Source organism: Thalassospira profundimaris WP0211, assembly GCF_000300275.1.
Taxonomy (GTDB): Bacteria; Pseudomonadota; Alphaproteobacteria; order Rhodospirillales; family Thalassospiraceae; genus Thalassospira; species Thalassospira profundimaris.
Genome location: NZ_AMRN01000010.1, coordinates 57,672 through 169,755 on the forward strand (window position 1 = coordinate 57,672; position 112,084 = coordinate 169,755).

Sequence of the window (112,084 nt, forward strand, 5' to 3'; positions counted from 1 at the left end):
GAAGCCGCTGCACAAGTTCAATCCGGTACGCCTGCAAATCCTGCGCGACAATATCTGTGCGCATCTTGGCCGCGATCCGGAAACGATAGAGCCGCTTAAAGACATCGAAATCATCGATATCGGCTGTGGTGCTGGCCTTCTGTCCGAGCCGCTTGCGCGCATGGGGGCAAAAATGACCTCGATTGACGCCTCAGAAAGCAATATCGAAGTCGCCAAAATCCATGCCGCACAATCCGGCCTTGAAATCGACTATCGCTGCGCAACACCGGAAATGCTGGCCGATGAGGGCAAGCAGTTTGATATCGTTTTGAACATGGAAGTCATCGAACACGTCGATGACCCGCAATTCTTCATGCAGGCCTGTGCATCGGTGCTCAAACCGGGTGGCTTGATGTTTGTCGCCACACTGAACCGCACGATCAAATCACTGGCACTGGCCAAAATCGGCGCGGAATATGTTTTGCGCTGGCTGCCTGCGGGCACCCATGACTGGCGCAAGTTTGTCAAACCATCGGAAATGTCGGGCTATCTGCGTGGTGCGGGTCTGGACCTTCAAGATATCACCGGGGTGGCTTACAACCCGTTCAACGACACATGGTCGCCTGCCCCGCGTGATCTTGATGTGAATTATATGGTGATTGCCCGAAAGCCTGACTGATCTTCTTGGATCACGTCAGTTCTTTTTGGTTCCGTCATCCCACGGCAACGCCATGACATCGATGCCTTCATCGACCAGTTCGGCGGTTTCCTTGAGCGAAGCCTGACCATAGATGCCGCGCTTTTCGGTTTCGCCATAATGGATTTTGCGGGCTTCGTCGGCAAACTTGTTGCCGACATTTTCGCAATTGCTTTCGACCTGTTTGCGAATTTCGGCAATTGCGGCCTGGGTCGCTTCGGCGATTGCCTTTTGCTGTTGTTTTTCCGCGGCGACTTCTTTTTGCCGTGACGTGCGCAAACGCGGCGCCATCAGGGCCTTGCCAACATTTGATGTTCCACACACCGGGCAGGACAAATCCCCGCTGGCGGCCTGCGCGTCATATGTTGCGCCGTCCTTGAACCAACCTTCGAATTCGTGATCATGTTCGCATTTAAGCTGAAATAGAATCATGATGGTACGTGTATAAGCCAAACCAGTAGCAAAACGATAACACTATCAGATACAGATCATATGGCGCGCATTGGCGGGGATCGCCAGCCTGCGGGCGCCACACTCAATAACCAAGATTTACAAAAATGTCATCCCAATTGCCATCAAGCTGGGTCACACAGAACTGTCCCGCACCACACCCTACCCGCAATCGCGCGCTTGATCTTGCGTGCGGCAAGGGACGGCACAGCTTCTGGCTGGCGGATCAGGGTTGGCAGGTGACGGCAATTGATCGCGATCTTTCGCAGACCGATACCGATACGAACCAGGCGATCACTTGGATCGAAGCGGATCTTGAAACCGGTCACTGGCCGTTGGACGATCAACAGTTCGATCTGATCGTTGTTGCCAATTACTTGCATCGGCCGCTGTTTGAATATCTGCGCAACGCCGTCCGACCGGGCGGCACCCTGATTTATGAAACCTTTATGGTCGGGAACGAAGCATATGGCCGTCCGCGATCACCGGATTTCCTGCTGCGCACCGATGAACTGGCAGACACATTTGCCGACTGGACGATCATCGCCCAGCAACAAGGCCCGATCAGAGCGAAACCGGGTGATGAAATTACAGCGATAAAACAATCTATTGTGGCGCAGAAGCCTGAATAAGGCGGATCAGCTGAACGGCATGGATGATTGAAACAAATCCGTAACATACTGTTTTTGCAAAAAGAAACACAACTTTCACAATTAAAATGTGTCGTTTCTGGCATCTTCCCTGCTGCTGTTTCAGGCATAGGCGTTAAGAGAGAAAAGCCATGAACGATAAATACGAAATCATCGAAGATAGCGACGATATCCCGTCCAACCCGACCAACAATCCGTGCATCGACGATCTGATCAATGCACGCTTTTCCCGCCGCGGCTTTTTCAAAGGCCTGATGGCGACGTCGGCTGTTGTGGGCGCAGGCATTGCGACCAGAGGCGTTGCCAAGGCGCAGTCGCCATCCACCCTGACCTTCAAATCCATCCCGCAGAAAATCACCGAAACCCATGCTGTTGCTGACGGTTACGACGCAAGTGTGCTGATCCGTTGGGGCGACAAGGTTGTTGCCGATGCACCGGCATTCGTTCCGGGTCAGGTCGATGCCAACGCGCAGAACAAGCAGTTCGGTTATAACTGCGACTATGTCGGCTATATGCCGCTTCCGGTTGGTTCGCAGAATTCCGACCATGGTCTGCTGTGCGTCAGCCACGAATACACCAATGCCGAACTGATGTGGTCGGGCCTCAAGGACGCGATGGATGCATCCGAAGAACAGGCACTCCATGAAATCGCGGCCCACGGTCATTCGGTCATCGAAGTCAAGAAAACCGGTGGCAAATGGCAGGTTGTTGACGGGTCCGATTATGCGCGCCGCATCTCCCCGATCGACACCGAAATGCAGATTACCGGTCCGGCTGCTGGTCATGACCGCCTTAAAACCAATACCGATCCGACCGGCACCCGTGTTATCGGGACGCTGAACAACTGTGCGGGTGGCAAAACCCCGTGGGGTACGGTTCTGATCGCCGAAGAAAACTTCAACGGTTACTTTGGCGGCGATATCGCCAAAACCAGCGAAGAACGCAACTACAAGCGTCTGGGCATCAGCCAGGACAGCTGGTACTCGTGGGTTAAATATTTCGACCGCTTCAATGTTGAAAAAGACCCGAACGAGCCGAACAAATTTGGCTGGATGGTTGAAATCGATCCGTACGATCCGACCTCGATGCCGAAAAAGCGCACCGCCCTTGGCCGCTTCAAGCACGAAGGTGCTACGGTCATCATCAACAAGGACAACTCCGTTGTTGCCTATTCCGGTGATGATCAGCGTTTTGACTATCTCTACAAATTCATTGCGGCAAACAAATACAATCCGAATGATCGCGCCGCGAACATGGACCTTCTGGAAAACGGCACCCTGTTTGTCGCCCAGTTCCACGAAGATGGCAGCCTTGACTGGATGCCGCTGATCTTCGGTGAAGGCCCGCTGACCGCTGAAAACGACTTCCACAGCCAGGCTGATGTTCTGATCGAAGCACGCCGTGCGGCCGACCTTCTGGGCGCAACCCAGATGGACCGCCCGGAAGACGTCGAACCGAACCCGGTCAACGGCAAGGTCTATGTCATGCTGACCAACAACTCCAAGCGCAAGGAAGGCAACGCAGCAAACCCGCGTGCGGCCAACCCGCATGGTCACGTGCTGGAACTTACCCCTCCGGGTGGCCGCGGCAAGGATGCCGATCACACCGCTTCGCGCTTTACCTGGGACATCATGATTGCTGCTGGCAACCCGGCGGTTGCCGATGACAAGGCGGTTTACCATCCGGCAGCAGAATCTTGGGTTTCCTGCCCGGACAACATGGCAATCGACCATCGTGGTCGCCTGTGGATTTCCACCGACGGCGCACCGAAGTCCGACATTCCTGATGGCATGCACGCCACCGATGTCGATGGTCCGGGCCGTGCGCTGACCAAATTCTTCTTTGCGTGCCCGGTTGGTGCGGAAATGTGTGGTCCGGAATTCACCCCGGATGGAAAGACGCTGTTCCTTGCTGTTCAGCACCCGGCAGACGGTTCGTCCTATGACGCGCCAAGCACCCGCTGGCCGGACTTCCAGGCAGCAATGCCGCCGCGTCCGTCGGTTGTGGCTGTGACCAAAAATGACGGCGGTGAAATCGCGGGCTAACCGCCTGCTTCACTGTCCTCTAATGCAAAACGCACCGGCCAGTTTGCCGGTGCGTTTTTGTTTGTCTGCGCGTCACCCATATTACTTGATCGGGGCTGCCATATCATAGGTGCCGTCATTATCTGAAATTGCCATCCAGCTTTTGTCCGACGCGGACTTGCTTTCAAGATCGGTCCAGTTGCCTTTGGCGACACTGATATTGCCTGAAATATCCTCGTTCCAGAAACCAACTACGGCCGGCGTGATATTCAGATAAAGTTTCCCGTCGACAATCCGCCACAGGTTCGGATTGGCCGGCACTTTGCCGCCCTTTACAACCCCGTATGCACAATGCCCATCAAAGGCCGGGGCGTATTTCGCCGGATCGGCCAGAAACATGTCGCGGTTTTCCTCGGACGCAAATGCCCAGGTCGCACCATTATATTCGGCGGTGATGTCTGCCCGGCCCGGAACGGCATGGGGCTGCATCATACCGACATCCTTTTGCGGCAAGTTGAAATAGGCCACCGCGTCATAACCGCTGATCGCAAAGCCGGTTTCATCGACATATTGCTCGCCGGCAAGGGCGGCACCCGACAGGCCAAAAACAAATGCCGTACCGATCAAAAACTTTTTGAACATCATCCCTGTTCCTCCGTTTGAAAATCCCTGATGAACCGAGTTTGCCCGGGAAGGGCTTCAAAGCGAAATGACGTTGCGACACTGTTTCGTGAGATCGCGTGAACCTATGAAAAACCGGTCTGTGCTTCCTATATCAAACAAAGAGAATTACCCCTTGACCTCAACTATAGTTGAGGAATTACCAAGAAGGGAAATCGGAAAACAGACATACCAAAACAAGGATAAGCCATGACTGCTGCATTTCTCGAACACGTGAATTTTACGGTCGCCGATCCGGCGAAAACCGCCCGGAACCTGCATAACTGGTTTGGCTGGCACACCCGCTGGCACGGGGAGGCCATCCATGGCGGGCTGTCCTATCATGTTGGCAATGACACAAGCTATGTCGCGATCTATGCCCATGGCACGCCAAAGGACGGCCAAGATAACTCCTATGCCACCATTGGTGGGCTGAACCATATCGGGATTGTCGTCGATGACCTTGATGCGACCGAGGCAAAGATCAAGGCCGACGGCATCGAAACCTTCAACCATGCCGATTACGAACCCGGTCGCCGGTTCTATTTCCGTGATGAAAACAACATCGAATTCGAAGTGGTCAGTTACGCCTGACCACTTCGGTCAAAGATCGATTAGCAGGGTTCATATTCCCGATCATTGCCAAGCGATGGCACCATCCGGCGAATTTCATCAACGCGCGTCAGATCAATCTCGGCGGTGATGAAACCCGGATCGGTGCCACCATCGGCCAAGACCTGCCCCCACGGATCAATGATCAGGGAATGACCAAATGTCTGGCGGTCGCCCGGATGATCACCGCACTGGGCGGCTGCAATCACAAAGCATCCGTTTTCAATCGCACGCGCCTTCAAAAGGGTATGCCAGTGCGCCTGCCCGGTGGTGCGGGTAAAGGCCGCCGGGATGCTGAGGATCTTTGCCCCTGCCTTGGCGTAATCGCGAAACAGATGTGGGAACCGCACGTCATAGCAGATCGATATCCCTACCTTGCCAAAATCGGTGTCAGCCAGTCGGGTCGCATTGCCGGGACGGAACGTTTTGCTTTCGCGGTAACTTTCTCCATTGGCCAGATCGACGTCAAACATGTGGATCTTGTCATAGGACGTGATGACCTTGCCATCCGGACCAATCACGAAACACCGGTTCGCAACGCGATCTTCATCCGGCACTTTGACATGCAGCGATCCGACAATCAGCGTCGATCTCAGTTCTTCGGCCAGGTCGCAAAAGAAAACCAGACCGGGATGCTCATTCTCGGGAAAGGCAGCGGCACGGACATTTTCGCCGCCAAACGACATCATCGACACGTTTTCAGGAAAGGCGATCAATCTGGCCCCGGCAGCATGGGCATCGCGGGCATAGGTTGCTGCGCGCGCAAGGTTATCAGACATCACATCGCGTGAATTGACCTGCACGCAGGCCGCAATGAAACGGGTCATGACGCAGTCTCCTTTTTATCATTATCCGTCTTCATGATGCGGCTCATCCCAGCCTGCCGCAATAGATAATTGGGATAGCGCAGCGGCGAACAAGGCCCGCAAAAAGACCTGCGCCTAAGCGCACACATTGCGCATTTCCGCATCAACAACCGACATCACGCACATCCCAAATTCAGTCTTTTCATCCCCGAAATTAGTGTATACAGTATTCCGTACACCTAACGAGGATCGAAGATGGAACCTCTTTCCGGCCGAAAAAGTCTGACTGACGAAGTGCATGACCGCCTGGTTGATGCCTTGTGTTCCGGTGCTCTCCCTCCCGGGACACCTTTGCGTCAGGAAGCTATTGCCGAGGAACTCAATGTCTCGCGGCAACCAGTGTTGCAAGCTCTGGGGTTGCTGCGTCGTGACGGGCTGGTTGAACCGATGGGACGGCGCGGATATCGCGTTGCGCCTGTCGACAGCGACCTTGTCCGTCACGTTTATGACCTGAGAGAAGCATTTGACGGGCTTGCAGCTCGTCTCGCTGCTGAAACCAAGGCACCGGATCGGGAATCGGCTTTGCGGGCTGCCATTATACAGGGACACCACGCTCTGGGCAGCGGCGACACCGCAAACCTTGTTGCAGCCGACGTCGCATTCCATCAAACGATCTACCGTTTGTCGGGTAACCCCCTGTTGCCCGAAGCATCAGCCGCAGTCTGGCTTCAGATCAGACGCGTGATGCATGCCTACCTGCAGATCGGGTACCCCCGTGATCCGATCTGGACGGAACATCAGGCCATCGCCGATGCAATCTGTGTCGGCGATGGTCCTCTTGCCGAAAAACTGGCGCGCGATCATGGGCGCAATGCACGTGATCGCCTGATTTCCCGAATGGAAAAGCCAAGCTGACCTTCCCCTCGCTGCCACCAACAGCCCGCCTTTTCGTCGCCCTTCGCACCACCATTCCCCATCGACTTCAAAAAATCTGCCAATGACCCGTCCGCGTCGCCAAAGGCAGAACCATATAAGAACGACAAGTTTCCTGTCTGGGAGGAACGCCAATGAACCTTGATACAAAGCTCCACAAACGGGCTGATGAAGGCAATCCCGTCCGGGTTGGCATCATCGGTGCCGGCAAGTTCGGGTCGATGTTTTTAAGTCAGGCCGGCCATCATCCGGGCTATCACGTTCTGGGTATTGCCGATCTTAGCATTGATCGTACCAAGGCCGCCCTGCGCCGTGTCGGATGGTCTGATGACCAGTTCACCGCAAAGGATGCTGCATCGGCCTATCGCGACGGCACCACATGGCTGACCGAGGATGCCGATGCCCTGATTGCCGCCGACGGGCTTGAAGTCATCATTGATGCCACCGGAAGCCCCGCCGCCGGTTTACGCTTTGCGCTTAAGGCCATCGAACATGGCCGTCACATCGTCATGGTCAATGTCGAGGCCGATGTACTTGCCGGTCCTCTGCTTGCCAAACGCGCAGAGGCCGCCGGACTTGTCTATTCCATGGCCTATGGCGATCAACCGGCGCTGATTTCGGAAATGGTCGATTGGGCGCGCGCGATTGGCCTGCCGGTAACGTGTGCTGGCAAGGGCACCAAATATCTTCCGATCTATCACCATGTCACGCCCGATGATGTCTGGCATCACTATGGCCTGACACCGGAACAGGCACAGGCGGGCGGCATGAACCCGCAAATTTTCAACAGCTTCCTGGATGGTACCAAATCGGCCATCGAAATGGCGGCCGTGTCCAATGCCTGTGATCTTGTACCACAGGATTGCGGATTGCAGTTCCCGGCCTGTGGCGTTGACGATTTGCCCCGCCTGCTTTGCCCGCGTGAAAGTGGTGGCATATTGGATCGCAAAGGCACGGTCGAGGTGGTTTCAAGCCTTGAACGCGACACCCGCCCGGTGTTCCGCGATCTGCGCTGGGGCGTTTATGTGACCTTTGAGGCCCCCAGCGACTATGTCGCGCGCTGCTTTAACGAATATGGCCTTCTGACCGATCCAAGCGGACAATATTCGACCATGTATAAGCCCTATCACCTGATCGGGTTGGAACTTGGCATTTCGGTGGCCTCAGCCGCCCTGCGCGGCGAAGCCACCGGCACATCACGCGCCTGGTCGGGCGATGCGGTTGCCACCGCCAAGCGCGATCTTAAACCCGGCGAAATGCTGGATGGCGAAGGCGGCTATACGGTTTACGGCAAACTGATGCCTGCCCTGACGTCAAAGTCGCGCAATGCCCTTCCGATCGGGCTTGCGCACCATTTGAAAATCAAACGACCTGTTGCCATGGATCAAACCCTGACCTGGGATGATGTCGAATTTGATGCCAAGGACCCGGCGATTGCTTTCCGCAAGGAAATGGAAGCTACATTCGGCTAGACCGCAATCATCAGACAAATAAAAACCCCGGCCAAACTGGCCGGGGTTTTGTACGACTATTGCCGTTGATCAGCCAATTGGCGATCACGCAGACAGCTTGGCTTCGAGCTTATCAGCTGCTTCCAGCGCCATCAGCTCGTCACAGCCGCCAATATGTTCGTCATTGATGAAAATCTGCGGCACGGTATGACGGCCATTGGCACGGTCCATCATTTCCTTTTTACGACGCGGTTCCATCATCACATCGATCAGCTGGTATTTCGCACCCTTTTCCTCAAGCAGCTTGCGCGCACGCTTGCAATACGGGCACCATTCGGTGGCATAGACTTCAACTTTTGCCATGAGGCAGTCATCCTTTCTTTGGCAACCGATCATCGCGAATGCCCCGGATTATCGGGTCCACTGCGTCTGATACGGTGCGGAATTTCAGTCAGATGACGGCTATATAACAGAAATCTTGCAGCGCGTCATCGCACGACACGTGCAACCGTGATCACAGATACGTGCATAACGCCTGATTGCTTTAACGCCCGAACACAGGCGTTGGCCGTTGCCCCGGTGGTCAGAACATCGTCAACCAAAACAACCCGCGCCCCGACAAGATTGCGTTTCTCAGCGCGCGCTTCATCGACAACAAATGCCCCGCCAACTTCGCGTTTGCGCGAAGACGGGCCAAGCCCGCCAAGGCTTCTTGTATTGCGCTGACGGGCCAAAACCAGCCCATCCCAAGGCACGCCTGTCATCTGCGAAAGCTTTGCCGCCAAAAGGCCCGACTGGTTATAGCGCCGTTTCAAAAGCCGTCTTCGATGCAACGGCACCGGCACGATCAGATCAGCCTGATCCCAGATCCCCCTGCCCGCCTGATAGACCCAGCGCGCAAGAAGTGGTGTCAGGTCACCCCTATCCGCATGTTTGAACCGCAACAGGTATTCGCGGCTGTGATCATCATACACCAGTGCCGCCCGTGCTTGATCAAAGGCCGGTTTCTTTTGCAGGCAATTGCCACACAAAATCTGTCCGCTTTCATCAGGATCACCCCCGATGTTACCGCTATCATCAAGTTCGAATGGATAGCCGCAGCAGGCACATTGCGGGGCCGTGATAAACCTTAAACCCGCCCAACACTCGGCACAGACCGCATGGGTGGTATCGGTCACATCGCCACAGCCCCCGCAACGCGGTGGTAAAATGGCGTTAACGCCCATGGTTGCGATGGTGCGGACCCATTCGATCATCTGCGATGCTATCCACGATCACCTTAAGGAACGGCAGCATAACACACGCAGGGATTGAATTAGCCAAAATCAAATAACGGATTTTTCCGCAAGGTATCCGCCGCCAGATCAATAAAGGCCCGGACCTTTGCCGGGGCATGGCGGCCCTCGGGATGGACCAGATGGATTGGCACCGGATCGGGATCATATTCACCAAGCACGGCCACCAATCGCCCATTCGCAAGATAGGGGGCCGCCTGATAGGACAGCATGCGCACAGTCCCCCAACCATCAAGGGCCGCATTGCGCGCTGCCTCAATCGAATTGGTTTGCCATCGGGCATCCGGGGAAAAGCCGATCTTGCGCCCGCCGTCCGGGGATCTGAATTGCCAATCAAGCCGTGCGGAGGATCCGGTGGTGGCAATGAGGCGATGAGCGGCAAGATCAGCGGGTGTTTGTGGCGTTCCAAATCTCGCAATGTAATGCGGTGAAGCGCAAAGGATCTGGCTGACCTGCCCGACCCGCACGGCCGTTAATGATGAGTCGGCAAGATCACCGATGCGCACCGCAAGGTCGATGCCTTCCTCGACAATATTGACGATGCGATCAAACAGCAGCAGCCGCGCGTGCATGTCGGGATATTCATCCAGATACGCGCCAACAATCGGGGCGACATGCATCTGGCCGAACTGAACCGGGGCGGTGATGGTCAACATCCCGCTTGGTTTGGCATAGGCCCCACCGGCGGCGGCCTCGACCTCTTTAAGGTCGGCCAGCAACCTTTTGCAGTCTGCATAATACCGTGCACCGGCCTCTGTCACCGTGACCGACCGGGTTGTGCGCGTCAGAAGGCGTGCGCCTGTCACATCCTCCAGATACGCGACCGCGCGGGTGACCGCAGGCGGACTTTGACGCAACGCGCGGGCAGCAGCGGCGAAGCTGCGCGCCTCGACCACATGCACAAACACATTCATCGCTTCGAAACGGTCCATCTTGCGCCCCGTGATTATTCCACTTCTCGGAATACTAAATTTCCAATAAACGGAATTCCATCATTAAATAGAAATAATCACAATATCCTCCGTTTTCGCCCCATGCGAACCAGTAACTCGGAGGATGTTTCATGAAATTGCATTATTTCGCGCTGTCGGGACACGCCCATCGCGCCCACCTTTTCCTTAGCCTGCTTGGCATTGATCACGAACTGGTTCATGTCGACATGGTCAATGGCGAACACAAGTCCCCGGAATTCCTTGAACTGAACCCGTTCGGGCAGGTCCCCGTGCTTGAAGATGGTGACGTTGTCATCGCGGATTCCATCGCAATCATGGTCTATGCCGCCAAAAAGGTCGGTGCGACCAACTGGCTCCCCGAAGATGCAGCCGATCTGGCACAGGTTCAGCGCTGGCTTTCGGTTGCAGCGGGTGAAATTGCCTACGGGCCGTGTGCAGCACGTCTGTTGACGTTGTTTGGCGCCAAGTTTGATGCAAACGATGTCATTGCCCGTGCGCATGGCGTGCTAAAACTGATCGATGATCGCCTGTCAAACCGCGACTGGATTGCGCTTGATCATCCGACCGCCGCCGATATCGCGCTTTACAGCTATATCGCCAACGCCCCCGAAGGCAATGTCGCGCTTGATCCCTACACGCATGTCCTTGCATGGCTGAAACGTATTGAAGCACTGCCGGGCTTTGTGCCCTTTGAAACGTCGTCGGTCGGTCTTCGGGCGGCTTCGTGATGATATGGGCCGGTCATTGATCCCTGCGCGTAACGCGCAAGAACTTCAAGCGCACCGGCCCCACCGGATTTGCCCCGCCTCGACACCGTCTTTCCACTGGACAGGAGCACGAGATGAACACGGCCAACAGTACGACATCCACGCCAGTGATGCCCCCCAAAGACAGTGAGGCCTGGCACCAAGGTGAAATCGAGATGCAGGAACGCGTCGGTGTTCGCCAACAAATGGCGGATGTCGGGAAACGTGTTCTGCGTGATCACCTGATCGATCAACATCGCCAGTTTTATCCGCAACTACCCTTTGCCGTGTTCGGAACTGTCGACGAGAACGATGATGTCTGGGCAACATTGCGCGCCAATCATCCCGGATTCCTGTCGGCATCTGATCCCTATCACCTGTCCGTCAATTTGCCGCGCGACGCCGATGACCCTGCCGATGCCGGGATGGGCGACGGCAAACCGATTGGCATGATCGGCATCGAATTGCATACGCGTCGCCGCAACCGGTTGAATGGACGCATTACCGCACAGACCGATACGAATTTTGACATTCGGGTCGGGCACAGTTTTGGCAACTGCCCGCAATATATCCGCCTGCGCGATTTCGAATTCGTCCGCGACCCGATGTCTGCACCGACATCCAAACCCGAAATATCCCGCGAACTTGATGATCGGGCGCGAGCGCTGATTGCTAAGGCCGATACCTTTTTCGTTGCGACCTATGTTGATCGTGACGGCGGGCATCGCGAAGTTGATGCATCTCATCGTGGTGGCAAGCCCGGCTTTGTCCATGTTGATACTGATGGCACGCTGACAATTCCTGATTTCGCCGGAAACCAGTTTTTCAATACGCTGGGCAATATCCTGTGCAATCCCAAGGCCGGTCTAATCTTTACCGATTTTGCGACCGGTGATGTCCTGCAAATTACCGGTGACGCTGAAGTCATCACCGAAGGTCCGGAAATCGGTGCCTTCAAGGGTGCTGAACGGCTGTGGCGTGTTTTCCCGCGCAAAACAGTCTGGCGGGCATCAGCATTGCCAATTCGCTGGCGCCCGCAGGAAGAAGGCATGTCCCCCAACAGCCTTCTGACCGGGGATTGGGAAAGTGCCGAGAAGAAGCTCGCCGCGATGAGCGGCGCGCAACAATGGCGCTCGTTCAAAGTGGTTCGGATTACAGAAGAAAACGATCTGATCAAATCCTTCCACCTCGAACCGGCTGATCAGGGTGGCATGATGTCATTCAACCCCGGTCAGCATTTGCCAATCCGCGTGAACGTGGCGGGCCATGACAAACCGTTGATCCGAACCTATACACTTTCAAGCGCACCGTCAGATGCGCACTATCGCATCAGTGTCAAACGCGAAGGCGTCGTATCCGCCCATCTTCATGACAACCTGAATGTTGGCGATACCCTTGAGGCACGCGCCCCTGCTGGTGATTTTTCCCTGCTGCCGGATATCAAACGGCCGATGGCATTAATCGCAGGCGGGATTGGTATCACGCCGATGATGTCGATGATGCGCCATGCGGTTTACGAGGGGTTGCGCACACGCAATTTCCGCCAGATCTGGCTGTTTTATGCCGCACGGAGCATTGTTGACCGTGCCTTTGATGCGGAAATTGTCGAACTGGTCAAAGCCGCCCAGGGCAACATCCGTATCATCCGGGTTCTTGGTGATCCCGATGGCGCGACACCGCGCAAGGATTACGAAGCATCGGGTTATATCGACATGAACCTGTTGCGGGCCGTTTTGCCGTTTGATGATTTTGACTTCTACCTGTGCGGCCCGCCGCCCTTCATGCAAGGCCTTTATGACGGGCTGCGCGGGCTTAACATCGCCGACAAGCGCATTCACGCAGAAGCATTTGGCCCCGCGTCATTAACCCGCAGTCGGGATAGCGATGACGACGTTCCCGAACTGCCCCGCGCAAGCCGCAAGCCGACCAAGGTCGAATTTGCCCAATCAAACCAGTCGGTCGTCTGGCAACCGGATGCAAACAAGACGTTGCTCGAACTGGCCGAAGATGCCGGTCTCACGCCTGAGGCAAGTTGTAGGGGTGGGAATTGCGGCACATGTCGCACCAAAATCACCCAGGGCAGGGTTACCTATAAAAACCGGCCCAGCGCAAAAGTCGGCGCAGACGAAGCCTTGATCTGTTGTGCTGTCCCTGCCGAACCGGAAGATGGCGAACCAACACCGCTGGTTCTGTCGATATAGGCTGAATGGATTTCTGGTTCTTCGATTGCAAGGGCGGGATCAAAGCTCTATCTAGATCGTAACTTTTACAACGATTTTAGCCGGAGCTTCCCGCCCCATGGCCGATCCGATCACCGTCTTTGATCGAGACATCCTGAAACTGCGCCGCGACCGTGCGGCAACCAAGGCACAGGATTATAATTTCCTGTTTGCTGAAACCGCCGAACGCCTTGCCGATCGCCTTGATGATACCACGCGCACATTTCCGCTGGCGGTCGATCTTGGCTGCCATAGTGGTGAATTGGGCCAGATCATTGGCACCCGCGGCGGCATCGAAACGCTGTATCAAAGCGACATTTCGCGGGGCTATGCCAAGGCGGCACAGGCCAATAACGGCAAAGGCACGCTGATCGCGGACGAGGAATTCCTGCCCTTTGCCGAAGGATCGCTTGATCTGATCCTGTCCAACCTGTCGCTTCACTGGGTCAATGATCTGCCCGGCATGTTGCTTCAGGCACGCCGCGCCCTGAAACCCGACGGGTTGTTTCTGGCCTGCTTGCTTGGGGGTGAGACGCTCAAGGACTTGCGCGAAGCCCTGATGACGGCGGAGGCCGAGGAAGAAGGCGGCGTATCCCCGCGTGTATCACCGTTTGTCGACGTCAAGGATGCCGGGGCACTTTTACAGCGCAGTGGCTTTGCCCTGCCGGTGGTCGATGCCGATGACATCTATATCGACTACCCGGACGCGCTGAAACTGATGCGCGATCTTTCGGGGATGGGCGAAAGCAACCTGATTGCCAAACGATCCAAAAAGTTCACCAAACGCAGCACGCTTGCGCGGGCAGCGGCGATTTATCACGAACGCCATGCGCGTACTGATGGCCGCATCCATGCCAAGTTTCAGGTGATCTATCTGACCGCCTGGGCCCCGGATGAAAGCCAACCCAAACCGCTGCGCCGTGGAACGGGTCGGGTCAGCCTGGTTGATTTCCTCGGTGATGATGCGAAAAAGCAATAAAGCCGGATCAAGCCGGGATCACTTCCCGGTTAAGACCATGTCGCGGATTTTGGTCGCCTTTTCAAAGTGATCAAGCTCGAGGGCTTTGATCCACCAGGTGGCGGCCTCCATCAATGTGTCCGGGTCATCATTGCGATTGGCAAAGAACGCATAGAAGGACAGGCCGACTTCCGGTCCCTTCTGCGCGATTTTCTTGTCGCAAACAGCAATGATTTTATCGCGCAGGCTTTGACGCATGATGGCTCCGTGAAAGGGTTGTGACTGCAAAGGGTTGATGTATGACCTGTTTGCCGCGAAATTGGCAGTCTGATAACGCCCGTCACATGACAGTTTCTGTCAGGATAGAATTTCCGAAAGGTCGATATGCAACTCCCCCAGCCCCTGATCCACGGCAAGCTGATCAAACGTTACAAACGGTTTCTCGCCGATGTCGAACTTGATAATGGCGAAGTGATCACGGCCCATTGCGCCAATCCGGGCGGGATGATCGGGCTCAAGGAGCCGGGCATTGATGTCTGGCTGTCGCAATCAGACAATCCGAAACGCAAACTGAAATACAGTTGGGAGCTTTGCCAGATCGGCGATGCGTGGATCGGCATCAATACCGCGCACCCGAATGCCATTGTCGAAGAGGCAATCCTTGCCCAGAAAATTCCCGAACTGGCGGGCTATGAAAGCCTGAAACGCGAGGTCAAATACGGCAAGAATTCGCGGATCGACATTTTGCTGTCTGATCCCGACCGCGGCCTTTGTTATGTCGAGGTCAAAAACGTCCACCTCAAACGCGATGAAGATGTTCCGGGCCTTGCCGAATTCCCCGATGCCGTCACCGCACGCGGCGCAAAGCATCTGGATGAAATGGCCGATATGGTTGCCGAGGGCCACCGGGCGGTGATCTTTTACCTGATACAACGCACCGATTGTGATCGTTTCACCCTGGCGACCGACATCGACCCGCATTACGGCGAACGGTTCAAGGCAGCACGAAACAGCGGGGTTGAGGCCATTGCCTATGATTGCGCAATTGATACCAGTGCAGTCACTGTGCGAAACGCGCTTCCGATTACCGGATTATAAGCGCACAGCCAAGCATCCAAGCCCGCGCATATCAGCCAATCCTTGCCAATTATGGCGTCTGGCTTTATGTCATTGGGCTATAAAACAGATACATACCTAGCCGAGTTTAAGGAGATTTTCGGGTGGCGAACGGAACAGTTAAAATTCACGGCCCCGAAGCATTTGAAGGCATGCGCGCCGCTGGCAAGCTGGCAGCTGAAGTGCTTGATATGATTACCCCGCACGTGGTTCCGGGTGTCACGACGGGCGAACTCGATCGCCTGTGTGATGAATATATCCGCGATCATAATGCGATCTCGGCCTGCCTTGGCTATCGCGGTTTTCCGAAATCGACCTGCACGTCGATCAACCATGTCGTCTGCCATGGTATTCCGGGTGACAAGAAACTCGCCAATGGCGACATCATGAACATTGATGTCACGGTTATCCTTGATGGCTGGTATGGCGATACATCGCGCATGTATATTGCCGGCACACCAAAAGTCATGGCCCAGCGTCTTGTCGATGTGACCTATGAGGCGCTTTGGCGCGGCATCAAAGCCGTCAAACCGGGGGCAACCCTTGGCGATATCGGCCATGCCATTCAGTCCTATGCCGAAAGCGAGCGTTTTTCGGTGGTGCGTGATTTCTGTGGTCACGGGCTTGGTCAGGTGTTCCATGATGCGCCAAATATCCTGCATTACGGCAAACCGGGCGAAGGTCTGGTGCTTGAGCCCGGCATGATCTTTACGATTGAACCGATGATCAATCAGGGAACCTATGCGTGTAAAATTTTACCCGATGGCTGGACAGCCGTGACGCGAGACCGCAAACTGTCTGCACAGTTTGAACATTCGCTCGGCGTGACGGATGACGGGTTTGAAATCTTTACCCGATCCCCGGCCGGTCTGGAAAAGCCGCCCTACGATCTCAGCAAAGCTGCCGAGTAACGGGCACCTAACAAGGGGAAGCAGATTTGAGCGAAAAACAGGATCGCAAAGCTGCTTCCACTCCTGCCCATCAGACCTCATCAGAAATTGATGATGGCACGCGGGTCTTTTTTGATCAGGCCCGGACAGTGCATGCATCGGGCACGCTTGGCGCATCCGGCACCGACGCAGTGGACGCCGAAAAATCCAAATCCGCAAAACCCCATTATCACGGCCATCGCCAACGGCTGCGCGATCGGTTTATCAAGGGGGGTGCCACCGCCCTTGCCGATTATGAGTTGCTTGAACTGATGCTGTGCATGGCGATGACGCGGGGCGACGTCAAACCACTTGCGAAATCACTGATCACGCAATTTGGCAGCTTTGCCAATGTTCTGGCCGCCCGACCCGAAGACCTTAAAACCGCCAAGGGCCTTGGCGAGGCCGGGATTGCCGCCATCAAGATTGCCGAGGCAAGTGCCCTGCATCTATCACGTGAACGGGCCATGGAATTGCCGGTGATCGCCAGCTGGGAACAGCTGATTGATTATTGCCGGGCCCGGATCGGGCATCTTAAGAACGAGGAACTGCATCTGCTGTTTCTTGATCGCAAGAACCGGCTGATTGCCGATGAATGCCATCAACGCGGCACGGTCGACCACACCCCGGTTTACCCGCGCGAAGTCATCAAGCGCGCACTTGAACTGCATGCCTCCGCCCTTATTCTGGTGCACAACCATCCAAGCGGCGATGCCACCCCGTCAAAGGGTGACATCGACATGACCCGCAAGATCGTTGATGCGGCCAAGGCGATGGACATCACGGTTCATGATCACATCATCATCAGCCGGGCGGGATATAATTCATTCAAGACGCTGGGCCTGATTTAACCCGGCTTCTGTTCAGAAGTTATACACCAGCACCAGACCGGCACTGAGCACATAGTCCTCATCAATGATCGGACTGTCGGTATATTCGTCGAGCAGAAATTTGACGTCAGTGGTGCCGACGACGGCAAAACTTTCGGTCACCGGATAGGTCACACTGAAATCAAGATGCGGGATAAAGGTGGCGTCGGGGGCATAGAAGCCACGATCACTGCGCACTTCATTGCGACGTACGCCAACATTGTAATCGACCAGCTCTTCGCTTTGCCAGGTGACACCACCGCCGACATTGAAGCTGAACTTTTCGTATTCGGTCGGCAGGTAATAAGCAACATCCACCTCATGCCCGCCATAGGCATCATTGAGATCGGTCTGATAGCTTGCCTGAAGCTCCCCGTGCCAGAGACGCAACGATCCGCCGATACCGGCCTCGTATGCCATATCGCGTTCTTCAAGCCCGTTGAGATAGCTTGAGTCACCCGGATCAAAAGGCTCCATCCGAATGCCACCAATGACCGAAACGCTGGCAAAATCATTCATCCAGACTTTGGCATCAATGCCGTCAATACCGATATGTAGACGTTCGGCATCATAGGCCAATACCGGAAGCGCATCCAAATCGGTGCTATCGGCCCCGCGATAGGGATTGCTGCTGATCTGGCCGAAGGCACCGATCTGCCAATTGCCGCCAAGCCAGGGTTTAAGTGCATCTTCGGTCTGTGGATTGACCTGTTCGCGGATGATTTCCCTTTGTCCAGGCGTTGCAGTCTGGGCGTGTGCGCTGCTGGCAAACATAATGATGATGGCTGCCGTACAGATGCCAAGTCCGCCCAGCACCATTGCATCCCCCAAACGACGAGAACAAAAATGCGATACCATAATGTCTAAACATCCCAATTGTGTTGTTGATGTCGCGACATTGCCCGAGCGTGCGAAGGAAGGCGTCCGGTTTTATAGCCTTGTACTTACAATCCGTGCCAAACAGGTACGAATGCGCATTCATACACCTTAACTATTTGATTTTGCGAAATTGTTCTGACGATAGTTACTTGGTGTATGACCGGTGATTTTCTTGAACGCCTGATTGAAGGTCGATTTGGAATTGAAGCCAACCTCGGTTGCGATATCGAGGATCGTGCGGTTTGGTTCCTCGATCAGCAGGCGAGAAGCCTCGTCAACCCGGACTTCATTGACGAAATCAAAGAAGCTTTTACCCAAATGCTGGTTCAAGACAAAGGAAAGCTGGTTGGGCGTTGCCCCGACAGCAGAAGCCAGTTTGGGCATGGTAAGCAATGGATCAAGCATCACTTCACGGTCTGCGACAATCCTTGCAAGGCGGGTGCGAATACGGGCGATGCCGGGATCATCAACAATTGCACGCAACATCGGGGTCTGCTGGGTGTCGGTCCCTTGGCCGGTTTCCCGACGTTCAGGCAGAATGTCCTGGGCGCCGTCTTCGGTTTCCGCTTGCACAAAGATCGCCGGGTTCTGCGCGATAACCTGGCACATGCGGAAGAACACAACCACAAATCCCACCTTGACACCAAGCGACAGCCATTCCGCGTGAAAGACAAACAGATCTAGCAAATTGGTCAGGGTGAAGACGGTAAACAACACCGTCATCCCGACAAGAAGCTCGATAATCCAGCGACGCATTCGTTCACTGTCGGCCTGGAGTTGCCAATTGGCTTGTCGCAAATAACGCCGCGCGAGCCGCCATATCCCCGCCATGTAACCGACAAACGACACGCAAAACACGATGACAATCGCCAGGAGAACCAAATTGGCAAGCCCTTGCGATGAAAACGCAATCTGCAACCCGACATCACGCACATGATCCTGATTGGCGACCATCCGCGTACTTTTTAGGTAAACCATAAGCCCGATCGCTGCGGTCACCGGAATCAATACCAGAAAATGCCGGTAGGGCCGGGAAACCGGACTGCCGGAAACTTCCCGGAAATACAAATATATCGACGGGATAAAGGCAAAAAAGAATGGCGCAAAAACCGGCACAAGATACAAGTTCACAATCGGACTGATGAACGGGTTGAACGTATCGTCGATAAAACTCATACCGACCGAAAACCCGAACACCATGATCCAGCGATTGGCGCGAAAAGAACGCTTTCCCTCGTCCATCAACAGGACAATCAGGAAAATCGCCTGCGATACGCCAAGAACCGAAACGATCAGAAAAAGAATGTCGAATGTTTCAATCATTCCTGCGCCTTCAGTGGCGGTTTCTGTTGGTGGGATATGCTTGGCCGAGCAGAACGCAAGGGCCGCAACGAACTCTACGGAAATACGCGACTATCAGGCACGCTGCAACCAAGACTTACTTGAAGGACCTCAGCAACATGGATGCAGGCATTTCCATTATACTCGTATGAACTCCGCAATATCGACTTCGTCGCGCTGATCTTCACGCAAATACTTGCGTCCGTATTCCTGATAGGTGCCGCTTGTCAGGAAAAGCTCGAACAGGTCGCTGTCGATCTGCCCCTTGTCGCGCATATCGGCCAGGATCGAGATACATTCAGACAATGTTTTCGGCCGTTTATACGGGCGATCCACCGCTGTCAGCGCCTCAAACACATCGGCGATCACCATGACCTTTTCGAGGATCCCCATATCATCGCCCGTCAGACCACGCGGATATCCTGACCCGTCCATTTTTTCATGATGATTTCCGGCAATATCGGGAATGCGTTGCAGTTCCTTGGGATATGGCAGTTGGGCCAGCATATCCTGGGTAATGACAACATGATCGTTGATCACCTGGCGTTCTTCGGATGTCAGGGTGCCGTGCGGGATCGACAGGTTATAAAGCTCGCCCCGGTTAAAACCGTTATAGATGTCGGTTTCGCGATCCATCAGAAGCTTTTCAGTGCCGGTTGCGCGCAGTTCGGCGAGTTTCGCATCATCAAGGCGCTGTTGTTCCGACCAGGACAAGCCGATGGTGCGATCAAAATACCGCGTCCATTCCTGCTCTGCGATGTCATGCAGGGCAAAAATGGTGTCGGTATCAAGTTCGGTATCGCCAATATTGGCATCCGCGACCATGGCAAACTGGGTTTCAAGTTCGGTCACCCGGCGGGCAAAATCGGCCTCGCACTGAAGTGAGTCCTCGCCATCAAGCTTGCGTTTAAGCATCTCGATCTCGGCGTCACGACGCAGTACTTCAAAGCGCGTGCGGACTTCGTGAATACGGTTATGGATGGTTTCAAGCTTGGTGGCTTTTTCCATGACATGATCAGGGGTGACGATCTTGCCGCAATCATGAAGCCAGGCCGACAGGTCAAGCTCGTACCATTCCATATCTGTCAGATAGAAATTGGAAAATGTGCCATCCCGGTCATCCACAGCCGCCTGGGCCAGCATACGCGCTATGATCGGAACCCGTGAACAGTGGCCTGCGGTGTGCGGCGATTTGGCATCAATCGCCTGCCCCAGCACACGCACGAAGCTCTCCATCAGGTCGCGCTGTGCCACCAGCAATCGGCTGTTTTCAATCGCAACCGCCGCCTGACTGGCGAGCGCATTGATGATTGGTTCAATCGCCGGATCAAAGGAAATCACATTGCCCGCATCGTCACGCGCATTGATCAGCTGCAAAACGCCGATCACAACGCCGCTGGTGTTTTTAAGCGGCACAGTCAGGAAGGATTTCGACCGATACCCAGTTTTGGCATCAAATGCCCGGGTGCCGGTAAAGTCAAATCCCTCTGCACTATAGGCATCATCAATATTGATCGCCTTACCGGTCAGCGCGACATAGGTCGCGATATTGGCGTAGTTCGGGCGGCCTTCGTCGTCATAAAGTGGCAAGGGTGGGAATGGTTTTTCGGTTTCGCGGCCCGAGACAAAGAACGTCTCAAGCGTATCATTGACCATGATACGGAAATGAAGTTCGCTTTCGTCCTGATTGACGACATAAAGCGACCCACCATCGGCGTTGGTGAAGTTGCGCGCGGCCATCAGGATTTTCTGGTTAAGCTCTTCGCGCCCCTGCTGTGCCGACAGGGCGATACCCAGTTCGACCAGTTCCGCCAGATAGTTTGCGTCTGTATTGCGGACCTGTGTCACATCTTTCTGATGATTTTTGGCCCCGTCGCGTTCACGCGCCATAAAAATTCTGCCCACTTCGCATTCGGATTAACCGCATCGTCGAAGATACATCCTGCCTGCTTACACGATATATTCTCAATAAGTTGCTATTTTTCTAACATCAAACAAGTTTTCCTGCGGCAAAATCGCCTTCACAATCCTGCTATACCCGTCTGCAGGGTTGCCAATTTGCCCGGAATGGACTATCCGACCCCGTGAAAGCGTGCCGGCGCCGTGATCGTGCAATCAACTACGCATTCCGATCATCGAGAACCATTTCCGGCACCCAACCATCTTGCCCGGAGGCGACCGCATGATCCCCCGTTATTCCCGTCCGCAGATGACATCCATCTGGGAACCGGCGAACAAGTTCCGTATCTGGTTCGAAATCGAAGCCCACGCTGCTGACAAACTGGCCGAACTGGGTGTTATCCCGGCCGAGTCCGCCAAGCTTGTCTGGGAAAAAGGCGACAAGCCTTATACCCAGGACCGCATCGATCGCATTGATGCCGTCGAAGCCGAAGTCAAACACGATGTGATCGCGTTTTTGACCGAACTGGCCGAACAGGTCGGCGAAGAAGCCCGCTTTGTCCATCAGGGCATGACCAGCTCCGACGTTCTTGATACCTGCTTTAACGTGCAGCTTGCCCAGGCAACCGACATTCTGCTTGAAGATATGGACAAGCTTCTGGCTGCGCTTAAAAAGCGCGCCTATGAAACCAAAGATGTCCCTTGCATGGGCCGTTCGCACGGCATCCACGCAGAGCCGGTGACCTTTGGTCTGAAGCTTGCGACCTTCTATGCGGAATTCAAACGTAACCGTGATCGCCTTGTTGCCGCACGTGATGAAATCGCGACCTGCGCAATTTCCGGCGCGGTTGGCACATTCGCCAACATTGATCCGAGTGTTGAAGAACATGTTGCCGCCAAGCTTGGCCTGAAACCGGAACCGGTTTCGACCCAGGTGATCCCGCGCGACCGTCATGCTGCCTATTTCGCAGCCCTTGGTGTCATCGCATCGTCGATCGAACATCTGGCGACCGAAATCCGTCACCTGCAGCGCACCGAAGTTCGCGAAGTTGAGGAATTCTTCTCCAAGGGGCAGAAGGGCTCCTCGGCGATGCCGCACAAGCGTAACCCGGTTCTGACCGAAAACCTGACTGGCCTTGCCCGTCTGGTGCGCTCGATGGCGATCCCGGCAATGGAAAACGTTGCCCTCTGGCACGAGCGCGACATTTCGCACAGCTCGGTCGAACGTAACATCGGCCCGGATGCGACCGTTACGCTTGATTTCGCCCTGATGCGTTTGACCAACGTTGTTGAAAACCTGGTTGTCTATCCGGAACGCATGGACGAGATTCTTAATCAGATGGGCGGTCTGGTCTTCTCGCAGCGTGTTCTGCTGACCCTGACCCAGTATGGTGTTTCGCGCGAAGATTCGTATCGCATCGTTCAGCGTAACGCGATGAAGGTCTGGAACCGCGAAGGTGATCTTCTGTCGCTTCTGAAAACCGACGAAGACGTCACCAACCGCATTCCGATGGACAAACTCGAAGCGCTGTTTGACCTTGGCTACCACACCAAGCATGTCGACACGATCTTTGCCCGTGTCTTTGCGGACTAAGCAAAATACCAAATCCTGCTTCAAAGCCCCGGCCGTCTGGCCGGGGCTTTTTCGTTGGGTTGTGCTGCAATACCGGCCTTTGACATTGCGCATCATTGATGCTGAGCTATATCGAACACAGCCAACACATCAAAAAATGTCAATTGCAGGAAAGGCATAGCAATGAAACTGAGCATCACAGGATGGGAAGACGGCGCGCCGATCCCGGCCAAGTTCGCGTTCGGTAAAATCCCGGCAGAGGGCCGGTTTGAAACATCGGACAATATCAGTCCCGCCATTTCCTGGAGCGACATTCCCGAAGGCACCAAATCCTTCGCCCTGATCTGTCATGACCCGGATGTCCCGTCATCGGGTGAGGACGTCAATATCGAAGGCAAGCAAGTCCCGGCAAGCTTGCCGCGTGTTGATTTCTACCACTGGGTTCTGGTCAATATCCCGGCCAGCATCACAAAGCTTGAAGAAGGTGTCGCGTCCAATGGTGTGACGCCAAAGGGCAAGATGCCCGGCGCCAAGCAATATGGCACGGCGGGCCTGAACAACTATACCGACTGGTTTGCGGGTGATACCGATATGGGCGGCGATTATGGCGACTATGACGGCCCCTGCCCGCCATGGAACGATTCGATCATTCACCACTATCATTTCACGGTCTACGCGCTTGATACCGACAAGATCGACCTGCCAGAACCCTTTACCGGCCCGGATGCCCTTGCCGCCATCGAGGGCCATGTTCTGGACAAGGCAAGTTACATGGGTACCTACACCATGAACCGCGATCTGTAATCCGAGCCGTACCGCTTTTACAACCCCGGTCGAAACCTTTCGGCCGGGGTTTGTTATTTGATGCCAAGGTCGCTGGCCTCTGCCAACAGCCAGTCGCGGAATTCCTTGACCGGTGCGCGCAGATCACGGTTCTTGGGCCAAACCAGATAATAGCCTGACGGCACTTTGACGACCTGATCCGGAAACAGGTGGATCAGCTTGCCTTCGGAAATGTCTTCCTCGGCCAGAAGCGGGTTGGCCAGAACGACGCCCTGCCCATGAATGGCCGCCTCAATCGCCATGGATGTCTGATCGATTTCCACGCGCTTTATGGCGCGAATATCAGGCGCCGTCAGGGTTGAAAACCGGCCCAGCCATTCTTCCCACCAGGGATGCAGGATATCATTCAGCAACGTCGCCTGCGCAAGGTTATCGGGGCGATCCAGTCCCAACCCGTCGCGATAGGACGGCGCACAAAAGGCCGCCGCCTGCCCCTGATACAGCAATATGGTTTCGAGGCTTTCATCGACGCCATCGAAATAGCGCACTGCCAGATCGACCGGATCATGATCAAAATCCAAAAGGACCGATGATGATCCGACATGAAGCGAGGTTTCAGGATGGGCGATCAGAAAACGCGACATCCGTTTGGAGAACCATTTTGCCGCGAAGCTTGGCGGCATAACGAACCGCACCGCATGATTTGACTGGTCGCGCAATTGATGGCTGGCATCGCGGATCTGCTGCAAGGCCGGGGCAATGCGCGCAGCATAAGCCAGGCCATCCGCCGTTGGCGTGATCTGCCGGACTGTGCGCGTAAACAACTCCACCCCAAGCCAGTCTTCAAGCTTGCGGATTTGCTGCCCCACCGCACCGGGCGTGACATTCAATTCATCCGCCGCCAGCGCAAAGCTTTTCAGGCGCATGGATGCCTCGAACGCTGGCAGTGATTTAAGCGGTGGATATGATCCCATAATGCATTTTTTCTATTTCATGATCCAGATAGTATGATTTGTGAAAAATACCGGGAATTTAGACAATGGGCCATGATTTTTCCAAACTGGTCCGCCACCATGAAAAACAAAGCCTATATCGTGTTCGGGTTTCTGGCCCTTGCCTGGGGCATGACGTTTCTGTTTAACAAAAGCGCCAGCACCCTGATCACCCCAACCCAGATTGCTGCCGTTCGCGTATTTATGGGGTTCCTGCCGGTTTTTGCCGCAGCCCTGATCGGGCGAAAACTTAAATGGCGGCACTTGCGCTTTACCCACCATTTTATCGTGATGTCGGTTCTGGCGGGCAGTCTTTACTATTTCAGCTTTGCCAAGGGCATTCAGCTTTTGCCATCCAGCCTTGCCGGAATGCTGAGCGGCGCCATTCCGATGATTTCCTTTATCACCGCTGCGGCCTTTTTGCGCGATGAGCCTGTTAATCGTCGCTCGCTTCTTGGATTGGGTGTTGGCTTTATCGGGGTTGCGATGATTGCGCGGCCCTGGGACGCAAGCGTTTCGGCAAACGATCTGGCCGGGGTTGGTTATATCGGACTTGGGTCCCTATGCGTTGGTCTGTCCTTTGTCTATGCCCGCCGGTTCCTGAGCCCGCTTGGTATTTCGCCCCTTGCACTTTGCACCTATCAATTGGGTATTGCCGCGCTGACATTGCTGGTTACCACCGACTTTGACGGTGCCAGCGCGATCTTTGACAATGGCTGGATCGCCCTTGGTCTGTTCTTTGGGCTTGGCCTGTTTGGCACCGGCTTTGCGTATTTGTGCTATTACTTCGTTGTCGAAAATCTTGGTGCGGTCAAAGCGGCAAGCGTGACCTATATCCCGCCGATTATCGCCGTTCTGACCGGCTCGCTGATATTAGGGGAAAGTGTTCAACTGCTTGACCTGATTGCATTGGTGGCAATCCTTACCGGGGTTGTGGTGATGCAATCGGGACGCACCCCACCGATGCAACGCTGCCTGCCAAATCTGCCATCACAGCAAAGCTGATAAATCAGTCCCCTGCACACATCACGTGTGCAGGGGGCATTTAAAAAGATTGTTAGCCCGCCGCGGCACAGACGAAAGCGTTGATCAATGGATGATCTTCCCCACGCAGTGCGGCACGTTCGGGCTGAAACGCGGTGCCGATGAAGAACGGATGACCGCGAAGCTCAACCGCGCGCGGATCCCGATCCTGATCCCAGGCCACAATCTGAAGATCCCGACCATCAATCACATGGGCATATTCCGGGTTAAACCCGAATGAGCAGCGATAGGTTTCCGTCAAATGCGCGGCACCACAAACCTTGCGGATTACACTGTTTTCCGCAAGGTCGATACCACCATCCTGATCAATCAACGCACAGCTAAGCGGCGCGATCAGGGGCAATGAAGCATCCGGGTCGATTTCCGCATTTGCCGCATCGGCAAGACCAAGAACATTACGGGCATATTCCAGGATCGCGTGTTGATACCCGCCACAGGTTCCCAGAAAAGCAATCCGGTTTTCACGCGCACGCAGAATGGCGGCAAGCGCACCGTCAAAGCTTTGATACGGGCTGGCAGGCACGCACCAGATCCCGTTATAGCCATCAAGGGCTTGGGCATCAGGGCAATCAATGTCGGATGTCGCGACCCAGTCAAATGTGACGGTAAGTCCAAGATTTTCAGCGGCCAAGTCCAGGGCCTTCGGGATGGCCTGATGGGCGGTGACGTTCGGATTGTACTCGCCGACAAGTGCGATGGTGACGGTCATATGTTTTTCCTCGTTTCGTTTCCAATGACGAGGGAGAAAAGCCGGTTCAGGCAACAAAAAACGGCCCTTGAAATCACGAGCCGGGATTTGAGCGCCAAACTGAGCTGCCTTTGTCGAACTTACTACAAAGTTCCGGACCGCGCCATATCTTCAAGAGCCATTTTCACGGCCTGCGCACGGTTCGAGACGTTCAGTTTGCGATAGATGTTTTTCAAATGGTACTTCACGGTGATTTCGCGCAGATCAAGGTGACGGGCGATGTCCTTGTTCGGACGTCCTTCTGACAGCAGTGCGAGAACTTCACGTTCACGCGGTGTCAGACGGCCAAAATCACCCTCGCTGCCAAAGCCACCGGCAAGGCGACCTTCGCCATCACCCCCACCTGACATGTTGTCATTCATGTCGTTCAGAATCGACGACGGCAGGTATTTGTCACCAGCAAGAACCAGCTGCACAGCATTTGCCAAGGCCTGCCCACGCAAGGTCTTGGGAATAAAGCCATGCGCGCCGGCCTCAAGCGCCTTGCGGACATCTTCACTTCGATATGCGCCAGAAAGCAGAACCACAAAGGTCGAATCCGCCACCTTCTCCAAGGTGCGCTTCAAACCTTCAAGTCCATTCATTCCCGGCATGCGCAGATCAAGCAGCACCAGATCGAATGTATTATTGGCTGCTATCAGCTCGAGTGCGGGGTCCAATGCCCCTGCTTCGGCCACTTCACAGTCATCGAAATACTGTTGGAACAGTAGCGAGATTGCCTCACGAACAAGATCGTGATCGTCCGCCAAAAGGATACGCAATGCTGTCGCCTTTCATCTACCTAATCGGCTCCTTCACCTACCTGCGAAGGATACCACACCAAAAGGTTGCACCTACTCAATTTTTCGGTCTGGGGAGCTCAGGATACGTAAGGCTGCACATATTAGCAAACGAGAAGTTTTCCAAGCAGATGCACTAGCGCGCAATCACGACAGTACTTCTGCACGCGCAACCGGACGTAGTTCTTCGAGCTTTACATTCAATGCAGAGGCTGTGACGTCGATATTTTTGCGGCCAAAATCGGCCAGCAACAGGGCAACAACACCGTTTTCACGCGGGTTGGCAACAACCTCGCCAATGATCTTGCGCGTGTAATCCTGACATTCTTCGGGGGACATGCCCATCTGTTCGCCGGCCCACTGGATCAGCATTTTATAAAGATGGGTTTCGACACGAAAATCCTGTTCAAGATCAAAGCTGTACTTTGCTTCAAACCCGCGTTCACGATCATTAAAGCTGCTCATAATCGATTCCTTCTGTAAGCTGGTCACATTGTCATCGGAGCCAAACCGGTCAAGCCATTGTCTGTCATAGCATTTTATATGACAATAAACGACACCGATTTCACCCCGTTGCCTGATACTTTTGAATTTGACAAAGTGCGGTTCCGCACGCTTTGATCTGGCTCATGTGTACAGTCATTATTTTACGCCGCCCCGACCATGACTGGCCGGTGATCATTGGCGCCAATCGCGATGAAATGAATAACCGTCCCTGGAAGGCGCCTGCGCGCCACTGGGAAGACCGCCCTGATGTCATTGCCGGACTTGATGAAACCGCCGGGGGGACCTGGCTTGGTGTCAATGAGGACGGCGTGGTTGCCGCCGTTCTCAACCGCTATGGCACGCTGGGCCCTGCCGATGGCAAACGATCCCGCGGGGAGCTGCCGCTTGAGGCACTAGACCATGCAGACGCGATTGACGCCGCACAGGCCCTTGCCGAACTTGATGGCGATGCCTATCGCCCGTTTAACATGGTGATCGCCGATAACCGCGACGCCTATTGGCTGGCAAATCGCGGTACGGGCAAGATCGAGATCACTGAAATCCCCGAAGGTCTTTCGATTCTGACCGCCCATGATCTGAATGACACGCAAAACAGTGCGCGCACCAAACGCAATCTGCCGCGCTTTGTCAGTGCGCCGGCCCCGCACCCCGAAGCCGACGACTGGTTTGCCTGGCAGGCGCTTCTGGCTGATACCGGAACAGAGGCTCCGGACCCGGATCATCATGACATCCGTGCTGATGCCATGCTGGTGCGCAGCAATATCGGATTTGAGACCATCTGTTCGTCGCTGATCGGGCTTCCGGCGATTCCCACAAGCGAACATGAACTGCCGAGACGGCCGGTCTGGCTGTTTGCCGAAGGCCAGCCCGACAAAACACCGTTCCATCCGGTCGACGTCTAACACCAGATGGCGCGGAACGCCGTTTCAGTTCAACATGTTACCGCCGCAATTCCGGCCCTTTGCGATACAGATGCTGACGGTTGCAAATTTCGATTATCAAGTTTGCATAAATAGAGCTTAAGCGACAATTGAGTTTCTCGCCAAGCACTGCTATACGGAGGGCGCGAATTTCAGGGTGCCTGCTGCGTCGGACGGCGGGCCTAGATGTGAAAGATCCCGCCAATGTCCAGAAAGCAGCCCATCTACGAGGGTAAAGCCAAGGTTCTTTACGAAGGTACAGAGCCCGGAACGATCATTCAGTATTTCAAGGACGACGCCACGGCGTTCAACGCCCAGAAGCGCGGCACCATTGCCGGCAAGGGTGTCCTGAACAACATGATCACCGAATTCGTCATGACCCGTCTGGCAGAAATCGGCATTCCGACTCACTTCATTCGCCGCCTGAACATGCGCGAACAGCTTTGCAAGAAATGCGAAATTGTTCCGATCGAAGTCGTGGTCCGCAACATCGTTGCCGGTTCGATGGCCAAACGTCTTGGCCTCGAAGAAGGCGAACGCCTGCCGCGCCCGATCGTCGAGTTCTATTACAAGGACGACGCGCTGGGTGATCCGCTGGTGTCGGATGAACACATCCTCGCTCTGGGTTGGGCAGGCGCTGAAGAGCTTGAGGAAATTGTTGGCATGACCCTTCGCGTCAATGACTACCTGTGTGGTCTGATGCGCGGTATCGGTCTGAAACTGGTTGATTTCAAGCTTGAGTTCGGCCGCGTCTGGGAAGGCGACTTCCCGCAGTTGGTCCTGGCCGATGAATTCAGCCCGGATAACTGCCGTCTTTGGGATGCGATCACCAACGAAAAGATGGACAAGGACCGCTTCCGCCGCGATCTCGGCGGTGTCGAAGAGGCCTATCAGGAAGTCGCACGCCGTCTTGGTGTCCTCCCTGAGTCCGCCGAAATAGAGCAGCTTAAAAAAGACGAAACCAAATAACACCCCAAGGCCGCGCTCGCGCGGCCTTTTCTTATGGCTGGTCGGCCATGTGTGTCGGACAGCGTTTTGTTTGCAAACAGAACCCCGCGCGAGACCCGCGCATGCGAACTTAAAGGAGCTTCTCGTGAAAGCACGTGTTCATGTCACCCTGAAGAACGGCGTTCTCGACCCGCAGGGCAAAGCCGTTCACCACGCCCTTCAGGGCCTGGGTTTTGATGGCGTCAATGACGTCCGTCAGGGCAAATTCATCGAACTCGAACTGGATGGCACCGATGCCGCCAAGGCCGAAGCCGAGGTCAAGGAAATGTGCGAGAAGCTTCTCGCCAATACCGTGATCGAAGATTACAGCATCGAGCTGGCCTGATCGCCCGTGGCGGGCGGGGTCTTGCCGCAGCAGGGCCTTTGTCTATCGGGATTAAGTAACCGACACTAATCAAGAGACGGTATTTCATGAAATCCGCTGTCATCCTGTTTCCCGGCATCAACCGGGAGAATGACGCCATCGCAGCACTGAAACAGGCCACCGGCACCGAGCCCACCCTGGTCTGGCATGGCGACACCGAGCTGCCAAAGACCGACATCATCATGGTTCCGGGTGGCTTTTCCTATGGCGACTATTTGCGTTGTGGCGCCATGGCGGCCAAGTCGCCGATCATGCGTGCAGTTGCCGAACGTGCCAAACAGGGTGTAACCACCATTGGCGTTTGCAACGGCTTCCAGATCCTGACCGAAGCAGGCCTTCTGCCCGGTGCACTGATGCGCAATGCCAGCCTGAAATTCATCTGCAAGAACACGCATCTGAAAGTCGAAAACGCCGATACGCGCTTTACCAATCTTTATGGCGCGGGCGAGATTGTCGAATATCCGGTCGCCCATCACGACGGCAACTATTTTGCCGACAGCGACACGCTTGACCGCCTTGAAGGCGAAGGTCGCGTTGTGCTGCGTTACTGCGATGTGGATGGCAAAGTGGATCCGGCGACCAACCTCAATGGTTCCCAGCGCAATATTGCCGGCATCATCAACGAGGCGGGCAACGTCCTTGGCATGATGCCCCACCCCGAGAACGCAATCGATCCGCTGCATGGTGGCACCGATGGCCGCAATCTGTTCAAAAGCATGGTGGAGGCCGCATCGTGAGCTCCAACGATTTCAACAGCACCCCGATCACGCCGGAACTGGTCAAGGAACACGGCCTGAACGAAGAAGAATACAAACTCGTTCTCGAAATCATGGGTCGCGAACCCAACATCAACGAGCTTGGCATTTTCTCGGTCATGTGGTCTGAGCACTGCTCCTACAAATCTTCGAAAAAATGGCTGAAAACGCTTCCGACCAAGGCTGACTGGGTCATTCAGGGTCCGGGCGAAAACGCCGGTGTGATTGACATTGGTGATGGTCAGGCCGCCGTCTTCAAGATGGAAAGCCACAACCACCCGTCCTTTATCGAACCCTATCAGGGGGCTGCAACCGGTGTTGGCGGTATCATGCGTGACGTGTTCACCATGGGTGCACGTCCGGTCGCAAACCTCAATGCGCTTCGCTTTGGCGAGCCCGATCATCCGAAAACCCGTCATCTTCTGAGCGGTGTGGTCGAAGGCATCGGCGGTTATGGCAACTGCATGGGTGTTCCGACCATCGGTGGCGAAACCAACTTCCACGCATCTTACAACGGCAACATCCTGGTCAATGCGATGACCGTGGGTCTGGCTGATACCGATAACATCTTCTATTCAGCTGCGGCTGGCATCGGGAACCCGGTTGTTTATGTCGGCTCGAAAACCGGCCGTGACGGCATCCATGGCGCGACCATGGCATCGGCCGAGTTTGATGATGACAGCGAAGAAAAGCGTCCTACCGTGCAGGTCGGAGACCCGTTCACCGAAAAGCTTCTGCTGGAAGCCTGCCTTGAGCTAATGGCAACCGACATGATCGTCGCCATTCAGGATATGGGGGCAGCTGGTCTGACCTCGTCCTCGTTCGAAATGGCGTCCAAGGGCGGCGTTGGTGTTGAACTTTGGCTTGATAAAGTGCCTATGCGCGAAGAAGGCATGACGCCCTACGAGCTGATGCTTTCAGAGTCGCAGGAACGCATGCTGATGGTTCTGAAACCCGGTTGTGAAGACGCCGCCAAGGCGATCTTTGACAAATGGGAACTCGACTTTGCCGTCATCGGTACGCTCACCGATACCAAGCGCATGGTTCTGAAATGGCATGGTGAAGTTGCCGGTGATCTGCCGATTGATCCGCTGGCCGAAGCATCGCCGGAATATGATCGTCCGTGGGAACCGACGCCAAAACAGGATCGCATCGATCCCAACAGCATTTCGGCCAAGGTCAGCCATGTTGACGCGCTGAAAACCCTGATCGCATCGCCCGACCTCGCGTCGCGTCGCTGGATCTGGGAACAGTATGACCATCTGGTCCGTGGCAACACGATTGTCCGTCCGGGCGGTGATGCCGGCGTTGTCCGCGTCGAAGGCACGAACAAGGGCCTTGCCGCGACCACCGACTGTACCCCGCGCTATGTCATGGCCGATCCGGTAGAAGGCGGCAAACAGGCCGTTGCCGAAGCATACCGCAACCTGGTTGCAACCGGTGCCAAGCCGCTTGCCATCACGGATAACATGAACTTCGGCAACCCGGAACGTCCGCGCATCATGGGTCAGTTCGTCGGGGCCTGCCAGGGCATTGGCGAAGCCTGTATCGCGCTGGACTTCCCGGTCGTGTCGGGCAACGTGTCGCTTTACAACGAAACCAATGGCGTTGGCATCATGCCGACCCCGGCCATTGGCGGCGTTGGTCTGATTTCCGATCTCGGTCACCATGCAACGATCGGCATCAAGCGCGATGACAGCGCGCTGATCATGATCGGTGCGGCCACCGGTGAACTGGGTCAGTCGCTGTATCTCAAGACCATCGAAGGTCGCGAAGAAGGCGCCCCGCCGCCCGTCGATCTGGGGGCTGAAAAGCGTGCCGGTACGCTGGTGCGTGAACTGATCGAACTGGGTCTGGTGCGGACTTGCCACGATATCGCCGATGGCGGTCTTTTGGTCACCGTTGCCGAGATGTGCCTTGCGGGCAATATCGGTGCCGACTTGCATCTGCCAGAAGCAGGCAGCGAAATCGCATGGCTGTTTGGCGAAGATCAGGGCCGCTACGTGATCGCCACCCGCGATCCGGACAAGGTTCTGAACGCTGCTGGCAGTGCGAATGTCGCAGCCGTGATTATCGGTCAGGCTGGCGGTGATTCCGTCGTCATTGATGGCGGCGACAAAGTATCGCTTTCCGAACTGCGCGAACTCAATGAAGGCTGGATGCCATCCTTCATGGCCGAAGCCGTTTAATCAGGCCGCAGGCAAAACCAACAAAAAACCCCGCCGGAGCAATCTGGCGGGGTTTTTCTTTGCCTGCGTTGAGGCCCTTACTTAAAGCTGATCTTGGGGAACAGGCCCTTTTTCTTCGGCGCTTCTGCCGGGCCAACGCGCTCTTCGATGGCGGCGGCGATCTTGTCGGCAATCAGCCCATAGGCCTTGCTATGTTCGCCTTCGGGCTCGGTCTGGACAATCGGTTTGCCCTCATCTGCGCCGAGGCGAATTTTAAGGTCCAGTGGAATTTCACCCAGGAACGGCACGCCCAGTTCATCCGCCGCCTTGTGCGCCCCGCCATGATCAAAGATGTGATCGACATGGCCGCATTCCGGACATTTGTAATAGGACATGTTTTCGATCAGGCCGAACACCGGCACATTGACCTTGCGGAACATGTTCAGGCCCTTGCGCGCATCCAGAAGGGCGATGTCCTGCGGGGTTGAGACAATCACGGCCCCGGTCACCGGTACGCGTTGCGCCATCGAAAGCTGAATGTCGCCCGTGCCCGGCGGCATATCAACCACCAGCACATCAAGATCACCCCAGTCGGTATCGCGCAGAAGCTGTTCCAGCGCGCCCATCGCCATCGGGCCACGCCAGATAACCGGCTGTTCTTCTTCGATCATGAAGCCGATCGACATGATCCGCATGCCAAAGGCCGATGGCGGGATCATCTTGCCCTGATGTTCTTTGGACGGGACCGGCTTGGCATCGCGAAGGCCCATCATGCGCGGCAGGCTCGGCCCATAGATATCGGCATCCAGCAGGCCGACCTTGAGCCCCTTGGCCACCAGTGATAATGCAAGGTTGACCGAGGTGGTGGATTTACCCACCCCGCCCTTGCCGGACGCCACGGTGACGATGCTGCGCACGGTCGGCAATTCCAGCGGCATCTGCCCACCACCCTGCGGGCGCTGGCCCGGTTGTGCGGGGCGGCTTGGCTGTGATGGCTGTGACGGCTGTGTGCTTTGCTGAGCGGCGGCCTTGGGGCGCTCTGCCGTAAGCGCCACACGGGCAGTTGTGACCCCGTTCACAGCAGCCACCGCTTTTTCTGCTGCTTGGCGCAAACCTTCGAGAGCGGGGCCGCGTTCGGGATCAACGGCGATCATAACATTGACAGTTTCATCATGAATATCAATACCTTGCACCATGCCCTTGGCTGTGATTGATTGGCCGTCGACTGGGTCGATTACGCTATCGAGCGCGGCAGTAATCTGTTCACGGTTGAGGGAAGTCATATTGCGGTCTCCAAATTTCGGCTTAAGTCCGTGGTCACACAGAACTTGCAGGCGCGTATCATTGTTTTGCAAGGCAACCTGTCATATAAGGCCTAAGGGCATGCTCCGTCCAACAAGATTTCGTGAGTTTGCTTTTGGCTACAATCTATTGCAGTACCAACCGGCGTATCACAGGTTGGGTACAAAACTGGTGAGAAAAAAGTCTGATTTTCCCGGCATGTCCGGGCTGTATCAGGGGATTTGATCTTGTTGGACGGAGCATGCATTGGGGGCCTACCCCAAGCTCGGTAAACAAAGATAAACACCGAACGGCAAGAAGAGGAAGAAACTCGATGCCTTGGAATAATCAAGGGGGCGGTGGCCCCTGGGGCGGCGGCGGAAACAAAGGTGGCGGCCAGAACCCGTGGGGACAGCGTCCTTCCGGTGGTGGCGGCGGCGGAAACACGCCCCCCGACTTTGATGAAATGATTCGTAAAGGCCAGGAACGTCTTAAACGGCTGTTCCCCGGTGGTGGCGGATACAAGGGCTTTGTCCTGATCGGTATCGCCGTAATCGGGTTGTGGCTCTTGACCGGTTTCTACCGTGTCCAGCCGGGCGAACAGGGTGTAACGCTTCTGTTCGGCAAATGGGTTGGCACCACGGGTCCGGGTCTGAACTACTTCCTTCCGGCCCCGATTGGCGAGGTCATCAAGCCGAACGTCGAACGGACCAACCAGATCGAGGTTGGCTATCGCGGTGCAGGCACGGTGACATCCAACGGTTCGCGTGATGTGCCCGAAGAAAGCCTGATGCTGACCGGTGACCAGAACATCATCGACATTGATTATGTTGTTCAGTGGCGTATCAGCGATGCAGGTTCCTACCTGTTTAACGTGCGTGATCCTGAAAACACCATCAAGCTGGCATCTGAAAGTGCGATCCGTGAGGTCATCGGTAAAACCGACCTTGAAGAAGCACTGACTGTTGGCCGTGTCCGGGTTGAAGAACAAACCCGTACCCTGCTTCAGGAAATCATGGACGGTTATGAGTCCGGTATTTTCATTGCCGAAGTGAAAATGCAGAAAGTGGACCCGCCGCGCGACGTTATCGATGCCTTTAACGATGTGCAGCGTGCCCGTCAGGACCGTGATCGTTCCCAGAACGAAGCACTGGCCTATCGTAACGACATCATCCCGCGTGCAAAGGGTGAAGCAGAACGTCAGGTTCTTCAGGCCCGCGCATACAAGGATCGTGTCACCAAAGAAGCAGAGGGTGAAGCAGAACGCTTTATCTCCATCTACGATTCCTTCCTGACGGCCAAGGATGTGACGACCCGTCGTCTGTATCTGGAAACCATGCAGGAGGTCTTGAGCAAGTCTGACAAGATCATCATGGAACAGAACGGTGCAGGTAACGGCGTTGTCCCGTATCTTCCGCTTCCGGAAGTTCAGAAACGTGCGAATGCAGGAGGCAACAACTAATGGCAAGTCCTAAACTTATTGCCGCTGGCGTCGTCCTGGTTATTGCTGCTGTCGTTGGTTCGATGTGCGTGTTTACCGTACGTCAGGATCAGCAGGCTCTCGTTCTTCAGTTTGGTAATCCGGTCCATGCGGTTTCCGAACCGGGTCTGCATTTCAAACTGCCGATCCAGAACGTTGAATATTACGAACGTCGTATTCTGGAACTTGATCCGCCGGTTCAGCAGGTTCTTCTGTCTGACCAGAAGCGTGTCAATGTTGACAGCTTTGCACGTTGGAAAATCATCGATCCGTTGATCTTCCGTCAGCGCGCAACCAACTCTGCCAACTTTGTGCAGCTGTTTGGTCAGCGTCTGAACTCGGTCATCCGTGGTGAGTTGGCACAGGCCCCGCTTGTGACACTTCTTTCGGACAACCGTGCGCAGATCATGGAGAAAATCCAGTCGACCCTGATCAAACCGGCCGAAGAGTTCGGTGTCGAACTGATTGACGTTCGTATCGGTCGTACCGACCTTCCGCAGGAAACTTCGCAGGCGGTATATAACCGTATGCGTTCTTCGCGTATTGCCGAAGCCGCACAGCTTCGCGCAGAAGGTGAAGAGCTCAAGGCGAAGATCCAGGCTGAAGCTGATCGTGAACGTATCGGCATCATCGCCGAAGCCAACCGTCAGGCCGAAGTCCTGCGTGGTGAAGGCGATGGGCAGCGGAACGTCATTCTGGGTAAAGCGTATGGCAAGGACACGGAATTCTTTGAATTCTATCGTTCGCTTGAAGCCTACAAAATTGCGCTTGATAACGGCTCGACCATGGTGCTTTCACCAGACAGCGAGTTTTTCCAGTACTTTAATAAGTCTGGCCCAGCGACAAGCCGCTAGACAAAACATAAGGGCGACCTGCATATTGGGCTGGTCGCCCTTTTTGTTTTTATAAATTCGATTTGTCGGGCGACCGTCTGACAGATCACAAAGAAACGCCGGAACGTCCCTGATCATGAAGGAACTTGCAACAGCCATACTTCTGGCCATCGCGTTGGAAGGTATGCTTTACACGCTGTTTCCCGGCGGCCTGAAAAGGGTGATGGAGCTTGTTCAGGAAATTCCTGAATCGCAGTTGCGCATTGGCGGATTGATCGCCGCTGTCGTCGCGATTGGTGGAATATGGGCAGTACGGACCTGGCTTTAGCAACCGGGCTCAGGATCAGGGGAACTGCCGCGCAATCGGTCCTCGTCACGATATTGTGCTTACATTTCCTTGATTTTTCCCAGTGCCGCCCAAATTCTGCCAAAGTCGGGGTTAAGTTGATTACTTAAGCGACGGGTGAAATACAGTCCCGCCGCGCGCTGCTCAATGAGAATGACACATACCGTGAACGCGGCAACGAACAGGATCAGACACATGCTAGACGCATTATACAACCCGGTGCGGGCGAAGGTAACCGCCGCACTGGTGATTGTTCTCCTTGGCGTGACCAGTGTTTCGCAGATCGCGAATGCCCGCCCCGCTCCTGAGAGTTTCGCAGACTTGGCCGAAAAGCTTCTGCCGACTGTTGTAAACATTTCGACAAGCCAGATGGTCGCCGAAAGACAGGGACCGGACTTCCAGTTCCCTCCCGGCTCTCCATTTGAAGACCTCTTCCGTGATTTTATGGACCGCAACGGTCAGGGTGGCCAGGGCGGACCGGCGCCACAACGCCGCCGTGCGACCGCACTTGGTTCGGGCTTTATCATCTCGGCTGATGGTTACATTGTGACCAACAACCACGTGATTGACGGTGCCGATGAAATCACCGTGCGCCTGCATGATGGCGACACGCTTGATGCCGAACTGATCGGACGTGACCCGAAAACCGACGTCGCCCTGCTTAAGGTAGAACCGAAAGAAGATCTGCCCTTCGTCAAATGGGGCGATTCTGACAGTGCACGTATCGGTGACTGGGCCATGGCAATCGGCAACCCGTTCGGCCTTGGCGGCACGGTAACCGCCGGGATTATTTCCGCACGTAACCGCGACATCAATCAGGGCCCGTATGATGACTTCATCCAGACGGACGCCTCGATCAACCGGGGCAACTCTGGCGGTCCGCTGTTTAACCTTGATGGCAATGTCATCGGCATCAACAGCGCGATTTATTCGCCGTCGGGTGGTTCGGTCGGCATCGGCTTTGCCATTCCTTCGGCCATCGCACAAAGCGTTGTCGAACAGCTTAAGGAATATGGCCGCACCCGTCGTGGCTGGTTGGGTGTTCACATCCAGACCGTGACTGAAGACATCGCGGACTCGGTTGGTCTTGATGAAGCAACCGGTGCCATGGTTGCCGGCGTCTCCGAAGATGGCCCGGCGAAGGAAGCCGGTATCAAACAGGGTGACGTCATCCTGACCTTTGATGGCAAAACGGTTGAGTCGATGCGCCGCCTGCCGCGCATTGTCGCAGAAACCAAGATCGGCAAGGATGTCGATGTTGTGATCTGGCGCGACGGCGAAAAGCAGACCGTCCAGGTCGAGCTTGGCGAACTTGAGGAAGAAGTCGTCGCGACAAGCGCGGACAGCTCCCAGGAACAGCAAGCACCCGCTGTTGCCGAGGCCAGCATCGATGAACTTGGCATCAAGATCGCCAATGTCGATGAAAGCCTGCGTCAGCGTTACAACCTTGCCGAAGGCACCGAAGGTGTGATCGTCACCGAAGTTTCCGGCGACAGCTACGCCGCCGAAAAGGGTGTTCGCCCGGGTGACATTATCATCGAGGCCTCGCACAGCTCGGTTGATTCGGTCGACGACGTTGTCGATGCGGTCAAGGCCGCCGTTGACGATGGCAAACGCACCATTCTGATGTTGATTGAAACATCGGCTGGCCCGCGTTACTTCGGCCTGACGATCTCGACCGAGGAATAAGCCATCCGGCTTAAGTTGATATCAAAAAAGGGCGGCCTGATCATCAGGCCGCCCTTTTTGTTTAAACCGTTCGTGCCTTACGAAACGAAGTCCGACTTCGCGTAGCCCTGCAAATACAAAAGCGCGGTGAGATCACCGTGATTGATGCAAATGCGCGCCTGTTCCTGAACCGATGGTTTGGCGTGGAAGGCAACGCCAGTCCCGGCAAGCGAGATCATCTGAAGATCATTGGCACCATCGCCAACCGCAATCGCATCATCAACCGTGATGCCTTGCTGGGCGGACAGGGTTTCAAGCGCATCGACCTTGGCCTGACGATCCAGAACCGGTTTCTGAACCTTCCCGGTCAGCTTGCCATCCTTTTCAATCAGGACATTGGCCTGATCGTAGTCAAAGCCAAGCTCGGCGCGGACTGCACCGGTAAAGAAATCAAAGCCACCTGATACCAGGGCAACAAATCCGCCATTGGCCTTCATGGTCGCAACCAGTTGCCTTGCCCCGCCGGTATATTCGACCGTTTTCCAGGCTTCTTTCAGCATCTCGGTCGACATGCCTTCAAGAAGACCGACACGTTCATCAAGGGCTGCTTCGAAATCAAGTTCACCATTCATGGCACGTGCGGTGATGGCCGCCACCCGGTCCTTGACCCCGGCAAACTCGGCCAGTTCATCAAGGGTTTCACCAGTGACAATCGTGCTGTCCATATCGGCAATCAAAAGCTTCTTGCGACGTGTGGCAACCTTCTGTGTGATCGCATCGACCTCAAGCTCTGCCTCGGCCAGTGCCGTATCGGCAACATCAAGCGGGATCCCGTCAAAAGTAAGATCACACGCCTCGCCCTCGGCAAGCCAGGTCACATCCCCGACCAGTGCGCCTGCCCCGGTCAGCGCGATTGCCGCGTTATCAATCACGGCCTTGGTCAGCGCATTCGAATTCGGGGCGGCAATCAGGGTGAGAACCAATTTCATGGTCGCGAGGCTCCTTGGCGGGAAAGGCATAAAACATCTTTGTCGCCTTTATCCGAATTGCACCGGACTGTGGCAAGTATGATTGTTGCCTCTGTCGATTTTGTTGCCAGACAGCCCTATAAAATGTAGAATTGTTGCTACAAATTTGACGAGGTGAGAAATGGGCATCACGACAATCTCAAGCCGCGACTTTAATCAAGACACAAGCGGCGCAAAAAAAGCGTCCAAGGGAGGGCCGGTTATCATTACGGATCGCGGCAAGCCATCGCATGTGTTGTTATCGATTGAAGAATATCAGCGCCTCACGGGCTCCCTGCCCTCCATCGTCGAACTTCTTGCCATGCCGGGCGCAAACGATATTGAGTTTGAACCCCAACCAGCCCGGATCAACACGAAACCGGCTGACTTGTCGTAATGTTTATCCTCGATACAAACGTCATTTCGGAACTGCGTCGTGCCGGACAAGGTAAAGCAGATGAGAATGTGGTCAACTGGGCCAAATCGGTCGATGCCACCAGCCTGTATATTTCGGTCATAACAGTGCTTGAAATTGAAGCCGGTATCCTGCAGGTCGAAAGGCGTGACACGCAGCAGGCAGCTGTTTTGCGCAGCTGGTTCGAAAACCATGTTCTCAGAGCTTTTGAAAAGAGAATCCTGCCAATAGATGCTGCGGTTGCAAGGCGCTGCGCACAATTGCATGTTCCCGATCCCAAGTCAGAACGCGATGCAATGATTGCTGCCAGCGCGCTAGTTCATGGAATGACTGTTGTTACCCGCAACACCAAAGACTTTGATCGAACCGGCGTTCAACTGCTTGATCCATGGAGGTAAAGCATGCCCACTGATCGAAGCGAAATTGGTGTTTTTGATATCAGAACTGCGGAAGCATTTTTTACCTCCGCAGTAAATGCCTACAAACGCTACCATTCGGCAGATGAAAACAGAAAATCAACCCAAGACATTCTGTACGTTGTAATGGTCCTAGCGCATCTGCGCGAATGGATAGCGCCTGGCGAAAATTTCGGTAAAGGTGCCATCGCGAAGAATGCGGCGCACCAATTTGGGATAGATTTGTTTAACGAATGCCCTGCCTTTGTAGACCTTTTAGGACTTTGCAACGGCACCAAACACACCAAACCTCCCCCCACTGAAGTTGGCGGCAGCCTGAATATTGACGACTGGCTTAGTGTCGACGATGTGCATGATTTTGACAACGGCCCAGCCACCTTTCACGTTCTATACTCTGAGCGGGGAAAAGGTAAAATCACGGTCGGATTTGACGTTTGCGACCTAATTGAAGACGTAATCAAAAGATACGATACATGGTTTGGCCGAGATTCTTTAAATGACTGACCCCAGTTTCTTACCCGTCTTAATCGTCGCCGGCCCGACCGCCAGCGGCAAGTCGGCACTCGCCCTTGATCTGGCGGAGGCCTTTGACGGGGTGGTGATCAATGCTGATAGCATGCAGGTCTATAAGGAACTGCGTGTGCTGTCTGCGCGCCCCGATGACAGTGAAATAGCGCGTGCGCCGCATCGGTTGTATGGGGTGTTGTCCGGACGAGAAGCCTGCTCGGCCGGTAAGTGGCGTGAAATGGCGATGGCCGAGATTGCCGATTGTCATGCCAGTGGCAAACTTCCGATCATCACCGGTGGTACGGGCATGTATCTGAATGCCCTGACCGAGGGGATCGCGCCGATCCCCGATATTCCAGCACGGATTCGCGATCAGGTCACGAACAAGCTTGAAGAACTTGGTCACGCCGAATTCTTTGCCAAACTCAAGGCGCAGGATCCTGAAACCGCCGCCAACCTTGATGGCAGCAATACACAGCGGCTGATTCGCGCCGCCGAGGTTTTTGCCCATACCGGGCGCGGATTGGCAAGCTGGCACAATGAGCCGGTGATCACGCCGCCCGAGAACATGAAATTCAAGAAACTTTGTTACATGCCGCCACGCGACGTTTTGTATGACCGCTGTAACCGGCGTTTTGATCTGATGATCGAGCAGGGTGCGATTGACGAGGTCAAAGGGCTGCTTGCCTTGGAATTGCCTGAAACAGCGCCGGTTATGAAGGCCGTCGGCGTGCGCGAGATCGCAGCTTATCTTGCCGGGGAGATTGATCTGGCCACCGCCAAAGAGAAATCGCAGCGCGAAACCAGACGCTATGCAAAGCGGCAATTGACCTGGTTTCGGCATCAAATGTTAGCCAAGGAAATCATCGACGCGCAATATTCGGAAAGTTTGACAGCAAAAATGCGTCATGATGTTAACCAATTTCTGTTGACCACGCCAAAGTGAGGCGATAGGTTGGCCCTTCCCCCGCCGAAATGGCGGAAAACCGCCGTTTAGGCGGATTTTTCAACTCCAATTCGAGGATAATTGGATCATGTTTCAATCACGCGGTTATCACGCGACACGTTGTTGTCGCTAAGTAAAGAGGCTCGAAAATCATGGCAGAACGTATTTTAAGCGGTTCGGAAGTAGTGTTGCAGGCCCTTGCTGATCAGGGTGTGGAAGTCGTGTTCGGCTATCCTGGCGGCGCTGTCCTACCGCTATATGACGAGATATTTAAACAGAACCGGATTCGTCACGTTCTCGTGCGCCATGAACAGGCTGCTGTCCACGCTGCTGAAGGTTACGCCCGCTCGACCGGCAAGGTCGGCGTTGTGCTGGTGACTTCGGGACCGGGTGCGACAAACGCCGTTACGGGCCTTACCGACGCGTTGATGGATTCCATTCCAGTTGTCTGCCTGACAGGCCAGGTCCCGACCCATCTGATCGGGAATGATGCCTTCCAGGAAGCCGACACCACCGGCATTACCCGCCCGTGCACCAAGCATAACTATCTGGTAAAAAATCCGGATCGTCTGGCGCGCACGATGCACGAAGCCTTCCACGTCGCCTCAAGCGGCCGTCCGGGCCCGGTCGTTATCGACCTTCCCAAGGACATTCTGGTTGGCAAGGCACCGTATCTGGAGCCGGCACAGGTTCAGCACCGCACCTATAACCCGGTGGTCAAGGGCGAACGCAGCCAGATCGAAGAAGCCATGGAAATGCTGGCATCGGCGAAAAAGCCGATCCTGTATTGCGGTGGCGGGGTTATCAATTCCGGCATGCAGGCCTGCAAGCTTCTGACCGAGTTCACCCGCATGACCGGTGCGCCGATCACGCTGACCCTGATGGGTCTGGGGGCTTATCCGGCGTCCGACAAGCAGTATCTTGGCATGCTCGGCATGCACGGCACCTACGAAGCAAACATGTCGATGCATGATTGCGATGTCATGGTCGCCATCGGTGCGCGTTTCGATGACCGTGTGACCGGCAACCTCGATTTCTTTGCGCCAAATTCGCAGAAAATCCAGGTCGACATTGATCAGAGCTCGATCAACAAGAACGTTCCGGTCGATATCGGGATCGTTGGCGATGTTGGCCATGTTCTTGAAGACATGATCAAGATCTGGAAAGCCAAGCAGTACAAGATCGAAGCCAATGCTCTTGATAGCTGGTGGAAAGAAATTGAAGGCTGGCGCAGCAAACACTGCCTGTCCTACAAACAGCCGACCGACGTTATCAAGCCGCAGCACGTTATCCGCCGTGTTCATGCGCTTACCCGTGACCGCAAGACCTATATCACCACGGATGTTGGCCAGCACCAGATGTGGGCCGCCCAGCATTTCGGGTTCGAACATCCTTATGAATGGATGACGTCCGGTGGTCTGGGCACCATGGGCTATGGCATGCCAGCCGCCCTTGGCGTTCAGGTCGCCCACCCGGATGCGACGGTTGTGTGCTTTACCGGTGATGCGTCGATCATGATGAATATTCAGGAATGCGCGACGATGACGCAGTATCGTCTGCCGATCAAAACCGTGATCCTGAACAACCGTTATATGGGCATGGTCCGCCAGTGGCAGCAGCTTCTGCACGGGTCGCGCTATTCCGAAAGTTATAGCGAAACCCTGCCCGACTTCGTCAAACTGTCCGAAGCCTTTGGCTTCACCGGCATGACCTGCAATAACCCGGCTGATCTTGATGATGCCATCAAGAAGATGCTGGAAATTGACGGTCCGGTGATTTTGGACGTCGCTGTCGATGACAAGGAAAACTGCTATCCGATGATTCCGTCGGGCAAGCCGCATAATGAAATGCTGCTTGGGCAGGAAACCAACGGCGACGAAGCCATTGATTCCGACGAAGGGATGGTTCTGGTCTGATCCGCACAAACAAACAATCTGTGCGAATTGATCCCATCACATCAAAATGAAAAGGCCGGCGCGGGCGGCACGTTCTGCCCCGACCGAGCCCTAGCGGAGCGAAACCGTGAAAGAAACCGAAATTTCGAAACACACCATATCCGTTCTGGTGGATAACGAGTCCGGCGTTCTGGCCCGTGTAATCGGGCTGTTTTCCGGTCGTGGCTATAACATTGAAAGCCTGACCGTTGCCGAAGTCGACGCCGACGCCCACCAGTCGCGTATCACCGTGGTTACCTCGGGCACGCCCATGGTAATCGAACAGATCAAGGCACAGCTTTCGCGTCTTGTTCCGGTACACAAGGTCAGTGACCTGACCCTTGCCGGGCCAAGCGTCGAGCGCGAGCTTGCATTGGTCAAAGTGATCGCAACGGGTGAAAAACGTGTGGAATCCCTGCGTATTGCCGACATCTTCAAGGCGCGCGCAGTGGATGCGACCAACAATTCCTTCGTGTATGAAATCATCGGCAGCCCTGAAAAAATCGACGCCTTCATCAAATTGATGGAGCCGCTTGGGCTTTCGGAAATTTCGCGTACCGGTGTGGCAGCGATTTCGCGCGGCACACTGACGATGTGAGTTTGCCCTGCCCGGTGATCCGCATCGGGTACGGCATTGGGGCCTGCCCCATAATAATTATTACCATCCGCCACGCATGAAAATCAGCGTGGTCCAACGTCCAGAGGTATCGAAAGATGCGTGTTTATTACGACCGCGATGCAGATGTTAATCTGATCAAATCCAAAAAAGTTGCCATCATTGGTTACGGTTCGCAGGGCCACGCCCATGCGCTGAACCTCCATGATTCCGGCGTTAAGGAAGTTGTTGTTGGTCTTCGTGAAGGCTCCAGCTCGCGCAAGAAAGCCGAAGCTGCCGGTCTGAAAACCATGACCCCGGCCGAAGCTGCTGCTTGGGCAGACGTTGTCATGATGCTGACCCCGGATGAGCATCAGGCTGCGATCTATGCTGATGAGCTGCGCGACAACCTGAAACAGGGTGCCGCCCTTCTGTTCGCACACGGTCTGAACGTTCACTTCGGCCTGATCGAGCCGCGCGCTGATCTTGACGTCATGATGATCGCACCGAAGGGTCCGGGCCACACGGTTCGTTCCGAATACAAGCGTGGCGGCGGTGTTCCGTGCCTCGTGGCTATTGAGCAGAACGCATCTGGCAACGCGCTTGAAGTTGCACTTTCCTATGCATCGGCAATCGGTGGCGGTCGTTCGGGCGTTATCGAAACCACCTTCCGTGAAGAGTGCGAAACCGACCTGTTCGGCGAACAGGCTGTTCTTTGCGGCGGCCTGACCCAGCTGATCAAATACGGCTTCGAGACCCTGACCGAAGCTGGCTATGCGCCGGAAATGGCATATTTCGAGTGCCTGCACGAAGTTAAGCTGATCGTTGACCTGATGTATGAAGGCGGCATGGCCAACATGCGTTACTCGATCTCGAACACCGCAGAATACGGCGACTATGTCACCGGCCCACGCGTGATCGATCCGTCTGTCAAAGAACGCATGAAAGAAGTTCTTACCGACATTCAGGAAGGCAAGTTCGTCCGCGACTTCGTTCAGGAAATGCATTGTGGTCAGCCGATGTTCAAGGCAACCCGTCGTCTGCATGCTGAACATGAAATCGAAGAAGTTGGTACCAAACTGCGCGCGATGATGCCGTGGATTGCTGCAAACCAGCTCGTCGACAAAGAAAAGAACTAAGCACAGCTTGGATCCTTTTTTGCGCAAACGGCCGTCCCGATGGGGCGGCCGTTTTGCTTTGGTCATTTCGGGTTGGGCTTATCCGCCGTGTCTCATCTGTTTAACCGGGAAGCGCAACTCGGTCGCTGCCCAGATCACAACACACAAGACAGACACCCCGGCGCCAAGAACCACCACGGCAGGCCAGCCGCCCATGCCATAGGCAATGGCCGAACTGGCGGAGCCACAGGCACCACCCAGGAAGTAACTTGCCATATAGCCCGTGGTCAGACGGCTGCGGGCCTCAGGATTCAGGCGATAGACCTCGCTTTGATTGGAGATATGCGCCCCCTGAATGCCCAGATCGATCAGCACCACGCCAAGTGCAAAGGCAATCAGCGACCATTGCCCCCAATACAGCAGTCCCCAGCTTGAAACCGTGGTCATCAGAAAAGCACCGGTGCTGAGCCGCGCCCATCCCTTGTCGGCAAGTTTCCCGGCAATACGGGCCGCCAGGATACCGATTGCGCCAATCAGGCCATAAAGCCCGATCACCGCTTCGGACATGCCATATTGGCGCACCAGCATGAAGGCCATCGACGTCCAGAAAATCCCGAACACAGCATATTGTAACCCGCCAATCAGGCTGCGGCGGCGCAAGACCGGTTCATCACGAAACAGATGCAGGATCGAAAGATACAGCGTGCGGTAACTGGTATGCGAGGTCGGCGGGATATGCGGAATGATCCGGTAACAGGCCACCGCATAAATCGCCATCAGGACAGAGGCGGCGATAAACACCGACCGCCATCCGGCAAGCTCCGCCATGATGCCCGAAAATGTCCGGGCCAGTAGAATGCCCAGCAACAGGCCACTCATCACCGCCCCCACCGCAGACCCGCGTTTATCATCGGTCGCCAGGTGGGCAGCCAGCGGCACAAGGATTTGCGCAGTCACACAGGTGATCCCGACCGAAATACTAAACACCACCAGCATCAAAAATGACGGTGCCAGCCCCATCGCCAGCAACCCGACCGCCGTCAGGGCCGAGGTCACGGTCAGCAATTTGCGCCGTTCATGATGATCACCCAGTGGTACCACCGCAATCAACCCGGTCAGATAGCCAAGCTGCGCCACCGTCACCAGAAAACCGGCACTGGTTTCACTCAGCCCATATTCACGTGCAAGCAGTTCCAGCAATGGCTGAACATAGTAAAGACTGGCAACGGACAGGCCGCTTCCGACCGCCATAAAGATCAGGAGGCCGGTGGTCAGGGTGGGCTTGGAATGCATTCTCAGATGGGCCTTGAACGGGTTGGTGGTGAGCTTACGATAGCCGCCAAATCAGAGACTTACAATGCAGTGACTGACACAGGTGCCATGCCGTGATGGCATCGACGGATCCCGTCACGCACAGCAGCCATTCGTAAAACACCCTGCTTTGCGCTGGATTTCAAAGGCCGATCTGTTTAATTCTGGCCTTTAAAACTTTAAACCAGATATGAGCATATCGGAATGTCGGACTATATTGATATCGCCCCCGAGGTCGCAGAGGCCTTTGCCGCAGGCAAGCCTGTTGTTGCCCTTGAATCAACCATCATTTCCCATGGCATGCCCTATCCGCAGAACCTAGAAACCGCGCGTGCGGTTGAACAGGACGTGCGTGATAACGGTGCGATCCCGGCCACCATCGCCGTGATTGGCGGTCGTTGCAAAATCGGGCTTTCCCCCGAGGAACTGGAATATTTCGCCAAGGGAACCGACATTCTTAAATTGTCGCGCCGTGATATCCCCTATTGCCTTGCCAAGAAACGCGATGGCGCCACCACCGTATCGGCAACCATGATTTTGGCGGAAAAGGCCGGCATTCGCGTTTTTGCCACCGGTGGCATTGGCGGGGTTCATCGTGATCTTGCCGGTAATTTCGATGTGTCGGCCGATTTGACCGAACTTGGCAAAACCAGTGTTGCGGTTGTCTGCGCCGGGGCCAAGGCGATCCTTGATATCCCCAAAACGCTTGAACATCTTGAAACGCTTGGCGTGCCGGTTATTGCCTATGGCACCGATGAATTCCCGGCATTCTATTCGGTCGAAAGCGGTCAGAAAGCGCCGCTTCGCCTTGATACCCCCGAAGAACTTGCCGCTTTCCTGAGTTCGAAATGGGAATTCGGCCTTGAAGGTGGCGCCGTCATTGGCAACCCGCCAGAAGCCGACAAGGCACTGGCCCGCGAAGCCATCGAAGGGGCAATTGAAGATGCCCTGATCGAGGCCAAGGAAAAAGGCATTCAGGGGCGCGATGTGACCCCGTTCCTTCTGGCCCGCGTGACCGAGTTGACCAAGGGCAAAAGCCTTGAAGCCAACATCGCCCTTGTGCGCAACAATGCCCGCCTTGGCGCGAAAATTGCCGCTGCCATGGTCGACTGATTGGCACTGGCCACCCTTAATGATCAAAAGAAACAGGCTGGCACATCTGCCAGCCTGTTTTGCGTTTAACTGCGTTGATATCCTTTGCCCTCGAACCCGGGCTTGATGCGCGCATCGTCCACTGGTGCGCCCCACGTCGTTGTGCAGGGCAGGACACCGGCCCAGACAGACCAGTCGTAGTCTTCTTCGTCATCGACCGGATCGCCGGCCCGGACCTTTGCCGAAACCTGGTCCAGATCAAAACCCAAGAACATGGTTGCCTTGAGTTCCTGTTTGTTGGGATGACGGATGTGGTCCCACCGGCCCGGTTCCAGTTTTTCGGTAAACAGCCGGGAATGTTCCATCTTTTCGGCGTCATCACTCACCACTGTTCCTTTGCCATAAATTACGACCGAACGGTAATTGGCCGAATGGTGAAACGCCGAACGGGCCATCACCAGACCATCCAGATGCGTGATGCACAGACAGGCTTCTGCCCCGTCTGCGATCGCGGCCAGAATGCGGTTCTTTGACGCGCCATGGATATAGATCCGCTCCCCCACCCGCCAGTGGGCGGTCGGGATCATGGCGGGGCGCCCATTGACCACGGTTCCGACATGGCAAATCAGGGCATCGTCGATAATGCCATGCACCTGATCGCGGTCATAACTGGCACGATTAGGCCCCCGGACAACTTTGGTGTGGGGATGGATTTCGTATTGATCGGACATGGCGGGACCTCTTCGTCAAAAAATCAGGCGTCGAATTTGGCCCGATCATGGATCAAATTGGACTTTTCAAAAGGTCCATTATAATAAAAGTGACAGAACCAATTTTCACCGGGGTCGCGATGGTGCGCAGTGATTACAGCTGGATTTATCCAAGCCAGTCGGACAATACCGCCGATGATGGCGGCACCACCGCCTATCGCCGCCTGTATCACGGGATCAGATCGGCCATTCTGGATGGCCGATTGCATCCGGGCGAACGCCTTCCGGCCAGTCGGGATTTGGCCAAATCACTTGGTATTTCGCGCAACACGGTGGTGACCAGTTTCGATCTGCTGACCTCGGAAGGCTATCTTGAAACCCGGGTCGGCGCCGGAAGCTTTGTTGCCAGCACCCTACCTGACCGGGATATGCAAACAGGCGACCACGGCCCAGGCAAAAAATCCCAGGCGGCAAATGATCGCCCGATACGGCTTAGTCAAAGTGCCACGCGCATGCTGGCCTATCAGCGACGCTTTCCGCGCTTTCGCATTGCCCGTCCATTCAACCCGGCGACACCCGATCTTGATGGTTTTCCGTTTGATCTTTGGGCGCGGTTGTTGCGCCGGTCGTGGCGGGCGCCCGATATTGATCTGACCATTCCCGACGATCCGCTTGGATTGCCGCTGCTGCGTTCTGAAATTGCCAAATGGTTGCGGCAATCGCGCGGAGTGAATTGCAATGCCGATCAGGTGATGATTGTTTCGGGCGCGCAGCAGGCGCTTGACCTTGCCGCACGCGCCCTTGTCGATCCCGGCGATATCATCGCCACCGAAGACCCGGGCTATGAAGGCATTCGGGGCGTGCTGGCGGCAAGTGGGGCTGTGGTTCAGCCAATTACGGTTGATGAGGATGGCCTCGACATCGAAGGCCTTGCGCAAACGCCTTCCCCGGCCCGGATTGTCGTCACCACGCCTTCACGGAACTATCCGTTGGGTACAACGCTTTCTCTTGCCCGACGCCTCGCCCTTTTGCAGTGGGCGCAGGATAATGATGCCTGGATTGTCGAGGATGATTATGACAGCGAGTATCGCTATGACGGGCCGCCGCTGTCATCGCTGCAAGGACTGGATACCGACAACCGCGTGATCTATGTCGGCACGTTTTCGCGCGTACTGTTCCCCGGTATCCGGCTTGGCTACCTTGTGCTGCCTCCCGCACTGGTTCCGGCCTTTCGCGGCATTCGCGGTTTTGCCGATGGCGTCCCGGCACCGACAACACAGGCCGCCCTTGGTGCCTTTTTCGCCGAGGGGCATTTTGGCAGTCACGTGCGCAAGATGCGCCTGCGCTACGGCGAACGGCGTTCGCACCTTAAAAACCTGATCACGGCGGACGCATCCGATATCCTGTCGGTGATGCCCTCTGATGGCGGATTGCATCTTTGCGCACGTTTGATCGGCGATCAGGACGACATAGAAATGCAGGAAGCCTTGGTAAAGGCGGACCTTGATTGTCGTGCATTGTCTTCATATTTCCACGATCCGCGGTCAAAAAATGGACCGGAACCCGTGCGCGGTCTTGTGCTTGGTTTCGCCGGATGGAAAAAAGATGTGCTTTCGGAAAGTTTCAGTGAACTGGTCAGAACCATCAGACGTAAGTCTTGATGTACCCCGAGCCAGAGAGAGCGGCACGACTTCCCTCTAGATGCTGTCACAGTCGTGACGCTCTCTCCCCTCCGGCTTACAATCCCCCCGAAATGCACCAAAAAACACAGGAAGACAGATGACCGAACGCCCGATCGCCGTGATGTGGTTTCGAAACGACCTGCGACTGGCGGACAATCCGGCCCTTTTGGCAGCGGTCAAATGGGCCAAGGAAAATGACGGTGCTGTCCTTCCGGTTTTTATTCTGGATGACGTGATTTCAGATCAACTTGGCGGCGCGACGAAATGGTGGCTGGAAAAGAGCCTGACGGCGCTGAACCGCAATATCGCCGATCTTGGCGACACAAAGTCTGATCGCGCCCTGCGCCTGTTTAAAGGGAATGCAAAAACCGTTCTGGAAACCATTGCCGATGACAAATCGGTCAAGGCGGTGTTCTGGAACCGGCTTTATGACAAGCCATCGACCAAGCGCGATACCGAGATCAAGGCAGCCCTTCAGAACCACGGTCTGACCTGCGAAAGTCATAAGGCCAACCTTTTGTTTGAACCGTGGGACGTCAAAACCGGATCAGACACCGATTTCAAGGTCTATAGCCCGTTCTGGCGGGCGTGCCTGAAGCTCCCCACCCCGCGCGAACCAAAGTCCGCCCCCGAAAGCCTTGCGCTGTTCAAGGGCGAGGTTGATGAACAAATCAACATCGCCGACTTCGACCTGTCGCCAAAGCCGGTGAATTGGGCCGGTGGCCTTGAGGAGCGTTTCAGCCCCGGCGAACAAGGCGCGAAAGACCAGCTGTTTGACTTCATCGATGATCGTCTTACCGATTATGCCGATCTGCGCGACCGCCCGGACCGTCGGGTAACGTCGGAACTCTCGCCGCATTTGCGCTTTGGTGAAATCAGCCCCTATCAGGTCTGGCATGCCGCTAACCACTATGCCGATGCCAATCCGGGCAAGGGCAAGACCGCCTCGAAATTCATCGCCGAACTCGGCTGGCGGGAATTCGCCCATCACATCCTGTATCACGCAACCGATCTGCGTTCTGTCCCACTTCAAGGCCAGTTCAAGCATTTCCCGTGGTCAGATGACGCAAAGGGCCTTCGCGCCTGGCAAAAGGGCCAGACAGGTTTTCCGATTGTCGATGCCGGCATGCGCGAACTTTGGCATACGGGCTATATGCATAACCGGGTTCGGATGATTGTGGGTTCGATCCTGGTAAAGCACCTTTTGATCCATTGGCGCGATGGTCTGGCGTGGTTTGACGACACGCTTGTCGATGCCTGCCCGGCCAACAACCCGTTTTCATGGCAATGGATCGGCGGTTGCGGGGCAGATGCCGCCCCCTATTTCCGCATTTTCAACCCGGTGCTTCAGGGCGAAAAGTTTGATCCCAAGGGCGAGTATGTCCGTCAATGGGTACCGGAACTGCGTGACATGCCCGAACAATATATCCACAAACCGTGGGAAGCCTCCCCGCTCATCCTCAAGGCCGCTGACGTGACGTTAGGCAAAACCTATCCCGAGCCCCTGATAGGGCTCAAGGAAGGCCGTGAGCGGGCTCTTGAAGCCTATCAGGATATGAAAAAGGCTGCCGGGTGATCCCGACAGCCTTTCGCATTACCGACGCACACGGTGCCTATTTCCAGAAAACCTTCTGATCGATGAAATCGTGCATCGCGTCTTCGATGCCCTCAAGACGATGATCAGCACGTGCGCCGAACCAGCCCGATATCAGACCGACCGCAATCATCCCGTCTTTTGAAAGTTGTGGTGCCAGTGCCATCAAACGCGCTTCGGCAACGGCGGCGTCCTGAAGCTGGCCCAGGATTTCCTGCATCGTCGTCAATTTGCTGCGGAACTTCTTGACCTTTTTTGACCCGTAAATGGCCCCGAAGAACTCCGTCCCATAGCGCATCTGTTTGACATCAAGACGAAGCGCATGAAGTTGTGGCGTTGTCAGACCCGCAACGTGATCACCGCGTTTGGTGACCCGTTTATAGGCCTGCTCCAGAAGCGGTTCGGCCATTTCCGACACAGGTGCGGCCATCGCCTTCATTTGCGCGGCACTCGCCCCTGATGCCCAACGCGAATAGCTTGCCCACGCACCAAGCAGCAAAAGCAACTGCCCGTATTCCGGTTGATCGAGCATATGCCGTGCGTTTGCAAGGGCGGCTTCGCGTTGCTTTTCGGCGGCCTTGCGCAGCTCCGCCACACCTGCATGATCCGGGAAGCGCTCCTCGATCATTGGAAGCGTCTCGGTCAGGAACACATCCCAATCTCGCAGGCCATCAAGCCCCTTGCTGCACAGTTTCAACAACCGGCGCAGCAATACGGCCTCACCCGCAGGCAGGTTTTTCTTAAACAGGTTCAAGGCAACGCGCAGGCGGCGCATGCCAACCCGCATCTGATGACACCCTTCGATATCAAGGTCCTGACGCACGCAGACCTCGTTACTGAGGATCATGCGAAGCCCCTGCGCGATCACGGCACGAAATGCGGTTTCCGCCGACATATCCGGGGTCAGTTTCACTGCCGCCGCCCGATAGGCACCCGGCCCATTGCCAAGATAGAGGTCGCGTCCGCGCGACGCCTTGGACCGCATGCTCAGTAACAGCGGCACGGTCCTTTGCAGCTCAAGTGCAAGGTCAAAAAGGGCTGCCGGATGGCCTTCCTTGAGCTCGAACTCGACCTCGGAGATCGGCACTTCCTTCTCGCCGGATCGGACAACACCCTGATCAATGGCAAGTTCAATCACCGCATCGCGATAGGTCAGATCCACCGCCCCGCGCTTAAGGTCGCTTTCGAAAATGCGGTCGATCTTCTTTTTCTTCACAAACTTCTTCAGAAGCTTTTTGACGTCCTTGTCGGTAAACCGGTCAAGATCAAGAACACCTTCTTCAAGCTCGACCGTCCATTCATTACGTTCGGGAAGCGCCTCGCGCAGGCCGTTGGTCGCCTTGATGGTCTGCTCCCAACCATTCGCGCCCTTCTTGCGCAGACGAACCGCCAGGCCCTTTTCAGCCAGCGAGAGTTTCGGCGTGTCATGATAGATGGAGACAAGGTGGGTGGTCACCAGACGACGACCTTCCTTGACCTCGCGCAGGACCGGCGCGTTTTTAAGACGCGCGACATGTTTCGGATCGATGCGAAGTTTGAGTTCGATCTCGATCTGCTTCTCGGCCATCTGGTTCCCCTAAGCGAGTTATTGTCACAGCGCGACGTCGCGCTGTTCCGCCACCAAGTAGTAACCAATTTTATGTTTCAGCGGGTTGAAACAAGAAGCGGGAATGATGGTAGCGGAATGTAAGATTTTCGCAACAAAAGGCAGAAACGCCCCCAAAATCAAGCCTTAAAAGACCGATCAGCATTTTGCACAACCCTCTGTTTTCATTTGAAAACAAATAGAGGCAATCAGGTTCATTTGATGCAGGTTGCTTGCACATACCTTGCGCATTCACCCCTAACACAGACCCTTTCAAGTCGTTGATGCAAGGGCGATTCTGAACGGTTGCATCGTCATATATTGATAACAGTTTCGCACCGTTTGCGAATTGCGTTTTGTCAGTTACAGTCTGTTCAAATTCAATCTGCCAGAGGGCGAAGATGCTTAGCCGTAGCCACACTTTCAAGACCGCCCTGATCATGGGGATTGCAATGCTGATCAGCGGCTGCAAAACAACAACCACCACAAGCACCCCTGAAATCAGCTATGACGCATGGCAGGCCAAACAATCGGCATCGACAGTGCCCTACAGCACCAACACCATGGTCAAAATCAATCTGAACTGGTCGCGCATCGGGCCGTTTTCACGCTATGACACCTGGGTGCGGGCCAACGCCTTTGGCGGGATGTTTGATGTTTATGGCGCGCAAACTTGCCTTGGCAAATTTGTCCGCGATGATCGACTGGCCCCCGCCCATGGCTGGTGGGAACTGATTTGCCAGGATGACAGCTACGCCGCCGGAAAATTTCAGCTGACCGAACAGGGAAACATTCTGGGCATCGGTAATGCGATTAATGGCGAGAAGGTCGGGTTTGACCTGCCTATCCCAAATTGAGTTCGATCATTAAAATAACGCACGCGCTCTAAATCGACCAAAACAGTTACGTTACTTGCGCATCGACCCCACAGCCGTAAAGTAACAAAGAAACTGTCGATAGACTGGAGAGCACATGCGTATTCGGCCAATGACCGCCATGATCAGCTTGGGAGCCTGCCTTTCCTTAAGCAGTTGCGCAAGCCCACCTCAACCAGAAACTTCGATCCCCCAGACGGAGCTTGAAGATTCTTATCCCCGAAAAGGTGTCGTAAAGATCAGTATTGGCTGGCCGCGCCTAGGCCCTTTGACAAGCTACGATGCCTTGGTTCAAGCCAACGAAGCCGAAGGCAAGATTGAAGTATATGGCGAACAAACCTGCCGAGGCAGGTTTGAGTACACGAGCGAAGTACCTGATTTCGATGGCTTGTGGGAATTGTTTTGCGGCGACGATGGTAACTATGCAGGCGGTTTCTTCCAGCTCAATGACCAAGGCACTATAATCGCGTCCGGCATTGATTTGTACGATACACAGATTTCGTTCACCCTGCCGGTTCCGAACTGATTGGGCGCAAAAACAAAAAACCCGGCCAGAAGGCCGGGTTTTTTTGGCTACCGAAAGATGGTGCCCAGGGGCGGACTCGAACCACCGACACGCGGATTTTCAGTCCACTGCTCTACCAACTGAGCTACCTGGGCAAATCCGACTTTCGTCTCCGTTTCCGGAGTGTTCCCTGCGGAACGAGCGGGGTTATACAAACTCCTTTGGGGCTTGTCCAGCCTCAAATCGCATTTTTTTTGCGATCACGCGTCGGATTAAAATTCTTCTTCATCTTCAAGGTCTTCGAGATACTCGGGCGGCTCGGCGGCGGGGATGGCGTAGCTTTCATTCATCCATTTGCCAAGGTCGAGATCCGCACAGCGTTTGGAGCAAAACGGCGTGTATTTTTCATCAGCCGGTTTGCCGCAAACCACGCAGTCGGAGCTGGCTGTTTTCGTTATCTTTTTTTCATTCATGGTGGTTTTTCTCCAACCGATAGGCATCGTCTTCAAGTGTCGGGTCCGCGACAATTTGCGGCGTACCCCCAAATGCATTTGTCAGGATCTGGATCGCATACGCCTGATCCGCAAGTGCCTTCGCCATACCGGGGTTTACGAACAGTTTAACCATCCCGGTCACCCCGTTTCGGCTTTCGGCAACAACAGCGCGCACAACGGCATTCAGCGCGGCATCACGCAAAAGAGGGGCCCGTTCCTGTTTGGCAAACAAGGTGGCACGAAGCGATTCGCCCGCCCGCTGGCGACTGAATTCATAAAGCCCCAACCGCGTAAAGCCGCCGATCTGAACCGCACCATCAAGTTCACTGCCAAAGGCATCACGGATTGCGGCATCAAACTTGTCGCGCCCTGCCCGCGATTTCATGCGAAGCGGATCAATCACCACAAGACCACCGATGTTGCGCAGGCGGATTTGATGCACGATTTCGGCGGCGGCCCGAAGGTTGACTTCGACCGCGCGGCTTTCGCTATCACGCCCGGCATCTGCCCCGGCAGCATTGACGTCAATGGCACAAAGTGCGGTTGCCGGGTCAATCGCAAGCCAGCCGCCGCCTTGCAACTCGACACGCGTCGCCAAGGCAGCGGCAATTTCGTCTTCGATATCCTGATCGTTGAATAACAGTCGGCTGCCGACATGACGCGCAAGATTGTCATCCGACTTACCCAGCATCGTCAGCAATCCACGCAACCGCACGAATTCGTTTGTGCCATCGACAACGCATGCGCCGCCCGCCATCAGATGCCGTTCGATCACCTGATCGGTTTCTGATTGCGCCTTGCTAACCAGTTGCGGCTTCGATGCCTCGGACAGGTCCTTTTCGGCCTTTTGCAATTGTGATTTCAGAAGTTTGTATTCGGCAGTAATGGCATCACGCGTCCAGTCGAGTGCGACGGAACGCAGCATGATCCCGTCCTGATCGGACTGAAGAGTGCTTAGCAATTCGTGAAGTTCGGTGCGCCGGTCCCCATCCTTAAGCTTGCGCGGCAACTCAATATGGTTGGCCCCCGGTCGCAGGATCATGCCGACACCTTCAATCGCGATCCGCCCGGTAAGCTTGACACCCTTGTCGTCAAAACCAAGGCGGGAGATCTGCACCAGAACCCACTGCCCTTCATGCAGCGGGCCGTTGTAGCGATCAAACGGCAAAAGCCCGTCTGGCAGCCCGTCAAGCGCAACCATGGCGGCGGCCATTTCGGGCATCATTTTGGAAACACGGCCAAGATGGATATCAAATCTTGCGGGACCGCCGCGATCAATCCAAAGACGCGTCAGGCGGTCATTTTCGATCAGGGCCACCCTGCGCTCAAGCGCAACGGCATCAATCAGCAGGCGGGAGTTATGGGTGCCGCCAACTGCCATGATCAAACCTCTTTGGGGTGATAGCCAAGACCGCGCAAAAGACCGTCCACCTCGCACAGCGACAGCCCGACAACGTTGGAGTACGATCCCGAGATCGCCTTCACAAAGGTCGCGGCAAAGCCCTGAATGGCGTAGGCACCCGCTTTGCCCTGCCACTCGTCATGGGAAAGGTAACGCTTCAGGTCATCGGAACCAAGGGTTCGGAATTTTACCTGTGTTTCGATCACGCGCGATCGTTCGGTCCCGTCCGGGGCAATTACACACATGCCACCGTAGACACGGTGGCGACGCCCGGACAGCAATTCAAGGAACTTGCGTGCCTCAGCCACGTCTTCGGCTTTGCCCAAGGCACGTCGGCCACAGGCAACAACCGTATCCGCGGCAAGCACAAAGGCCCCGCCGTTGGATTTGGCAACAAAACGTGCCTTTTCCTCGGCAAGGCGAAGCGCCAGCCGACGCGGACTTTCATCGCGCATGGGTGTTTCATCGATGTCTGCGGGAACGACCTGATCTGGCACAATTCCGATCTGCGCAAGCAGCTCAAGACGGCGCGGCGATGCAGATGCCAATATCAGTTTCGACAAGATGTGGCTCCCGGATATCCGTCCCAGACCATTCCGACCAAAAATGTGATGAATGCTCACATTTCGATGCAGGCAGCAAAATGCACCCTGACGGCAAGGGTAAACGCCCCGCCAGACAAGGTCAATTTGCGCTTGGTAGTGGTTTCAGATTACTTGAAACGGAAGGTAATACGACCTTTGGTCAGGTCATAAGGGGTCATTTCGACGCTGACACGGTCACCTGCGAGAACGCGGATACGGTTCTTGCGCATTTTGCCCGAGGTATGGGCAAGGATTTCGTGGTCATTGTCCAGCTTCACGCGAAACATCGCATTGGGCAGAAGTTCAACGACAGTGCCCTGAAACTCGATAACGTCTTCTTTAGCCATGTGACTCCTAGCTTTCGTATTGCAATATCAAAATACCGGTGGGCGGCAAACTGCTCTGAACCGGGCAAAAGGTCAAGTCCTTTCACGTGTCAGGCGTGGCGTTACAGCACTGCGTTAAACGAATGGCGACGTATCTGTGCTGCCAAATCGCGCGGAACAAGGATTGCGCGAAAAGAACCGGCTCGGCCCTTTTCGAATGCCGGTATGCGCCCTAAGATGCCGCTATCTTTCCGGCCTTTCATGAAAGCCCCCGCATGACCAATCCTCATACCATTGAAATACGCCTTGCAGAACGTGATGACGCACCGGCACTCCATGCCATGATTTGCGAAATCGGCCAGGCAACGGGATGTGCGGATAAAATTGCAAGCACGCCCGAAGATCTGGCGCGGGATGGCTTTGGCAAAGACCGTGCGTTTGACGCGCTGATTGCGATTGCCGATGACACACCGGTTGCCATGTGCCTGTTTTTCCCAAGCTATTCGACATTTCGCGGACGGCCCGGGCTTTATATTCAGGATCTTTATGTCGCACCAAGCCATCGCGGCGGCGGTTTTGCCAAACGCCTGGTGGCTGCGGTCACCAAACATGCCCGTGCACACGGCAAATCCTATATCCGGTTGTCTGTCGATGCGGAAAACATGATCGGCCAACGGTTTTACGAAAAACTTGGTATGTGCCATGCCGAGGACGAGAAGATCTACGTGCTTGATGGTGCTGCGTTCGAAGCCCTCAGCAGCGCGGATTAAGCCAGGCAATCACATGGTGGGTGCAGGACCGACGGGGAAGCGATCAAGGATGCGTTTTTTGATCTGGTCGCGCACCTGCCGATAGGCCTCAAGGCGAATTTCACGCGAACCTTCGACGATTGTGGCATCAAAGGTATTCCAGAATTCCACGTCACACGCCATGGTGCGGGTCATTTCGACCGCGCGGTGCTGGGCCTCGGGTGACATCGTGATGATCAGATCAAAGAAGCCGTCTTCAAGCTGATCAAAGGTTTTGGAATTGTATGAGGAAATATCAAGACCGATTTCCTCCATCACCGCCACGGCAAAGCCATCGAGCTCACCGGCACGCACCCCGCAACTTTCAACATAAATGCGGGTTCCGTGATAGTGACGCATCAAGGCAGCAGCCATCACCGAACGCACGGCATTATAGCTGCAGGCAAAAAGAACCGAGCCGGGGAGTTCTTCTGCCACCGTGCCTTAACCCCGGATGTGAAGGACACAAATCAACGTAAACAGGCGACGCGCGGTATTTTCATCAATCGTCACCTTGTCGGCCAGAAGCTCTCGCAATTGTTCGGAGCCCTCGTTGTGAAGACCACGTCTCGCCATATCGATGGTTTCGATCTGGGCGGCACTGGCCTTTTTGATGGCGTCATAATAGCTTTCGCAGATCATGAAATAGTCTTTGACGATCCGGCGGAACGGCGACAGCGGCACGGGAATGGTCGTCAGGTTCTCGGTATCATCGTCGCCGCGCACATCCATATAGATGCGGTTTTCTTCGATGCGCATATGCACCGAATACGGACCTTCGAAACCGCCAGCCGGTTCGAAATGGTTTTCTTCGAGAAGGTCATAGATCGCCACCGCCTGCTCATGCTCGACCTCAGGACGGCGTCTTACCTTGTATTTCTCGTCAAGATAGATACCGGCAATACACTGGTTTTCTGCCATGGCTCTCTCGCTCCGGTCCCTTCACACGCTGCATTGCAACAGCTTACATCTGGTTTGAACGGATCGCTACCGAAAGTCCATGTGCCTGCAGACCTTCGCTTTCTGCAAGGGCGATTGCCGCCGGGCCGATTTTTGCCAGACTTTCGGGTGTGCACTTGATCAGCGACGAACGCTTGATGAAGTCCAAAACCCCAAGGCCGGACGAGAAACGCGCCGAGCGGGCCGTCGGCAGAACATGGTTCGGGCCGGCAACATAATCGCCGATGGCCTCTGGGGTATAACGGCCCAGGAAAATCGCACCGGCATGGTGAATGTCTTCTGCCAGTGCGTCCGGGTCGTCGACCGCCAATTCAAGATGTTCCGGTGCGATCCGATCCACAAGGGCCGGAGCCTGCGACAGATTTTCGACCAAAACAATTGCACCAAAGTCGCGCCAGCTTGCCCCGGCGATTTCTGCACGCGGCAGTTTTTCAAGATGGGCATCAATTGACACCTGCACCTGATCGGCGAATTTCGCATCATCAGTGATCAGAATCGATTGCGCGACCGGGTCATGTTCCGCCTGCGACAACAAATCTGCGGCCACCCAGCTTGGATCGTTGCTGCCATCGGCAACCACCAAAATTTCCGACGGGCCCGCAATCATATCAATGCCGACCTGACCAAACACACGGCGTTTGGCCGCGGCAACAAACGCATTGCCCGGACCGACGATCTTGTCGACCGGCTTGATGGTTTCGGTACCATAAGCAAGGGCTGCAATCGCCTGCGCCCCGCCGATGCGGTAAATCTCGTCAACACCGGCAATTCGGGCCGCAGCCAGAACCAGCGGGTTCATTTTATTGTCAGGCGTCGGCACCACCATGACAAGGCGTTCCACACCGGCAACCTTGGCCGGAATGGCGTTCATCAGAACCGATGACGGATAGGATGCCAGACCGCCCGGAACATAAAGTCCTGCCGCCGACACCGCACGCCAGCGCCAGCCAAGCTCAACACCACTTTCATCGGTATAGCGTTCATCGGCCGGCATCTGCTTTTCGTGGTAGGCACGAATGCGCTTTGCCGCCAGTTCCAGCGATTTGAGAAGGTCCGCATCAATGTCGGCAACCGCCGCATCGACCTCGGTCGCGCTCACCGCCATGCCGGATGCGTCGATACCAAGGCGATCAAATCGGTTGGTATAGTCACAAACGGCTTCGTCACCGCGATTACGCACATCGGCGATAATATCGGCAACGGCCGCATCAACATCGGCATCCGATTCGCGTTTCATGCCCAGAAGCTTGACGAAATCTTCTTCGAAGCTGGCGTCAGTAATCGAAAGCTTAAGCGGCATTGAGCACCTCGGAAAAACGGTCGATCCAGGGCTGGATATCGGTCGGGCGGGTTTTCAGCGCGGCACGATTAACGATCAGGCGCGACGTCACATCGGCGACATGTTCTATTTCACGCAAGCCATTGGCCTTAAGCGTGTTGCCGGTCGAGACAAGGTCGACGATACGGCGGCACAGACCAAGTGTTGGTGCCAGTTCCATCGCGCCGTTCAGCTTGATGCATTCAGCCTGCACGCCCCGTTTGGCAAAATGCGTACGGGTGATGTTGGGATATTTGGTCGCGACCCGGACATGCGACCAGCGTGACGGATCATCGCCTTCGATCATTTCTTCCGGTTCGGCAACGGCGATCCGGCAATGCCCGATATTAAGATCCAGCGGCGCATAGATATCCGGATAGTCAAATTCCATCAGGACGTCATTGCCGCAGACACCGATATGGGCTGCGCCAAAGGCAACGAAGGTTGCGACGTCAAAGCTGCGCACACGGATGATATCGATATGCGGATGGTTGGTGGCGAAACGAAGCGCACGGGATTTCGGATCATCAAATGCCGCTTCCGGTTCGATCCCGGCGGATCGCACCAGTGGCATCACCTCGTCAAGAATGCGCCCCTTGGGCAGGGCAAGCACCAGCTTTTCGTCACTCATCAATCAGTCGCCTTACGCGTTTTTCAGTTATCCGGAAGCCTTATATCAGGCCGGAACCCGGACACGTTCGATCTGCGCCCCGCAGGAGCTCAGTTTTTCTTCAAGCCGCTCATAACCGCGGTCCAGATGGTAGACACGGTTAATAACCGTCTCGCCCTCGGCTGCCAAGCCTGCAAGCACCATTGAAACCGAGGCACGCAGATCGGTTGCCATGACTTCAGCCCCCGAAAGCTTTGCACTGCCGCGGACAATCGCCGAACGGCCATGCACGTTGACATCAGCGCCCATGCGGCTGAGTTCCGGTACGTGCATGAAACGGTTTTCGAAAATGGTTTCGGTGATCATTGACGCACCGTTGGCCACCGACATCAACGCCATGAACTGGGCCTGCATATCGGTCGGGAAGCCCGGATAGGGTTCGGTCATCACGTCAACACCCTTAAGCGTCGCACGGTTGCCGCGCACCTTAAGGCCATCTTCGGTTTCTTCAACCTCGACCCCGGCTGCGCGCATCGCATCAACAAGGCTGTCAATCAATTCCATACGGGTTCCGGTCAGTTCGATCTCGCCACCGGTGATGGCGGCGGCAATCGCATAGGTCCCGGTTTCGATGCGATCCGGCACGACCGAATATTCCGCACCATGCAGGCGCGGCTTGCCGGTGACTTTGAGGGTATCGGTTCCGATACCTTCGATCTCGGCCCCCATGGCAACAAGGCAGTGGGCCAGATCAGACACTTCGGGTTCGCGCGCGGCATTGGCAATGGTGACGACACCGTCGGCTAGCGATGCGGCCATCAGCGTGTTTTCCGTCGCTCCTACCGAAACCTGCGGGAACAGAACATGTCCGCCTTTCAGGCCGTCGGGTGCGCGGGCTTCGATGTAGCCCTCGGTCAGGTGGATTTCAGCCCCCATGGCTTCCAGAGCCTTAAGATGCAGGTCAACCGGTCGGTTGCCAATCGCACACCCGCCAGGAAGCGACACACGGGCAACACCACATCGCGCGACAATCGGACCAAGCACCAACACAGATGCACGCATCTTGCGCACCAGATCATAAGGTGCCGTGGTCGAGGTGATTTCCTTGGCGGTCATTTCAAGAACGCGACCGGTATGGCCACCATTGGGCGCATGCCCGTTCAGATGCAACGCCACACCATGCTGTGCCAGAAGATTGGCCATCGATGTGATATCTGCCAGATGCGGCAGGTTCGATAACGTCAACGTTTCATCTGTCAGAAGGGCTGCTGCCATCAACGGCAAAGCCGCGTTTTTGGCACCGCCGATTGCAATTTTGCCCTGCAGCCGGCGACCACCGGAAATCTTAATCTTGTCCATTCAGTCCTCTTTGTACTGCGCGCGATGGCGCAGCGAACGCGTGTCTTGGCGTATCACCACCAGATTATTGCCACCCCTTTATCACAGGCGCGGCAATGTGACACCTTTTTGGCCCATATATTTCCCTGCGCGATCCGCATAGGAGGTATCGCATTCACTTTCCGCCTTAAGGAAAATGAACTGACACGCCCCTTCATTGGCATAAATGCGCGCCGGAAGCGGCGTGGTGTTGGAAAATTCAAGGGTCACATGCCCTTCCCATTCGGGTTCAAGCGGCGTGACATTGACGATGATGCCGCACCGGGCATAGGTCGATTTCCCCAGACAGATCACCAGTGTGTCGCGCGGGATGCGGAAATATTCCACGGTGCGCGCAAGCGCGAAACTGTTGGGCGGGATCACGCAGACTTCGGTCTGGCGATTGACAAACCCGTCATCGGAAAATTCCTTGGGATCGACGATGGCCGAGTCGACATTGGTGAAAATCTTGAACTCGTCAGCGACGCGGGCGTCATAGCCGTACGAACTGACACCATAGGAGATCACACCATCGCGTTTGAAACCGTCGACAAACGGTTCGATCATGCCTTTTTCCTGCGCCATCTGGCGTATCCAGTGATCCGGTCTTACCGACATAGTGCCACCCCTGTTTTTGCGAAAATCCCAACCACGTTCAGCACCCACGGTTTTACCCGTCCGCGGGCCTCAAGATCAACCAAACGATGCACGCGCCCATCAAAGCGAAGGTGAAAAATGACGCGCGAGATCAGTCCTCAGATTTTTCGTCTGTAGCTGGACCTTGTGGATCGCTTTTGCGTGAGCGTTGCTGTTGCTTGCGCTTGGCCAGATTGGCACGCAGGGCTTCGGCTTCGCGTTTTAAACGTTCCTCGTTTACGGCCGGACGCATGTCAGATTTTTTGGCTGTCATGATGCAATCAAAGTTCCGTCAGATTTATGCGGGTTTGAGCGATTGGCCTGTTATAAAACAGCGTGCGAAAAATTACAGCCGATCTTGACGAAAACAGGGCGAAAAGGCCTGCGACGGGAACAATCGAAAAACTTCGCATAATTCAGGCTTGACCAATTACAGATACGTGGCCTATAACCCGCCCGCACCGCAAGGGCTCATGCTGCTGTAGCTCAGGGGTAGAGCACTCCCTTGGTAAGGGAGAGGCCGGGAGTTCAAATCTCCCCAGCAGCACCATTGCCCACCGGTCCAGCCTGTTTATCGGGCTGCTGTAGCTCAGGGGTAGAGCACTCCCTTGGTAAGGGAGAGGCCGGGAGTTCAAATCTCCCCAGCAGCACCATTGCCCACCGGTCCAGCCTGTTTATCGGGCTGCTGTAGCTCAGGGGTAGAGCACTCCCTTGGTAAGGGAGAGGCCGGGAGTTCAAATCTCCCCAGCAGCACCATTTGACAATTTTGACCCTGCAAACCCGCTAAGACCTTGAAAGGTATGGCAGTTTCTATAGTTCGATAACCCTTTTCGCGGGAGTATCGAAGAGGCTCTACAAAGGCCAGCCGCAGCACGGTTTGGCGCAGGGGTAGAGACCCATTTTCATATATATTCCAAGGGCTTGAGAGAAACTTCAGCGCGAGTTCAATAGACTCTCCAAACCTCCCCTTCGCCGGAATCATATTCTCGGCTTTCTCAGTCAGCAGAAACTTCTCCCGCTCCAATTTCTCGACCCGTTTTTCAAGCGCAGAGATCACGGATGCACTCGACGACTCGACAATCCTGTCGAGCAGCTTGTTGATCTGGTCCTCAACGTCTGCGAGCTGCGCGAGAACCGCTTTCTTGGATCGCTTAGCTTCATCCAACCGCGCATCCCACGCGCGCTCAAACATGGTGCGCATGACACCGAAGAGCTTCTTCGTTGGCTGCATGGATTTGAGAATTTCCGCGAAGCCTTCCTCGATCTTCGCACGCGGGATCGATTTGCGCTTGGACGGACAACTTGGCGTGTCGCACAGATAATACGGATAGTGCTTGCGGCACCCCTTGGACCAAGCTGCGGTCATGGGCTTGTCGCAATCATCGCAGTGCACGAAGCCGCGAAGCGGAAAATCAGGGCTGAAGTCACGCCGAGCAGCAGGACGACCGCCATTTTCCAGATTATTCAGAATTCTTTCATGCGTCCCGAAGCTAATCAGCGCTTCATGGTGGCCTTTACGCAGGCTCACTTCCCATGTCTCTGAATGGACGTACCCTGCGTAAAGTGGGTTTCTGAGCAGCTTGGTAATCTTCCACGCTCGGATTTTCCCGTTTGGCAAATCCTTTGGGAACTCAGGCTTGGTTTCTAAAAACCGCTGCACTTCGGCTTGAGACGCGAAACGACCATTTGCGTACCCTTCGAGTGCTTCTTGCACATACTCGGCAAGCACACCGTCAGGAGACAGAAGCTTACCGTGTACCTTATCGGTTATGTACTTGTAGCCTACTGGCGCATGAAAGACCCAATAGCCTTTCTCGATACGGGCAACCATCTTCTGCCGAACCTGGCGGCGGTTTTGCTCACGTTCTAACTCACCGTGCGCGGCAACAATGGTTTCAATGAATTTGCCTTCAGGTGTATCTTCGAAATTGAAGTTGAGGCATTCAACCGTCGCGCCGCGTTCGGCGAATGCGTGACGTAGCTTAAAGTGAAATTCTGTGTCACGAGCGAAGCGCTTGAGATCATCGAAGATGACGACGAATTTGCCGTCCTTCTGGGCATCGAGATAGGCCAGCATGGCGCACATGCCTGGGCGCTTCATGAAGTCACCACCGCCCGAAGCGTCATCAGGGAATACCGCCTCTACGGCATAACCTTTCATCTCGGCGTACTGTCGGCACCGATGCTCTTGACTGACGAGGCCAGCACCCTCTGTCTTTTGGCGCGTCGTGGATACACGGCAATAGATAAGTGCACGGATTGGCGTGCTTTTTTGGTTCTTGTTGTTCTTTTCTGAGGCCATGAATCCTTAACCTTTCTGCGCCGCCTCAAGGTACCGGCGCAACGACGTCTTCGTGTTCTGTACTGGGTAGGTTGGATTCTAGCCCATCTTCGCACAAAATGCTCGCATGATCGTGCTTTGTTCCGCCTTTTCCACAGACCTGCTGTGTCGGATGCACGTCAAAGCCAAGCTCTACAAACGCTACTATGATCTTCCAAAGCGCGCCAATGACTTGCTCCTTCTGAACGTCGTCTATGTCAGCATCTTCGAGCAGCTCTTTGTAGAACTCGACATCTAGCTGAAGACTGTGCCTTACAGTTCGATCATGTTCACGCGACAGTGCTTCGCCTACGTCGGGCAATGTCCAATCTTTATCGGATGTGGTCATGACAAGACCCCTCCTTTTCAGCAATGCGCCGCATGCTGACCAGTTTCATTTCCTTTTCGGACAATAGAGCAGCATATCACCCGCACAGGGTGATAAGCGCAGATATTGCTGCGCAGTTGCTGCATATATAGTTTTATTATACCGCAGCAATCGGCTGAAACGCAAACTCAGCAAGGGTTTCAGAGAAAAGCAAAGCCCCGATCTTGTTACGAGAGATCAGGGCTTTCAAAAGAGAAATTCTCTTTTAATGAGGAATTTCGACCCTCTTTAATCTGGGGAGATTGGAGAGCGGATCGAAACAGATGGATTATTGTTCATTATACGAACCGTTTCAACTTTTTATTGATTAAAAATGAGGGCTTCAATCATGCTGCATTAGATTGAAACCCTCACAAGAGACCAAACTCTTTTGGAAAGGAGTTTATCCGTTCAACAGGGTAGTCTTAGGATATAAACCCTAGTACTACAGTGCCAAAGTTTGATGTGAATCTCAAATTTTTATTGCATTTATCGACTTTGTGAGAAGTTTGACTTCGCGTAACCGCCAAGGCGCGCAAACACTTGTTGGGCTTCAACTTCCGTAGCTGCTTTTTCAAGCCTGTCGCGAAGGATTGCAATCCGCTTGCGGTTCTCTTCATCGACTTGCCGTCTGGCATCTATCGCCAGCCCCCGCCCAGGTTCCAGCTTGGCTGCACTGAGGGGCGCGCGTTGCTCTCGCAGCAGCCGCAACAATTCTTCTTTCGTCGTGATTGCCGGATAGGCGTTATCTCTATGATCCATGGTCAGCGGTCGCGCTGCTCGCGATTGCGACGGCGCGGTTTCTCCTCACGCGCATCTTCCAACCGCTCCTTGGGCGTTCGCAAAATGATGCGGCCATCGACCGGAACGGAGTCGAGCTGAATCGTGTGTCCTTCGCCGTCCCTGTGAGCGAAGGCTACACCGACGCGGTTGAAGTATGATTTGTCGTCCGCGCCTTCCTTCACATGAAACGCATCGAAACTCGGACGGTTCTTATCCGATCTATCGCTCATTTTCTTCTCCTGCTGCTAAGTGGGTTGATAGCCTTCGACATAGGACCAGAGACCGTCCGCATATTGCGGGTAGTGCGCAAATTGCTGCGGTACGGCTTGCATGATCACTCTTGCACGGCGCACGCTCCATCTTGAGGGTATAGGCACCGAGTCATGAGGCGGGTGAAAGGGATTGGGCAGGAAGCGGCCAGCAAAGTCCTGCCTCGTGAAGTAGGGATGCTTCTCCGCCAGGATGGGTTTGAGGTTCTTCCCTGACACAAACAAAAGCTGCCTGTCCTCGGGCATAGCCAGTAATTCTTCAGGCATCATCAGCGCGCGAGCTTGTTTGGTTCGATGATCCTCGGCGAACGCATGGTATTTCATATCTGCATAGGCCGAGAACGGATCGCCGCCATTCATTATGCTCATCGCAGCATTCATTTTCTGCCGCTTTGCATCCGCCTGACGAAGGCCGTCGTCATATTCGAGAGTTTCGGTGCCGAGCATCGAAGAGACCATTTGTGCCGTTTGATAGTCGCGTACTCCGAAGAACTGCCGAAGGGCCGATGACCCCATAAAGCCTTGCAAGGCTGGCGCACCGAAGTTGCGAACAATCTGGCCGACATCCTGAAATAGCGCCCAGACCTGCACACCAGCACCGCGTCCGAATGTGAACGCGCGCAGCAGGGCCTCAAAGTTTCCAAGCTGGCCCGCCTCGTCGATGATCATAGTAACGCGCGGTGCTGATGGCGCACGCGATTTGTAGAGCATCTGAACTGTGAACATCGTGCGCAGGATCGGCGACCAGAGCCCGACATATTCGATGGGCACGTTGATAGCCCAGCTTGTCGGCTGACCGACGTTACAAGTATCGGCAAGAGAAGCGTCCGCGTGATCGAGGGAGGCCAGCAGCATCGGATCGTCAAGGAAGTTCAGATGTGCATAAATCTCCCCGAGGATGCTCCCGAATTCCTTCTCGCTCTCTTGCTGCTTGGCCAGCATTTCTCCGGCAGTACGGCGCACACTGTCCATGGACGAGGAGAGCATGTTTTCGAGGCAATCTGCCCAGAGGCTCGTATCGGACTCAATCCAATTGATGACACGGTACAGGGAGGGAAAGCTGACCTTTCCATTCACCTCCACCAGCATCTTGATAATGTTTTCGATCCATTCCCGCGCACGCAGCTCAAAGTAACGCCCGTTAGATGCGCCGCTTGTCGGGATCAGGCTTTCGGCGATGAATTTGCAGTCGGCATGAAAGTGCGGATCGTTCAGTTTGAGGATATCGAGCGGGTTCATCCGATGCTGCGGCAGCCCGCGCATACCTGTCGGATTCCAGCAATAGAGGAAGCTCTTTTGAAGGGCGAAGTTGACCATCGTCACGGACGCGATTTCACCGCGCGGATCAAGGATGAAATTGTTCTTGCCCGCATTGCGAGCCACAGCCAGAGCAAGCAAGTCACGCATCTTGCCTGAACCTGCGCCTGCCACTGTGAGGATTGGGGCATCGGTCTCAAGACAGACGGGCTTGCCTGCTATGTAGCCAACCTGAAGCCCATGTCCGCTTAGAAGGCCAGCGCGTCTAAGATCACGCTCGTCCGACCACGAGGCAGAACCGAAGCGAAATTCCTCATTGCTCATCATGTCTACTGTCCTTTGAATATGCGGTCATGCGTGGCCATGACCTTCGTCTTTTCGGGAATTGTCAGGACGTGCGTGCCCGCGTCGGGATGAAAACACTTAATAAAATGCGAGCGGATTTCGCGAGGCTTTACGGTGGGATGAAAGGCATTGATCATCCGTATCCAGACACAAACCTTTACGTCGGAGGGAATGTCTGATTTGGCCGAGCTTGGCTCGAAAATGAGTTTGAAGCGCTCGAAAATCGGCTTCATTTCCGGCACAACAAAGTCAATCTGAATAGTGCCCATCGTTATTCGCTCGCGCCGAATAGAAGCGAAAAAAACCACAGTAGCGGAGCGAACATGATGATTGCGCCCAGCACTTCCAGAAAGGGATGGAGCTTTCTTTCGAGTTCATCCAGCAGCGCCTTCTTGGCGTTTTGGAGCTTCTCGTAAGCGCGGAAAATTCGGATGATCAGATCATCTTGCATAAGACTTCTCCTCGTTGCCTGAGCTTTGTTTCCAAAGCTCAGGCATTGATCCAAATGGAGTGCTCGCTCAGCCGCCGAGCGAACCGAGGATCGCGAGGATCACAAAGACCCAGAACGCGACACCGAAGACGGCACCCCAGTCGGTTTCCTTTTTGTAGATGCCGCCGACGCGGCGATGTTTCGTGAACATTGTCGAACTCCTTTTCATGGTTCACAGAAAGCGGGTCGCGAGTGCGATCCCACCCATCACCAACGCCGTCGAGATCGATGCGCGGGAGATGAAGAAGACCAGGGCGGCGCAGACGCCGCCCCAGACGATGACGGTCACGCTTTCCACGCCGTATCCGTAGTGACGGACAACGAAGACCTGCACCCAGCCGATAGTGTTGCTGTAGAGAGGCGGCGCACCCAAGAACGTGATGAGCAGCGCCAAAGTGTTCGCGAGACCTTGGATGGACGACATGAAGATCGACCGGCCTGCATCCTGATGCTTTTTCATAAATGACATGCGTAGACCTTGATGTTGCCGTCGAACTTGATTGCCGACGATTGCACCTTGCCAAAGTCCCAATGCCGATCAGGGGGAATAGGCTGACATTTTTTTTTGCGCTGTTCATCAGTACGCCCTCAGCGACTAGCAGACGGAGGTCTGTTATCGTTAGCGGCACGCACTCCCCAAAGTCCTGCTTCGAACGGGAAGCGTGTAGAAAGTATCGTCGCCAATACCCTGATGCGTTCACGGCTTTCCTCACGTAGGCGAGGCCGAACATGATCTGGAATCGAAGCGCAGGCCCAGTCCCGCAGCCACTCCCGAATGCTGTCAGTTTCGAACACCTCAGTGTCCAGAAAGACATCTTGCCCGTTTGAGACGATCCGCCCCGAAAAGTCTCGATACATGTCCATCAGATAGTCGAGCCAGTGATCGGCGCTGATCTTCAAGCTGGCAGCAAAGTTGCGAAGGTCGCGGAGATACTCGGGGTCTTCCAGTTGCGCATCTCGAACGAGCTGGCGTGTGCTGTTCTTGCAGTAACCCAAGCTAAGGCAGCGTGCGCAAAGGGAATAGTTCATAGTCTTGGCTCCTGTCACTTCAGTCCGTTGGCCAACCCTGCGTTCGATTGACGACGGGACTGGTTGCGCCGAAACTGTCGGGAGAATGCATTCAGGCGAAATCTCCGGCAGACTCGGTATGTGCGACGATAGTGAAACGAAAGATCAGAACTTGCAGGGCAATGTGTTGCCGCTGTTTCCAAGAGAAGCGTTCAAAAACAACGGCAAAGGATTTGCCGCAGATGCGCATTCAGATCCTGATAGAGGCTTTGAGATGCGCACGATCAGGTACTATCCGGATGCCCAGAAGGAATACGCCCGCAACTTGCTCCGAGGCTTGATGTCAGAGAAGGTGCTTTCTCCACAGGCGCTGCGCGATGAAATCATGGAGCGCGAAGATGCTGCGTTGATAGAGGCTTCAGGCTGGACGCCACAACGAAAGAACGCCGCGCCCCCACGCGAGGATCGTTTGCTTTCTCGTGCCGACCTGAAGAATTGGCTTGGGGAAAACGCAACGCACCAAATAGGCGATGATAAGTTCTACTTTGTGGATCGGTTCATCGAAACCAAGATTCCCGTGGAGCAGCGTCAGGCGCTTGACCTGTCGATCAGGGACTCGAAACGGCAATATCAGCTTCAAGCGTTTCGCGACTTCAGCAGCCATAGCCAAACCACGGATACCGCATGGCAGCGGGCCGAACTCTCAAACACTGTTTGGCTTTGCATCAGAGATGGGTTTCACACAAGCCAGGATGATCCAGCTCTAGGCTATCATTTCCTTCTTTTGATCGAGGAATTCAGGCAAGGGGTTGCGCCCGTCACGCTCGCCTTCGGCAGTAGGGCCTACGCCGACCACCTCATCGAACATGAGCTTGCCAGCGAGGAAACTCTGTCTGCCGAATTATTGAAACGATATGATTGGCGAAACGACAAGCTGAGTACGTTCGTCACGGGGTATGCATTCCAGACATCCTGTTTCATCGAAGATGTCGATGACGAACTGGCTGTGATGAATTGGTCATTCAGTATGGTGGCTCGCCGAGATCATCGTACCGTCCGCGAGTCCTTGCCACTCGTCTTTAATCAACCGCTAAAGGGAATCTATCTCACTCTTTGGTCGCAAAATTTTCGGGACGGCGAGACGCCAAGGATGTCCCACGGCGAAATTGGTATGTTCAACCATCACCAAGTCCAGAACGAAGAGCACTCTATAATACGCACAGATATCGACCCCTCGGAAATCGCAAAGTTTGTAAGGGGGTACAGTTTTGGGTAAAATAAAAGATGTAATGCCGAATGATAAATCGGGCACGGAACATGTGCCGCCAGATATATTTCGTGCTGCTGAAAACAATGATCTAGAGGAGTTGGCGTTTGCTCTGCAAAGCGGACAACGATTAGACCATCAGCGAGAGCCAGATTTGATGACGCCCGTGCACGTGGCGGCAGCGTTAGGTCACGCTGACTTCGTACGGGTATCTATGGAGATTCATCCGCAAGTTGCTTGGATACGAGATGAGATGGACCGACGACCCATCGAACACGCGAATGCCCGTAATGATCAGGTCACTGCGGGATATCTGAAAGACGCGATGTTCCAACCTCCCGAGAACGCTCTCTGAGCAACGGTCCGCAGAACCTCGTCAAAATCTTTCCTTCGATCACCACCACGCTGAAATCACCTGTTTTCCCAATTATATCAATAAGTCCGACCCGCAAGATGTGCGGTGTACTACACCGCAATCTTGGCAAGGGAGCCCGCTGCGCGCTCCCGTTGCATCCCTCCGGCCTTGGCTCTTCCTGGGCATTGAACCCATCCAGAGCCATCAGAACGTTTCGCCGTTCCATCACTCGCGGGAGACTTCGCTCTCCCTGCACCCATCGATCAAAGGGGCTATCGCGCCCCTTGTGAAATCCACTCGTCAGGGTAATAGCCCCCGACACCTGCCAATCGGGGGAGCGTTCCTGCTCCCACCGATACCCCCATGACCATTTCATGGAGACCAACCCTGCGCGGTTTGGATGCCGATCAAGTCTGTCGCGCCCCGATACCTACGACCAAGAGTCTCCCCGTGCTCTTTGGATACATGGGCCAACCTTGCGCAAGTTGGATGGGCGTCACCGTTTCGCCACTGGATTTCGACCAAGGGGAGCGCCCTTGGATGCGGCGATGGTCTGTGGAGGAATCCTCGAAATACCGTTGGCACATTGTGTATCCAAAGGCTACACTCATCGCATGAAAGACTCAGGAATGCGCATCAGGGTCGAGCGTCAGCTCCGCGAGAAGTTCCTCGAACTTTGCCGCGAGCAGGACAGGCCCGCCTCGCAAGTGATCCGAGAGTTCATGCGTGAGTATATCGAGCGCAACGAGCAGACTATAGCCAACGACAAAAACAAAGGACGAAACCTTGAACGCCGTTGAGATCGAAGAGGCCATATCCAAACTTGCCGAGCAGCCGTTCGACGCCGAAGAGTTCCCCTTCGCGTTCCTGGAGGCGTTCGGCAACAAGGCTACGACGATCAAACGCTTGCGTTCCGGCGCGTCCAACAAGTCGGATGTTGGCGGCGTTCTTCAGACCAACAACATCCACCTCATGGTTGCTGAAAATGGCGCGGTCGTAGAAGCCCTTGCGGCGCTCAAGGCCAGTCCTGCGACGACAAAAGCCCGCGCAAAATTCATTCTCGCCACCGATGGGAAGGACTTTCAGGCTGAAGACCTGAACAGCGGCGAGGTCATCGTCTGCAACTACCCCGACTTCCCCGACCATTTTGGCTTTTTCCTTCCGCTCGCGGGCATCAGCACAGTCAAACAAATCCGTGAAAGCGCCTTCGACATCAAGGCGACGGGTCGTCTGAACCGTCTCTATATCGAATTGCTGAAGGACAACCCTGAATGGGGCACGGCGGATCGCCGCCACGACATGAACCACTTCATGGCGCGGCTGATCTTTTGCTTTTTCGCGGAAGACACTGACATCTTCACTGAGGCTGATCAGTTCACGGCCACCATCGAACGGATGAGCGAGAAAGACAGCTCAAATACGCATGAAATCATCAGCGAGCTGTTCCGATCCATGAACACAAAAGTTGCTGACCGTGAGAAGGAAGGTATCGCTCGCTGGGCCAACAGCTTCCCCTACGTGAACGGCGGGCTCTTCTCAGAGAGCGTTGACGTCCCACGCTTCAGCAAGATCGCACGGTCCTACCTCCTTCATATTGGCAATCTCGACTGGAAGAAGATCAATCCTGACATCTTCGGATCGATGATCCAGGCCGTCGCCGACGACGAAGAGCGCGGCGCTCTAGGCATGCACTACACCAGCGTTCCGAACATCTTGAAGGTCCTCAATCCGCTGTTTCTCGACGATCTACGCGAGAAACTTGAAGAGGCGGGCGACAATGCCCGCAAGCTGCTCAATCTTCGCAACCGCATGGCCAAGATCAGGGTTTTCGATCCCGCCTGCGGATCGGGCAACTTCCTTGTCATCGCGTACAAGGAAATGCGCGCCATCGAGGCCGAGATCAACGAAAGACGCAACGAGACGGATCGACGATCCGAAATCCCGCTGACAAATTTTAGAGGGATTGAACTCCGTGATTTCCCAGCCGAGATTGCCCGCCTCGCGCTCATAATCGCTGAATATCAGTGCGACGTGCTTTACCGCGGGCAACGTGAAGCCCTTCGTGACTTCCTCCCACTCGACGCCATGAACTGGATAACATGCGGAAACGCCTTGCGGCTAGACTGGCTTAGCATTTGCCCACCGACTGGGACTGGGGTGAAGCACCATGCCGACGACTTGTTTATGTCACCCATCGATCAAGCCGAGATCGACTTCGAGAATGAAGGTGGAGAGACCTACATTTGCGGAAACCCGCCGTTCAAGGGGACGCGCAAACAAAAGCCGCATGAAAAAGAAGACCTGCAACAGGTATTTGGTGGACTTACATCGAAATGGAAGAACGTTGACTATGTAGGAGCGTGGCTTATGAAAGCCGCACTCTTCAACGACGTATGCCATGCACCATTCTCGTTCGTGGCTACCAACAGCATATGCCAAGGTCAGCAAGTCCCTATAACATGGGATTTGCTTCTGAAGAGAGGGTTTCGTATCCGCTTCGCTCATACATCCTTCACATGGTCAAACCTCGCGGCCAACAAGGCGGGTGTCACGGTTGTCGTGACGGGCGTTGACCGCGAAGCGGGTGGACCGCGATGGATTTATTCCGGCGAGAACCGCCGCGAAGTAGCAAACATTAACCCCTACCTTACCGAGCATAATATTTCTGTTGTCCCAGCTTCCAGAAGGCCGATCTTTTCTAAGGTCGCGATGGATTATGGCGTCTACTATTCAAAGTCAGGTGGTTTGATTCTCGACTCAAAGGATAAGGACACGTTGCGGCAAGAAGGGCTGCCGCTTCATTTTGTTCGGCGCTTCCTTGGATCAACTGAGTTCATCAATGGCAAAGAACGGTTTTGCTTGTGGATTGACGACAACGAGTTGGAAGAGGTCTCTAAATATGTTGGTGTCCGGCAAAGGATTGAAAGTGTCCGGCGCGACAGGTTGGAAACGGATGACAAGGCTGTGAATAAGCTCGCGGCCAAACCTCATCAATTCCGAGAACGGAAGGGAGATGACGCATCAAAAATATTCGTTCCCATAGTATCTTCCGAAAATCGCGAGTACTTTCCGGCTGGCCTAGCTGATGCAACAGTTGTTCCGACTAACAAGGCATTCTTTATTTCTAATGGCCCTCTTTGGGCACTTTCAGTAATCTCTTCAAAGCTGCATTTGTCATGGATTGATACGATCTGCGGGCGTCTGCGTACTGACTATTCATACTCTAATACGCTTGGGTGGAACACGTTCCCACTTCCATCACTGACAGAGAAAAACAAAGCCGACCTGGCGCGCTGCGCGGAGGACATCCTTTTGGCGCGAGAGGCGCATTTCCCTGCAACCATCGCCGACCTTTACGAAGTGAAGGATGGTGAAGCCATGATGCCACCTGATCTGCGCGCCGCCCATGATCGCAATGATGAAGTGCTCGAACGCGTCTATATAGGCCGTCGTTTCAGGAACGATACTGAGCGTTTGGAAAAGTTGTTCGAACTCTACACAAAGATGACGACAGCAAATGATTTGAAAAGAACGAATACTCGAATGAAGGCATAACCAATGAGCAGCGAGAAAACCGCCCCCTCCGTATCAGTCACCTACGCCCAGAATGGCAATTCGACCAAATCGAATGAGTTGGGCATGCGACCGATGCAGGAACGCGCCTATGAGAAGCGCGGCGAGCAGTATCTGCTGATCAAGTCACCGCCCGCATCGGGCAAGAGCCGTGCGCTGATGTTCGTAGCGCTGGACAAACTGCACAATCAGGGCCTGCGCAAGGCCATCATCACCGTCCCAGAGAAATCCATCGGGTCGAGCTTTGCCGACGAGCCGCTATCCAAGTTCGGCTTCTGGACCGACTGGCATGTCGAGCCGAAATGGAACCTTTGCAACGCGCCAGGGTCGGACGGCAGCAAGGCCGACTCGGTTGGCTCCTTCCTAAAGGGTGATGATCGAGTTCTGGTATGTCCGCACGCGACGTTCCGAAACGCCATTGAGAAGTTCGGCATTGAGGCTTTTGATGACTGTCTGATCGCCGTGGATGAATTCCACCACGTTTCCGCAAACCCTGAGAACAAGCTTGGCGCGCAACTCACCGAGTTGATCGGACGGGACAAGGTTCATGTCGTTGCGATGACGGGCTCGTATTTCCGAGGCGACGCCGAGCCTGTTCTGATGCCGCATGACGAGGCCAGGTTTGATACGGTTACCTACACCTATTATGAGCAGCTAAACGGCTACAAGTATCTGAAGCAGCTCGATATCGGCTATTTCTTCTACTCGGGTGCGTATGCGGATGACATCCTCAAGGTTCTCGATCCGAACGAGAAGACCATCATCCACATCCCGAGTGTCAATTCCCGCGAGAGCACTAAGGACAAGCACCGCGAAGTCGAGCACATCATCGACGAGTTGGGCGACTGGCAAGGTACGGACCCTGCGACGGGCTTCCAGTTGGTCAAGACATCGGACGGACGCATCCTGCGGATCGCCGATCTGGTCGATGACGAAGCCGCCAAGCGCGACAAGGTTTCAGCTGCGCTGAAAGACCCCGCCCAGAAGAACAACCGCGACCACATAGACATCATCATTGCGCTTGGCATGGCCAAAGAGGGCTTTGACTGGGTTTGGTGCGAGCATGCCCTGACGGTCGGATATCGCGCTAGCCTGACCGAGATCGTTCAAATCATTGGGCGAGCGACCCGCGACGCCCCTGGAAAGAGCCGCGCCCGCTTCACCAACCTGATTGCCGAACCGGACGCATCGGAAGATGCCGTTACCGAAGCGGTGAACGATACGCTCAAGGCCATCGCCGCAAGCCTGTTAATGGAGCAGGTTCTCGCCCCTCGCTTCAACTTTACCCCGAAACGCGCAGACAGTGGACCTGTCGAGGGCTTCGACTATGGTGAAGGCGGTTACAAAGAAGGCGAATGCAATGTCGGCTTCAACGAAGAGAGCGGCCAGTTCCAGATCGAGATCAAGGGGCTCACTGAGCCAAAGAGCGAAGAAGCCGAGCGCATCTGTCAGGAGGACCTGAACGAGGTGATCGCCGCCTTCGTGCAGGACAAACCGACGGTCGAACGGGGAATGTTCGACGAAGAGCTTGTGCCCGAAGAGCTGACGCAGGTCCGCATGGGCAAGATCATCAAAGACAAATACCCCGAGCTGGATGACGAAGATCAGGAAGCTGTCCGCCAGCACGCCATCGCCGCTCTCAATCTGACCCAGAAAGCCAAAGAAGCAGCACTCAAGGAAGACGACGGCGAAGACAAAGCCAACACGGCTCTGATCGATGGAGTACGGAAGTTCGCGATGGATGTTCGTGAACTCGACATCGACCTGATCGACCGCATCAATCCATTCAGTGAAGCCTACGCGATCCTCGCAAAGACGATGAGCGAGGAAAGTCTGAAACAGGTTGCGGCCATCATCTCCGCGAAAAAGGTGCAGCTAACGCCTGAAGAAGCGCGTGATCTGGCCAAGCGGGCGCTGAAGTTCAAACAGGAGCGCGGCAGGCTGCCGTCGATCACCTCGCCCGATGCGTGGGAGAAGCGCATGGCCGAAGGTGTAGCCTATCTGGCTCGCATGAAATCCGAGGCTGCTGATGGCTAAGCAGTTCACTGAAGAAGACGATGCGCTGCTTGCCGAACTCGGGGTCGAGGTCGAGGCCAAGAAGGTCGCTGCGAGAACGCCGCAGGAAGAACGTGTCATCGCGGGGTTTGAAGAAATCCAACGCTTCGTCGAAGAGCACGGTCATCCACCGCAGCACGGCGAAGATAAGAACATCTTCGAACGGCTCTACGCGGTTCGTCTTGATCGGTTGAGAGAGCTTGGCGAGTTCAGGCAGCTCCTAGAGCCGATTGACAAAGACGGTCTGCTGGACGCTAGCGGTCCAGTCGCCACGTCCATCGACGACGACATTGATGACGAAGCGCTTCTGGCCGAACTCGGCGTCGAGGCGGAAACTTCGGACATCACCGAACTACGTCATGTGAGGTCCAGCGCTGAAAAGAAGGCGGCGGAAGAGATCGCCAATCGCCAGAAGTGTGAAGACTTCGAACGGTTCAAGCCGTTGTTCGAGCAGGTTCAGAACGAAATTGATACAGGCATGCGAACGACACGGCCCTTTGAACGCAAGGCCGAGATCGCGCCAGGACGCTTTTTTATCGTAGGCGGACAAAAAGCCTATGTTGCAGAAATGGACGAAGCGTTCCTGACGGCGCAAGGCATGACCGATGCCCGTTTGCGCGTGATCTTCGACAACGGCACCGAGAGCAATATGCTCATGCGCTCCCTACAGAGAGCGCTTCATAAGGATGATGCAGGCCGTCGAATTACGGACTCCTCGGCAGGACCGCTCTTCGCCGACCATACGGCTGACGGCGATGAGGCGAGCGGCACGATCTACGTCCTCCGCAGCAAGTCCGATCTTCCGATTGTGAAGGAGCATCGCAACGTGCTCCACAAGATCGGCGTAACAAGTGGAAAGGTCGAGCGGCGCATCGCCAATGCAAAGATAGACGCCACGTTCTTGCTGGCTGATGTCGAGGTTGTTGCGACCTATGAACTCTACAACATCAACCGAACGAAGCTCGAAAACCTGATTCACCGCATCTTCGATCCGGCCCGTCTCGACATCGAGATCAAGGATCGCTTTGGCAATCCTGTTGTCCCTCGCGAGTGGTTTCTTGTGCCGTTCAATGTGGTCGATGAAGCCGTCGAGCGGATCAAAGACGGTAGCATCAAGGGCTACGTATACGATCCGCAGCAAGCCCGTCTTGTGGAAAGGAAGGCGGGATGAACGACGTTTCGAAGGATACTTTTAAGATTTTGACCGAGGATATTCCCGAACCGACTTCGCAAGGCGGCGTGTCCTCGGGAAAGATCGTCCACGGCAAATTGATTCCGCCGCAACAGCAAATCTTTCTGTTTTCCGCTGACGACTGGGAGGCATTTGTCGAGGAATGGGCTCACTATCAGCGCACGCAGTACAAGATTGTCACGCGGCTTTCTGCATCGGCAGATATGGGCATAGACGTCGCCGGATTTACAGACGACGAAGGCTTTCAAGGCGCATGGGATAACCACCAGTGCAAACACTACAGCAACGCCATAGCGCCAAGCACTGCTATTCCAGAGATTGGAAAGTGCATCTGGCATGCTTCGGAAGGACGCTTCGCCCCGCCACGCAAATACTACTTTATTGCCCCAAAAGATTGCGGGATGAGCCTGAAAAAGCTCCTCCTTAACAGCGCGGACTTAAAGAGTAAGTTATTCGAGAAATGGGATGATTGGTGCGCCGATTCCATTACGTCTACAAAGACGATTCCGCTGGAAGGCGATTTCCTTGCCTATGTGGAGGCCTTCGACTTTTCGATCTTCACATTCAAACCGACCTTGGACATAATCGAGGAACACAGGAAGACACCGTATTTTGCGGCACGGTTTGGCGGCGGTCTACCGGACCGCCCATCCGCTGAGACACCGCCCGAAGAGCCAGACCCAAACGAAAGCAGATATCTCCAACAGCTCCTCGATGCATACGGCGATCACAACGGTCAACCGTGTGCTGACACATCGGCTCTGGCTGCTTGGCCCGAACTCGTCGCGCATTTCAATCGGCAACGCGAAGTCTTCTATCACGCCGAGTCACTGCGAAATTTTGCGCGTGACAACGTGCCCCAAGGCACCTTTGAGGATTTGCAAGATGAGGTCTTCTCGGGCGTCATTGAAGTCGAAGGGGCGGCACATGACAGTGGCCTCTCTCGGGTAAACGCCGTAACACAGGCGGCAGCGCAATTACCTTTAACGGCAAATGGATTGATCAGCGTCACGAAGATCCAGGACAAGAAAGGTATCTGCCATCAGCTTGCGAATGACGATCGCCTTAAGTGGGTGAAACCATGACCGATGAACGCGACAGAAACCGACCCTTCAATTCGGCACTTGAAACAGGCCTTCGCTCGGTCAGCTTGTTGGTTGCAGCATATCCTCGATCCTTTGATCTTCAAAGATTGGTGACGTTCGATCACCTCGTCGTCCACACAGGGGACGTTGGCGGACCAACGAGTCTACATGCTGCGGTTCCAATGCGAACGGCGGAGCTTCTGGTGCGCCGTGGTCTGGTCGAACGTGGCCTGTTGTTGATGGTCAGCAAAGGACTCGTGAGCAGACACGTCGATGATTCTGGCATCGTCTTCGCGGCGGGTGACTTTGCCGAGACTTTTCTTTCGAGCCTAACCAGCGACTACATCCGCATACTGGTAGATCGCGCAGCGTGGGTTGTGCGTGAGTTTGGGGACCTACCCGATGCGGATTTGAAGGCTAGAGTCGGCGAGTATTTCGAACAGTGGATTGAACAATTTCAAGCCCCGCAAAAAAGTCTGGCGGGTGAGCAATGACAGTTAATCGTCTCATCCTGCGGCACATCGCTTTCACGGGTCCGAAGAAGGAGACCGCTCATCTGGCGTTCAATTCTGGCCTGAACGTCATTCATGGAGCTTCGGAGACAGGAAAATCATTTCTTGTTGAGGCTATCGATTTCATGCTGGGGTCGAGCAAAGCGCTCCGCGATATTCCCGAGCGCGTAGGTTATGAAACGATTTTTCTGGGAATTGAGGAAGCTGACGGGTCTCAGTTTACACTTGAGCGAGCTGCCGCTGGTGGCGGGTTTAGATGCTATGACGGATTGCACATTTCCCGTCCTCAAGATGTCGAAGCAAAAACTCTCGGACCAAGGCACAACCCAACCAACCGCGAGAATGTGTCCATGTTCTTGCTGGACAAGATCGGGTTAGCAGGAAAGCGAATTCGCAAGAACGCGAGAGGAGAAACGAATACGCTGAGCTTCCGAAATCTAGCCCATCTTTGCTTGATCTCAGAGGGTGAAATTCAGAAGGAAGGTTCCCCGATAGAAACAGGGCAGTTCACGAGCCGTACGGTAGAGCTATCCACCTTCAAACTCCTTCTGACAGGTAACGACGATAGCGCTGTTGAACCCGAAGAAGCACAGCGGACCAAGCGTTTATCGAGAACCGCCAAAATCGAAGTCATAGACGACCTTATTATAGAAAACAAAGAACGTCTAACTGGCCTCATCGGTGAAGATGACGATGAAGCTGATCTCTTGGATCAAGTGCAACGTCTCGACCAGTCATTGGATCGTGAGAAGGATGCTCTTGATCAGTCTGAGGAGGAATATCGTGCAGTTGCGTCCCGCCGTAACGAAGCAAGGCGTGCATTGGAGGAAGCGCGGGAGCGGCGAGCTGAGATATCCGAACTTCTGAAGAGGTTCCAATTGCTTGATGATCATTACCAATCCGATCTCGTTCGCCTCGAAGGTATTCGCGAGAGTGGGGTTTTGGTCTCAGCCCTCGATGCTCAGAAGTGCCCGCTTTGTGGATCAGAACCGAATGAACAGCATTTAGACGGCGATTGTGACGGCAATGTCGAGGCCGTTATTCAAGCGGCGAATGCGGAAGTGGAGAAAATCAGAAAACTGAGGGCGGAGTTGGCCGACACCGTTTCGCAGTTGAACGCCGAGGCGCAGGAGTACGAAACGCTCGCTCCGCAGCTAGGTGAGCAGCTTGAGCTTGCCGTCGGCGAGCTTCAAGAGATCAACCCAGAGCTGAAGTCCCAAAGAGCAGCATATACCGAGTTGCTCAATCGTCGGTCGTCAGTCGAAGCCGCGTTAAGGATACTATCGACGATATCCGAATTGGAAGAACGTCGAGCTGAACTCGAAGCCTCTCCTGAGACAACACCCTCGCAAAATGAGCCCGCCTCAGACTTGTCTTTGAGTACACTTAACTCGTTCTCGAAAGTCTATGAAGAAACTCTGAAGAATTGGAACTTCCCTGACGCTGACAGAGTTTACTTTGATCAGCCGTCGCGAGATTTCGTAATTTCAGGAAAGCCTAGAGGTGCTCGCGGAAAGGGTATGCGCGCTCTTTCGTATGCAGCGTTTACCGTCTCGCTACTAGAATTCACGAAACGAAACGACCTTTCTCATCCTGGCTTTGCTGTTTTGGATACACCCTTGCTTGCATACCGGGAACCTGACGGCGATGAAGATGATCTTACGGGTACAGATGTTCATCAACGTTTCTATGAACAGCTTCATGCGATATCTGGTCGGCAGCTCATCATATTGGAGAACGTTGACCCTCCAAGCGCCATTCGGGAAGATGGGCAGTGTAGTTTCTTCAGTAAGAATCCGAACAGTGGACGCTACGGATTCTTCCCAATTTGATTTCTATGACAGCCTCGTAGTCGGGCAACTTTAGGCATTGCTTGACGATCTTCAAAGAATCCTGCACGCTGAACTTGGCCTTAGGTGCATGCCGGTGTGTCCGCCACGCAAAGCAACGCAGCACTTTCATCGATACATGAAAATTCCAGTCCATTTGTCGGGATCTGGTTAGTAGCGGGCACCTAGTCGGATCCCCATTTGGGAACTGTACCATGACTATCAAGAACGAAATCCAAACACTCAAAACACTCGCCAAGCGCTACGCGCGTGCCAACAGGTTGCCCCTACACAAGGCGCTTGACGCGTTGGCTACCGAGCTCGGCTTTGCACATTGGAGCGAAGCAGCGAAGAAAGCCAAAGCGGGATGGCTTCCTTCCGAAGAGGAAGTGTCCCGTGCCAAAGCGTTTGCGCGCCAAGTTCATCAGGATGGGTACAAGAAACATAGCTTCATCGAAGCAAGTTTTGCGCGGCCCGTTGATGAACCCGTCAGACAAGGCAAGATCGGAGACCATGCGTTCTCTGTCTACGAGGTCTTCGGAGATATCCGCATGGAGGGTGAAGGCTGGCGCATCCTCGTAGGCGAGGCTCAGTTTGCCCAACCCGTCGTCGAGATCGAAAAGCCGCATTCGGATACAAGCCCCGTGCGGGGCCGTGAGTTTTTGGACGCGGCGCTCGTGATCGCCGATGAAGAGGCGGCAAAGGTTCGCGCGGGCATTGCAACAGACTGGCCGAGGCGCTCCACAAAGCCTGATGCAGAAGGGGTGGTCGCTCATCCGCTGTTCGGGGATCGGGCAGCTGCGTGGTTCTGTCTTCACTGCGACGGTGAAATCACAGGCACGCAACTCGCCGAGAATCTCTGGCACTGTCCTGGCTGCGGAGCAGCACCTATCGACATCTTCTCATCATCTGACTGGCTCGGCGGGGATGATATAAAAACGAAACCTGTCAGTGTCTCGGGCACTCTGGCACGACCTGAGCCACGGATCGAAGTCGTGGACTCACGACCCAAACTGAACCTCAACGAAGAGAGCACCGCCTTGCTTTTGCGCACTGCGTTGCTGGAAGATGCAGCCACTCCATCCGAACGTATCGGTGCACTCTTGGCGGAGATTTACGTTGATGAAGAGGGTGACACCTCTATTGTACTGGATGAGGACCTTTGGCCCGAAGACAAAGACCCTGAGGCCGCGATGGCTGTTGCAAAGATGTTGGGTTCTGAGCTTGAGCTTGCCGTGACTAGCATGACATTCCCGTTTGCATGGCCCAATCTAGGGCACGTGACGACAAGCACGCGGGAGTATGTTCAGATGATACTGGATGCCTACACCGAGCACGGCGTCATTCATCGCGGCGGCGACGGTCACTGACTTTGAAGCTTAGCAAGCGCTTGTTCCAAAGTCTCGCAGTCTGTCTTGCGAAGAATTTCCGTCTCATATGAGGGAGAGAGAGCGGTGACTATGCCGCTCTCTTTCGCGGCTTTCAGATATGTGATGCCGTCGAGTCCCGCGTCAGCTTTCGCAACGCTTGCTATGGCTAGATCGGCAAGCCTTTCAGCCGTCAGAGGAGTAATTGTCGCGGCGATCTGTGTGTACAAAACAACGTCCAGTCCTGCGAAGTCAGTCAGACGTTCAACCAAGACATTCTTCTCTGTCACAACTTTCGGACGTTTGTAGAGACGGTCGGTTTGGCCTTGCCTGCCGATTTCCCGCCTGTAAAGGATGTGGGTCGCTTCCTCTTCGGACAAATTCATCACGAAGACCTGGCCCACGACCTGAGCGCCGCCGCTTAAAAGGGGGACAAGCGTTGGTGCACCGCCTCGACCAGAACTGCTACGCGCGAACTCGACGTGGAACGGTGTCATCACGTCTTTGATGACTTCAGTGTGGTGCGTTTCGATCTCGATACGCGGATCGGAAATCAGTGAGCCGTAAGCGAGAATACCAATCGTTTTTCTGTTTTGCGCGTCTTTTGACATTTTTGATATCTGTTTTGTACGTTCAAACAGACTTCAGTAGATCAGGATTCCACCATCTCTTTCAACTATCGGGCGCACCCCCTCAACATATTCGGGGGCGGGCTCTCGTGAACCGAGCCAGCGAGCCGTCTCGGCCATGCGGCTTCGATCCCTTGCGCATCATCTGACAGCCCTGAAGGGCTGACTTCTTCCTTTTCGTTTCGAGGGCCTGCGGCCCCGTCCTCCGTCAAGACCAAGCCCTTCGCTTTGGCTTCGGGCGAAAGCCATGGCCCGTGGCTCGGCTGCGCCTGCGCCCGCACCTCTTCCATGGCTTTCGGTCTGGACGGCCGTCCCCCCGCTCATTGGCGCGGGCCTAGTCCGGTTGCATGCGCAACCGACTACCCAAGAAAGGGGACAAAGATGAAAACCGACATTTATGAAAGGGTTACCAACAAAATCATTGCCGATCTTGAGCAAGGCGAGCTGACATGGCTAAAGCCATGGAGCGCGCGCAACATGGAAGGCAAGATCACTAAGCCTCTGCGCCATAACGGCGTGCCCTATAGCGGCATCAATATCCTGATGCTTTGGGGCGCGAGCATCGAGGCGGGTTATGTTTCCCCTTATTGGATGACCTTCAAACAGGCCAAAGAACTAGGCGCGCATGTTCGCAAAGGCGAGCGCGGCAATCTGGTCGTCTATGCGAACACGATCACCAAGACCGAGGAACGGGACGACGGCAGCGAAGAGGAGCATAAAATCCCGTTCATGAAGGGATACAGCGTCTTCAATGTCGAGCAGATCGAGGGCTTGCCTGAGCACTACTACACCAAGCCGAAAGCGATCATCGATCCCGCGCGCCGCATTCAGCATGCTGAAGAGTTTTTTGCGAGCACGGGCGCGGACATTCGCCACGGCGGCAACTCTGCCCACTACAGCGGCGGCAGTGATCATGTGCAAATGCCGTACTTCGAGACCTTCAGGAGTCCCGAAGCCTACTATGCAACTTTGGCGCACGAGCTGACTCACTGGACCAAGCACCCCAAGCGCCTTGACCGCGAATTCGGACGCAAGCGTTGGGGCGATGAAGGCTATGCGCGCGAAGAGCTAGTCGCCGAACTTGGTGCAGCATTTCTATGCGCTGACCTTGAGCTCGCGCCCGAACCGCGCGCCGATCATGCGGCGTATATTCAGAGCTGGCTCAAGGTCCTGCAAAACGATAAGCGCGCGATCTTCAGCGCCGCAGCGCATGCGCAGCGTGCCGCAGATTTCCTGCATGGACTTCAGCCTGTCATCGAAGAAGTGAGCAACGTCGCGTGATCATCGGGAAAAATTCGCGGCTGGCCTTCGGGCCAGCAGCCGCGAAGACGCACAGGAATCCCCTAGGTTATATGTAACATAAACCGCTTGACTCCCGATATCATTTATGTAACATATTTCATAAAGGAGATAAATATGATGCCTGTAGTAAGAATAAACGATGCGACCTTTGCCGATCTCAAGTCCATATCGACTTGGTTTGGTACCAAGACACCTAGCGAAACCATCGACCGAATTGTGCGAGAAGCGATGGAGGAGCTCGGGATGGAGAGAGATGACGAGCCTGATACGTCAACCGTACACAATAAAGACGAGGTAATGCAGTTCGATACTGCGCCTGGATTGTCGTTCACGAAACCTACGGCGGCCATGGTAAATGATTTTCCGTTGGAAAACCCGAGATGGTCCGCAATTCTAATCGCGATGATTGGCGCTGTTAGTGGAAAAGGGCTTAAAGCAGAAAAGTTGGTTAGAGAGCTGTCAATTCCCGCGAAAGTCAGTCAGTACGAAGAAGAGGGATACAAGTTTCTTCCTGACTTCGGCATATCCGTTCAAGGACAATCAGCTCAGGATTGCTGGAAGGAAATAGATCGCCTCTCCAAGAAATGGAGCATCCCCGTATCCGTGGAGTTCTTTTGGCGTCAAAATCCAAAAGCCCAATACCCTGGAAAGACAGGTCGACTCGTATCTGGGATTTCAAAGTAATTGCAACAAATTCGCGGCTGGCCTTCGGGCCAGCCGCGTTGATAGGCTCAAAGGCCTGGCGGGCGGACCGCCAGTTCGGCCTCAATATTATGCAGTGATGCCAGCGCATTGCTGCGTTCAATCGATCCGCGAGGAGCGGAAGCAAAGGCGTTGAAAGCCTCGCGTAAGAGTGCATGCAGTTCGGCTGTGCTGCGCGATGCTGCATCGAAGCGTGTGATGAGTCTCATCGTCACCTCCTGTTGATTGTCAGGAGGCCCCGAACCGTTCAGGGCCTTTCGGCCCTCGCACACATCATCCATGGCCCAGTGAAGGCGCTGATGGATCGGGGTAACGCACTAGAATTCAATCGGAAGGTGGCGTGTCGAGGCGCGTGAACAGACTTTCGGTGTCGGCAGTTAGCGCAGCATGAACGGACCTTTGCCCGCGCGTGGCTTGCAGCAATTCGCCTTTCCCCTGACCGAAAGCGGATCGCGCATCAATATCCTGCCCGCGCCAGTTCGGCGGAAGCCTCACCCGTGTTGGACATGACGCGGCGATCCTTTGCCTTCGGTCTCATCGGGGGGCGTTAGCAAGCCAACCCGAACAAAGGAGATCATTCATGGCACGCAACAACACCCAAACCGCTCAAGAGCGCACACGCGAGGTCCGCGCACCGGAGTTTCTGGCGTGGCACGTCACCCAGAAAGGCGACAAATCCTTCTGGAATAAAGTCGGCGCAGCCTGGATGCACAAGGACGCTAAAGGCTACACGCTTCAGCTCGAATCCCTGCCTGTCGGCGGTCGCATCGTCTTGCGCGAGCCGCTGGAAGACACGGCTTCACCTGCAAACGACGCGGGGCGCTCATGAGCGCCCCAGTCTCCAGTCAGATCGACTGGCGCGGTGTCGTGATAAGCATCAGCTATCATCGGCATCAGTGGTCGACGTTCGACCACATCGAAGTCAACGTCATCGGCGATGGGATAATCCCCATCACCGAGACAGGCTATCGCTCTCACTATCTGCATAGCGATGTCACAGACGAATATGGCGGGGCCGTTGCCTACGTGCTCGCGTGGCTTGAGCACGAAGCGCAGACTCCGCAATGGAAGAAGCGCGCAGAAGCTGCACGCCAGCTTTCATTGTTCTAGCGATTTCTATCGGTCGAGATCAGGACCGTCATAAGACGGTCCATCTCTTTTTTGCTCGCGCAGTTTGCGTAAACGATCTTGCGCCGACGTAGTGGAACGGGTCGGACGCTCGGCCTTGCGTTCCTTGAGCTTGTCGAAGCGTGGACGCTCCGGTTGCTTTTTCGGTTCGGCTCGCAGCGTATCCAAATGCTCGAAGGCGGTCTTTGCCCTAGGCTCTTCACCACGGCGCATAATGCGATAATTTGCGGCATCGTGATGTAGGGCGCGCAAGGCTTGCGCATGTTTGGTGCGCGCAGCATTGATTTCTTTTTGCAGATCGCCGCGCTCGCGCAGTTGCGCGTTGATCGTCATCTGTCGCTGATCCTGATCGCGTCGAAGCGCCCAAATCACTTCGAGCTGGTTCTGGTTTTCGAGCTGAGCCCGCTTGCCTGTCAGACGATCCCACAGGCCCATCATTCCTTTGCGGAAGCGATCCGCTCTTGCGCGGGCTTCAGCTTCAAACCGCGCCTTCTGGCCTGCGTCCAGTTTGGCGCGTTCCACGGCATGCGCCTTCGCCATCTCCACGCGGCGCGCATTCAGTTGATCGAGCTCGGCATGGGCGGACGCGCGCGCTTCATCGACATGCGATTTGATGCGCGGGAGAATATCTTCAGCAATGCGCTTGCGGGTCTCCTCAACGCTGTTCAATGCGTCGGGCTTTCCAAGACGGGCGTGCAGCTCTTTCGCTTTCTTGCCCGTCGCGCGTGAGATCGAAATGACTTCACCTTCGAAGGTTACAGCCACATGGCCGCGCCGATCCCCGCGCGCCAGATAGAAGCCGCGTTCTTCAAGGGCGTGCGCGAAGGTGCGCGCTGAGTCCGAAGTCGCCCAGGCTTCCTGTATCAGTTCTTTCAATTCGCCCGCATGGCGTCCGATCCGCTTGGCCTGCTGCCATTCATCAAGCGAGAAGTCGCGGGGGTCGCGGTCCTTAGGGTCGATCAAGCCGTGCGGCATCTGCCAGCCGTTCTCAAGATAGAGCTGACGAGAGACCTCCCGCAGCTTGTTCTTGTAGAACGACATCGGCTTGGCGGTCATCGTCTCAGGATCGATCCGGCTCCATACCGCATGACAGTGCCGCCGACCTTCCTTCTCGTGGAAGACGACGACGCGCGGCTGGTCCGTCAGGCCGTTCTTCTCTTCGATGGCTTCAAGCGCTTTTTCGAAGGTTCGAACGTGGACACGCTCGTTCTCGGGCGGGTTCAAAGAAACCGAAAACATGAACTGGCGGCACTTCGTGCCTTTGGCGATGGCTTCGGCTTCTCGGAGCGCGCCGACGACATCATCGGACATGAAGCCGCGAATATCGTGCAGCTCGACATGCTCGTTTTCTTCGGTCTTGAGGAGATGCAGTCCGAGCTGCTTTGCGCCGCTTCGTTGTGATCCTTTCAGGATCATGACGGCTCCACATCGGTACGATGGCCGAGCGCGCGAAGAAGTTCCCGCCGTATCAGCGCCACGTCGGCGCATGCGCGCCGAATGTCGCGTTCCGTATCGGGGAGAACGGGCAGCGTGCCGAGATTGGCCATCTTGGCGAGCTGGTTCAGATTATTAGCGATCCTCGATTGGCCAAGCATGGCGAGAACCTGCGCCAGCTTTTGTTCGTCCTTGATCGGGCGACGTGACCGCGCCCGTGCACGTTTCTTCTTGAGCCCCTGACCGTCGAAGACCTTGCGGCGGATATACGCCCCAAGCGGCATGTCGCCAGCCAGCTCTTCAAGCCTAGCGCGTTCTTCAAAAGTCAGTCTGAGGGAGAATGGAGGTGTCTTCTTGCTCATCCGACCTCCCTATGAACGTCTATTTGAAGATCGTTCACAGGGTCGTCGATTGCCTCAAGTACCTGATTCCATTCAGAAAGAACTTCGAACAGATAGTTCGAACTTTCTCTACTCAGGTGCACCATTTTCCAAGTACATTTCAGAACAATGTTTGCAAGCCCGCATCAAAGTGATGCGAGCCTACATGGTGTTTATTTGTCTGGATATTAAGGAAAGTCGCGCGCTCTAGCCGTAGAAAGCGCGATACCACTCAACAAAGTTGCCGATACCGGTTTCAATCGAGGTAGCCGGCTTGAAGCCAACGGCATCGGTCAACGCATCAACATCGGCGTAAGTCGCGGGCACATCACCATCTTGCATCGGCAGCATGTTTTTCTCTGCCGTCTTGCCCAGTGCCTTTTCGATCGTCTCGATCATATACATCAGCTCGACCGGGCTGTTATTGCCGATATTAAACACCCGATAGGGTGCCGAACTGGTTGCAGGATCGGGCTTGGCCGAGTTCCAGTCCGGGTTCGGCTGGGCAACGGTCGAGATACAGCGATACACACCTTCGACAATGTCATCGATATAGGTGAAGTCTCGACGCATCTTGCCTTTGTTAAAGACATTGATCGGGCGCCCTTCGAGGATCGCCTTGGTGAACAGGAACAGCGCCATGTCCGGTCGCCCCCACGGGCCATAGACGGTAAAGAAACGCAGACCGGTCGTCGGCAGGCGATAAAGATGGCTATAGGTATGGGCCATCAGCTCGTTGGCCTTTTTCGATGCCGCATAGAGACTGATCGGGTGGTCAACATTGTGATGGACTGAAAACGGCATTTCCGTATTCATGCCATACACCGAGCTACTTGATGCGTAGACCAGATGCTTCACATTGTTGTGGCGGCATCCTTCAAGGATATTGGTGAAACCAACAAGGTTGGCATCAATATAGGCATGCGGGTTTTCAATCGAATAACGTACACCGGCCTGAGCCGCCAGATTGACCACATAAGTCGGCTTTTCAGTCGCGAACAGATCTGCAATGCCTTCACGGTTTTCGAGATCCATTCTGACGAACTTGTAACCCGGCTTGCCTTCCAAACGCGCAAGACGCGCCTCTTTGAGGTTAACGTCATAATAGTCATTGACGTTATCAAGTCCGACAACAGTCGCCCCCTGCTCCAGCAGTTTCAGGCAAAGATGGGAACCGATAAAACCGGCGGCACCCGTGACAAGCACCTTTTCATTGGCCGGAATGATGAAGTCGGACATGCGCGTTGGAATTCCTGATTGAAGTAAAGCATGAAGCGCGCCAGGCGCCGGTTGGAAATTCGGGATTTTTGATACCAGCAAGGGTACCGATACGCAAGCCATCAACCGTGACAATGCGCCTCAGGCGCCTTACACCTAAGACCCTTTATTGCAACCCGAGACTCCCGGTCATTTTTCTGCTACGGTGTCTTTTCGTATAGGTTTCGTCTTAAAGTTACGAGCGACGTAAAGACAGATGATTTCAGCTGGTCAAACCATAGCCAACCCGAATGGGGGCGGTTTGGGCGTTATCCTGAATGTTCGGGAAATCGCACAAACTGCTGATGGGCGTGTTTTGGCCGAATATGAAGCTATGGAAGTCCAACGTCAGGGCGGAAATGCGTCATCTGTTTCGCCATATGCCATTGCTGGTGCCGACTCAGACGGCGCACGTACGCGGATTGTTGATCCACGTACCCTCACCGAGGCACAAGCAGTTGCTGGCGGCGTCAGCCGCGCGGAATACCGCGAGGCACGCGAAACCAATTCGGAAAACGGCAACACCGCAAATGGTGCTTCATCCAGTCAGGATCTCGACCCGGCTGAAGAAGGTGTCGTCAATCAGTTGCGCGCCCGCGATTCAGCAGTACGCCAAGAAGAAGAAGCCCATGCCGCTGCTGCCGGACCTTATGGCTCTGCGCCGCAATACACATATCAGATTGGTCCGGACGGTAACGCTTATGCGATTGGTGGTCACGTTGATGTAAGCGTATCACTGTCGGGTAGCGCGGAAGACCGTGATCGTGCACTGGCCACCTTGCAAAATGCAGCACTGGCACCAAACGCACCATCGGGTGCTGACATGGCAGCCTTCCGTCAGGCAAGCTTACAAAGAGCAACCAGTGATGGTATTGAGATAAACAATACTACCGAAGAATCCACGCATACCGAGGCCATGTTTAAAAACGGCGCGTATCAAAATATATCAATTTCTGTGTAACTTTTCCTATCACGGTTCCTTTTGATCCCCTGATATACTATTCGATGCGCCATGAAATACTTATCCTTGAGTCGGGATACCTATTCACCTGGATAGATGCTACGATCAAAAACTATCCTGCCGTTTGACAGGGGCACCGTTTTGTTGAATGCTGCGCTCGCGTCCGGGGGGGACGCTTGGATTGAAAATATCAGAACCGCGCGAAACCATATTATTGCAATTGTAGATCGCGTTTCCGAAGTCGCTGGTCCCAATTCATTTCAGTGAGCTTTGGACAAGAACAGGTACGGCATAAAAATGAACATCCTGCTAGCAGACGATCACGATCTCGTCAGAGACGGGATCACTTCCTTCCTAAAACTCGCAGCGCCGGAAGTTGAAGTCGCGCAGGCGAAAGACTTCGCAGAAGCACTTGCCGTCGTTGACGGAGAAACCAACGTCGAACTGACCATCCTTGATCTGAACATGCCTGGCATGAATGGATTGTCCGGGCTGACCGTCATGCGCCAGAAACATCCTGAAATTCCGGTGGTTATTCTTTCAGGCTCGGTTAAACGCAGCGACGTTCTGAACGCCCTGGAACATGGTGCGTCGGGATATCTGCCCAAGACGCTGTCAGGTAAATCCCTGATCAACGCCCTGCGTTTGATTTTGTCTGGCGAAAAATACATTCCGTCTGCATTGCTTGAAGACGATGGCACGCAGATGCGCCCGGGTGAGATTGACCTTGACGGCCTTGCACCAGACAACCCCTTGCGGCAGTTGACCAACCGCGAGCGTGAAGTTCTGGGTCTTCTGACCAAAGGCCTTTCCAACAAGGAAATCGCCAAACAGCTAACCGTTCGCGAAATTACCGTGAAAGTCCATTTGACCGGTATTTTCAAGAAGCTTGGCGCTGCCAACCGTACACAAGCGGTAAAGATTGCCATGCAATTGGGCTGGGAAGCCTAATCACTGCCAACTCCAGGCAAACAAATCAGAAAAGCCCGGCATGATACCGGGCTTTTTCTTTTTCAAATTAAATCATAAATCCACTTGCAGGCAAAATACACCTACGGGTCCGTGCGGGTCAAAGTTAAGCGGCAAATACTTCACAAAGCTCATCAAGTGTTGCCAGAAGTTCCTTTAAGTTCAGCGGTTTTGACATCACCGTCACAGGTGCATCTGGTCCATCTTCATCCTCAACCGGTCGGTCAGCGTCGCCCGGGTGCCCGGTCATGACAATCACCGGCAGTGCGGGATTGCGTTCCCGAAGTTCCTTGACCAAGGCGTTGCCATCCATCTGTGGCATGCGAATGTCGGTAATCAGGATGTCAGGCTGCACAACAGCCGCAACCGCCAACGCATCTTCACCGTTATTTGCGGCGGAAACGTTAAAGCCCTGAGCTTCAAGATATCCTGAGATGATTTCCATGGCATCAAGTTCGTCATCGACGACAAGCACACGAATTTTACCGCGTGCTTCTGCATTTGGCGGCACCTTAGTCAGCCAGCTGTCCTCTTGACCGGCGTCGGAATGATGGCCCTCCTTGGTGGTGTCTACATCCGCAAGCGGCAGAGTGATCTCAAAGCAGGCCCCGTCACCCTCATTTCGTACGTCAATTCGGCCGCCCATGGCCTCGACAATGCCAAAACTGACCGACAGCCCAAGTCCGGTTCCCTTGCCAACATCCTTGGTCGTGAAGAACGGATGAAACAGCAAGTCAATGGCTGCTTCCGGAACACCGCCACCATTGTCGTTGACAGCCAGTTTCAATGACTTCCGCGCTTCGTCAACCATTGCGCTGACACGGATCAAACCTCCGATACTGCCGGCATCGTCGCTGCTTTCATTGATGGCATCGCGCGCGTTGCTCAGCATATTGACCAGAACCTGTTCCAACTGAACCTGCCGGCCATTGACGAAACAGCGCTGCCGAGGAGACACGACATCAATTGCAATGCCCGACAATCTGCAGTCATGCTCGACCATGTCCACGGCGCGCTCAACGGCTTTCATGACGTCGAACGGCGCAAAATCATCATCATCCGGACGGCTGTATATCTGAAGATGCTTGATGATCTCTGACATGCGCTCTGTCTGGGAACTGATGAGCGCCAGTCTTTCGCGCTGAAAGGCTGGCTTTACGGCATCCAGATCATATTGCAAGGCGCAGGTATCTGCGGCCATTCGGATGACGTTCAGCGGCTGATTCATTTCGTGGGCAACAGACGCTGCCATTTCGCCAAGCGTTGCCAGTTTGGATGTCTGAACCAGTTGACGTTCAACTTTGCGTTTGTCGGTAACATCTTCTGCCAGCATCAGCATGGCTGGCGCCCCCTCGTGGGTGAAGGCAATGGCCGAGACTTCCAGCTCGACATTTTCGCCTTCCGGGCGTTGGCAGATGATTGTGAAGTCCGCACGCCCCGGATACCCGTTTCGATAACGCGAAATATATTCCTCAAGCGTTTCGCGGCTTGAAGGATGCACCATTTCCATGAAGGATCGCCCGACCAGTTTATCACTGTCGCGCGCGCCCAGAATGCTGACACCCTGCTGGTTCATATAGACGATCTCGTCACCGCTCAGGACAGAGATAAGCTCTGGCGCCAGCTCGACCAGTTTGCGATAACGCTCTTCACTTTCCTTGAGCGCGCGTTCGGCGCGCGACCGTTCGATCGCATACCTGATGGAACGCCGGATTGTCCGACCATCAGGAAATTCCTTGGTCAGATAATCTTCGGCGCCATGTTGAAGGGCTTCGAACGCAAGTTCCTCGTCCTTGTGACCGGTCAGAACGACGACGGGTGCCGCATTGGCACAACTGCGTACACGGCTGATGGTCTGCACGCCAGACGAGTCCGGCAATGTCAGATCCAGCAAAACAACATCAAACAGTGCCTCTGGCCCGTCACCATTTAGCACCGCCATCGCGGATGCAAGATCGCTTCGATGCTCAATATCAAACGGCTCACCGGTTTCTTCCAGCAGGGTACGCACAAGAAACGCATCACCGGGATTATCTTCGACAAGAAGAATTCGGAACCGTTGTTCAGGCATCACGTTCATTTCCAGCTTTCAGAGACACGGGTTTTCGTGCCGCATCGCACGGATCGAAAACCCGTTGAGTCTGCATGGTTTTGCGGGTGCTAGCAATCCTGAACATCAACAAGCAGACGTCCCTGCACCTGCCCTTTGAGGATCTTCTCCCCCCATGGCAGAATATCGGACAGTGCAACTTTCGTTGTTGCAGATTGCAGTTGATCCTTCGGCAATTCGCGCGCCAGGCGCAGCCAGGCACGCACGCGCGTCTCATAGGGACACATGACCGAATCAATCCCGATCAGTTTCACACCACGCAGCAGGAACGGGATAACAGTTCCGGGCAAATCGGGACCACCGGCAAGACCGCAGGCGGCAACAACACCATGATATTTCATCTCGGAAAGAACGTGGGCAAGCGTCGTGCTACCGACACTGTCGATTGCCCCCACCCATCGTTCCGTCAGCAGAGGTTTGCTGGTATCGGTCAGTTCATTGCGATCAATGATCGTACTGGCACCGAGATCACGGAGATACTGATGCGTTTCGGCCCGTCCCGTCGATGCTTCAACCCGATAGCCAAGCGCAGAAAGTATTGAAACAGCAACAGAACCAACGCCCCCGGCAGCCCCGGTCACAAGGACTTCGCCATCCTGCTTGGTCGACACACCCTGATCCTCCAGTGCCATGACTGCCAGCATTGCGGTGAAGCCCGCCGTGCCGATTGCCATTGCCTGTGATGCATCAATTCCGGCGGGCAACGGAACAAGCCAATCGGCCTTCACCCGCGCAAGCTGGGCATATCCGCCCCAATGGGCTTCACCAACCCGCCAGCCGGTCAGTACAACTTCATCGCCGGGTTTATAACGATCATCGGTTGATGAAACGACTTCGCCGGAAAAATCAACGCCCGGCACATGGGGATAGGTGCGCACAAGCCGTCCCAATCCGTTCAGGACCATGCCGTCCTTATAATTGAGAGTTGACCATTTGACCCGAACCAGCACTTCTCCTGCGGGCAGGTCATCTATCGTCAGGTTCTTGAATTCTGCTGTAACGCTTTTTTCTTTCTGATCCAGAACCAGTGCGCGAAATGAGTCAGCCATGGGGTCCTCCCGATCTGTTCGGATGATCGATCAAGAGTATGGTGCCCACCACCTTGCGTCAAACACGCAGGTTACATCCGACAAGACGGATTGATTAATCAGCCGCGGGAATGCTTGCAGGTTCAAGGGAGGTATCCATCCCCCCTATCACCGCAACAGCGATGACCACAATCGCCAAAATACCGAGATAGACAAACAAGCGACGCGACCCGGACTGTTTTCCTGGGTCGTCCTGGATGACTTCGCGTTGCACATTGTCAGGCAGGCTTCGATATGACAGCCATCCCAATAAAGGCACGATCACAAGATCATCCAACCAGCCAATCCCAACCAATACATCGGGCAGGAAATCAACAGGACTGACCAGATAGACCAGACCGGTCAGTAAAAGAAGCTTGGATTTCAGCGCCACATCTTTACGCATCAAAGTGCGCAAGAGGTTGGGTACGATCATCCAGACCGAAGCTTTTTTCAAAGGCAGTTACCCGCTTCAACGATGCAGTGGTGTGACATAGGCAGAGTAAGCAATCCGCATTGCGCGCGCAAACTTTTCACGCTGCTCAGCACTGGTCGCCTGCTCAGTCACATCAATCCCGATTGATCCGCAATCAATCGTACATTTGGCATAGACAGTGGTCGGGAGCTTGAATTCATATGTCGCGCCCAGTGTCGCACTTTCTTTCAAGGGCAGTGCCTTAATCGATTTCGCGTGTAAATCATTCGGCGGTACAGTCATCCATGCCAGCAACAATGCAAAACCAAGAACCGCCAACATCGCCAGTTTATCAAGATACAGCATCACTCATGTCCCAACAGCATATCTGTTAATTGTTATTTGCAATTAAGAAATGCCGGAGCGAGTGATTTGTTCCCGTAAAAGTTAAAACGTCTTAACTTTTTGAAAACTGGCTAGTGTTTCGAAAACGTCCGGGCAAGGCGCATGCCCAAGAACATTCGCCTGATGCCAAAGCGCGTAGAACAGCAAATGCCAACACGCCGCACCTTCACGTTTGCCCGGAGTGTTGAAAAGTTTTTCTACTCTGTCGGCATCTGCGATCTCGATAATGCCTGCCTGCCGGGCGACCAGCGGCCCCAACTCCTTGCCGCGCGCTGCAATCCATTCTGAAACCGGAACCGTGAAGCCGCGCTTCTTGGCAAACGGCTTTGCCATCGGCAAACAGCGTTCCAGCCAACTGCGCAACAGGAACTTGCCAACGCCCTTTCTGACCTTGAGGCGGTCGGGCAGTTGATAGGCGAATTCTGCGACAACCGGATCAAGAAACGGTGTGCGCCCTTCAAGGCCGTGCGCCATCAGCATGCGATCAAGCTTGAGCAACAAATCATTGGGTAACCAGTCGGCGCAATCCACGGCCTGAGCAATCGCCAGACGCGACCGTTTCCCCCGGCTTTCACGACTTTCCGAAGCCGCAATGCCATCGCGCCACCCCTCCAGAACACCGGTCCGCAAGACATCGATCTTGTCAAACGTCCCCTTGGAGCGCATCACACGACCGCCGAGCAAAAAGGGGCGCATGACCGACCGGTACCGACCGTAGCCACCAAACAGCTCGTCACCGCCCTCGCCCGACAGCACAACCTTGAAATCGCGCGCGGCTTCCCTGGCAAGCTTGTAGGTCGGCAAAATGGCGTAGTCTGCCGCAGGGTCGTCCATCCGTGCTGCGACCTCTGGCAATAGCGTCCAGAAGTCATTTTCGGAAAACATCACTTCGATATGGTTGGCGTTGCACGCCTTGGCGACCTCTCGGGCGAGTTCGCGTTCATCATGCACGCTGCTGGCTTCAAACGCCGCAGTATAGGCCGTTACCGGTCTCTCATTAAGCCGATGCATCATACCAAGCAATGACGCACTATCGACCCCGCCCGACAGGAACATGGCATAATCGACATCAGATCTTTGGTGCAGTCGAACCGACTCCTCGAACACCCGGTCCCACTCATAAAGCGCACTTTCCAGATTATTCCCGGTCGCACCTGCATCACTGAGAACCTGACGACGCCGGCGTTCGACAATCCGTCCGTTTTTCAAAACGATGGTCTCGCCAGGTTGCAGTCTTTTGATCCCATCAAGGATCATGTCCGATCCAGTGGTGAATTGCACCTGAAGCAACTCGGACCGGGCATCCTCGCGTACTTCGCGTCCGACAAGTCCGGCAGCAACCAATGCCTGTGCTTCGGACGCGAATGCGAAATATTCAGGGGTTTCAACGTAGTAGACCTGCTTGATACCAAACGGGTCGCGACACAGAACGACCTGATTGTCGACCACATCATGAATGGCAAAGGCATACATGCCACGCAGCTGATCAAACCCGCCAATACCATCGCGCACGAATTTGCGAAGTGCAGTCTCGCTGTCGGAATGGGTTTTGAAGCCCTCGTCACCCAGATCTTTTCTGAGCTCAAGATAGTTATAAATCTCGCCGTTGGCGAGCAGGACACTGCCATTTTCGTGATAAAGCGGCTGATCACCAGTATTGAGATCGATAATTGCCAAGCGTGTCTGGATGAAACCGACGGGGCCTTTGATATAGCGCCCGTCAGCATCCCGGCCTCTGTGGCTTAACGCCTCCTGCAATCGATCAATTATGCGATGATCGACATTATGGCAGTTCTTTGCGATGTATCCTGCTAGGCCGCCCATATCAGCACCGTGGCTTTATACTCGTTTCGGAACAGCAGTCAGAAGTTTTCCACCGTCAAAATCTGGATAACGATAGTTGGATTGAGTAATGGTGCCGTCAGTGCACTCAATGTCCACGGTTACGTCACGATCTGCGCGTATCTGGTCGACACCTGACAAGTGCAATATGCCCAATTTGGTATATGGCTCATTGGGTTCGACAAATGCATGTTGTTCTTTATCCCAGAACGGTTTGCTCTGACATTGCCACATGGCAAAGGACGGCAAATATTCTGCCTTGTATCCTTCAAGATGCACCAATTTCCCCAAAGACAATTGTTCAGCCGGGAAAATTTTGCCTCGCGATGCTGCACCAACAACGATCTCTTGCCAGCGCTTCCAATGTGGCGCGTCAGATGACAACGCAAAACAGGCCGCCGACAATACGTAGTGGGGAATTAATTTTTTAGCTGTTGGCCACCCAAACGCCTTTTTGCCGTTGGTGTTATAAAAGCTACGGATTTTAATTGGCCACCGCCACAACCAAGATACGCGAAGTGACTTTGGATAAGATCGATCGGCTCCGTTGGTGATGGCCAGTCGATCACCCCTTGCAGCGGAACGGATAAACATCTCGACAGCTGACCAATCCTGAACCCACGTGTCACTGTCCATCCAGAAATAGACGTCATATCCGGGGAACATTTCGGGTATAAACGGACGACACACGCAAGCTTTTAAATAGTCTTTTCCCCCGGCTTTTGCCGATGGAATACCGTCAGGCCATTTCGGAGTGACGACGCGAGCGACTTGAGGCTCAATGGCTTCCCGTTGGCTTGAGTTCATGCCGGTATCCATAACGCAGATATCGACCCCGCGAGATTGAGGAAATCTGACGATAGATTGAATTAATTCTAACAATAACGGATAGTAATTCTCGTCAGTGCCTGAAACGATCGCAACTCTCATTATACCCCCCGAAAAACACTATTGAACTATCAGTCTTTCTTTTCAAAACGCTTATAAATTTCCTGAATAACTTTCTCAACAGAGAGATCCGTCATCAAGCATTTCTGAGATTTCCAATCAATCCCGTCGGCGATGATTTCGTCGTAACTCTTATCAGTACAAACATAAGCCGTGTCTAATCCGTACGGTGCATAGTTTTCAGGTCGCGATGGGCCAAACAATCCCAACGTGAATGTGCCCGATGCAGCAGCCATATGCATCAAACCTGAATCATTGCCGATATAGGCGTCGACTTTTTCCAGACAGGCCTGAACGGTTAACAAGCTCTCGTTTCCAAATATTAGAGTTCTCCTGCTTTCCGGAAGCTCTTCAATCAGGGAAGCAGCTATTTCCCGCTCTGCAGGGGCTCCTAAAACGACAACATGTGCATCGGGAAATAAACCATCTGTAGATGCCAGACGCGCGACCAACTGCTTGAAGTTCTCGATCGGCCACGTTTTCCCTCCCCAGTTAGCAGTAGGACCAATTGCGAGCACTGCTTTTCGGTCATCCGATGGCAATAGACTTTTTGCACGCTCCCTGTGCTCTTTCCCTACCCAGATTTTGGGAAAAAGAGGCTTGGTTAAACCAATAAGGCGTGCCATCTGCTCAACACGGTGCAAATCATCGTCATTACCCGGCAACACCACCCGCGTCTTGCCCGGCAACACATAAGCCGTCGCACTTCCCCGCAGGTCGACGATGATGTCCCACCAGTTCAGAACAACCGATTTCCAGAGTTTCCACCAATGGCCGCCGCGTTTTTGCTTTGGCATTTTGATAATGCGTTCAAGGTTCGGGACGGCTTCGAAGATCGGTGCGGCGACCGGGCCGCAGGCCACTGTGACGCGGATACCGGGATAGGTTTCGACATAGTGGCGCAAAACCGATGTCGAAAGCACCGCATCGCCCAGACGGTTTGAGGTAATGAACAGCAGGCGCACGGCTTACAGTTTCTCCAGCTCGCCAGCGACATGGATCCATTCGCGGCGATCATTGCGTGCGGCTTCGGATTGGCTGGCAAAGAACGAACGGTCGGTCAGAAGCTGAGACGTGATATTTCCAAACGCGGCCTCGTCCGGCACGATATAGCCCGTCTTGCCATCCTCAACCCGGCTTTTGGCAATACCGCCATAGGACACAACCGGCGTTGCAGCGCCCAGTGCATCGACAATCCACTGCCCGACATGATCCGTGCCGTACTTGCCGTGATGCAGGAACGCACGCGCATTGGCAACGGTTTCGGCCATGTCGGCCTCTGGTTTCGGATGGTGGACCCGAACCCCCTTGTCGATGGCCGAACGCACCATATCAAGCAGGTCGTCCGACACGCTGTCATTCTCGCCTGCCATGGCGCTAAACAGGTCATAGGCATAGACTTCGAGGATCGCGTTCGGCGCCTTGGGGGCGACATAGGTTTCCCAGATGCGAATGATCTGGGCGATCCCGGTCGAACTGTTGGCAACCGTTACTGCCAGTTCATCACGCGATTCAAACGCCCAGTGCATGTTCGATGCCATGACAAAGGATGTTGTCGCGCCGGGTTTGACCACGATCGGCTTTTTGGCAAGGTCGGCATCAAAGGCCTTTGCCTGCGCATCATCGGTAAAGATGACCTGAACTTTCTTTTCCTGCAGAACCAGACGCACATCATCGGCATTCAGTCGTGCGGGATCGCCATCAAACCAGAGTGCGACAGTCGCACCCTCGGGCACCGAAGCGTGGCTCAGCAACGCCGGATCACGCCAGACAATCACGGTATTGACCGCATCACCGCCAAAGGGCGGCAGTTCGGCATCAAGCTGTCGCCAGGCAACACCGTGCATGTCCTTGTCAATGCCGCCATTGCGGCGTGCTTCGACCTTGTGACCACGGGCAACAAGGGACTCAGCCAACGCAATGAAAGCGCGCTGGCATGTTCCGAGCGGACGAGCTTCGCGATCCTTGGGATCAAAGCCGATGGAGTGATCAAGCATCAAGATTTTCATAAGTTTGGTTCTATCCGTTCGACGGCGTTTTATGAAGGGTTTTCTTATAGCTTACCCACCCTGCCTCCGCACAGACAGGTCTTGCGAAATTTATGTGATTGCCCCACATTTCGCCCAAACAATTCCGATTTACCGGAGCCATAAATATCATGAGTGAGACTTTTTACGCCCTTTTGCCGGATCGCGCCGTGATCCGGGTCAGCGGCCCGGACCGGGTCAGCTTTCTGCAAGGGCTGGTATCAAACAATATCGAAACCATTTCGGCCGAAAAATCCGGCTACGGCGCGCTTTTGACGCCGCAGGGCAAGTTCCTGTTTGATTTCTTCGTCTATCATCAGGATGAAGACAGTCTTCTGATCGAATGCGAGCGCGGCGAGAATGGTGAGCGTGCGGCCGAACTGTTCAAAAAGCTTCGCATGTATAAACTCCGTGCCAAGGCCGAACTATCTGATATCACCGACAGCTACGACGTCATTGCCGTCTTTGGCAAGGATGCGCTTTCCGCCCTGTCGCTGGATTCAACACCCGGTGCAACCGCACATATGGCCAATGGCATCAAGGCGGTTGACCCGCGTCTTGCCGAAATGGGCGCGCGTGTTCTTCTGCCGAAAAATGCTCTGACCGAAATGGCCGCAATTGGTGCCGAGGAACGCGATGTCGAAACCTACCACCAGATGCGCGTTTCACTGGGCATTCCCAATGGCAGCGAAGAACTGGAAGTCGAGAAATCCATCCTGCTTGAGAATGGCTTTGAAGAGCTTGGCGGTGTCGATTTCCAAAAGGGTTGCTATATGGGTCAGGAGCTTACCGCCCGGACCAAATATCGCGGTCTTGTGCGCAAACGCCTGTTGCCCGTCAAAATTGACGGCCCGTCACCGGATGCTGGCACACCGATCATGAATGGCGACAAGGAAGCTGGGATCATTCGATCTGTCCATGGAGACCATGGACTGGCAATGATCCGGCTTGAGCGGGTTGAGGGTGATGCAGAGCTCAGCGCAGGCGATGCAAAGGTCACGGTTTCTGTTCCCGATTGGGTTCAGTTGCCGGAAAACGCAGCCTGATCTCGGCGATCAATTTCAAATTTACGTTTCGAACGGGTCCCGCCTTGCGGGGCCCGTTTTCGTTAAAACCTGTTGCAACGCCGCAAAAGTCCCTATGTTAAAAGAAAAGCAAAATCGGGAACTGCGATGAAACTGTGGAATAGGGTCCTTTCTGTCCGGGGCTTGATGGCCGCGCTTTGCGCGCTTGCCTTGGTGCCTGCTATGGCCGCGGCACAGCAAGCTGCGCCGGGCCTAAGTGACGTCCCTGTTTCCGACATGTCGATTGCCGAGGCCGAAAAGGAAATGGCCACAATCACCGAGGCCTATAACCGCAAGGGTCATCAGATCAAACAGATGGCGCTTGGTACGCTGCTGCGATTTTATCCGCAGAAGATCGTGCCGTGTGGTGCCATTGTCACCAATGTTCGCGACTGTCTGGACAATCATTGGCCTGATCTTAAAGACTATCCTGGGCACTTTCTTGGGCCGAATGAAAAACCGGCACTCAGACCCACAATCGAACAGGCCCGCATGACCGAGGAAAACTACCTCGATGCGGTTGAACGGCTGAACATGTTGCTGCGTGCCGTGCGCTATGAAAGTACGCTTGCACCCGAAGAACGTTATCGTCCGCAACTTGATGCCGTAATTACCCATCTGACTGAAATGCGCGAGGCGGAGTATCACAACCGCCTTCTTTACGAAAAGCTTTTCAAGATTGGCGGCATCATCTTGCTGCTTCTGGGTCTATCAGTTGGCGGGATGCTGGTGATGAAACACCTTGCCCAGCGCAACGATCCATCATCACCATCAGGCAAAAAATAACGGCAACGGGATGCCCGTTGCCGTCGTTATCGTCATTCGCAAACTGAGTTCAATTGCAGCGATTACTTGCCAAGCACTGCCTGGGCAGCGGCAAGGCGCGCAATCGGCACGCGGTACGGGGAACATGACACGTAATCAAGTCCCTGTGCCTCACAAAACGCGATGGATGCCGGGTCGCCACCATGTTCACCACAAATGCCAAGCTTGATGTCCGCACGGGTCGCACGTCCGCGTTCGGCGGCAATGCTGACCAGTTCGCCAACCCCTTCCTGATCCAGCGATACGAACGGATCACCGGCAAAGATATCCTTGGAGATATAGGTATCAAGGAAGCGCGATGCGTCATCGCGCGACAGACCAAAGGTCGTCTGGGTGAGGTCGTTGGTGCCAAAGCTGAAGAATTCGGCTTCTTCTGCGATTTCACCCGCCCGAAGTGCAGCACGCGGCAATTCGATCATGGTGCCAACCAGATATTTCAGCTTGGCACCCTTTTCGTCTTCGACTTGGGCGGCAACCTTGATGATCGCGGCTTTGAGAATTTCGAGTTCCTTCTTGCCGACAATCAGCGGGATCATGATTTCCGGAATGACCGGATCCCCACCATCCTTGGAAACCTCGATCGCGGCTTCGAAAATGGCGCGCGCCTGCATTTCATAGATTTCTGGATAGCTGATGCCCAAACGGCACCCGCGATGGCCCAGCATCGGGTTGGCTTCGGCAAGATCAAGCAAGCGGCGCTTGACGATGGCCTCCGACACACCGGCGGCCTTGGCCACATCAGCGATTTCAGCATCGCCATGCGGCAGGAACTCATGAAGCGGCGGATCGAGCAAACGAATGGTAACCGGAAGCCCCTTCATGATGCGGAACAGGTCAATAAAGTCCTGACGCTGATAGGGCAGAAGCTTTGCCAATGCGGTACGACGGCCCTTCTCGGTTTCAGCCAGGATCATCTCGCGCATCGAGACAATGCGCTCCGGATCAAAGAACATGTGTTCTGTGCGGCAAAGACCGATGCCCTCTGCCCCGAAACCACGTGCGGTTTCGGCTTCTTCCGGGGTTTCGGCGTTGGTGCGGATTTTAAGGCGACGCAAGGCATCGGCCCATTCCATCAGCTGGGAGAAATCACCCGAAAGATCGGGCTTCAGGGTCGCAACTTCGCCCAGCATGACTTCGCCGGTGGCACCATCAAGGGTGATGACGTCGCCTTCTTTCAGGGTCACACCGCCAGACATCATGGTTTTGTTGGCATAATCGATCTTGACCGCACCAGCACCACAAACGCATGGTGTCCCCATGCCGCGTGCAACCACGGCTGCGTGGCTGGTCATGCCACCGCGCGATGTCAGAATGCCTTGGGCGGCGTGCATGCCGGCAATATCTTCGGGGCTGGTTTCGATACGCACCAGTACAACCTTGCGGCCCTTGCCCGCCCATTCTTCAGCGGCCTCGGCAGAAAAGACGATCTGTCCGGATGCCGCGCCGGGCGACGCCGGAAGCCCCATGCCAACGACCTTACGATCTGCTTCGGGATCAAGGGTCGGGTGCAGCAGCTGATCAAGCTGTGCGGGATCGACGCGTCTGATGGCGTCTTCCTGGGAAATCACACCATCTCGGCACATTTCAACTGCGATCCGCAATGCGGCCTTTGCCGTACGTTTACCCGCACGGGTCTGGAGCATGTAAAGCTTGCCGGACTCAACGGTGAATTCCATGTCCTGCATGTCACGGTAATGGGATTCAAGCTTTTCGCGGATATCGCAAAGTTCCTTGAAAACGACCGGCATGGCGGCTTCCATCGAAATCAGGTCCGAACCGGATTCCTGTTTTTCGATTTCCGTCAGCGGGGCCGGTGTGCGGATACCGGCAACCACGTCTTCGCCCTGCGCATTGATCAGGTACTCGCCATAGAAGCGGTCTTCGCCGGTCGACGGGTTGCGCGAGAAGCAAACGCCGGTCGCGCAGTCATCGCCCATATTGCCAAAGACCATCGCCTGCACGTTGACCGCCGTGCCCCAGCTGGCCGGGATGTTGTGCAAACGGCGATAGGTATTGGCGCGCGCGTTCATCCAGCTGCCAAACACCGCACCAATCGCGCCCCACAGCTGTTCGCGCGGGTCTTGCGGGAAGGGTTCACCCAGTTCGGTTTTGACTTTTTTCTTGAACGCCTCAACGACTTCGGCCCAGTCGTCTGCGCCCATGTCGGTATCAAGACTGACACCCTTGTCTTCCTTGACGGTCTCAAGGATGTCTTCGAAGTGATAGTGATCAACGCCCAGCACGACGTCGCCATACATCTGAATGAAACGGCGGTAGCTGTCATAGGCAAATCGACGGTCGCCCGACACTGTTGCCAAACCTTCGACCGTCTCGTCATTGAGACCAAGGTTAAGAACCGTGTCCATCATGCCCGGCATTGATGCGCGGGCGCCGGAACGGACAGAAACTAAAAGCGGGTCCTTGGCATCGCCAAACTTGCGACCAACATGCTTTTCGACAGATGCCAGTGCGGTTTCGACCTCGGCATTCAGACCATCGGGATAGGCGCGGTCATTGTCATAAAATGCCGTGCAAACTTCGGTTGTAATGGTAAAGCCGGGCGGGACTGGAAGTCCGAGATTGCACATCTCGGCAAGGTTGGCCCCCTTGCCGCCCAGAAGTTCACGCATATCCGAACGGCCCTCGGCGCTACCGCCACCGAAACCGTAAACCCATTTGGTCATCTTGCCTTTTCCTCATCTGGTCGAGGCCCCGATGGGCCTCCCCAGATGGGGAAAGCCCCGCAACCTTGACCTGTTTTATGATTCGATTTTCGAGAAGTCGGCAATATCATGCAACGCTGTGCGAATTTGTGCCAACAGCTTCAAGCGGTTGGCACGTTCGTCAGCATTGTCGCTATTGACCGTAACCTTTTCGAAGAATGCATCGACCGGTTCACGCAACCGCGCAAATTCGGTCATTGCCGCGGCATAGTCCTCGTCACGCAGAAGTGGCAAGGCCTTGTGCCGGACATCAATGAGCGCCTCATACAGCTTGCGTTCTTCTTCCTGGCTCAGAAGATCGGCGGAAACGTCCGCTTTATAGGACATATCGTCCTTTTTCTCTTCGATGCGCAGGATGTTTGTCGCACGCTTGTATCCGGCCATCAGGTTAACGCCGCTTTCACCAGAGACAAAATCGGAAAGCGCTTCAACACGGGCCAACAGGCGGACAAGATCGTCCTCGCCATCCAGGGCAAACACGGCCGACACCAGATCATGGCGCACACCCTGTTCACGCAGATGGACTTTGAGGCGGTCTGCAAAGAAGGCCAGAAGGTCTTCAACCGCCTCGTCACGACGAATGGTTGCCGGGTACTGGGAAACCGCGAATGCAAACAGACGCCGCAGCGGCAAACGCAATCCGTTTTCCAGAACCAGACGAATGACACCCAGTGCCGCACGACGCAAAGCAAACGGGTCCTTTGAACCGGTCGGCTTTTCATCAATCGCAAAGAACCCGGCAAGGGTATCAAGTTTCTCAGCCAAGGCGAGTGCCACCGAAACCGGTGCGGTCGGGCACATGTCCGACGGGCCGGCCGGTGCGTAATGCTCGGCAATGGCGTTGGCGACTTCCGGGGCTTCGCCGTCATTTTCGGCGTAGTATTTGCCCATCAGTCCCTGCAGTTCGGTGAATTCAAACACCATCTGCGACACCAGATCGGCCTTGCCGATTTCTGCGGCGCGGTCGGCCAGTTTGACATCGCACCCCGGAATTTCCGCAGATACTTCACGCGCCAGACCGCGCAGGCGCAGAACGCGCTCTGCCAGCGACCCAAGCTTGGCATGGAAGACGATGTTATCAAGTTTCGGCAGACGCGATTGCAGCGTCACTTTCCGATCCTGATCCCAGAAGAACTTGGCATCATGCAGACGTGCGCGCAAAACACGCTCGTTCCCGGCGATGATTTTTGCGTTATTGTCTGCGGTAACCATGTTTGAAACCGTGATGAAGCGCGCGGCAAGCTTGCCCGCCTTGTCTTCAACCACGAAATATTTCTGATGTTCACGCATGGAGGTTTCAAGAACCTCGCGCGGGATATCCATGAACTGGTCATCAACCTTGCCCATGACCGGAACCGGCCATTCGACCAGACCACAGACTTCTTCCAGAAGACCATTGTCTTCCAGAAGTTCAAAGCCCTCGGACGCGGCAAGTTTCTTCGCACCATCAAGGATGACCTGCTTGCGCTCTTCACGGTCAAGCATGACCTTGGCCGCGCGGAGCTTTTCCTTGTACTCGGCGGCGTTCGAGACGCTGAATTCAGCCGGGGCAAGGAAACGATGGCCACGGGTGGTATCGTCTGCGGTGACCGGACCATAGGTAACCGGGATGACCTTACCGTCAAACAGACAAAGAATGCGGTCAAGCTGACGTACCCACCGGATTTTCTGATCAGCCCAGCGCATGGATTTCGGCCAGGGCAGTTTGTTCATCGCATCTTCGATGATGTCCTTGATCACCTCCGACGCCGCACGGCCTTTCTGTTCGACAATGGCAAACAGGAAAACACCCTTGGGCGTTTCGCGCTTTTCACACTGATCAAGGGTCACACCATTGCCGGCCAAAAAGCCATTGATGGCCTTTTCCGGTGCGTCGGCACGTGGCCCTCGGCGTTCTTCGCGCAGGTCAGGCTGTTTTTCCGGCAGACCATCGACAATCAGGGTCAGGCGACGCGGGGTCACCAGTGCTTCGACCTTATCAAACCCAAGGTCGGCGGCCTTGAGGCCGTCGGTGACCAGTTTGGTCAGGTCTTCGGCTGCACGTGCCTGCATGCGGGCCGGGATTTCTTCGGAGAACAGTTCAAGAAGTAATTCGGCCATGACTTATGCCTCCTCATTCAGATGGCCGCGCGACCGCAGCCACGCTTCGCAGCAGGATTTCGACATGTCACGAACACGGCCGATATAGGCCGCACGTTCGGTCACGGAAATCACACCGCGCGCATCAAGGAGGTTAAACAGATGGGATGCCTTCATGGCCTGCTCATAGGCAGGCAGGGCCAGACCACGTTCGATATTCACCGCACACTCGGCCTGTGCATCCTTGAAGTGCTGGAACAGCATTTCGGTGTTTGCGACTTCAAAGTTATAGGTCGACTGTTCTTTTTCATTCTGAAGGAACACGTCGCCATAGGTCACGCCAGCGCCGTTGTAATCAAGGTCGTAGACGTTTTCGACGCCCTGAATATACATCGCCAGACGTTCCAGACCATAGGTCAACTCGACCGGAACCGGGTTACATTCAAAACCACCAACCTGCTGGAAATAGGTAAATTGGGTGACTTCCATACCATCAAGCCACACTTCCCAGCCAAGACCCCATGCGCCCAGCGTCGGGCTTTCCCAGTCATCCTCGACAAAGCGGATGTCATGGGCCATCGGGTCAATGCCGAGATGTTTCAGCGAGCCAAGATACAGATCCTGCGAATTCGCCGGTGACGGCTTCATCAGTACCTGGAACTGGTAATAGTGTTGCAGACGGTTCGGGTTCTCGCCGTAACGACCATCGGTCGGGCGACGGGACGGCTGCACATAGGCTGCATTCCAGGTTTCCGGACCCAGCGCGCGCAAGGTTGTCGCGGTGTGGAAGGTACCGGCACCGACTTCCAAGTCATAGGGCTGCAGGATGACACAACCCTGATCGGCCCAATAGCTTTGTAGTCGAAGAATGATTTCCTGGAATGAAGGGGGACGTTGCGACCCGTCGAGCGCCATGGCGCGAACTCTCTATTACTGTTGTGTGTAAATTTAAGGCGGCAAGCTACCGCCCTGCCCCGGCGCGGTCAAGAAGGCAAAAGCCCTGAGACGCGCTGAATTTGCAACCCTTGTATCCCGCCCTTCGCGATCATGCCGCATTGCAGCAACATTGATCATCGATTATCGGGAAAAATCCAAGACAAATTCACGCGGATTGCCCCAAAGTCGAATGCCGCACAGGCGCTTTGATCTGAACCTGGCTCTTATCGCTGAAACGGCTTACGTATCACAGCGATGCGCATTGCCTTCGGCATGGTAAACGCCGCAATGCGGGCATTTTTCAAGTTCATGGGCAATCGGCCTGGTTTGCTTTTTCTTTTCCCGGCCGGTTTGCTTGGGCTGTTCGTTGCTTGAAACCTGTTTGCCGCGATTAAACAGCTTGAAGCCTTGCCAGACGACAACGATGATCAGCGCGGTGAAGAGGATTTTCGAAAAACTCAGCATATCAGGTCCCAAAGCACGGATTTATCTGCGACATCTGTCGCAGGCATGTCGTTCTTATATTGAAGTTTGACTGAATTAGAAACCGGGCAATGCCATAGGGTTGCGCAAAAGGGTATCGGTTTGCGGCAAATAGGCCCCGCCTTCGTCGTGCAAAACGATCCCGCGCCGCATGGTTAATGGCGATGCAACGCCCTTACGCGCAGAGACGATCACACGCAAGGGCGCCTCGGCATCCGCCTTGCTCCAGATCGGATAAACCGTCATGTCACCGGCCCGTCCATGCAACAGGCCGATGATCCGGTCCAAATGGTCCGCACGATGCACAAGCGTGATCCGTCCCTTTTGCCGCACCATCTTAAGACAAAACGCAATCCAGTCCTTGAGGTCTGCAGTACCTTCCTGATGGGCCTTCGCACGGCTTTCATTACTCGGCCGCGTGCCCCCGGCATAATAGGGCGGGTTGGAAATGACCTGATCAAAGCTTTCAGCCACCAGCGGCAGGCTACCATCATTGATGTCGCCATGAATTGGGGTCACACGCTCCGCCAGATCATTTTCCATTACGTTGCGGCAAAACAGCGCATAGAGATCGTCTTGCAGCTCTACACCAGTCACCTTCGCCGTTTCCAGACGACGGGCAACGCAAAGGCCGGCCGTGCCGACCGCCGCCCCGACATCGAGGATCTTTTCATCACGACGGGAATTGATCGAAACCGATGCCGCCAGCAACACAGCATCCACCGCCGCCCGATAGCCGTCGACAGGCTGCTTGAGCACCACCGACCCGCCAAGAAGAAAATCATGACTGATCCGTTCTTCGGGGAAGTCGGGCACTTCAATGCGTGTGGCTGCATTCACCATCGATTGTCCTGATCTGTCGTTTTGATCTGATTGACCTGTTACTCGGACGGTATCGCGTCCGACGCATCACGCTTTGCGTTATGCTCATCCAGTTCGCGTCTGGCAACATCAAGAACGTATTTCGCACGACTTTCCGCATCACCATCCACCATCAGACGCCGTGGCAAGGCACCGATCGATCCTTCGATGATGCTGGCGTGGTAGTCAAAGATATGGCTGTCGATGCCCTCATCGGCCAACACAGCCTGTGCCCAGCTCAGTTCGATGGGATCGTTACTGCGAAAAAGTTCGATCATCTGCATTTTCCTTCAAACTGTGATCTGGTCTTGCATACGTTCTGAAATAAGAAGAAATCCAAAAAACGATAATATCTCTATAATCTAGGGTCAGGACTGATTAATTTGATTTGAATGGCAGCCGCTATATTGGCGAAATCCAAGGAAAAGCCCGCTGGGCGGGGCGGCACCCCACCCAAGGGATTTGACGCTGGAGCTCGTCAATATAACGGCTGTCCTTCGGATTTACCGGATTTGCACGGTCTACCTTGTCGCAAAACCTTGAAAGATCGGCATCTTCCTACGGTTTTGCTCCGCGTATCCGCACAAATCCGGTAAACCATTGAAACCAAATTAATCAGTCCTGACCCTCGGCGTTTGTGGTGATGGTTTTCAAAACCTGTGCGATAAAACTGTGAATTGCCAACGATCAGGCGTGTATCTGCACCGCATTTGTCCACTTGACCACAACAGCTTGGCCTATCTATGTTGAGGCCGCCTGCTGTTATTTGCAATCTTCGCCCACGCAGGCAGCGAAGATGCCATTTGAGAAGTCGGAATACAGCGTGACCAATACCGCACCGCAGCCAAAGACTCAGCCGAGCCTTGATTCACTGGTCAACCTCGTTGATGGCGACATGAAGCGCGTCAATCAGGTGATCATCGACAACATGCACAGCGAAGTCGCCCTGATTCCGCAACTGGCCACCCACCTTGTCGCGGCCGGCGGCAAACGCATGCGCCCGATGCTGACACTGGCATCAGCAAGGCTTTGCGGGTATGGCGATGGACCGCATGCTGTCGATCTTGCGGCCTGCGTTGAATTCATTCATACCGCGACCCTACTGCACGATGATGTCGTCGATGAAAGCCAGCTGCGCCGTGGCCAGGCATCGGCAAATGCCCTGTTTGGCAACGAGGCCAGCGTTCTGGTTGGTGATTTCCTGTTTGCGCGCGCCTTTGTCGTGATGGTCAAAACCGGGTCGCTGCGCGTTCTTGATATTCTGGCACAGGCATCTGCCGTCATTGCCGAGGGCGAAGTTCTTCAACTTTCGACCGCCAATGACATGGGCACCTCCGAAGAGGCCTATCTCGAAGTGATCACCGCCAAGACCGCAGCCCTGTTTGGCGCGGCATCGCAGATTGGTGCGGTGATTGCCGAACGTTCGGCCGAGGATGAAGAAGCGCTTCGCCTGTATGGCATTTACCTTGGCACGGCGTTCCAGCTGATTGACGATGTTCTGGATTATTCCGCCCATCAGGCAACCCTTGGCAAAACCGTTGGCGATGATTTCCGCGACGGCAAGGTGACGCTTCCGGTAATCATTGCCTATGCCAATGGCGATGAAGACGAAAAGGCCTTCTGGCGTCGCTGCATGGAAGATCAGGACTTCCAGGATGGCGATCTGGATCGTGCGCAAACACTGATCCGCAAATATGATGCATTGGATGCATCGATGGATCGCGCCCGCGAATTCGGCGAAAAGGCGATTGCCACCCTGTCCCGCTTTGACGATGGCGCAATCAAGGATGCAATGGTCGAGGCGGTCGAATTCTGCATTTCGCGCCCATACTAATCGATATTCCCTTTGCGCATGCCGGGGTCACACCCGGACGGCGCAAAAATATCTTGCGTAGCCTGCGATAAACCATTATCACCCGGCTTCGCAGAATGACGGAGCGTAGCTCAGCCTGGTAGAGCAC

The 112,084-nt window shown here is 54.8% G+C and carries 114 protein-coding genes, 4 tRNA genes and 1 pseudogene (1 of these 119 running past the window's edge); 59 read left to right on the forward strand and 60 right to left on the reverse strand.

Annotated elements, in window-relative coordinates:
* Window positions 1-658, forward strand: partial view of a bifunctional 2-polyprenyl-6-hydroxyphenol methylase/3-demethylubiquinol 3-O-methyltransferase UbiG gene (ubiG, locus tag TH2_RS17110; RefSeq protein WP_008891700.1) — the 3' portion only. Its footprint begins 101 nt before the window's first position; 658 of the gene's 759 nt are visible here — the last part of the coding sequence; its start codon lies off the left edge, out of view; its stop codon occupies window positions 656-658.
* 15 nt (window positions 659-673) lie between these two features.
* Here the strand turns inward: ubiG and TH2_RS17115 are convergent, their stop codons facing one another.
* Window positions 674-1,108: a DUF1178 family protein gene (locus tag TH2_RS17115; RefSeq protein WP_008891701.1), complete on the reverse strand. Its 435-nt coding sequence runs from the start codon at window positions 1,106-1,108 to the stop codon at window positions 674-676.
* Between the two features lie 125 nt (window positions 1,109-1,233).
* Here TH2_RS17115 and TH2_RS17120 point away from each other — a divergent pair, with 125 nt between their 5' ends.
* Window positions 1,234-1,758 carry a class I SAM-dependent methyltransferase gene (locus tag TH2_RS17120; protein WP_008891702.1) on the forward strand — a complete coding sequence of 175 codons (525 nt, stop codon included), beginning with the start codon at window positions 1,234-1,236 and terminating at the stop codon, window positions 1,756-1,758.
* 149 nt (window positions 1,759-1,907) lie between these two features.
* Complete coding sequence (locus TH2_RS17125; RefSeq protein ID WP_008891703.1) at window positions 1,908-3,821, forward strand: PhoX family protein; 1,914 nt, start codon at window positions 1,908-1,910, stop codon at window positions 3,819-3,821.
* Between the two features lie 81 nt (window positions 3,822-3,902).
* On the opposite strand, the gene TH2_RS17130 is transcribed toward TH2_RS17125, so the two are convergent.
* Window positions 3,903-4,445 (reverse strand): YHS domain-containing (seleno)protein, encoded by a 543-nt coding sequence (locus TH2_RS17130; RefSeq protein ID WP_008891704.1) that lies wholly within the window; start codon window positions 4,443-4,445, stop codon window positions 3,903-3,905.
* 225 nt (window positions 4,446-4,670) lie between these two features.
* Between TH2_RS17130 and TH2_RS17135 the strand changes: the two genes are divergently transcribed.
* Window positions 4,671-5,054 (forward strand): VOC family protein, encoded by a 384-nt coding sequence (locus TH2_RS17135; RefSeq protein WP_008891705.1) that lies wholly within the window; start codon window positions 4,671-4,673, stop codon window positions 5,052-5,054.
* Window positions 5,055-5,074: 20 nt separating this feature from the next.
* On the opposite strand, the gene TH2_RS17140 is transcribed toward TH2_RS17135, so the two are convergent.
* The gene (locus TH2_RS17140; protein WP_008891706.1) at window positions 5,075-5,899 is read right to left on the reverse strand and encodes a carbon-nitrogen hydrolase family protein; all 825 of its coding nucleotides are present in this window, start codon (window positions 5,897-5,899) and stop codon (window positions 5,075-5,077) included.
* Window positions 5,900-6,133: 234 nt separating this feature from the next.
* On the opposite strand from TH2_RS17140, the gene TH2_RS17145 reads away from it, so the two are divergent.
* Both TH2_RS17145 and TH2_RS17150 read left to right on the forward strand, forming a co-directional pair.
* Window positions 6,134-6,793: a GntR family transcriptional regulator gene (locus TH2_RS17145; RefSeq protein ID WP_008891707.1), complete on the forward strand. Its 660-nt coding sequence runs from the start codon at window positions 6,134-6,136 to the stop codon at window positions 6,791-6,793.
* A gap of 152 nt (window positions 6,794-6,945) precedes the next feature.
* Window positions 6,946-8,283: an NAD(P)H-dependent oxidoreductase gene (locus TH2_RS17150; RefSeq protein WP_008891708.1), complete on the forward strand. Its 1,338-nt coding sequence runs from the start codon at window positions 6,946-6,948 to the stop codon at window positions 8,281-8,283.
* An 84-nt stretch (window positions 8,284-8,367) separates the two neighbouring features.
* On the opposite strand, the gene grxC is transcribed toward TH2_RS17150, so the two are convergent.
* The 3 genes from grxC to TH2_RS17165 all read right to left on the reverse strand — a co-directional run bounded on the left by grxC (window position 8,368) and on the right by TH2_RS17165 (window position 10,489).
* A complete protein-coding gene (gene grxC / locus TH2_RS17155) occupies window positions 8,368-8,625 on the reverse strand; it encodes a glutaredoxin 3 (RefSeq protein ID WP_008891709.1) in 258 nt (85 codons plus the stop codon).
* 125 nt (window positions 8,626-8,750) lie between these two features.
* Window positions 8,751-9,518: a ComF family protein gene (locus TH2_RS17160; protein ID WP_008891710.1), complete on the reverse strand. Its 768-nt coding sequence runs from the start codon at window positions 9,516-9,518 to the stop codon at window positions 8,751-8,753.
* A 59-nt stretch (window positions 9,519-9,577) separates the two neighbouring features.
* Complete coding sequence (locus tag TH2_RS17165) at window positions 9,578-10,489, reverse strand: LysR substrate-binding domain-containing protein (protein ID WP_008891711.1); 912 nt, start codon at window positions 10,487-10,489, stop codon at window positions 9,578-9,580.
* A gap of 131 nt (window positions 10,490-10,620) precedes the next feature.
* Here TH2_RS17165 and TH2_RS17170 point away from each other — a divergent pair, with 131 nt between their 5' ends.
* The 3 genes from TH2_RS17170 to TH2_RS17180 all read left to right on the forward strand — a co-directional run bounded on the left by TH2_RS17170 (window position 10,621) and on the right by TH2_RS17180 (window position 14,454).
* Window positions 10,621-11,238, forward strand: coding sequence for a glutathione S-transferase family protein (locus tag TH2_RS17170; protein ID WP_008891712.1), 618 nt, complete (start codon window positions 10,621-10,623; stop codon window positions 11,236-11,238).
* Between the two features lie 113 nt (window positions 11,239-11,351).
* The gene (locus TH2_RS17175; RefSeq protein WP_008891713.1) at window positions 11,352-13,457 is read left to right on the forward strand and encodes a pyridoxamine 5'-phosphate oxidase family protein; all 2,106 of its coding nucleotides are present in this window, start codon (window positions 11,352-11,354) and stop codon (window positions 13,455-13,457) included.
* 97 nt (window positions 13,458-13,554) lie between these two features.
* Window positions 13,555-14,454 carry a methyltransferase domain-containing protein gene (locus tag TH2_RS17180; RefSeq protein ID WP_008891714.1) on the forward strand — a complete coding sequence of 300 codons (900 nt, stop codon included), beginning with the start codon at window positions 13,555-13,557 and terminating at the stop codon, window positions 14,452-14,454.
* 18 nt (window positions 14,455-14,472) lie between these two features.
* Here TH2_RS17180 and TH2_RS17185 read toward each other — a convergent pair whose 3' ends face one another.
* Complete coding sequence (locus TH2_RS17185; protein WP_008891715.1) at window positions 14,473-14,691, reverse strand: DUF6500 family protein; 219 nt, start codon at window positions 14,689-14,691, stop codon at window positions 14,473-14,475.
* A 126-nt stretch (window positions 14,692-14,817) separates the two neighbouring features.
* Here TH2_RS17185 and sfsA point away from each other — a divergent pair, with 126 nt between their 5' ends.
* The 3 genes from sfsA (at window position 14,818) to radC (ending at window position 17,329) form a co-directional block, all read left to right on the forward strand.
* Window positions 14,818-15,531: a DNA/RNA nuclease SfsA gene (gene sfsA / locus TH2_RS17190; protein WP_008891716.1), complete on the forward strand. Its 714-nt coding sequence runs from the start codon at window positions 14,818-14,820 to the stop codon at window positions 15,529-15,531.
* A gap of 122 nt (window positions 15,532-15,653) precedes the next feature.
* Window positions 15,654-16,460 (forward strand): type I methionyl aminopeptidase, encoded by an 807-nt coding sequence (gene map / locus TH2_RS17195; RefSeq protein WP_008891717.1) that lies wholly within the window; start codon window positions 15,654-15,656, stop codon window positions 16,458-16,460.
* Window positions 16,461-16,486: 26 nt separating this feature from the next.
* Entirely contained in the window at window positions 16,487-17,329 is an 843-nt protein-coding gene (gene radC / locus TH2_RS17200; protein ID WP_008891718.1) for a RadC family protein, read from the forward strand.
* A 12-nt stretch (window positions 17,330-17,341) separates the two neighbouring features.
* Here radC and TH2_RS17205 read toward each other — a convergent pair whose 3' ends face one another.
* The 3 genes from TH2_RS17205 to TH2_RS17215 all read right to left on the reverse strand — a co-directional run bounded on the left by TH2_RS17205 (window position 17,342) and on the right by TH2_RS17215 (window position 21,457).
* On the reverse strand, window positions 17,342-18,205 hold the full coding sequence (locus TH2_RS17205) for a MipA/OmpV family protein (RefSeq protein ID WP_040824474.1): 864 nt from the start codon (window positions 18,203-18,205) through the stop codon (window positions 17,342-17,344).
* 129 nt (window positions 18,206-18,334) lie between these two features.
* The gene (locus TH2_RS17210; protein ID WP_008891720.1) at window positions 18,335-19,549 is read right to left on the reverse strand and encodes an AraC family transcriptional regulator; all 1,215 of its coding nucleotides are present in this window, start codon (window positions 19,547-19,549) and stop codon (window positions 18,335-18,337) included.
* Window positions 19,550-19,705: 156 nt separating this feature from the next.
* Complete coding sequence (locus TH2_RS17215) at window positions 19,706-21,457, reverse strand: HD family phosphohydrolase (RefSeq protein ID WP_008891721.1); 1,752 nt, start codon at window positions 21,455-21,457, stop codon at window positions 19,706-19,708.
* 292 nt (window positions 21,458-21,749) lie between these two features.
* On the opposite strand from TH2_RS17215, the gene purB reads away from it, so the two are divergent.
* Together purB and TH2_RS17225 are read left to right on the forward strand one after the other, a co-directional pair.
* Window positions 21,750-23,060: an adenylosuccinate lyase gene (gene purB / locus TH2_RS17220; protein ID WP_008891722.1), complete on the forward strand. Its 1,311-nt coding sequence runs from the start codon at window positions 21,750-21,752 to the stop codon at window positions 23,058-23,060.
* A 162-nt stretch (window positions 23,061-23,222) separates the two neighbouring features.
* Window positions 23,223-23,843 carry a YbhB/YbcL family Raf kinase inhibitor-like protein gene (locus tag TH2_RS17225; RefSeq protein WP_008891723.1) on the forward strand — a complete coding sequence of 207 codons (621 nt, stop codon included), beginning with the start codon at window positions 23,223-23,225 and terminating at the stop codon, window positions 23,841-23,843.
* A 53-nt stretch (window positions 23,844-23,896) separates the two neighbouring features.
* Here the strand turns inward: TH2_RS17225 and TH2_RS17230 are convergent, their stop codons facing one another.
* Window positions 23,897-24,796 (reverse strand): LysR substrate-binding domain-containing protein, encoded by a 900-nt coding sequence (locus TH2_RS17230; RefSeq protein ID WP_008891724.1) that lies wholly within the window; start codon window positions 24,794-24,796, stop codon window positions 23,897-23,899.
* A gap of 99 nt (window positions 24,797-24,895) precedes the next feature.
* Between TH2_RS17230 and TH2_RS17235 the strand changes: the two genes are divergently transcribed.
* Window positions 24,896-25,819, forward strand: coding sequence for a DMT family transporter (locus TH2_RS17235; RefSeq protein WP_040824513.1), 924 nt, complete (start codon window positions 24,896-24,898; stop codon window positions 25,817-25,819).
* Window positions 25,820-25,871: 52 nt separating this feature from the next.
* Here TH2_RS17235 and TH2_RS17240 read toward each other — a convergent pair whose 3' ends face one another.
* The 3 genes from TH2_RS17240 to TH2_RS17250 form a co-directional block, all read right to left on the reverse strand.
* Window positions 25,872-26,567: a CTP synthase C-terminal region-related (seleno)protein gene (locus TH2_RS17240; protein ID WP_008891726.1), complete on the reverse strand. Its 696-nt coding sequence runs from the start codon at window positions 26,565-26,567 to the stop codon at window positions 25,872-25,874.
* Window positions 26,568-26,689: 122 nt separating this feature from the next.
* A complete protein-coding gene (locus TH2_RS17245; protein ID WP_008891727.1) occupies window positions 26,690-27,367 on the reverse strand; it encodes a response regulator in 678 nt (225 codons plus the stop codon).
* 165 nt (window positions 27,368-27,532) lie between these two features.
* Complete coding sequence (locus TH2_RS17250) at window positions 27,533-27,850, reverse strand: DUF1476 domain-containing protein (protein WP_008891728.1); 318 nt, start codon at window positions 27,848-27,850, stop codon at window positions 27,533-27,535.
* Window positions 27,851-28,014: 164 nt separating this feature from the next.
* Here TH2_RS17250 and TH2_RS17255 point away from each other — a divergent pair, with 164 nt between their 5' ends.
* The 5 genes from TH2_RS17255 to purL all read left to right on the forward strand — a co-directional run bounded on the left by TH2_RS17255 (window position 28,015) and on the right by purL (window position 33,128).
* Complete coding sequence (locus tag TH2_RS17255) at window positions 28,015-28,794, forward strand: NRDE family protein (protein WP_040824476.1); 780 nt, start codon at window positions 28,015-28,017, stop codon at window positions 28,792-28,794.
* 222 nt (window positions 28,795-29,016) lie between these two features.
* Window positions 29,017-29,781 (forward strand): phosphoribosylaminoimidazolesuccinocarboxamide synthase, encoded by a 765-nt coding sequence (gene purC / locus TH2_RS17260; protein WP_008891730.1) that lies wholly within the window; start codon window positions 29,017-29,019, stop codon window positions 29,779-29,781.
* Between the two features lie 124 nt (window positions 29,782-29,905).
* Window positions 29,906-30,145: a phosphoribosylformylglycinamidine synthase subunit PurS gene (gene purS / locus TH2_RS17265; RefSeq protein WP_008891731.1), complete on the forward strand. Its 240-nt coding sequence runs from the start codon at window positions 29,906-29,908 to the stop codon at window positions 30,143-30,145.
* A gap of 86 nt (window positions 30,146-30,231) precedes the next feature.
* Window positions 30,232-30,921, forward strand: coding sequence for a phosphoribosylformylglycinamidine synthase subunit PurQ (purQ, locus tag TH2_RS17270; protein WP_008891732.1), 690 nt, complete (start codon window positions 30,232-30,234; stop codon window positions 30,919-30,921).
* Window positions 30,918-33,128: a phosphoribosylformylglycinamidine synthase subunit PurL gene (gene purL / locus TH2_RS17275; RefSeq protein WP_008891733.1), complete on the forward strand. Its 2,211-nt coding sequence runs from the start codon at window positions 30,918-30,920 to the stop codon at window positions 33,126-33,128. The genes purQ and purL overlap by 4 nt, the downstream gene beginning before the upstream one ends.
* 77 nt (window positions 33,129-33,205) lie before the next feature.
* Here purL and TH2_RS17280 read toward each other — a convergent pair whose 3' ends face one another.
* Entirely contained in the window at window positions 33,206-34,390 is a 1,185-nt protein-coding gene (locus TH2_RS17280) for an Mrp/NBP35 family ATP-binding protein (RefSeq protein ID WP_008891734.1), read from the reverse strand.
* A 332-nt stretch (window positions 34,391-34,722) separates the two neighbouring features.
* Here TH2_RS17280 and hflK point away from each other — a divergent pair, with 332 nt between their 5' ends.
* The 4 genes from hflK (at window position 34,723) to TH2_RS17300 (ending at window position 38,736) form a co-directional block, all read left to right on the forward strand.
* On the forward strand, window positions 34,723-35,850 hold the full coding sequence (gene hflK, locus TH2_RS17285; RefSeq protein ID WP_008891735.1) for an FtsH protease activity modulator HflK: 1,128 nt from the start codon (window positions 34,723-34,725) through the stop codon (window positions 35,848-35,850).
* Complete coding sequence (gene hflC / locus TH2_RS17290) at window positions 35,850-36,722, forward strand: protease modulator HflC (RefSeq protein WP_008891736.1); 873 nt, start codon at window positions 35,850-35,852, stop codon at window positions 36,720-36,722. Before hflK ends, hflC begins: the two co-directional genes overlap by 1 nt.
* Before the next feature lie 115 nt (window positions 36,723-36,837).
* Window positions 36,838-37,029: a DUF2065 domain-containing protein gene (locus TH2_RS17295; protein WP_008891737.1), complete on the forward strand. Its 192-nt coding sequence runs from the start codon at window positions 36,838-36,840 to the stop codon at window positions 37,027-37,029.
* 213 nt (window positions 37,030-37,242) lie between these two features.
* The gene (locus tag TH2_RS17300; protein ID WP_008891738.1) at window positions 37,243-38,736 is read left to right on the forward strand and encodes a DegQ family serine endoprotease; all 1,494 of its coding nucleotides are present in this window, start codon (window positions 37,243-37,245) and stop codon (window positions 38,734-38,736) included.
* Between the two features lie 77 nt (window positions 38,737-38,813).
* On the opposite strand, the gene serB is transcribed toward TH2_RS17300, so the two are convergent.
* The gene (gene serB / locus TH2_RS17305; RefSeq protein WP_008891739.1) at window positions 38,814-39,704 is read right to left on the reverse strand and encodes a phosphoserine phosphatase SerB; all 891 of its coding nucleotides are present in this window, start codon (window positions 39,702-39,704) and stop codon (window positions 38,814-38,816) included.
* Window positions 39,705-39,864: 160 nt separating this feature from the next.
* On the opposite strand from serB, the gene TH2_RS17310 reads away from it, so the two are divergent.
* The 7 genes from TH2_RS17310 (at window position 39,865) to ilvC (ending at window position 45,674) form a co-directional block, all read left to right on the forward strand.
* A complete protein-coding gene (locus tag TH2_RS17310; RefSeq protein WP_008891740.1) occupies window positions 39,865-40,119 on the forward strand; it encodes a type II toxin-antitoxin system Phd/YefM family antitoxin in 255 nt (84 codons plus the stop codon).
* A complete protein-coding gene (locus TH2_RS17315; RefSeq protein ID WP_008891741.1) occupies window positions 40,119-40,535 on the forward strand; it encodes a type II toxin-antitoxin system VapC family toxin in 417 nt (138 codons plus the stop codon). The genes TH2_RS17310 and TH2_RS17315 overlap by 1 nt, the downstream gene beginning before the upstream one ends.
* 3 nt (window positions 40,536-40,538) lie before the next feature.
* Entirely contained in the window at window positions 40,539-41,057 is a 519-nt protein-coding gene (locus TH2_RS17320; RefSeq protein WP_008891742.1) for a hypothetical protein, read from the forward strand.
* On the forward strand, window positions 41,050-42,006 hold the full coding sequence (miaA, locus tag TH2_RS17325; protein WP_008891743.1) for a tRNA (adenosine(37)-N6)-dimethylallyltransferase MiaA: 957 nt from the start codon (window positions 41,050-41,052) through the stop codon (window positions 42,004-42,006). Before TH2_RS17320 ends, miaA begins: the two co-directional genes overlap by 8 nt.
* 152 nt (window positions 42,007-42,158) lie before the next feature.
* A complete protein-coding gene (locus TH2_RS17330; protein ID WP_008891744.1) occupies window positions 42,159-43,922 on the forward strand; it encodes an acetolactate synthase 3 large subunit in 1,764 nt (587 codons plus the stop codon).
* Window positions 43,923-44,028: 106 nt separating this feature from the next.
* Complete coding sequence (ilvN, locus tag TH2_RS17335) at window positions 44,029-44,538, forward strand: acetolactate synthase small subunit (protein WP_008891745.1); 510 nt, start codon at window positions 44,029-44,031, stop codon at window positions 44,536-44,538.
* Between the two features lie 116 nt (window positions 44,539-44,654).
* Window positions 44,655-45,674 carry a ketol-acid reductoisomerase gene (ilvC, locus tag TH2_RS17340; RefSeq protein ID WP_008891746.1) on the forward strand — a complete coding sequence of 340 codons (1,020 nt, stop codon included), beginning with the start codon at window positions 44,655-44,657 and terminating at the stop codon, window positions 45,672-45,674.
* A gap of 78 nt (window positions 45,675-45,752) precedes the next feature.
* Here the strand turns inward: ilvC and TH2_RS17345 are convergent, their stop codons facing one another.
* Window positions 45,753-46,946: an MFS transporter gene (locus TH2_RS17345; protein WP_008891747.1), complete on the reverse strand. Its 1,194-nt coding sequence runs from the start codon at window positions 46,944-46,946 to the stop codon at window positions 45,753-45,755.
* Between the two features lie 222 nt (window positions 46,947-47,168).
* Between TH2_RS17345 and TH2_RS17350 the strand changes: the two genes are divergently transcribed.
* Window positions 47,169-48,077: a pseudouridine-5'-phosphate glycosidase gene (locus TH2_RS17350; RefSeq protein ID WP_008891748.1), complete on the forward strand. Its 909-nt coding sequence runs from the start codon at window positions 47,169-47,171 to the stop codon at window positions 48,075-48,077.
* A 65-nt stretch (window positions 48,078-48,142) separates the two neighbouring features.
* Here the strand turns inward: TH2_RS17350 and TH2_RS17355 are convergent, their stop codons facing one another.
* Complete coding sequence (locus TH2_RS17355; protein ID WP_008891749.1) at window positions 48,143-48,787, reverse strand: pyridoxamine 5'-phosphate oxidase family protein; 645 nt, start codon at window positions 48,785-48,787, stop codon at window positions 48,143-48,145.
* Between the two features lie 89 nt (window positions 48,788-48,876).
* On the opposite strand from TH2_RS17355, the gene pdxR reads away from it, so the two are divergent.
* Window positions 48,877-50,427, forward strand: coding sequence for a MocR-like pyridoxine biosynthesis transcription factor PdxR (gene pdxR, locus TH2_RS17360; RefSeq protein ID WP_238538727.1), 1,551 nt, complete (start codon window positions 48,877-48,879; stop codon window positions 50,425-50,427).
* Between the two features lie 118 nt (window positions 50,428-50,545).
* Window positions 50,546-52,024, forward strand: a complete 1,479-nt coding sequence (locus tag TH2_RS17365) for a cryptochrome/photolyase family protein (protein WP_008891751.1) — start codon at window positions 50,546-50,548, stop codon at window positions 52,022-52,024.
* A gap of 37 nt (window positions 52,025-52,061) precedes the next feature.
* On the opposite strand, the gene TH2_RS17370 is transcribed toward TH2_RS17365, so the two are convergent.
* A complete protein-coding gene (locus tag TH2_RS17370; RefSeq protein ID WP_008891752.1) occupies window positions 52,062-53,609 on the reverse strand; it encodes a CYTH and CHAD domain-containing protein in 1,548 nt (515 codons plus the stop codon).
* 419 nt (window positions 53,610-54,028) lie between these two features.
* Between TH2_RS17370 and TH2_RS17380 the strand changes: the two genes are divergently transcribed.
* Complete coding sequence (locus TH2_RS17380) at window positions 54,029-54,484, forward strand: hypothetical protein (protein WP_157194215.1); 456 nt, start codon at window positions 54,029-54,031, stop codon at window positions 54,482-54,484.
* A 115-nt stretch (window positions 54,485-54,599) separates the two neighbouring features.
* A complete protein-coding gene (locus tag TH2_RS17385; RefSeq protein WP_157194217.1) occupies window positions 54,600-55,028 on the forward strand; it encodes a hypothetical protein in 429 nt (142 codons plus the stop codon).
* Between the two features lie 58 nt (window positions 55,029-55,086).
* On the opposite strand, the gene TH2_RS17390 is transcribed toward TH2_RS17385, so the two are convergent.
* The 5 genes from TH2_RS17390 to infA form a co-directional block, all read right to left on the reverse strand.
* Window positions 55,087-55,162: transfer RNA gene (locus TH2_RS17390), tRNA-Phe, on the reverse strand.
* A 117-nt stretch (window positions 55,163-55,279) separates the two neighbouring features.
* A complete protein-coding gene (locus tag TH2_RS17395) occupies window positions 55,280-55,480 on the reverse strand; it encodes a DNA gyrase inhibitor YacG (RefSeq protein ID WP_008891756.1) in 201 nt (66 codons plus the stop codon).
* Window positions 55,473-56,882, reverse strand: a complete 1,410-nt coding sequence (locus TH2_RS17400; RefSeq protein WP_008891757.1) for a ribonuclease E/G — start codon at window positions 56,880-56,882, stop codon at window positions 55,473-55,475. Before TH2_RS17400 ends, TH2_RS17395 begins: the two co-directional genes overlap by 8 nt.
* Before the next feature lie 2 nt (window positions 56,883-56,884).
* Window positions 56,885-57,466, reverse strand: a complete 582-nt coding sequence (locus TH2_RS17405; protein ID WP_008891758.1) for a Maf family protein — start codon at window positions 57,464-57,466, stop codon at window positions 56,885-56,887.
* 149 nt (window positions 57,467-57,615) lie between these two features.
* On the reverse strand, window positions 57,616-57,834 hold the full coding sequence (gene infA / locus TH2_RS17410; RefSeq protein ID WP_007092059.1) for a translation initiation factor IF-1: 219 nt from the start codon (window positions 57,832-57,834) through the stop codon (window positions 57,616-57,618).
* Window positions 57,835-58,088: 254 nt separating this feature from the next.
* Between infA and TH2_RS17415 the strand changes: the two genes are divergently transcribed.
* Window positions 58,089-58,583 carry a GNAT family N-acetyltransferase gene (locus TH2_RS17415; RefSeq protein WP_008891759.1) on the forward strand — a complete coding sequence of 165 codons (495 nt, stop codon included), beginning with the start codon at window positions 58,089-58,091 and terminating at the stop codon, window positions 58,581-58,583.
* 9 nt (window positions 58,584-58,592) lie between these two features.
* Here TH2_RS17415 and TH2_RS17420 read toward each other — a convergent pair whose 3' ends face one another.
* The 7 genes from TH2_RS17420 to TH2_RS21500 form a co-directional block, all read right to left on the reverse strand.
* Complete coding sequence (locus TH2_RS17420) at window positions 58,593-59,039, reverse strand: arsenate reductase ArsC (RefSeq protein ID WP_008891760.1); 447 nt, start codon at window positions 59,037-59,039, stop codon at window positions 58,593-58,595.
* Between the two features lie 6 nt (window positions 59,040-59,045).
* Window positions 59,046-59,522 carry a UPF0262 family protein gene (locus tag TH2_RS17425; protein ID WP_008891761.1) on the reverse strand — a complete coding sequence of 159 codons (477 nt, stop codon included), beginning with the start codon at window positions 59,520-59,522 and terminating at the stop codon, window positions 59,046-59,048.
* 43 nt (window positions 59,523-59,565) lie between these two features.
* Window positions 59,566-60,861 (reverse strand): histidinol dehydrogenase, encoded by a 1,296-nt coding sequence (gene hisD, locus TH2_RS17430; protein ID WP_008891762.1) that lies wholly within the window; start codon window positions 60,859-60,861, stop codon window positions 59,566-59,568.
* On the reverse strand, window positions 60,851-61,510 hold the full coding sequence (gene hisG, locus TH2_RS17435; protein WP_008891763.1) for an ATP phosphoribosyltransferase: 660 nt from the start codon (window positions 61,508-61,510) through the stop codon (window positions 60,851-60,853). Before hisG ends, hisD begins: the two co-directional genes overlap by 11 nt.
* A gap of 45 nt (window positions 61,511-61,555) precedes the next feature.
* Window positions 61,556-62,848 (reverse strand): UDP-N-acetylglucosamine 1-carboxyvinyltransferase, encoded by a 1,293-nt coding sequence (murA, locus tag TH2_RS17440; protein WP_008891764.1) that lies wholly within the window; start codon window positions 62,846-62,848, stop codon window positions 61,556-61,558.
* A gap of 81 nt (window positions 62,849-62,929) precedes the next feature.
* Window positions 62,930-63,484, reverse strand: coding sequence for a dCTP deaminase (dcd, locus tag TH2_RS17445; RefSeq protein WP_008891765.1), 555 nt, complete (start codon window positions 63,482-63,484; stop codon window positions 62,930-62,932).
* Window positions 63,485-63,614: 130 nt separating this feature from the next.
* Complete coding sequence (locus TH2_RS21500; protein ID WP_165374899.1) at window positions 63,615-63,776, reverse strand: hypothetical protein; 162 nt, start codon at window positions 63,774-63,776, stop codon at window positions 63,615-63,617.
* Between the two features lie 201 nt (window positions 63,777-63,977).
* Between TH2_RS21500 and TH2_RS17450 the strand changes: the two genes are divergently transcribed.
* The 3 genes from TH2_RS17450 (at window position 63,978) to TH2_RS17460 (ending at window position 64,258) form a co-directional block, all read left to right on the forward strand.
* Window positions 63,978-64,052, forward strand: a tRNA-Thr gene (locus tag TH2_RS17450).
* Between the two features lie 28 nt (window positions 64,053-64,080).
* Window positions 64,081-64,155 (forward strand) — tRNA-Thr (locus TH2_RS17455).
* Between the two features lie 28 nt (window positions 64,156-64,183).
* Window positions 64,184-64,258: transfer RNA gene (locus TH2_RS17460), tRNA-Thr, on the forward strand.
* A 499-nt stretch (window positions 64,259-64,757) separates the two neighbouring features.
* Here TH2_RS17460 and TH2_RS21975 read toward each other — a convergent pair.
* From TH2_RS21975 to TH2_RS17505, 10 genes and pseudogenes are all read right to left on the reverse strand, one after another.
* A pseudogene (locus tag TH2_RS21975) lies at window positions 64,758-65,804 on the reverse strand (recombinase family protein); the annotation flags it as partial.
* A gap of 25 nt (window positions 65,805-65,829) precedes the next feature.
* Entirely contained in the window at window positions 65,830-66,171 is a 342-nt protein-coding gene (locus TH2_RS17470) for a hypothetical protein (RefSeq protein ID WP_040824484.1), read from the reverse strand.
* Window positions 66,172-66,678: 507 nt separating this feature from the next.
* The gene (locus TH2_RS17475) at window positions 66,679-66,951 is read right to left on the reverse strand and encodes a hypothetical protein (RefSeq protein ID WP_008891767.1); all 273 of its coding nucleotides are present in this window, start codon (window positions 66,949-66,951) and stop codon (window positions 66,679-66,681) included.
* Window positions 66,952-66,953: 2 nt separating this feature from the next.
* A complete protein-coding gene (locus TH2_RS17480) occupies window positions 66,954-67,202 on the reverse strand; it encodes a hypothetical protein (protein ID WP_008891768.1) in 249 nt (82 codons plus the stop codon).
* Between the two features lie 15 nt (window positions 67,203-67,217).
* Window positions 67,218-68,825: a type IV secretory system conjugative DNA transfer family protein gene (locus TH2_RS17485; protein ID WP_008891769.1), complete on the reverse strand. Its 1,608-nt coding sequence runs from the start codon at window positions 68,823-68,825 to the stop codon at window positions 67,218-67,220.
* 2 nt (window positions 68,826-68,827) lie between these two features.
* On the reverse strand, window positions 68,828-69,112 hold the full coding sequence (locus TH2_RS17490; protein WP_008891770.1) for a hypothetical protein: 285 nt from the start codon (window positions 69,110-69,112) through the stop codon (window positions 68,828-68,830).
* Between the two features lie 2 nt (window positions 69,113-69,114).
* Window positions 69,115-69,294, reverse strand: a complete 180-nt coding sequence (locus TH2_RS17495; protein ID WP_040824487.1) for a hypothetical protein — start codon at window positions 69,292-69,294, stop codon at window positions 69,115-69,117.
* A gap of 67 nt (window positions 69,295-69,361) precedes the next feature.
* The gene (locus TH2_RS21905; protein ID WP_008891771.1) at window positions 69,362-69,484 is read right to left on the reverse strand and encodes a hypothetical protein; all 123 of its coding nucleotides are present in this window, start codon (window positions 69,482-69,484) and stop codon (window positions 69,362-69,364) included.
* A 21-nt stretch (window positions 69,485-69,505) separates the two neighbouring features.
* On the reverse strand, window positions 69,506-69,802 hold the full coding sequence (locus TH2_RS17500) for a hypothetical protein (protein WP_157194219.1): 297 nt from the start codon (window positions 69,800-69,802) through the stop codon (window positions 69,506-69,508).
* 119 nt (window positions 69,803-69,921) lie between these two features.
* Entirely contained in the window at window positions 69,922-70,362 is a 441-nt protein-coding gene (locus TH2_RS17505) for a hypothetical protein (RefSeq protein ID WP_008891773.1), read from the reverse strand.
* Between the two features lie 85 nt (window positions 70,363-70,447).
* On the opposite strand from TH2_RS17505, the gene TH2_RS17510 reads away from it, so the two are divergent.
* The 10 genes from TH2_RS17510 (at window position 70,448) to TH2_RS17555 (ending at window position 83,579) form a co-directional block, all read left to right on the forward strand.
* On the forward strand, window positions 70,448-71,617 hold the full coding sequence (locus tag TH2_RS17510; protein ID WP_008891774.1) for a hypothetical protein: 1,170 nt from the start codon (window positions 70,448-70,450) through the stop codon (window positions 71,615-71,617).
* The gene (locus TH2_RS17515) at window positions 71,610-71,963 is read left to right on the forward strand and encodes an ankyrin repeat domain-containing protein (RefSeq protein WP_008891775.1); all 354 of its coding nucleotides are present in this window, start codon (window positions 71,610-71,612) and stop codon (window positions 71,961-71,963) included. Before TH2_RS17510 ends, TH2_RS17515 begins: the two co-directional genes overlap by 8 nt.
* Window positions 71,964-72,499: 536 nt before the next feature.
* Window positions 72,500-72,763, forward strand: coding sequence for a hypothetical protein (locus TH2_RS17520; RefSeq protein ID WP_238538728.1), 264 nt, complete (start codon window positions 72,500-72,502; stop codon window positions 72,761-72,763).
* Window positions 72,750-75,518 carry a class I SAM-dependent DNA methyltransferase gene (locus TH2_RS17525; protein WP_008891777.1) on the forward strand — a complete coding sequence of 923 codons (2,769 nt, stop codon included), beginning with the start codon at window positions 72,750-72,752 and terminating at the stop codon, window positions 75,516-75,518. The genes TH2_RS17520 and TH2_RS17525 overlap by 14 nt, the downstream gene beginning before the upstream one ends.
* 3 nt (window positions 75,519-75,521) lie before the next feature.
* The gene (locus TH2_RS17530) at window positions 75,522-77,573 is read left to right on the forward strand and encodes a pseudomurein-binding repeat-containing protein (protein WP_008891778.1); all 2,052 of its coding nucleotides are present in this window, start codon (window positions 75,522-75,524) and stop codon (window positions 77,571-77,573) included.
* Window positions 77,566-78,762 (forward strand): GIY-YIG nuclease family protein, encoded by a 1,197-nt coding sequence (locus TH2_RS17535; RefSeq protein ID WP_008891779.1) that lies wholly within the window; start codon window positions 77,566-77,568, stop codon window positions 78,760-78,762. The genes TH2_RS17530 and TH2_RS17535 overlap by 8 nt, the downstream gene beginning before the upstream one ends.
* Window positions 78,759-79,868, forward strand: a complete 1,110-nt coding sequence (locus TH2_RS17540) for an ABC-three component system protein (protein ID WP_008891780.1) — start codon at window positions 78,759-78,761, stop codon at window positions 79,866-79,868. Before TH2_RS17535 ends, TH2_RS17540 begins: the two co-directional genes overlap by 4 nt.
* Window positions 79,865-80,362, forward strand: coding sequence for an ABC-three component system middle component 2 (locus TH2_RS17545; RefSeq protein WP_008891781.1), 498 nt, complete (start codon window positions 79,865-79,867; stop codon window positions 80,360-80,362). Before TH2_RS17540 ends, TH2_RS17545 begins: the two co-directional genes overlap by 4 nt.
* On the forward strand, window positions 80,359-82,212 hold the full coding sequence (locus TH2_RS17550) for an SMC family protein (protein ID WP_008891782.1): 1,854 nt from the start codon (window positions 80,359-80,361) through the stop codon (window positions 82,210-82,212). Before TH2_RS17545 ends, TH2_RS17550 begins: the two co-directional genes overlap by 4 nt.
* 212 nt (window positions 82,213-82,424) lie before the next feature.
* Complete coding sequence (locus tag TH2_RS17555) at window positions 82,425-83,579, forward strand: P-loop NTPase family protein (RefSeq protein ID WP_008891783.1); 1,155 nt, start codon at window positions 82,425-82,427, stop codon at window positions 83,577-83,579.
* Here the strand turns inward: TH2_RS17555 and TH2_RS17560 are convergent.
* Complete coding sequence (locus tag TH2_RS17560; RefSeq protein WP_008891784.1) at window positions 83,573-84,187, reverse strand: gamma-glutamylcyclotransferase family protein; 615 nt, start codon at window positions 84,185-84,187, stop codon at window positions 83,573-83,575. The genes TH2_RS17555 and TH2_RS17560 overlap by 7 nt on opposite strands.
* 399 nt (window positions 84,188-84,586) lie before the next feature.
* On the opposite strand from TH2_RS17560, the gene TH2_RS17565 reads away from it, so the two are divergent.
* Window positions 84,587-85,486, forward strand: coding sequence for an ArdC family protein (locus TH2_RS17565; protein WP_008891786.1), 900 nt, complete (start codon window positions 84,587-84,589; stop codon window positions 85,484-85,486).
* A 135-nt stretch (window positions 85,487-85,621) separates the two neighbouring features.
* On the forward strand, window positions 85,622-86,191 hold the full coding sequence (locus TH2_RS17570; RefSeq protein ID WP_008891787.1) for a T4SS efffector SepA family protein: 570 nt from the start codon (window positions 85,622-85,624) through the stop codon (window positions 86,189-86,191).
* 47 nt (window positions 86,192-86,238) lie between these two features.
* Here TH2_RS17570 and TH2_RS17575 read toward each other — a convergent pair whose 3' ends face one another.
* The gene (locus tag TH2_RS17575) at window positions 86,239-86,418 is read right to left on the reverse strand and encodes a hypothetical protein (RefSeq protein WP_008891788.1); all 180 of its coding nucleotides are present in this window, start codon (window positions 86,416-86,418) and stop codon (window positions 86,239-86,241) included.
* Between the two features lie 371 nt (window positions 86,419-86,789).
* Here TH2_RS17575 and TH2_RS17580 point away from each other — a divergent pair, with 371 nt between their 5' ends.
* Complete coding sequence (locus tag TH2_RS17580) at window positions 86,790-87,038, forward strand: hypothetical protein (RefSeq protein ID WP_008891789.1); 249 nt, start codon at window positions 86,790-86,792, stop codon at window positions 87,036-87,038.
* The gene (locus TH2_RS17585; protein ID WP_008891790.1) at window positions 87,035-87,319 is read left to right on the forward strand and encodes a hypothetical protein; all 285 of its coding nucleotides are present in this window, start codon (window positions 87,035-87,037) and stop codon (window positions 87,317-87,319) included. The genes TH2_RS17580 and TH2_RS17585 overlap by 4 nt, the downstream gene beginning before the upstream one ends.
* 6 nt (window positions 87,320-87,325) lie before the next feature.
* On the opposite strand, the gene TH2_RS17590 is transcribed toward TH2_RS17585, so the two are convergent.
* The 3 genes from TH2_RS17590 to TH2_RS17600 form a co-directional block, all read right to left on the reverse strand.
* Window positions 87,326-88,753 (reverse strand): relaxase/mobilization nuclease domain-containing protein, encoded by a 1,428-nt coding sequence (locus tag TH2_RS17590; protein ID WP_008891791.1) that lies wholly within the window; start codon window positions 88,751-88,753, stop codon window positions 87,326-87,328.
* The gene (gene mobC, locus TH2_RS17595) at window positions 88,750-89,133 is read right to left on the reverse strand and encodes a plasmid mobilization relaxosome protein MobC (RefSeq protein ID WP_008891792.1); all 384 of its coding nucleotides are present in this window, start codon (window positions 89,131-89,133) and stop codon (window positions 88,750-88,752) included. The genes TH2_RS17590 and mobC overlap by 4 nt, the downstream gene beginning before the upstream one ends.
* A 225-nt stretch (window positions 89,134-89,358) precedes the next feature.
* Window positions 89,359-90,390: an NAD-dependent epimerase gene (locus TH2_RS17600; RefSeq protein ID WP_008891793.1), complete on the reverse strand. Its 1,032-nt coding sequence runs from the start codon at window positions 90,388-90,390 to the stop codon at window positions 89,359-89,361.
* Window positions 90,391-90,625: 235 nt separating this feature from the next.
* Here TH2_RS17600 and TH2_RS17605 point away from each other — a divergent pair, with 235 nt between their 5' ends.
* Window positions 90,626-91,369, forward strand: coding sequence for a putative metalloprotease CJM1_0395 family protein (locus tag TH2_RS17605; RefSeq protein ID WP_008891794.1), 744 nt, complete (start codon window positions 90,626-90,628; stop codon window positions 91,367-91,369).
* A gap of 297 nt (window positions 91,370-91,666) precedes the next feature.
* A complete protein-coding gene (locus TH2_RS17610) occupies window positions 91,667-92,320 on the forward strand; it encodes a response regulator (protein WP_008891795.1) in 654 nt (217 codons plus the stop codon).
* Between the two features lie 124 nt (window positions 92,321-92,444).
* On the opposite strand, the gene TH2_RS17615 is transcribed toward TH2_RS17610, so the two are convergent.
* From TH2_RS17615 to TH2_RS17650, 8 genes are all read right to left on the reverse strand, one after another.
* Window positions 92,445-94,409, reverse strand: a complete 1,965-nt coding sequence (locus TH2_RS17615; protein WP_008891796.1) for a response regulator — start codon at window positions 94,407-94,409, stop codon at window positions 92,445-92,447.
* Window positions 94,410-94,498: 89 nt separating this feature from the next.
* On the reverse strand, window positions 94,499-95,497 hold the full coding sequence (gene acuI, locus TH2_RS17620) for an acrylyl-CoA reductase (NADPH) (RefSeq protein WP_008891797.1): 999 nt from the start codon (window positions 95,495-95,497) through the stop codon (window positions 94,499-94,501).
* A gap of 94 nt (window positions 95,498-95,591) precedes the next feature.
* Entirely contained in the window at window positions 95,592-95,972 is a 381-nt protein-coding gene (locus TH2_RS17625) for a YkvA family protein (RefSeq protein WP_157194223.1), read from the reverse strand.
* Window positions 95,973-95,987: 15 nt separating this feature from the next.
* On the reverse strand, window positions 95,988-96,296 hold the full coding sequence (locus TH2_RS17630; RefSeq protein WP_008891799.1) for a hypothetical protein: 309 nt from the start codon (window positions 96,294-96,296) through the stop codon (window positions 95,988-95,990).
* Window positions 96,297-96,377: 81 nt separating this feature from the next.
* Complete coding sequence (gene asnB / locus TH2_RS17635) at window positions 96,378-98,159, reverse strand: asparagine synthase (glutamine-hydrolyzing) (protein ID WP_008891800.1); 1,782 nt, start codon at window positions 98,157-98,159, stop codon at window positions 96,378-96,380.
* A gap of 15 nt (window positions 98,160-98,174) precedes the next feature.
* Window positions 98,175-99,107, reverse strand: a complete 933-nt coding sequence (locus TH2_RS17640; RefSeq protein WP_008891801.1) for a glycosyltransferase family protein — start codon at window positions 99,105-99,107, stop codon at window positions 98,175-98,177.
* Between the two features lie 29 nt (window positions 99,108-99,136).
* Window positions 99,137-100,090, reverse strand: coding sequence for a glycosyltransferase family 9 protein (locus TH2_RS17645; protein WP_008891802.1), 954 nt, complete (start codon window positions 100,088-100,090; stop codon window positions 99,137-99,139).
* Between the two features lie 3 nt (window positions 100,091-100,093).
* On the reverse strand, window positions 100,094-101,122 hold the full coding sequence (locus TH2_RS17650; RefSeq protein WP_238538729.1) for a glycosyltransferase: 1,029 nt from the start codon (window positions 101,120-101,122) through the stop codon (window positions 100,094-100,096).
* 161 nt (window positions 101,123-101,283) lie between these two features.
* Here TH2_RS17650 and ygfZ point away from each other — a divergent pair, with 161 nt between their 5' ends.
* Together ygfZ and TH2_RS17660 are read left to right on the forward strand one after the other, a co-directional pair.
* Window positions 101,284-102,198, forward strand: a complete 915-nt coding sequence (ygfZ, locus tag TH2_RS17655) for a CAF17-like 4Fe-4S cluster assembly/insertion protein YgfZ (RefSeq protein WP_008891804.1) — start codon at window positions 101,284-101,286, stop codon at window positions 102,196-102,198.
* Between the two features lie 126 nt (window positions 102,199-102,324).
* The gene (locus tag TH2_RS17660) at window positions 102,325-103,002 is read left to right on the forward strand and encodes a hypothetical protein (protein ID WP_008891805.1); all 678 of its coding nucleotides are present in this window, start codon (window positions 102,325-102,327) and stop codon (window positions 103,000-103,002) included.
* A gap of 62 nt (window positions 103,003-103,064) precedes the next feature.
* Here TH2_RS17660 and ppdK read toward each other — a convergent pair whose 3' ends face one another.
* The 6 genes from ppdK to TH2_RS17690 form a co-directional block, all read right to left on the reverse strand.
* Window positions 103,065-105,725: a pyruvate, phosphate dikinase gene (gene ppdK, locus TH2_RS17665; RefSeq protein ID WP_008891806.1), complete on the reverse strand. Its 2,661-nt coding sequence runs from the start codon at window positions 105,723-105,725 to the stop codon at window positions 103,065-103,067.
* A 75-nt stretch (window positions 105,726-105,800) separates the two neighbouring features.
* Window positions 105,801-107,864, reverse strand: coding sequence for a glycine--tRNA ligase subunit beta (gene glyS / locus TH2_RS17670; protein WP_008891807.1), 2,064 nt, complete (start codon window positions 107,862-107,864; stop codon window positions 105,801-105,803).
* A gap of 3 nt (window positions 107,865-107,867) precedes the next feature.
* On the reverse strand, window positions 107,868-108,758 hold the full coding sequence (locus TH2_RS17675) for a glycine--tRNA ligase subunit alpha (RefSeq protein ID WP_008891808.1): 891 nt from the start codon (window positions 108,756-108,758) through the stop codon (window positions 107,868-107,870).
* A gap of 261 nt (window positions 108,759-109,019) precedes the next feature.
* Window positions 109,020-109,244, reverse strand: a complete 225-nt coding sequence (locus TH2_RS17680; RefSeq protein WP_008891809.1) for a hypothetical protein — start codon at window positions 109,242-109,244, stop codon at window positions 109,020-109,022.
* A gap of 75 nt (window positions 109,245-109,319) precedes the next feature.
* Window positions 109,320-110,105, reverse strand: coding sequence for a tRNA1(Val) (adenine(37)-N6)-methyltransferase (locus tag TH2_RS17685; RefSeq protein ID WP_008891810.1), 786 nt, complete (start codon window positions 110,103-110,105; stop codon window positions 109,320-109,322).
* Window positions 110,106-110,143: 38 nt separating this feature from the next.
* A complete protein-coding gene (locus TH2_RS17690; protein ID WP_040824533.1) occupies window positions 110,144-110,401 on the reverse strand; it encodes a putative signal transducing protein in 258 nt (85 codons plus the stop codon).
* A gap of 518 nt (window positions 110,402-110,919) precedes the next feature.
* On the opposite strand from TH2_RS17690, the gene TH2_RS17695 reads away from it, so the two are divergent.
* On the forward strand, window positions 110,920-111,957 hold the full coding sequence (locus TH2_RS17695; protein ID WP_008891812.1) for a polyprenyl synthetase family protein: 1,038 nt from the start codon (window positions 110,920-110,922) through the stop codon (window positions 111,955-111,957).
* Window positions 111,958-112,084 lie beyond the last annotated feature (127 nt).

Bases quoted from the DNA above. Each gene is read 5' to 3' on its own strand.
- purB (WP_008891722.1), top strand. From the start codon at position 21,750: ATGATCCCCCGTTATTCCCGTCCGCAGATGACATCCATCTGGGAACCG.
- TH2_RS17490 (WP_008891770.1), bottom strand. From the start codon at position 69,112: ATGGGCACTATTCAGATTGACTTTGTTGTGCCGGAAATGAAGCCGATT.
- hflC (WP_008891736.1), top strand. From the start codon at position 35,850: ATGGCAAGTCCTAAACTTATTGCCGCTGGCGTCGTCCTGGTTATTGCT.
- TH2_RS17560 (WP_008891784.1), bottom strand. From the start codon at position 84,187: ATGTCAAAAGACGCGCAAAACAGAAAAACGATTGGTATTCTCGCTTAC.
- dcd (WP_008891765.1), bottom strand. From the start codon at position 63,484: ATGTCGGTAAGACCGGATCACTGGATACGCCAGATGGCGCAGGAAAAA.
- TH2_RS17535 (WP_008891779.1), top strand. From the start codon at position 77,566: ATGGCTAAGCAGTTCACTGAAGAAGACGATGCGCTGCTTGCCGAACTC.
- TH2_RS17570 (WP_008891787.1), top strand. From the start codon at position 85,622: ATGATGCCTGTAGTAAGAATAAACGATGCGACCTTTGCCGATCTCAAG.
- TH2_RS17480 (WP_008891768.1), bottom strand. From the start codon at position 67,202: ATGAGCGATAGATCGGATAAGAACCGTCCGAGTTTCGATGCGTTTCAT.
- purC (WP_008891730.1), top strand. From the start codon at position 29,017: ATGTCCAGAAAGCAGCCCATCTACGAGGGTAAAGCCAAGGTTCTTTAC.
- ppdK (WP_008891806.1), bottom strand. From the start codon at position 105,725: ATGACCAAATGGGTTTACGGTTTCGGTGGCGGTAGCGCCGAGGGCCGT.
- TH2_RS17600 (WP_008891793.1), bottom strand. From the start codon at position 90,390: ATGTCCGACTTCATCATTCCGGCCAATGAAAAGGTGCTTGTCACGGGT.
- TH2_RS17210 (WP_008891720.1), bottom strand. From the start codon at position 19,549: ATGATTGAAACATTCGACATTCTTTTTCTGATCGTTTCGGTTCTTGGC.
- TH2_RS17555 (WP_008891783.1), top strand. From the start codon at position 82,425: ATGACTATCAAGAACGAAATCCAAACACTCAAAACACTCGCCAAGCGC.
- glyS (WP_008891807.1), bottom strand. From the start codon at position 107,864: ATGGCCGAATTACTTCTTGAACTGTTCTCCGAAGAAATCCCGGCCCGC.
- TH2_RS17505 (WP_008891773.1), bottom strand. From the start codon at position 70,362: ATGAACTATTCCCTTTGCGCACGCTGCCTTAGCTTGGGTTACTGCAAG.
- TH2_RS17250 (WP_008891728.1), bottom strand. From the start codon at position 27,850: ATGAGCAGCTTTAATGATCGTGAACGCGGGTTTGAAGCAAAGTACAGC.
- TH2_RS17255 (WP_040824476.1), top strand. From the start codon at position 28,015: ATGTGTACAGTCATTATTTTACGCCGCCCCGACCATGACTGGCCGGTG.
- TH2_RS17205 (WP_040824474.1), bottom strand. From the start codon at position 18,205: ATGGTATCGCATTTTTGTTCTCGTCGTTTGGGGGATGCAATGGTGCTG.
- TH2_RS21905 (WP_008891771.1), bottom strand. From the start codon at position 69,484: ATGTTCACGAAACATCGCCGCGTCGGCGGCATCTACAAAAAGGAAACC.
- hflK (WP_008891735.1), top strand. From the start codon at position 34,723: ATGCCTTGGAATAATCAAGGGGGCGGTGGCCCCTGGGGCGGCGGCGGA.
- TH2_RS17120 (WP_008891702.1), top strand. From the start codon at position 1,234: ATGTCATCCCAATTGCCATCAAGCTGGGTCACACAGAACTGTCCCGCA.
- TH2_RS17630 (WP_008891799.1), bottom strand. From the start codon at position 96,296: ATGCTGTATCTTGATAAACTGGCGATGTTGGCGGTTCTTGGTTTTGCA.
- TH2_RS17130 (WP_008891704.1), bottom strand. From the start codon at position 4,445: ATGATGTTCAAAAAGTTTTTGATCGGTACGGCATTTGTTTTTGGCCTG.
- TH2_RS17610 (WP_008891795.1), top strand. From the start codon at position 91,667: ATGAACATCCTGCTAGCAGACGATCACGATCTCGTCAGAGACGGGATC.
- TH2_RS17225 (WP_008891723.1), top strand. From the start codon at position 23,223: ATGAAACTGAGCATCACAGGATGGGAAGACGGCGCGCCGATCCCGGCC.
- TH2_RS17485 (WP_008891769.1), bottom strand. From the start codon at position 68,825: ATGATGAGCAATGAGGAATTTCGCTTCGGTTCTGCCTCGTGGTCGGAC.
- TH2_RS17530 (WP_008891778.1), top strand. From the start codon at position 75,522: ATGAGCAGCGAGAAAACCGCCCCCTCCGTATCAGTCACCTACGCCCAG.
- TH2_RS17355 (WP_008891749.1), bottom strand. From the start codon at position 48,787: ATGTCCGATCAATACGAAATCCATCCCCACACCAAAGTTGTCCGGGGG.
- TH2_RS17235 (WP_040824513.1), top strand. From the start codon at position 24,896: ATGAAAAACAAAGCCTATATCGTGTTCGGGTTTCTGGCCCTTGCCTGG.
- TH2_RS17135 (WP_008891705.1), top strand. From the start codon at position 4,671: ATGACTGCTGCATTTCTCGAACACGTGAATTTTACGGTCGCCGATCCG.
- TH2_RS17690 (WP_040824533.1), bottom strand. From the start codon at position 110,401: ATGATCGAACTTTTTCGCAGTAACGATCCCATCGAACTGAGCTGGGCA.
- TH2_RS17590 (WP_008891791.1), bottom strand. From the start codon at position 88,753: ATGATCCTGAAAGGATCACAACGAAGCGGCGCAAAGCAGCTCGGACTG.
- TH2_RS17650 (WP_238538729.1), bottom strand. From the start codon at position 101,122: ATGCTTGATCACTCCATCGGCTTTGATCCCAAGGATCGCGAAGCTCGT.
- TH2_RS17350 (WP_008891748.1), top strand. From the start codon at position 47,169: ATGTCGGACTATATTGATATCGCCCCCGAGGTCGCAGAGGCCTTTGCC.
- acuI (WP_008891797.1), bottom strand. From the start codon at position 95,497: ATGGCTGACTCATTTCGCGCACTGGTTCTGGATCAGAAAGAAAAAAGC.
- TH2_RS17125 (WP_008891703.1), top strand. From the start codon at position 1,908: ATGAACGATAAATACGAAATCATCGAAGATAGCGACGATATCCCGTCC.
- grxC (WP_008891709.1), bottom strand. From the start codon at position 8,625: ATGGCAAAAGTTGAAGTCTATGCCACCGAATGGTGCCCGTATTGCAAG.
- TH2_RS17545 (WP_008891781.1), top strand. From the start codon at position 79,865: ATGACCGATGAACGCGACAGAAACCGACCCTTCAATTCGGCACTTGAA.
- TH2_RS17145 (WP_008891707.1), top strand. From the start codon at position 6,134: ATGGAACCTCTTTCCGGCCGAAAAAGTCTGACTGACGAAGTGCATGAC.
- TH2_RS17295 (WP_008891737.1), top strand. From the start codon at position 36,838: ATGAAGGAACTTGCAACAGCCATACTTCTGGCCATCGCGTTGGAAGGT.
- TH2_RS17685 (WP_008891810.1), bottom strand. From the start codon at position 110,105: ATGGTGAATGCAGCCACACGCATTGAAGTGCCCGACTTCCCCGAAGAA.
- asnB (WP_008891800.1), bottom strand. From the start codon at position 98,159: ATGGGCGGCCTAGCAGGATACATCGCAAAGAACTGCCATAATGTCGAT.
- TH2_RS17115 (WP_008891701.1), bottom strand. From the start codon at position 1,108: ATGATTCTATTTCAGCTTAAATGCGAACATGATCACGAATTCGAAGGT.
- TH2_RS17315 (WP_008891741.1), top strand. From the start codon at position 40,119: ATGTTTATCCTCGATACAAACGTCATTTCGGAACTGCGTCGTGCCGGA.
- TH2_RS17500 (WP_157194219.1), bottom strand. From the start codon at position 69,802: ATGTCATTTATGAAAAAGCATCAGGATGCAGGCCGGTCGATCTTCATG.
- mobC (WP_008891792.1), bottom strand. From the start codon at position 89,133: ATGAGCAAGAAGACACCTCCATTCTCCCTCAGACTGACTTTTGAAGAA.
- TH2_RS17585 (WP_008891790.1), top strand. From the start codon at position 87,035: ATGAGCGCCCCAGTCTCCAGTCAGATCGACTGGCGCGGTGTCGTGATA.
- TH2_RS17425 (WP_008891761.1), bottom strand. From the start codon at position 59,522: ATGGCAGAAAACCAGTGTATTGCCGGTATCTATCTTGACGAGAAATAC.
- TH2_RS17575 (WP_008891788.1), bottom strand. From the start codon at position 86,418: ATGAGACTCATCACACGCTTCGATGCAGCATCGCGCAGCACAGCCGAA.
- TH2_RS17395 (WP_008891756.1), bottom strand. From the start codon at position 55,480: ATGAATGAAAAAAAGATAACGAAAACAGCCAGCTCCGACTGCGTGGTT.
- TH2_RS17470 (WP_040824484.1), bottom strand. From the start codon at position 66,171: ATGACCACATCCGATAAAGATTGGACATTGCCCGACGTAGGCGAAGCA.
- TH2_RS17400 (WP_008891757.1), bottom strand. From the start codon at position 56,882: ATGGCAGTTGGCGGCACCCATAACTCCCGCCTGCTGATTGATGCCGTT.
- TH2_RS17660 (WP_008891805.1), top strand. From the start codon at position 102,325: ATGAAACTGTGGAATAGGGTCCTTTCTGTCCGGGGCTTGATGGCCGCG.
- TH2_RS17370 (WP_008891752.1), bottom strand. From the start codon at position 53,609: ATGGCCGAGAAGCAGATCGAGATCGAACTCAAACTTCGCATCGATCCG.
- TH2_RS17615 (WP_008891796.1), bottom strand. From the start codon at position 94,409: ATGCCTGAACAACGGTTCCGAATTCTTCTTGTCGAAGATAATCCCGGT.
- TH2_RS17380 (WP_157194215.1), top strand. From the start codon at position 54,029: ATGCTTAGCCGTAGCCACACTTTCAAGACCGCCCTGATCATGGGGATT.
- TH2_RS17415 (WP_008891759.1), top strand. From the start codon at position 58,089: ATGACCAATCCTCATACCATTGAAATACGCCTTGCAGAACGTGATGAC.
- infA (WP_007092059.1), bottom strand. From the start codon at position 57,834: ATGGCTAAAGAAGACGTTATCGAGTTTCAGGGCACTGTCGTTGAACTT.
- TH2_RS17385 (WP_157194217.1), top strand. From the start codon at position 54,600: ATGCGTATTCGGCCAATGACCGCCATGATCAGCTTGGGAGCCTGCCTT.
- TH2_RS17330 (WP_008891744.1), top strand. From the start codon at position 42,159: ATGGCAGAACGTATTTTAAGCGGTTCGGAAGTAGTGTTGCAGGCCCTT.
- TH2_RS17175 (WP_008891713.1), top strand. From the start codon at position 11,352: ATGAACACGGCCAACAGTACGACATCCACGCCAGTGATGCCCCCCAAA.
- TH2_RS17140 (WP_008891706.1), bottom strand. From the start codon at position 5,899: ATGACCCGTTTCATTGCGGCCTGCGTGCAGGTCAATTCACGCGATGTG.
- TH2_RS17365 (WP_008891751.1), top strand. From the start codon at position 50,546: ATGACCGAACGCCCGATCGCCGTGATGTGGTTTCGAAACGACCTGCGA.
- TH2_RS17680 (WP_008891809.1), bottom strand. From the start codon at position 109,244: ATGCTGAGTTTTTCGAAAATCCTCTTCACCGCGCTGATCATCGTTGTC.
- serB (WP_008891739.1), bottom strand. From the start codon at position 39,704: ATGAAATTGGTTCTCACCCTGATTGCCGCCCCGAATTCGAATGCGCTG.
- ygfZ (WP_008891804.1), top strand. From the start codon at position 101,284: ATGAGTGAGACTTTTTACGCCCTTTTGCCGGATCGCGCCGTGATCCGG.
- TH2_RS17240 (WP_008891726.1), bottom strand. From the start codon at position 26,567: ATGACCGTCACCATCGCACTTGTCGGCGAGTACAATCCGAACGTCACC.
- miaA (WP_008891743.1), top strand. From the start codon at position 41,050: ATGACTGACCCCAGTTTCTTACCCGTCTTAATCGTCGCCGGCCCGACC.
- TH2_RS17215 (WP_008891721.1), bottom strand. From the start codon at position 21,457: ATGGCGCGTGAACGCGACGGGGCCAAAAATCATCAGAAAGATGTGACA.
- TH2_RS17475 (WP_008891767.1), bottom strand. From the start codon at position 66,951: ATGGATCATAGAGATAACGCCTATCCGGCAATCACGACGAAAGAAGAA.
- TH2_RS17550 (WP_008891782.1), top strand. From the start codon at position 80,359: ATGACAGTTAATCGTCTCATCCTGCGGCACATCGCTTTCACGGGTCCG.
- TH2_RS17180 (WP_008891714.1), top strand. From the start codon at position 13,555: ATGGCCGATCCGATCACCGTCTTTGATCGAGACATCCTGAAACTGCGC.
- TH2_RS17160 (WP_008891710.1), bottom strand. From the start codon at position 9,518: ATGATCGAATGGGTCCGCACCATCGCAACCATGGGCGTTAACGCCATT.
- TH2_RS17640 (WP_008891801.1), bottom strand. From the start codon at position 99,107: ATGAGAGTTGCGATCGTTTCAGGCACTGACGAGAATTACTATCCGTTA.
- sfsA (WP_008891716.1), top strand. From the start codon at position 14,818: ATGCAACTCCCCCAGCCCCTGATCCACGGCAAGCTGATCAAACGTTAC.
- TH2_RS21500 (WP_165374899.1), bottom strand. From the start codon at position 63,776: ATGACAGCCAAAAAATCTGACATGCGTCCGGCCGTAAACGAGGAACGT.
- TH2_RS17230 (WP_008891724.1), bottom strand. From the start codon at position 24,796: ATGGGATCATATCCACCGCTTAAATCACTGCCAGCGTTCGAGGCATCC.
- TH2_RS17170 (WP_008891712.1), top strand. From the start codon at position 10,621: ATGAAATTGCATTATTTCGCGCTGTCGGGACACGCCCATCGCGCCCAC.
- TH2_RS17280 (WP_008891734.1), bottom strand. From the start codon at position 34,390: ATGACTTCCCTCAACCGTGAACAGATTACTGCCGCGCTCGATAGCGTA.
- TH2_RS17580 (WP_008891789.1), top strand. From the start codon at position 86,790: ATGGCACGCAACAACACCCAAACCGCTCAAGAGCGCACACGCGAGGTC.
- TH2_RS17540 (WP_008891780.1), top strand. From the start codon at position 78,759: ATGAACGACGTTTCGAAGGATACTTTTAAGATTTTGACCGAGGATATT.
- purQ (WP_008891732.1), top strand. From the start codon at position 30,232: ATGAAATCCGCTGTCATCCTGTTTCCCGGCATCAACCGGGAGAATGAC.
- murA (WP_008891764.1), bottom strand. From the start codon at position 62,848: ATGGACAAGATTAAGATTTCCGGTGGTCGCCGGCTGCAGGGCAAAATT.
- TH2_RS17185 (WP_008891715.1), bottom strand. From the start codon at position 14,691: ATGCGTCAAAGCCTGCGCGATAAAATCATTGCTGTTTGCGACAAGAAA.
- TH2_RS17345 (WP_008891747.1), bottom strand. From the start codon at position 46,946: ATGCATTCCAAGCCCACCCTGACCACCGGCCTCCTGATCTTTATGGCG.
- TH2_RS17510 (WP_008891774.1), top strand. From the start codon at position 70,448: ATGCATTCAGGCGAAATCTCCGGCAGACTCGGTATGTGCGACGATAGT.
- TH2_RS17310 (WP_008891740.1), top strand. From the start codon at position 39,865: ATGGGCATCACGACAATCTCAAGCCGCGACTTTAATCAAGACACAAGC.
- TH2_RS17320 (WP_008891742.1), top strand. From the start codon at position 40,539: ATGCCCACTGATCGAAGCGAAATTGGTGTTTTTGATATCAGAACTGCG.
- TH2_RS17300 (WP_008891738.1), top strand. From the start codon at position 37,243: ATGCTAGACGCATTATACAACCCGGTGCGGGCGAAGGTAACCGCCGCA.
- TH2_RS17605 (WP_008891794.1), top strand. From the start codon at position 90,626: ATGATTTCAGCTGGTCAAACCATAGCCAACCCGAATGGGGGCGGTTTG.
- ilvC (WP_008891746.1), top strand. From the start codon at position 44,655: ATGCGTGTTTATTACGACCGCGATGCAGATGTTAATCTGATCAAATCC.
- TH2_RS17695 (WP_008891812.1), top strand. From the start codon at position 110,920: ATGCCATTTGAGAAGTCGGAATACAGCGTGACCAATACCGCACCGCAG.
- hisG (WP_008891763.1), bottom strand. From the start codon at position 61,510: ATGAGTGACGAAAAGCTGGTGCTTGCCCTGCCCAAGGGGCGCATTCTT.
- TH2_RS17565 (WP_008891786.1), top strand. From the start codon at position 84,587: ATGAAAACCGACATTTATGAAAGGGTTACCAACAAAATCATTGCCGAT.
- TH2_RS17150 (WP_008891708.1), top strand. From the start codon at position 6,946: ATGAACCTTGATACAAAGCTCCACAAACGGGCTGATGAAGGCAATCCC.
- hisD (WP_008891762.1), bottom strand. From the start codon at position 60,861: ATGCCGCTTAAGCTTTCGATTACTGACGCCAGCTTCGAAGAAGATTTC.
- TH2_RS17495 (WP_040824487.1), bottom strand. From the start codon at position 69,294: ATGCAAGATGATCTGATCATCCGAATTTTCCGCGCTTACGAGAAGCTC.
- TH2_RS17165 (WP_008891711.1), bottom strand. From the start codon at position 10,489: ATGGACCGTTTCGAAGCGATGAATGTGTTTGTGCATGTGGTCGAGGCG.
- TH2_RS17675 (WP_008891808.1), bottom strand. From the start codon at position 108,758: ATGGCGCTCGACGGGTCGCAACGTCCCCCTTCATTCCAGGAAATCATT.